This is a genomic window from Streptomyces sp. NPDC096152, from assembly GCF_044763235.1.
Lineage (GTDB): Bacteria > Actinomycetota > Actinomycetes > Streptomycetales > Streptomycetaceae > Streptomyces.
Window position 1 is genome coordinate 302,332 of sequence record NZ_JBIWFW010000003.1, and the last position, 112,765, is coordinate 415,096.

Here is a 112,765-nt window from a genome sequence, read left to right on the forward strand (position 1 = left end):
GCCGCCCCAAGCTCCCGACGCCCCCACCGCACAAGACGCCCCCGCACCCTCCAGCACACGGGCGCCACCACGCACCCCACCGCACCCGACCTCCACAGCACGCGCCGCACCCGCACCCGCACCCGCACCGACCGCGGCGGACGCCGACCAGGTCACCGGTACGCCCCACCCCGAAGGCCGCCCCAAGCTCCCGACGCCCCCACCGCACAAGACGCCCCCGCACCCTCCAGCACACGGGCGCCACCACGCACCCCACCGCACCCGACCTCCACGCCGCGCGTCGCACCCGCCCGGGGGCCCCCGCCGTCCCACCCACCCCCCCGGGGCCGGGATAACCTCGGCTCATGAGCAGGCCTCCCAGCTTTGTTCCGCCGTCCGGTGCGCGGGCCTACCGTCTGCGCACGGCGCGGGGTGAGTTCGCCGTGGTCGACGCGCCGGCCGAGGCCGGAGTCGAGCCGAGGGGCACCGTGCTGCTGCTGCCGGGGTTCACCGGGAGCAAGGAGGACTTCAACCCGCTGCACGAGCCGCTCGCGGCGCGCGGGTACCGGACGGTGGCCGTCGACGGGCGCGGGCAGTTCGAGTCGGACGGACCCGTGGACGACGAGTCCGCGTACGCGCAGGAGGAACTCGCGCGGGACGTGCTCGCCCAGGCCGCCGCGCTCGGCACGGCCCTGCACCTGCTCGGGCACTCCCTCGGCGGGCAGATCGCGCGGGCGGCCGTGCTCCTCGACCACTCCCCCTTCGTCTCGCTCACCCTCATGGCGTCGGGCCCGGCGCACATCTCCGTCGCCCAGCAGCAGCGCGTGAAGCTGCTGCGGGACGCGCTCGGCGTGATGTCGATGGACGTCGTGTGGGAGGCCATCCAGGCGATGGAGCCTCCGGAGGAGACCGACACCGGCGCCGAACTCGACGCCGGTCTCGACGACCGGCACGACCTGCGGCGTCGCTGGCTGGGCAACAAGCCGGCGCAACTACTCGCCACGGGGCTTCAGTTGTGCGTCGAGCCGGACCGGGTCGCCGAACTCTCCGCCCTTCCCCTGCCGTTCCATGTCCTGTCCGGGGCGCGCGACGACGCCTGGCCGGTGCCGGTCCTCGACGAGATGGCCGTACGGCTGCGGGCGCGGCGCACGGTCGTCCAGGGGGCCGACCACTCCCCCAACTGCGACCGGCCCCTCCCCACCGCGCACGCCCTCGCCGACTTCTGGGACGCGGCCGTCCGCCACGCCGGCCCTGACGGCGCCCACGACCCCGCCGGCTAGACCGCCGGACCAGCGCCGCCGGGCTCCGGCATACGCCCCCCGGCGCCGGGCCGTTCGCCGGCCCCCCGCTCTCAGGTCTCCGGCGCCTGGCGCCCGCAGCCCGGCGCCAAGCCGAACCAAACCGGACCGAACCGGACCGGGCTCGCGAGCCCGCGGGCCCGCCCCCAGTGCCGCGCCTGCCTCAGTACTGCCCCTGCAAGTGCTCCCAGAAGCCGTCCCGCAGGGCGCGACGCAGGTCCGACTGACCGCGCAGGGAGTACTGGAGGATGCCCTCGGCCTCCACCAGCAGGTCCTGGTCGACGGAGCCGGGCAGGTAGGGGTGGCCGGGCAGCAGGTCCACCAGCGCCCCCCGGCCCCGTGCCGCCAGCCACTTCGCCGCGATCTGCGCTCCCACGAAGCGGACGTCCTCGCGGGCGGGCCGGACCGTGCCGGCGGTCTCGTAGGTGGCCGCGGTGCGCCGTGACACGTAGGGCTTGAAGAAGTCGAGGTCGAAGGTGCGCTGGCTGTCGACCTCCCACAGCAGCGGCTCGGCCTGGTTGCGGCCCTCGGGGGCCTCGATGCCCCACAGGTGGACCCGGGCACCGTAGCCCTGGGCCGCCTCGACCGCCGAGACGAGGTCCTCGTCGCCGCCGAGCAGCGCGGCGTCGCTGATGGCGCGGTGCCGGGCCAGGGACTCCAGGTCCGAGCGGATGAGGGAGTCGACGCCCTTCTGCTGGTTGTTGGCGTTGAGGTTGCCGAGGCGGACCTTGACGTCCGGCAGCTCGGCGATCGTCTGCTGCTCGGCGGTGTGGATGCGGCGCCGGGCGCCGTCGTACCAGTAGACGCGCAGCAGACGGCTGTCCGCAAAGATCGAGCGCGCCTTGTCGATGAGCGCGTCGATCAGCCCCTCCGCGTCCAGGTCGAAGGCGCGGCGGTCCTCCGTCCCCGCCACCAGCCGGCCCGCGGCCGCGTACAGATACCCGGCGTCCACGAAGATCGCGTGGGTCGAGGGCGTCTTCGCCACCTCGGCGAGCATGCGTTCCAGCAGCTCGTTCGTGCGCTCGATGCGGCCGGACAGCGCCGCGAGGTCGTCGTTCATCGCCTCCATTGTCCCGGCGGTCACACAGCGGACACAACTGGTCCCGGTCGGTCCCGCGCCGATGCCCTACCGGTCGGTAGTTAGACGTTCGAAAAATTTCTTTAGCGTAGGGAATGTTTGTAACACGCAGCCCGTTGAATACGTACGGAGCAGGGGGCACTGCCGCCCCGTGCGCCAGCCACTCAGTAATTCTCCTCAGGAGGATGACCAGACGAAGGGAGAAGCCGTGCGCTTCGAGATCATGCGCCTCGACGAGGTCGACGGCACCACCGTGGACAGCACCGTCGTGGACGCCGCCTCCGTCAACCGGATCGTTCAGCAGGCCGCCGCCATCGGGCAGCGACTGTGGATCCGGCCGGCCGAGACCGCCGCCTCGTAACAGTCGGGACCGCGGCCGCGCGCAGGGCGACAACCACGGCCGCGCACCAAGCGGACGGCCACGCACCAGACGCGGATCACTCACCGCGAAAGCTTCGAAACCCCCGTACGGCACCGACGCCGTACGGGGGTTTCGCGCGTCCGAGGGCTCAGGCGCCCTTGATCACCTGCATGATCCCGTTGATGATCTGCTGCACGGCGATGGCGGAGAGCATCATGCCCGCGAGCCGCGTCACCAGGACCACACCACCGTCCTTGATCACCCGGATGATCAGCAGCGAGTAGCGCATCACCAGCCACAGCACGACGTGGATGGCGAGGATCGCCGACCACACCGAGACCTGGGTGGCCACGGTGCCCGCCTTCTGCACGGCGAGGATGACGGACACGATCGCGCCGGGCCCGGCCAGCAGCGGCATCCCCAGCGGGACGAGGGCGACGTTCACGTCCTTGGTCTGCTGCGGCTCGTCGGTCTTGCCGGTGAGCAGGTCGAGCGCGATCAGCAGGAGCAACAGGCCGCCGGCGATCATCAACGCCGGCACGGAGACGTGCAGGTAGTCCAGGATCTGGTGGCCGAGCACGCCGAACACGGCGATGACACCGCCGGCCACGCAGACGGCCTGGAAGGCCATCCGTTTCTGCACCTTGGCGGGGCGTCCCGCGGTCAGCGCCAGGAAGATCGGGGTGATCCCGGGGGGATCCATGATCACGAAGAGGGTCAGGAAGAGGGAGCCGAAGACGGCGATGTCGAACATGGGTGTGGAAGGGCCTTGCTCAAGAAGTACGGCGCTACGGACGTACGGGCGTACGGACGCACCGAGGTACGGGACTACGGAAAGGGAGGAAGAAAGAGGGGTGAGAAGGGTGGCGACGGCGTGCGGGGTCAGGCCCCGCCGGCCCCGGGCACAGGGAACGCTCCCGTCGCCCGCCGGGTGATCTCCCCGTACACCTCGGGGTCCGTCGTGAACTCACCGAGCGCGACGGTCTTCCGGCTGCCGTGGTAGTCGCTGGAGCCGGTCGCGAGGAGGCCCAGCTCCTTGGCCAGGCCGCGCAGCCGCGCCCGGGTCTCGAGGTCGTGGTCCATGTGGTCGACCTCGATGCCGTCGAGGCCGGCGGCGGCCAGCTCGGCGATCGCCGACTCCGGCACCGTACGGCCCCGTTTGACGGCCGCCGGGTGCGCGAACACACAGACGCCGCCTGCGCCCTTGACCAGCCGGATCGCCTCGAAGGGGTCCGTCTCGTGCTTCGCCACGTAGGCCCGGCCGCCGTCACCGAGCCACTGCTCGGTGAAGGCGTCGTTCACGCTCGGCACGACGCCGAGTTCGACGAGCGCGGAGGCGACGTGAGGCCGGCCCACCGAGCCCTCGCCGGCGATCCGCGCGACCTGCTCCCAGGTCACCGGCACGTCCAGCGCGTTCAGCTTGGCGATCATGCCCTTGGCCCGCGGCACCCGGTCGTCCCGGACCAGCTCGCGCTCGGCGAGCAGGGCGGGCTCCTCGGGGTCGAAGAGGTACGCCAGCAGGTGCATGCTGACCCCGTCGAGACGGCAGGAGAGCTCGGCGCCGGTGACGAGGGTGAGTCCCTCGGGCAGCGCGGCGATCGCCTCGGCGTGGCCGCGGGTGGTGTCGTGGTCGGTCAGCGCGACGACGTCCAGTCCGGCCGCCGCGGCGTGACGCACCAGTTCGGCCGGGGTGTCCGTGCCGTCGGAAGCCGTGGAGTGGGTGTGCAGGTCGATGCGCACGACACGGACTCCAGACGGTGACGGGACGGAAGGGGACACCCAAGGATAACGGGAGAATGAGGGTGCCCTGTCACACCCGCCGGGGCGGTGCACCCCCTACACGCGCCCCACCCCGCCCCGCTGCACGGCCATGCGCTCCCAGACGATCTCCGTACGGCCGCATCGCCCCGCGGATCCGCCTCTCAGCGCCGCTCGGCAGCCCCGCCGGACCGCCCAGCAGCCCCCACGGGCAGCCTCTCCGGACCGTCAAGCAGCCCCACCGGCCACCCCTCAGCCCCGCCGGGCAGCCCAGCAGCCGCACCAGGCAGGCACGCAGCCCCCGCCGGATCGCCCCTCAGGGCTGAAGCAGCCGAGGGGACAGCGCCCCGCACGGGACCAGCTCGACCTCGGCCCCCGCGTCCCGCAGGTCTGCCAGCACGAGTTCGTCGTACATGAGCAGGCCCGACTGTTCGGGCCACACCACCGCCCACAGCCACAGCCCGCGCGCCTCGCCCGCGAAGACGGCGCGGTCGTCCGGCGTGCCGGAGACGTGCCACAGCGGGGTCGGCCGGCCGCCGGCCAGGACCTTGGCGTCCGGCGGTTTCTCCACATCCAGGTACGGGCCGGGGTCGGGGCCGTCGACGCCCGCGTACCGCGCGCCGAGGCCGACGCCGAGCTCCTCGGCGACCAGGATCAGCTCCCCCATGCCCCCCAGCGGGGCGGGGCCGGAACAGGCCACGGCAGTGGCGCGGCCGCCGCCGCGGTCGTCACCGGCGCTGGCCACGCCCGTGAACAGCCAGCCCACCGGCAGCGGCCAGGGCATCCACACCGGCACCTGCGTGCGATGCACCACCACGCTGAGGGCCTCGACGCTGGGCGGGATCACGGGCTGCAGCGGATGCACCGACCCGTGGACATCGCACTGCCAGGAATCGCTGAAGAGTCCGGGAGCCCTGACCCGGCCACCGCACTTCGGGCAACTGGGTTCGCCCCTCATAGGGCTCCACGCTCCTACCCCGACTGCGCCACGTCAAGGACGATCACCCGTCCGGACGGAACCGGCCCGGCGTCCCTCACCAGGGAGAACTAGATGTAATTTGCATTATTTAGGTCAGCTAACTTACTGTGTGCATATACCAACCATCTTCCCCGACCCGGGATTGGAGTGCGCATGGACCCCTTCGACGCGGGTGCGGGCGGCATCCTGCGGCAGCCGAAGGCAGTCTGGGCGACGGCCGGCGCGTCCGTCGTCGCCTTCATGGGCATCGGACTCGTCGACCCCATCCTTCCCTCCATCGCCAAGGGCCTGGACGCCACCGCGAGCCAGGTCTCCCTGCTCTTCACCTCGTACTTCCTGATCACCGCCTTCGCGATGCTGGTGACCGGGTTCGTCTCCAGCCGGATCGGCGGCCGCCGGACGCTGCTGCTCGGGCTCGCCCTCGTCGTGGTCTTCGCGGGGCTCGCGGGCACCTCCGGCACGGTCGGCCAGCTCGTCGGCTTCCGGGCCGGCTGGGGCCTCGGCAACGCGCTCTTCGTCTCCACCGCCCTCGCGGTGATCGTCGGGGCCGCGGCCGGGGGCAGCGCCGCGGCGATCCTGCTCTACGAGTCCGCGCTCGGCCTCGGCATGGCGTGCGGGCCCCTGGTGGGCGCACTGCTCGGCGACGCGAGCTGGCGCTACCCCTTCTTCGGCACCGCGTTCCTGATGGCGGTCGGCTTCCTGTGCATCACGGCGTTCCTCGAGGAGCAGCCGAAGCCGGCGCGGAAGACGTCCCTGCTCGACCCGGTCCGGGCGCTCGGCCACGGCGGTCTCGCCTCGGCGGCGGTGTCGGCGTTCTTCTACAACTACACGTTCTTCACCGTGCTTGCCTTCACTCCGTTCGTGCTGGACATGACCCCGTACAAGTCGGGGGCGGTCTTCTTCGCCTGGGGCCTGCTGCTCGCCGTCTTCTCGGTGATCGTGGCGCCGCGGATGCAGGAGCGGTTCGGCTCGCTCAAGGTGCTCGGCGGCTCGCTGGTGCTGCTGGCGGCCGACGTGGTCGTCCTCGGCTACGGCGACCACACCACCGCGATCGTCTGCACGATCCTGTCGGGCGCGTTCATCGGCGTGAACAACACCGTCTACACCGAGCTGGCCCTGGGCGTGTCCGACGCGCCGCGCCCGGTGGCGAGCGCGGGCTACAACTTCGTGCGCTGGTTCGCGGCCGCCGCCGCGCCCTACCTCGCGCCGAAGATCGAGGAGTGGAGCGACCTGCACATGCCGTTCCTGGTCGCGGGCGCCACCGCGGTGGTGGGCGCGCTCGTGGTGTTCGTACGGCGCGGGGCCCTGGTCCACGAGGCGCGGGAGCTCCAGCCGCGGCACGCCACCGAGGACGGCGTCGGCGTCTTCGCCAACTGACACTGGGCGAGCGGGCGTTGGGTGAGCCTGCTCACTCCAGCGGGACGGACGCGCGGGACGGGTCCCGGAGGTCCGTCCCGTGCGTCAGCCAGCGCTCCTGGAGGGCCTGCGCGCCGTGCACCCGCTTCCAGGCGGCCTCGTTCGGGGTCATCGGCAGCAGCGGCAGGAACCGTACGGGGTCCAGCGGCTCGTCGAGCTCCAGGTCCTCGACCAGGCCGCCCGGCTCGGCCACCAGGACCGAGGTGAAGGGCGCGCCCGGCCACAGCGGCCCACCCACGTCGAGCGAGGCTCCTGGCGCCACCACCACACCCTCGACCTGCGGGGACGCGGCGAGCACGGCGAGCGGCCGAAGCACCTTGTCGGTTTCCGCGAGGCCCGCCCGGACGGAGAGGACCAGTTCCGCGCGGGGGCCCTTGACGGGGTCGGCGAGCGTGGCCGTGGGGTCGGTCATGGGGTGGGCGGACATGCCGAGCGTGGCGTACCGGACGAGGGCGCCTTCCCTGCCGTCGTCCCGGAAGCGCAGCACCTCGACCCGGTCCGTACCGAGGAAGGTGACCGCGGCGCGCGCGTCCGGCTCGCCCAGCGCGGAGCGCAGCCGGGCCTCGACCAGAGGAAGAACATCATCCATGCGGCGAGCATAGAACTCGTCAGTGCCGGGCAAAGCGGCGCCTTGACACGTCAGCCGACTGATACTCTTGCGCGGTGGTTCGGGGCAGCACGCAGAAGCGTTGCGTATCGGATCCCGACACCGATGAACGCCCCCTTCGGGGGCACCCTTTCACTAGGGCGTGGATCGTCCCTCACGAGGGACCGGCCGGAGGAGGTGGGGCTGTCATGGATCGAAGTCGACCGTGCAGTACCACCCGCTCTTCCGGCCGCTGATGTAGCTTCCGGCCCCCGTCACGGGGCCTCTGACGTAGCTTTTCTGGCCTCCCGCCGGCTGCCGCCTCTCGCTTCGCGTGCCACCACGGAAGAGCGCTTCGTTTCGTAGTGCCTGATCCGTCTGACCTCAGTCAGCAGCTGAATCAGCAACAGAAGGCGCCACCGCGACGGTGCGGTGCTCCCCGCTTTGTGGACGTGCCAAACATCCTTCCCCTGCCTGAAGGGCGAGGAGACCCCTTGTCAGGACGTCCCCATTCCGGGCAGTTCCAACCGTCACAGCGCGGCCTTTCGTTGCTCGTTGCGAAGGAGCTCTGCCATGTCGATGATCCGTGACCTGCGTGCCGTGGTCCGCCCGTCCCGCCCGGCCGCCACGCGCAAGGACAACGGCACGTACGACACCACGCGGGACCCCGCCACGCCCTCCGCCGTCGTCGACTGCGCCGTCTACCGCGACGGCGTCCGGGTCCGGACGGACCAGCCGGTCGGCCCGCAGGAGGCGATGCGCCTGGTGCGGCGCGACGGAGGCTTCGTGTGGATCGGACTGCACGAGCCGACCGAGGCCGAATTCGCCGGGATCGCCGGGGAGTTCGGACTGCACCCGCTGGCCGTGGAGGACGCGGTGCAGGCCCACCAGCGGCCCAAGCTGGAGCGGTACGACGACTCCCTGTTCACCGTCTTCAAGACCATCCACTACGTCGACCACGACAAGCTCACCGCCAACAGCGAGGTCGTCGAGACCGGCGAGGTGATGTGCTTCACCGGCCGGGACTTCTTCATCACCGTCCGGCACGGCGGCCAGGGCTCGCTGCGCGCGCTGCGGCACCGGCTGCAGGACGACCCGGAACTGCTGGCCAAGGGCCCCTCGGCGGTGCTGCACGCCATCGCCGACCACGTCGTCGACGGGTACATCGCGGTCGTGGACGCCCTGCAGGACGACATCGACGAGGTGGAGACGGAGGTGTTCTCGCCCGGCCGGAAGGGGACCCCGCGCGGCACGGACGCCGGCCGGATCTACCAACTCAAGCGGGAGATCCTGGAGTTCAAGCGGGCGGTGGCGCCGCTGCTGCGGCCGATGCAGCTGCTGAGCGAGCGTCCGATGCGGCTGGTCGACCCGGACATCCAGAAGTACTTCCGGGACGTGGCCGACCACCTCGCCCGGGTGCAGGAGCAGGTCGTGGGCTTCGACGAGCTGCTGAACTCGATCCTCCAGGCCAACCTGGCGCAGGCGTCGGTGGCGCAGAACGAGGACATGCGGAAGATCACTTCGTGGGCCGCCATCATCGCCGTGCCGACGATGGTGTGCGGGGTGTACGGCATGAACTTCCAGTACATGCCGGAGCTGCACTGGAGGTACGGCTACCCGGTGATCATGAGCGTCACGGTCGCCATCTGCCTCGGCATCCACCGCATGCTGAAGCGGAACGGCTGGCTGTGAGCGGGATCGTTACCCTTCTGCCATGACTAGCGAGCTGCTCGACCAGGCCCTCGTCGAGGAGGCCACCAAGAAGTCCGGCCTCATCTGGGTCCGGGGCCCCGGTGCCCCGGCACGTGCCCTGTGGCACGTCTGGTACGAGGGCGCGGCCTGCCTGGTCGGCGACGGGCCCGGCGAGCAGCCGCTGCCGGGGCTGGCCGACGGGGCGGCGGCCGAGGTGACGGTGCGCAGCAAGGACAAGGGCGGACGGCTGGTCACCTGGTCCGCGCGGGTCGCGGAACTGGCGCCGGACTCACCGGCGTGGGAGGCGACGGTGGCCGAGCTGAAGGGCAAGCGGCTGAACGCGTCCGACGGCGAGGCCATGCCGCGGCGGTGGGCCCGGGAGTGCCGGGTGGTCCGCCTGGAGCCCACGGGGACGACGGCCCCGCTGCCCGACGGCGCGCTGGCCGAGCCGCCGCTTCCCACGCCCGCCACGACCCGGCAGCCGGCCCCCGCGGGGCTGCCGCGGCTGCTGCTGAAGAGACGCGGACGGAAGTAGGGCCGCGGGGCGGGACCGCGGGTGCCGCCGCTTCAGGAGGTGGGGAGCTGCCGGCCGTAGTCGACCGTGTCCTCCTGCTTCGGCCGGCTGAGGGGGAAGTCCTTTCCCCAGTCCGTGAAGCCCAGGGTGCCCGCGCCGCCCGCGCGCACCAGGCGCACGGGGTACGGCTTGCCCTCCAGGGAGACGTCCAGGGTGCCGCCGGAGCCCTTGTCGGCGGTGATGCGGATGGTGCGGACACCGGACTGCTCGTGGTGGCCGTCCGTCGCCAGCGTGCCGTGCAGCGTCAGCAGACCGTCGAGGAGGACGCTCTTGTCCGTGAAGCCGACGAAGCGCTTGTACGAGGGATCGCTCTGGGGCACCTTCACGTACTTGCCGTCAAGCTTGTCCGCGACCCCGGAGCCCTTGCCGCCGCCGTCGGCCTTGTTCCAGAACCCGGCGTTCGCCTTCAGGTACAGCCGCTCCCCGATCCGCAGCAGCCCGAGGGCCACCCCCTGCGAGGTGACCGTGCCGGCGGCGCCGTCGGACCGCAGCCGCATGTCGATCCGGTATGTACGGTTGTTGCTGACGACGTTCCCGGACAGGTGCACGGTGCCGGCGGCGTCGGCGGCCGCGCGGGCCCTGGTCTGGATCTTGGCGGGCGGCAGTTTGCCGACCCCGTTCGTGCCCGCGTCGGGGTCGTCCGCGGCGCACCCCGTCAGCCCCGTCGTCCCCGTCACGACCAGCGCGCACAGCGCGCTCAGCAGCGCGGCCCGGCGGGTTCGGCCCTGGGGAATCGCAGTCACAGGTGGGGCTGCCTTTCTGACGGACGTCCTGAGCGGCACAGGCAGCGTACCGGGGCGGGCGGCGGCCCACGGAGCCAGTCCGTCCGGACCCTCACCAGGGCGTATCCGAACGGTACGGGCTAGCCTGAAGCCCACCTGAGCGGGCATTTGGGAAATGCGACCCAGCAGACTCACGGAAACACAGCACGCATCACAGAGCACGTAAAGGAGGCGCGGTCATGGCAGCGGCCGCCCCCAAGATCTTCGTCTCGCACCTCGCCGGTGTCGCCGTCTTCGATCCGACGGGCGACCAGGTGGGGCGCGTGCGCGATCTGGTCGTCATGCTGCGCGTCGGGCGCCGGCCGCCCCGCCTGCTCGGGCTGGTCGTCGAACTCGCCACCCGGCGCCGCATCTTCCTGCCCATGACGCGGGTGACGAGCGTCGAGTCCGGCCAGGTCATCACCACGGGGGTGCTCAACGTCCGGCGCTTCGAGCAGCGGCCCACCGAGCGGCTGGTCTTCGGCGAACTGTTCGACCGGCGGGTGCGGCTGGTGGAGACGGGCGAGGAGGTCACGGTCCTGGACGTGTCCGTGCAGCAGCTGCCCGCCCGCCGGGACTGGGAGATCGACCGTGTCTTCGTGCGCAAGGGGAAGAAGGGCGGCGCCTTCCGGCGCGCCAAGGGCGAGACGCTGACGGTGGAGTGGTCCGCGGTCACCGGCTTCTCCCTGGAGGAGCACGGGCAGGGCGCGGAGAACCTGCTCGCCACCTTCGAGCAGCTGCGCCCCGCCGACCTCGCCAACGTGCTGCACCACCTCTCCCCCAAGCGCCGCTCCGAGGTCGCCGCCGCCCTCGACGACGACCGGCTCGCGGACGTCCTGGAGGAGCTGCCGGAGGACGACCAGATCGAGATCCTCGGCAAGCTCCAGGAGGAGCGCGCCGCCGACGTGCTGGAGGCCATGGACCCCGACGACGCGGCCGACCTGCTCGCGGAGCTGCCCGAGGAGGACAAGGAGCGCCTGCTGAGCCTGATGCAGCCCTCCGACGCCGCCGACATGCGCCGGCTGATGTCGTACGAGGAGCACACGGCCGGCGGTCTGATGACGACGGAGCCGATCGTGCTGCGCCCGGACGCGACCGTCGCCGACGCCCTGGCCCGCGTCCGCAACCCCGACCTCTCCCCCGCGCTCGCCGCCCAGGTCTACGTGTGCCGACCGCCGGACGAGACGCCGACCGGCAAGTACCTGGGCACGGTGCACTTCCAGCGCCTGCTGCGCGACCCGCCGTACACCCTGGTCAGCTCGCTGGTGGACCAGGACCTGCAGCCGCTGTCCCCCGACGCGGCGCTGCCGGTCGTCGCCGGGTTCTTCGCGACGTACGACATGGTCGCGGCGCCCGTCGTGGACGAGTCGGGCTCGCTGCTGGGCGTGGTGACCGTGGACGACGTCCTGGACCACATGCTGCCCGACGACTGGCGGGAGACCGAGTTCCACCTGGACGAGGGGGCGGCCGCCCATGGCTCCTGAGCGTGAGAGCGGCCGCGAGCGGCATCCGGCGGGCGCCACCGCCGCCACCCGGCCGCGGACCTCCCGGCTCGACCAGCCGGGCCCGCGCCGGCGCAGGCTGCTGCCCGAGTACGACCCGGAGGCCTTCGGGCGGCTGTCGGAGCGGATCGCGCGCTTCCTGGGCACCGGGCGGTTCATCGTCTGGATGACGGTCGTGATCATCGCGTGGCTGACGTGGAACGTGACCGCGCCGAGCCATCTGCGCTTCGACCCGTACCCGTTCATCTTCCTGACGCTGATGCTGTCCCTGCAGGCCTCCTACGCGGCGCCGCTGATCCTGCTGGCGCAGAACCGGCAGGACGACCGGGACCGGGTCAACCTGGAGCAGGACCGCAAGCAGAACGAGCGGTCGATCGCCGACACCGAGTACCTGACCCGGGAGATCGCCGCGCTGCGCATGGGCCTCGGCGAGGTGGCCACCCGCGACTGGATCCGCTCCGAACTGCAGGACCTCGTCAAGGAGCTGGAGGAGCTCCGGGTCGACGGGCACCGCGAGGGCGTATTCCCGGCGGATCACCCGCCCCGGCGTGACATGGACGACCGCTGACGGGGGTCCCGGGCCTGCGGCCGGGCGCCGTACCATCGTCCTTATGGCTACGGAAGACGCGGTGCGCGAAGCGCTGGCGACGGTGAACGACCCCGAGATCCACCGACCGATCACCGAGCTCGGGATGGTCAAATCGGTGGAGATCGGCGCGGACGGAGCGGTCGCGGTCACCGTGTACCTGACGGTCTCCGGCTGTCCGATGCGCGACACGATCACCCAGCGGGTGACCGAGGCCGTCTCGCGGGTCGAGGGCGTCACCCGCGTCGACGTCACGCTCGACGTGATGAGCGACGAGCAGCGCCGTGAGCTGGCGGCCGCCCTGCGCGGCGGCCAGGCCGAGCGCGAGGTGCCCTTCGCCAAGCCGGGCAGCCTGACCCGGGTGTACGCGGTCGCCTCCGGCAAGGGCGGCGTCGGCAAGTCGTCGGTGACGGTCAACCTGGCGGCGGCGATGGCCGCGGACGGCCTGAAGGTCGGTGTCGTGGACGCCGACATCTACGGCCACAGCGTGCCCCGCATGCTGGGCGCCGAGGGGCGTCCCACCCAGGTCGAGAACATGATCATGCCGCCGTCCGCGAACGGCGTGAAGGTCATCTCCATCGGCATGTTCACCCCGGGCAACGCGCCGGTCGTCTGGCGCGGCCCGATGCTGCACCGCGCGCTCCAGCAGTTCCTGGCCGACGTGTACTGGGGCGACCTGGACGTCCTGCTCCTCGACCTGCCGCCGGGCACGGGCGACATCGCCATCTCGGTCGCGCAGCTCGTGCCGAACGCCGAGATCCTGGTCGTGACGACCCCGCAGCAGGCGGCGGCCGAGGTGGCCGAGCGGGCGGGCTCGATCGCCGTGCAGACCCACCAGAAGATCGTCGGCGTGGTCGAGAACATGTCCGGCCTGCCCTGCCCGCACTGCGACGAGATGGTCGACGTCTTCGGCACCGGCGGCGGCCAGGTGGTGGCGGACGGCCTGACCCGCACGACGGGCGCGACGGTCCCGGTCCTCGGCTCCATCCCGATCGACGTCCGGCTGCGCGAGGGCGGCGACGACGGCCGGCCGGTCGTGCTGACCGACCCCGACTCCCCGGCGGGCTCCGCGCTGCGGGCGATCGCGGGGAAGCTGGGCGGCCGCCAGCGCGGCCTGTCGGGCCTTTCGCTGGGGATCACCCCGAAGAACAAGTTCTAGCGGCCCGGCGGCCCGGACTCCCGCCTGCCGCGGGCCGGCCGTCCGGCGCATGCGCCGCGCACAGCGCGAGGGCGCCGTCCTGACCCGGACGGCGCCCTCGCCGTATGCCCGCCGTGATCGCCGTGATCGCCGTGACTAGGCGTACGCCGCGATGTCCTTGACGGCGGCGAAGCCCAGGCCGTACGCGCTCATGCCGCGGCCGTACGCGCCGACGTGGACGCCCTGCGAGGTCGTTCCGGCGAGCACCCAGCCGAACTCGGACTCGCGGTAGTGGAAGGGGGCCGGGACGCCGTCCACGGGGAGGGAGAGCGTCGACCAGGCCGGTCCCGCCAGGTCGTCGGCCAGCACCCAGGCCGTCTCCGTCTGCTGCTCCAGCCAGTCGTCCCGCAGGCTGTGGTCCATCTGGCCGGGCCAGGTGAAGGACAGCAGCCCCACCCCGGCGAGCCAGGCCGCCGAGGACACCGAGGTGGCCTCCAGCAGCCCCGTGCCGTCCGCGCTGCGCCGCACCGGGTTGGCGGCGACGGTCACCACGACCGCGAACTTCTCCTTGGGGTCGTCCGGGGAGCCGGACACGTACTCGTTGCGTACGGAGGGCTCGTCGCCGTGCCCGATCGAACCGTGTTCCACGGAACCGTCGGCCGAGGTGCCCACCTGCATCAGCCAGCGCGGCCCCGTGAAGGCCTCGTCGAGGCCGTACCACGGGAAGGGCGCCAGCAGGTAGCCGTCGACCGTGCGCCGGGCGGAGGGGGCCTGTTGTCCGTCCTCCGCGGCCGGCGCCTGCGCGACCGCCCTACTTGTCGTCTCCATGTGCCCGGACGCCTCCTCGTTCTCGTCGGACCGGGGCGGCCCGCCCCCCTTCGGGCGTACTCGTCCGGTCCGCACAACGACTCGGCAGCATATCGACCCGGCTTCCGACGACGCGGAAACCGCCCGGCGCGTAGGTCGCTCGGACGACGAATTCCGGCCGCGTGGGGCATGCGCGCGGTATGAAACGCGTCACGTACGGGGGCAGCCCACGTCCCTCAGGTCACGTCCGTGCCGGAACTCAGGTCGCGTCCGCGTCGAACGGCGGGCGCGTGTCGTGGCCGGATTCCTCGGGCTTCTTCGTCATGTCCACGCGGCCGCCGGAGGCGCCAGAGCCCGAGGAGGAGTCGGACTCGCGGCTGTGCACCGCGTCCGTGACCTCGGCCATCTCCTTCTTCAGGTCGAAGCCGTTGCGGATCTCCTTCAGCCCGAGGTCCTCGTTCTCCAGCTGCTTGCGGAGGAACGTCTTGGGGTTCAGGTCCTCGAACTCGAAGTCCTTGAACTCCGGCCCCATCTCGTTGCGGATGTCCTGCTTGGCGCTCTCGGAGAACTCTCGGATCTTCCGGATCGTGCGCATCACGTCCTGGACGACCTTCGGGAGCTTGTCGGGACCGAACACGAGCACCGCCAGGACGACGAGTGTCACCAGCTCGAGCGGTCCTACGTCATTGAACACCTGAAGCTCCTTGCGAGTGTCCTCGGTCCTCGGCCCTCCGGTGGTCCTGCGCGTCTTCCGTGGTCCGGGCCGCGTCCACGGTACCCGGCACGCATGTCCGACCGGTACCGTCCCGCGATGTCCGAGTGTGCGTACACGACGGGTTTTCCTGCTTGTTTGCCGTGCTTGGCGGTCGGTTGGGACCGCGTTGGTGAGGTTCGTGTCACCCGCTGTGCGCCGACCCCAGCACGAGGGAGACCTTCCGCTCCTTCCCGTCGTGTTCGACGGTCAGCTCCAGGTGGTCGCCGGGGCGGTGGGCGCGGGTCTTGACGATCAGTTCCTCGCCCGAGTGGACGGGCCGTCCGTCGACCTCGGTGATCACGTCGCCGGGCCTGATGCCGGCCCGGGCGCCCGGGCCGCCGGGGGTGACCGCGGGGCCGCCGTCGCGGCTCTTGGCGCCGACCCGGGCGCCGTCGCCGGTCCAGTTCATGTCGAGGGTCACGCCGATCACCGGGTGGGTGGCCCGGCCGGTGTTGATCAGTTCCTCGGCCACACGCTTGGCCTGGTTGATCGGGATGGCGAAGCCCAGTCCGATGGAGCCCGCCTGGCCGGTCTGCAGGTCCGAGCCGTTGTCGGCGGAGCGGATGGCGGAGTTGATGCCGACGACCCGGGCCCGGGAGTCGAGGAGGGGGCCGCCGGAGTTGCCGGGGTTGATCGGCGCGTCGGTCTGCAGGGCGTCCACGTAGGACATGTCGCTGCCGTCGCCCTTCTCGCCGCCGGCCGTGATGGGCCGCTCCTTGGCGCTGATGATCCCGGACGTCACGGTGTTGGCGAGGTCGAACGGGGCGCCGATGGCGACGACCGGGTCGCCCACCCGGACGTTGTCGGAATTGCCCAGCGGCATGGGGGTCAGACCGCGTACCCCGCGGACCTGCACCACGGCGAGGTCGTAGCCGGAGTCCCGGCCGATGATCCTGGCCCGGGCGGTCTGGCCGCCGCTGAACGTCACCGATATGTCGCCACCGTCCGCCGCGGGCTCGACGACGTGGTTGTTGGTGAGGATGTGACCGAGGCCGTCGAGCACGAAGCCGGTGCCGGTGCCCTGCTCCTCGGAGCCGGAGACATGGAGGGTCACCACGCTGGGCAGCGCGCGGGCGGCGATCCCGGCCACGCTGTCCGGGGCCCGCCCGGCGGGTTCCTTCCCGGCCTGCGGCAGTTCCACGGCCCCCACACCGCCGTTGCGCTCGATGTACGCGCCCGCGAGCCCGCCGAGCATCCCGGACACGAGCGCCAGCGCCACGGCCGCCCCGACGAGCCGCCGCCGGACCCGCCCGCGCCGCTGCTCCGGCGTGAGCACCGCGGCCCCGCTGTGCTGGAGGGGGGCGGCGGGGAGGGGTTCGACCGCCCAGGGGTCGTAGCGCTGCCAGGGGTCGGAGGGGGGTGGGGTGGTGCCGGGGGTCGGGGTCGGGGTCGGGTGCGCGTTCGGGTTCGCGGGTGCGGTGTCGGGGGCCGGGTGCAGATTCGGGGTCGGGTGCGAGGGCGGCTGCGCGTTCGGGTTCGCGGGTGCGGTGTCGGGGGCCGGGTGCAGGTTCGCGGTCGGGTGCGAGGGCGGGTGCGCGTTCGGGTTCGCGGGTGCGGTGTCGGGGTGGGTGGTGAGGTCGGTGTGGGGGGCGGGGGGCGGCGTCGGGGCCGGCGCGGCGAGCTGGTCCGGGGCCGTGTGGACGGGCGCGGAGGGGGCGCCCGGGAGGGGCACGGGCTGCTCCGGCGGGGCGGGCGGCAGGGCGGCTCCGGGGGCCGCGGAGCGCGCGGGAGCCGCGCCACCGTGGGCGGAGGTCACCGCGGGGTGCTGCACCGGCGGGGCGGGCGCCCACGGGCCGGGTTCGCCGTACGGCGGGGTGCTGTAGGGGTCGGGGTCGTGCAGGGGCTGAGGCCGCTCGGCGGACTCGGGCCGGTCGGCCGGCTGAAGCCGCTCGGCCGGCTGAGACTGCCCCCCGAGCTGAGGCCGCTCGGCGGACTCGGGTCGGTCGGCCGGCTCGGCCCGCTCGGCGGGGCGCGCCAGCTCGAAGTCGCCCTGGCCGCCGTCAGCGGCCGTCGACGCCGTGCCGGGCTGCCGGGACCCGGCCTGCTCCCCGGTGGCCGCGTCGGCCGCCACCGCTCCGCCCGTGAGGCTTCCCGCGGGCCGCGCCAGCTCGTAGTCGCCGTCGGCCTCCGCACCGGGCCGGACTCCGGCCCCGGCCCCTTCGGCGGACGTCCCCGGCACGGTGCCTTCGGCGGAGACGTCCGGGGTGGTGCCCTCGGCGGAGACATCCGGGGTGGAAGCCGCACACGGCACAGCATCCGGTGCCGGAGCCGGCTGCGGCGCCGAAGCCGGAGGCGGGACCGCGTCCGCGGCCCTGCCCGGCGCCGGCACGGTCGCGAGTGCCGGCACAGGCTCGGGTGCCGGTACGGGCTCCGGCTCCGGCGCGGGTTCCGGCGCCGGTACGGCGTCCTGGGCCGTCTCCTGGGCGGGGACCACCGGTCGGTGCCTGTTCCACCACTTGGGGCGGGTGGACTTGGTGGGCTTCCCCTCGTTCATGTTCTCCCCACAGCTGGCCGCGGCACGGCTCGTAGGCGGTGGCCGTGCGTCGTCGACTCCGCGCCCGACGAGTGTCATGGGCGCGACCACCCAGGATTCAACCAGGTTCGCGGGCCCCTGCGCAGAGGCCGGTGGGCGCTCCGGTCAGTGGGCCGGGTGCGAGGGGGCGGAGGGAGTGGGCGTCGTGCCGGGGACGGGTGCGGCGAGGAGACCGGGGGCGCGGAGTTGCGGTGGGCCGGCCCAAGAGGTCAGGGAGACCGGCTGGGTCGCGCCGAGCGGACGTATCAACGGGGACATGACCGCGGCGCCGGCGACCACCGGTGTGGTCAGCGTGTGCAGCGCGTCCAGCACCTGCCCGGTGCCGGGCTGCGCCCCCGGCAGCAGCGGGGCGGAGAGGCTGGTCGGCTGTGCGGAGGACGCACCGCCGGCCCGCTGCCCCTGCGTCAGCAGCGGCCCGGTGGACGAGCGACGGCGCTGGGTCTCCGCGCCGGTCGCCGCTCCCGTGCCCGCGGGGCGCGCCGGAGTGACGTTGCTGCCGGATCCGGAGCCGCCGCGCGCCTCCGCGGCCCGGTCGGCCGGTGCGCCGATGGTCACGCCGCCCAGCGCGACCGCGGCCAGCGAGACCGCCCCGGCGGCGACGAACGCGAACCGCAGCCCGCGCGAGGCCGGCCGGTCGGTGTCGGGGCGGCCGACGGGGTGGACGCGGAAGCCCCGGTCGTGCGCGGGGCCGGAGGCGTGCGGCCGGGCAGGGACGTAGCCGAACTCGAACGGCTCCTCCCGCCCTACTCCGAACACCCCGGTGCGCCCGGTCAGGCCGCCGGGGAACGCGCCCCCGCTCGGCGGCGCGCCGCCGCCGTCCGGGTCACCTCCCCCGGGGAGGCCCTGGAGACGGGCCAGCAGGCTCGCGGAGGGGGGTGGTGGGGCCGTCTCCGCGAAGACGTTCTTCAGCCGGCGCTGCGCGTCGACCTCTGTCCTGCACTTCGCGCAGGTGGCCACGTGCGCCAGGACGCGCTCACGCGTCTCATGACCGAGCTCGCCGTCGACCAGGGCGGAGAGCCGGTCTCCCAGATGCTGTTCCGCGAGCCGCCCAGCGGCCTCGGGTCGTGATCCACTCACGCGGTCGCGCCCCCTCCTCCCAGCGCGGGAACACGGGGCACGAAGGAGCGGCGCTCGGCCCGGGCCTGGGGTGAGCGGTGCGCGAGGGCCTTGCGCAGCTGCGAACGGCCGCGGTGGATCCGGGAGCGGACCGTGCCGAGCTTGACGCCCAGGGTCGCGGCGATCTCCTCGTACGACAGTCCCTCGATGTCGCACAGGACGACCGCGGCGCGGAACTCCGGGGCGAGGGTGTCGAGGGCCTGCTGCACGTCGGCGTCGAAGTGCGCGTCGTTGAACAGCTGCTGCGGGGTGGGTTCCCTGCTGGCCAGGCGCTCCGCCGCGTCCTCGCCGAGGGCGTCGAACCGGATGCGCTGCTTGCGGCGGACCATGTCCAGGAAGAGGTTCGTCGTGATGCGGTGCAGCCAGCCCTCGAAGGTGCCCGGCGTGTAGGTGGACAGGGAGCGGAAGACGCGGACGAAGACCTCCTGGGTGAGGTCCTCGGCGTCGTGCTGGTTGCCCGTGAGGCGGTAGGCCAGGCGGTAGACGCGGCCGCTGTGGGTGCTGACGATCTCCTCCCAGGTGGGCGGAGTCCACGCCTGCCCGTCCGCGTCGGTGGAGAAGGTCGCGGTCCGGTCGCGGTCGGCGGCGTGGCTGGGGTCAGCAGCGGTGTCGTTCACGGATTTCGGCCTGCCCGCCGATCCGAGAAAGCGCCGAAGCACTCCTCCCCGATCCACAGGTGCAGCCGCACCTCCCCTGTCGGCTCTGGTGGTGTCCAGTGGAGCCCCTACCATAGCCACCTCGCCCGTTAGCTCCGGATAAGCGGTTTTACGGGAAATTGATACGCGCCGGCACGGCTCATCCGGCTGCGTCAGCACTTGCTCGGCGCCCCGATCCATCCCATACCCCCCGCCGCGTAGCCCGCCTGTGTCACACCCCTATAAACGACCGGTCCCATCTGCGGGTTCCCGACACCAACGGATACAGTCACGCCCAGGCAACCATGGGGACAGGAGACGGTCATCACCGGCAACCGGCAGACGAGCTGGGCGTTCGCCGACGCCTATGTCGCCGAGGACGAAGCGCTGCTCTGGGCCCGTGACCGGGCCCGTGAGGCGGGGCTGCGCTCGGTGTCGCCCGGCACGGGCGCCGCGCTGCGGTTGCTCGCCGCCACCGTGGACGCCAAGGCGGTGGCGGAGATCGGGACCGGTACCGGTGTCTCCGGGATCCACCTTCTGCACGGCATGAGGCCGGACGGGGTGCTGACCACGGTCGACCCGGAGCCGGAGCACCAGCAGTTCGCCCGCCAGGCGTTCCGGGCGGCCGGCTTCGCCAGCAACCGGGCCCGCTTCATCCCCGGCCGGGCGCTGGACGTGCTGCCCCGGCTCGCGGACTCCGGCTACGACCTGGTCTTCTGCGACGGCGACCGGCAGGAGTTCCTCGACTACCTCGCTGAATCGTTGCGCCTGCTGCGCCCGGGCGGCCTCGTGGTCTTCGAGGGCATCTTCGCGCACGGGCGGACGGTGGACTCCGGACCGCAGCCGACGGAGGTGCTGCGGCTGCGCGAGCTGCTGCGCACGGTGCGCGAGAGCCAGGACCTGGTGCCGTCGCTCCTGCCGGTGGGCGACGGCCTGCTGTGCGCGGTCAAGCGCTGAGCCGCCGGAGGCACCGCCGGAAGCCGGAACCGGAAGCATCACTGCGGCCACCACCCGGCACCCGGCACCCGGCACCCGGCACCCGGCACCCGGCACCCGGCACCCGGCACCCGACCGGAAGCATCGCCGGGACCACCGGGAACGCCCCGGAAAAAACCTGCCCCGGCACCACATGCGGTACCGGGGCAGGTGAAGGGGTATGGTCGCGTCCGCGTCAGCCGACGACCTTCTTGAGGGCGTCGCCGAGCGCGTCGGCCTCGTCAGGGGTCAGCTCGACGACGAGCCGACCGCCGCCTTCGAGCGGAACGCGCATGACGATGCCCCGCCCCTCCTTGGTCACCTCGAGCGGGCCATCGCCCGTCCGCGGCTTCATGGCCGCCATGCTCGTTCCCCTTCCTGAAACCCGCTCATCGTCAGCCGACGGCCCCATGAAGGGCACGCGCAGCCCGTGCAGGACACGCGTCACCGGCGTCGAACACATTGCTTCCAGGCCATTATCCCGCATCTCAGGACCCGATGACCAACATCAGTCGGCATCGCTTGGGCAACGCGCGCGAGCAAAACCACTCAATTCGGGGATGTGACTGCAATACTGTGCGCCCGCACGGACGTCCGTCGTCCGAAAACCGGCCGGCTTTCTTTGACGCAGGTCACACGTCCGCTCCGGTCGCGCGCGGGTGATCTCCGCCATGCTGTCCTTCAGACGAAGGACGTACCGATCGGTACGTCCCATCCGTGACACCGGAGGGGATGTCCCATGGCCGACACCGTGCTCTACGAGGTGAGCGACGGGCTCGCGACGATCACGCTGAACCGCCCCGAGGCGATGAACGCGCTGAACGTCGCGACCAAGGTCGCCCTCCGGGAGGCGGTCCAGTCCGCGGCGACCGACGACGCCGTGCGCGCGGTGCTGCTGACCGCAGCCGGGGACCGGGCGTTCTGCGTGGGCCAGGACCTCAAGGAGCACATCGGGCTGCTGGTGGCGGACCGGGAGACCGGGTCGGGGCAGACGATGAGCACCGTGCGGGAGCACTACAACCCGATCGTGCGGGCGCTGGCGGCGGCCCCGAAGCCGGTGGTCGCCGCGGTGAACGGCGTCGCGGCCGGGGCGGGCTTCGGCTTCGCGCTGGCGGCGGACTACCGGATCGTCGCGGACGGCGCGGCCTTCAACACCTCGTTCGCCAAGGTCGCGCTCACCGCCGACTCCGGCATCTCCTGGACCCTGCCTCGGGTCGTCGGGCCGGGCCGGGCCACCGACCTGCTGCTGTTCCCGCGCAGCATCAGCGCGCAGGACGCGCTGGAGCTGGGGATCGCCAACCGGGTGGTGCCGGCGGCGGAGCTGCGCGCCGAGGCGGAGAAGACGGCGCGGGCGCTGGCGGAGGGGCCGACGGTGGCGTACGCCGCGCTCAAGGAGTCGGTGGCCTACGGGCTGACCCACTCCCTGGAGGAGGCGCTGGAGAAGGAGGACGAGCTGCAGACGCGGGCGGGGTCCTCGGAGGACCACGCGATCGCGGTGCGGGCGTTCGTGAACAAGGAGCGGCCGAAGTACCTGGGCCGCTGACGCCCTTCGCGCGGGCCCCGCCCCTGGACGGCGCGTTCAGGGGCGGCGCGCCACGCACTCCGCCAGGTGGTCGTCGACCAGACCGCACGCCTGCATCAGGGCGTACGCCGTCGTCGGGCCGACGAAGCGCAGGCCCCGCTTCTTCAGGGCCTTGGACAGGGCCGTGGACTCCGGGGTGACGGCGGGGACGTCGGCGAGGGTCTTCGGCGCGGTGCGGCCGGCCGGGTCGGGGGCGTGGGACCAGATCAGGGCGTCCAGCTCGCCGGGGGACCACTCGGCGAGCACGCGCGCGTTGGCGAGGGTCGCGTCGATCTTGGCCCGGTTGCGGATGATGCCGGTGTCGGCGAGCAGGCGCTCGCGGTCGGCGTCGCCGAAGGCGGCCACCGCGGCGATCCCGAAGCCGGCGAAGGCGGTCCGGAAGCCGGGGCGGCGGCGCAGGATGGTGATCCAGGACAGCCCGGACTGGAAGGCCTCCAGGCTGAGGCGCTCGTAGAGGGCGTCGTCGCCGTGGACCGGACGGCCCCACTCCTCGTCGTGGTAGGCGACGTACTCCGCGGCGGACAGCGCCCAGGGGCAGCGCGGGGCGCCGTCCGGGCCCGCGACGGCGGCACCGGCGGTCACTGCTGCCGCTCCTCGTGCGCGGGCTTGTCCAGGCGGGCGTGGGCCGCGGCGGCCTGGGCGCCGGCCAGCGCGGACTCCAGGTCGGCGATGCGGGCGTCACGCTCGGCGAGTTCGGCGGCGAGGCGGCCGAGGGCGTCGTCCACGTCCGCCATGCGGTAGCCGCGGGGAGCGAGCGGGAAGCGAAGAGCGTCCACATCGGTGCGGTGGACGGGGCGGTCCGGCGGCAGCGGGTCCCAGAGCCGCTCGGGCGCCACCTCCGGCAGCGGTCCGGTGCCCTCGCCGCCGCCCACCACCGCGAGGGTCACCGCGGCGACCACGACGGCGAGCGCGACGACCAGGAACAAGAACATAACCATCGCTGGGTCCCCACGGTCGGTGCCGGCGCCCTGGGCGTCGGCGCGGAAGTCTCTGAGCCGAATGTGTCAGGGTCCGATCGTGCCATGCGACGCTGACGGTTAGGGTCGCAGGCGGCCGAAGACCAGGACGTACGAGGAGAGGTCACAGGGGATGCTCAGGCTGGGCAGGCGTGAATTCGGCGCGCACGAGCCGGTGATCATGGCGATCGTGAACCGGACCCCCGACTCCTTCTACGACCAGGGGGCGACGTTCCGCGACGAGCCGGCCCTCGCGCGCGTGGAGCAGGCGGTGGCCGAGGGCGCCGCGATCATCGACATCGGCGGGGTCAAGGCCGGACCGGGGGAAGAGGTGACCGCCGAGGAGGAGGCGCGCCGGACGGTCGGGTTCGTCGCGGAGGTGCGGCGGCGCTTCCCGGACGTGGTCATCAGCGTGGACACGTGGCGGGCGGAGGTCGGCGAGGCGGTCTGCGAGGCGGGCGCGGACCTGCTGAACGACGCGTGGGGCGGGGTCGATCCGGGACTCGCCGAGGTCGCGGCCCGGTACCGGGCCGGGCTGGTGTGCACGCACGCGGGCGGCGCCGAGCCGCGGACCCGGCCGCACCGGGTGGCCTACGACGACGTCATGGCCGACATCCTCGAGGTGACGGTGGGGCTGGCCGAGCGGGCGGTCGCGCTGGGGGTGCCGCGGGAGTCGGTACTGATCGACCCCGGGCACGACTTCGGGAAGAACACCCGGCACAGCCTGGAGGCCACGCGGCGGCTGGACGAGATGGTGGCGACGGGCTGGCCGGTGCTGGTGTCGCTGTCCAACAAGGACTTCGTCGGGGAGACGCTGGACAAGCCGGTCAAGGAGCGGGTCGTCGGGACGCTGGCGACGACGGCGGTCTCGGCCTGGCTGGGCGCCCGGGTGTACCGGGTGCACGAGGTGGCCGAGACCCGGCAGGTGCTGGACATGGTGGCGGCCATCGCGGGCCACCGCGACCCCGCGGTGGCCCGGCGCGGGCTGGCGTAGCGGGGCCCTCCCGGGCGCCCGCCGCGCCGGCCGCGCGGACCGGTGCACGCGCCGGACGGGGCCTGGGGGCTTCGTTTGAACGAAGCCCCCTGGTGCTGTGGCCGGAAAGGTTTGCCGGAAAGCTCGCGGCGTCCGGTGCGGTACATCGCAAGGCGGAGCATCGCCCGCGTACTGGATGTACTCGGGTGATGCGACAACGCGGCTGGGGGTCCCCCCTGCTCGCAGAGCTTGAGGGAGCCGTGCCGGGCGTCGCGAGCCGGTGAACCTTTCCGGTCACAGCACTAGCGGCCCGCCTCCTTCGAAACCAGGGCGACCGCCTCTTCCACATCGTCCGTGACGTGGAAGAGGGTCAGGTCGGCCTGCGCGGCCTTGCCCTGCGCGATCAGGGTGTTCTCCAGCCAGTCCACCAGGCCGCCCCAGTAGGCGCTGCCGAACAGGACGATCGGGAAGCGGGTGACCTTCTGGGTCTGGACGAGGGTGAGGGCCTCGAAGAGTTCGTCGAGGGTGCCGAGGCCTCCGGGCAGCACCACGAACCCCTGCGCGTACTTGACGAACATCATCTTCCGCACGAAGAAGTAGCGGAAGTTCAGGCCGATGTCGACGTAGGGGTTCAGTCCCTGTTCGAAGGGGAGCTCGATGCCCAGGCCCACCGAGGTGCCGCCGGCCTCGCAGGCGCCCTTGTTCGCCGCCTCCATCGCGCCCGGTCCGCCGCCTGTGATCACCGCGAAGCCCGCCTCGACCAGGCCCCGGCCCAGGCGCACCCCGGCGTCGTACTCCGGCGAGTCCACCGGGGTGCGGGCCGAGCCGAACACGCTGATGGCGGGCGGCAGTTCGGCGAGCGTGCCGAAGCCCTCGATGAACTCCGACTGGATGCGCAGGACGCGCCAGGGGTCCGTGTGCACCCAGTCCGTGGGAGCCCGCTCGTCCAGCAGCCGCTGGTCCGTGGTGCTGGCCTGGACCTGTCCCCTCCGCCGGAGGACCGGTCCCAGGCGCTGCTCCTCCGGTGGCCGTCGCCTGCCCTCGGGGTTGCCGGTAGCCATGTGCGCTCCCTCCGCTTGCCGTGTTTCCACCTCAGCGTAGATCTACGCGGGTTACCGGCGGGGGACCTCGGCGTGTCCGCCGTGAAGAGCCGGGGGAGCCGTGCGGCTCGTCGGGCCCCTCAGCTCGTCAGCCAGGACCTCAGCCGGTCCTCACCCGCCAGGATCTTCCTTGTTTCCACCCGTTCGTCCCGCTTGTGCGCCAAGTGCGGGTTGCCGGGGCCGTAGTTGACCGCCGGGATGCCGAGCGCCGAGAAGCGCGAGACGTCCGTCCAGCCGTACTTGGGCTGCGCGGTGCCGCCGACCGCCTCGATGAAGGCCGCCGCGGCCGGGTGGTCCAGCCCCGGCAGCGCTCCGCCGCTGTGGTCCTCCACCACGAACTCCTCGACCCCGCAGCCGGCGAAGACCTCGCGCACATGGGCGACGGCCTCGTCCTCCGTACGGTCCGGCGCGTAGCGGAAGTTGACGGTGACGACGCACTCGTCGGGGATGACGTTGCCGGCCACTCCCCCGCCGATGCGCACCGCGTTGAGGCCCTCCCGGTACTCCAGACCGTCGATGACCGGGTACCGGGGCTGGTACTCCGCGAGCCGCCGGAGGATCGGGGCGGCCGCGTGGATCGCGTTCGAACCCATCCAGCCGCGCGCCGAGTGGGCCCGCTCGCCCGTCGTCTTCAGCAGCACCCGCAGGGTGCCCTGGCAGCCGCCCTCGACCTGGCCGTCGGAGGGCTCCAGCAGGACCGCGAAGTCGCCGTGGAGCCAGTCGGGGTGCGCCTCGGCGACGTGCTTGAGGCCGTTGAGGTCGGCGGTGACCTCCTCGTTGTCGTAGAAGACGAAGGTCAGGTCGCGGTTCGGGGCCGGGACGGTGGCCGCGATGCGCAGCTGGACCGCCACGCCGGACTTCATGTCGCAGGTGCCGCAGCCCCAGAGCACGCCCTCCTCGTCCAGCCGCGAGGGGACGTTGTCCGCGATCGGCACCGTGTCGATGTGGCCCGCGAGGATCACGCGCTCGGCGCGGCCGAGGTTCGTCCGCGCGACGACGTTGTTGCCGAGGCGGTCCACGGTCAGGTGCGGCAGGGCGCGCAGCGCGGCCTCGATCGCGTCGGCGAGCGGCTTCTCGGTACCGCTCTCCGAGGGGAAGTCGACGAGCTGCGCGGTGAGCCGCGCGGCGTCCAGCGTGAGGTCAAGCGGGGTATCGGCCATGGCCTCGACCCTAACCCCCGAACCCTCCGTGTGCTGCGGCACATTGCCCCCACAGGACTCATCGGTCCCGGCAGCCTCCAGTACCTTGTACGCGTGTCAGAGCCGTCCCCCACCCCCAAGCGCCACGGCCGCCTCGTCCGTTTCGGGGCGGCCCTCGTGGTCCTGCTCGCGCTCGCCGGCTACCTCACGGTGCAGTACCTCACGGGTGGCACCGGGACTCCGGGCTGCAAGGTCGTCTCCGGCAAGGGCGACGGCGCGTCGTACCAGTTCACGCCGGAGCAGGCGGTGAACGCGGCGACGATCTCGGCCGTCGGCACCGGACGCGGCATGCCGGAGCGGGCCGTGGCGATCGCCCTGGCGACCGCCCTGCAGGAGTCGGGGCTGCGCAACATCCGGCACGGCGACCGGGATTCCCTGGGCCTGTTCCAGCAGCGGCCCTCGCAGGGCTGGGGAACGCCGAACGAGATCATGGACCCGACGTACGCGTCGGGTGTCTTCTACGAGCATCTGGCCAAGGTCCCCGGCTACACGCGGCTGCCGCTCACCGTGGCCGCGCAGCGCGTGCAGCGCAGCGGCTTCCCGCAGGCGTACGCCAAGCACGAGCCGGACGCCACCCTGCTCGCCGCCGCCCTCACCGGGCGCGCGGCGGGCACGCTGACCTGCACCGGCCGCCCGGGCGCGACCCGGACCACCGGTTCGGACGCGGTACGGGCCGCGCTGATGCGGGACTTCGGGCGGGACGTGGTGCAGGAGGCCGGTGCCGAGGTGGGCGGCGCGCCGTCGCCCACGCCGACGCCGAGCGCGGCCACCGGAGGGGACGGACGGACCGTGACCCTGCCGGTGTCCCCCGGCGTCGGCTCCACCGCCGGGCACAGCTCGCGGGAGCGGGGCTGGCAGCTGGCGCACTGGGCGGTGGCCAACGCCTCCGCGCTGCACATCGAACGGGTGTCGTACGCCGGGCGGGTATGGACCGCCGGGCTCACCGACAGCCGGTGGCGCGAGAGCGGCACGCAGGGCGCCGGCGGGGCCGAGCGGGGCGCGGGCGCGGTCCGGATCGTCACTGCGCAGTAGTGCGGATCTTCACCCTCCGGAGTTACGCGGGACGGGGCCGGGCGAAGTGGTGCGCGGGTTTTCGCGCGCTCACACCCCTGGGGCCGGAAACCCTTGGGGACAAAGGGCCGTAAGGATTCGGCAGACTTTCGCACCGGAAGCCCTTTGTCCCCCTTTGAGTGCAGCCGATAATGCGACGCATTGCCAACTCTTTACGTTGGCTCACCGCAACCTTCGCGGACTTCGGGCGGTAGTCACTGCGTCCGAGCCCGGTCGGAACGAACTACCGGGAACGGCTGGACACTTCACCGTTTTTCCTCCCGTCGAAGGAGCAACATGTCCCTCCCCCTGACCCGCCGGATCGCCCGTGCCGCGCTGCTCGTCGCTGCGGGAGCGGCTGCCGGGGTCGGTGCGGCCGGCTCCGCCAGTGCGGCTCCCGAACTGCCCGCCACCCCGAACCTCGGCGGACTGACCGCCCTGGACGGGGCGAGCGTCGGCAACACCGCGGACAGCGCCGCGCAGCACGTCGCCGGCGTCGCGGGCGACACCGGCGGCAAGACGCTCAAGCAGGCGGTGCCTGCCGCGGGCAGGACCGGCGGCAAGGTCGTGAAGCAGGCGGCGCCGGTGGCGCAGAAGACCACCGGGGAGGCCACGGGGGCGGCCGGGGGGCTGCTGGGGGACACGGCCAGGACGGCCACCAAGGGAGGGCTGCCGACGGACTCCGTGGGCAAGGGGGTGCCGGGGCAGTCGCTGCCCGTGAAGGGGCTGCCGCTGGGCTGATGCCCGGTGGGGTGCGGTGACGGGGTCCAGGGTTCGTCCCTGGGCCCCGTCGCCTTGTGCGGGCGTGTGCCTGCGCCGGCGGGGGTCGGGGTGGGGCGACCGGTGCCCGGCGCCGCGGACGGGCCTGGTTATGCCGACAGGCGGGTTGCCGCTGCTGCGATGCGTTCGTCTGTGGCTGTCAGGGCCACGCGGACGAACTGGGCGCCCGCTTCGCCGTAGAAGTCGCCCGGGGCGACCAGGATGCCGCGTTCGGCTAGGTGGGCGACCGTCTGCCAGCAGGACTCGTCCCGAGTGGCCCAGAGGTAGAGGCTCGCCTCGCTGTGCTCGATGCGGAAGCCGTGGCCGAGCAGGGCCTCGCGCAGGACCGCGCGGCGGGCCGCGTACCGCTCCCGCTGCTCCCGGACGTGGGTGTCGTCGCCGAGCGCCGCCACGGCTGCCGCCTGGGTGGGCGCCGAGGTCATCATGCCGACGTGCTTGCGGATCTCCAGCAGGGGCCCGAGGACCGCCGGGTCGCCGGCCAGGAAGGCGGCGCGGTAGCCGGCGAGGTTGGAGCGCTTGGAGAGGGAGTGGACCGCGACGACGCCGTCGTAGGAGCCGCCGTTCACGTCCGGGTGCAGGACCGAGACCGGGTCCGCCTCCCAGCCCAGCTCCAGGTAGCACTCGTCGGAGAAGACCAGCACGCCGTGCTCGCGGGCCCACGCCACGATCCGGGTGAGCTCCTCCTTGCCGAGCACCTGGCCCGTCGGGTTCGACGGGGAGTTCAGCCACAGCAGCTTCAGGCCCTGGGGGTCGAGCCGCGTCGGGTCGTCGTAGACCTCGTACTCGGCGCGGGCCAGGCGGGCGCCGACCTCGTAGGTCGGGTAGGCCAGGCGCGGGAAGGCCACCCGGTCGCCGGGGCCCAGGCCCAGCTGGGTGGGGAGCCAGGCGACCAGTTCCTTGGAGCCGACGATCGGCAGCACGTGGCGGTGGGTGACCCCCCGGGCGCCGAGGCGGCGCCCGACCCAGCCGGTGATCGCGTCCCGCAGCTCGGGCGTGCCCCACACGGTCGGGTAGCCCGGCGAGTCCGCCGCGGCGACGAGCGCCTTCTGGATCAGCTCGGGGACCGGGTCGACCGGGGTGCCGACGGACAGGTCGACGATGCCGTCCGGGTGGGCCGCGGCCGTCTTCTTGTACGGCTCCAGCTTGTCCCAGGGGAAGGTCGGAAGACGATCGGAGACTGCGGACACGGGATCGAGCTCACTTTCTGCTACGGCAAACGCCCCGGCCCCGTGCGGCGGTCCGAACGCTCGGGGCGATCAGGCCGCACGGGACCGAGGCGGCGCGGTGGGCGGGCCGCCGGGCGTTACTCGCCCTGCGGCGGCAGCGCGGCGATCACGGGGTGGTCGCGCTCGATCAGCCCGAGCTTGCTGGCGCCGCCGGGGGAGCCGAGCTCGTCGAAGAACTCGACGTTGGCCTTGTAGTAGTCCTTCCACTCCTCGGGAGTGTCGTCCTCGTAGAAGATCGCCTCGACCGGGCAGACCGGCTCACAGGCTCCGCAGTCGACGCATTCGTCCGGGTGGATGTACAAGGACCGCTGGCCCTCGTAGATGCAGTCGACCGGGCACTCCTCGATGCACGCCTTGTCCTTGACGTCGACACAAGGCTGCGCGATGACGTAGGTCACGCTGTCGTTCCTCCTCGATAGGGCGCTGGCGGGCCTCCACAGGCTCCGCCGCCTGGCGCGCGGGAGCGCGGCGTCGTCGATGCCCGCCCCTAGTATCTCCGTTCCTGGGCATGATCCGAACAGGAGGGGTGAACCGACCCGTGGAAATCTCTGCATCAGGACGCCTCGAGGTCCGCATCACCACTTCTGACGTGGGAAAAAGAGTCTCCGTACGGCGCTTGAGCGAACCTGGAGCGCCGGGTGAGAAGTTCACCGACACGGTAGGGGTTCTCACATCATGGGACGACGGTGTGCTACTGATCACACGAAAGGGCGGCGATACCGTCCGCATCGCGGAATCCTCGCTGGTGGCGGGCAAGGTCGTGCCCGCCGCGCCGGCCCGCCGCCGGGGTCCCGCGGCCTCGTACGAGGAGCTGGCGCGGGTCGCCGCCCGGGCGTGGCGGCCGGTGGAGAGCGAGCGGCTCGGGGAGTGGGAGCTGCGGGCCGCCGGAGGGTTCACGCGGCGGGCCAATTCGGTACTGCCGCTCGGTGACCCCGGCCTTCCGCTCGACGAGGCGCTCTCCGCCGTACGACGCTGGTATGGCGAGCGCGGGCTGCCCGCGTACGTCCAGACCGCGACCGGCGCCGAGGGCGCGCAGGAACAGCTGTGCGTGGAGCTGGAGCGGCGGGGCTGGGTGCGCGAGGTGACCGCCGAGCTGTGGATCGGGGCGCCGGCACCGGTCGCCGACCGGGACCCGGGCTCCGGGGTCGTGCTGTCCCGCACGGCCGACGAGGCGTGGCTTGCGCGTTACCGGCGCAAGGGGGTGAGTGAGGTGGCCCTGAAGGTGCTGGGCAGCGGGCCCTCGGTGTGGTTCGCGACGGTTCCCGGTGCGCCCGGCCGGGCGCCGGCCGCGATCGGTCGGTGTGTCGTGGACGGGCGGTGGGCCTCCTTCGCCGCCGTCGAGGTGGACCCGGAGGAGCGGCGGCGGGGGCTGGCCAGCGCCGTGATGGCCGCGCTGGCCCGGCAGGCGCTGGACGAGGGCGCGTCGGCGGCGTGGCTTCAGGTCGAGACCGACAACGCGGGGGCGCGGGCGCTGTACACCGGGATGGGATTCGCCGCGCACCACGCCTACCACCACTACCGCGAGCCGGACCCGGAGCCGGGGACGCCCGGCGCCCGCCGCTCGTGACGATCAACGGGAAAGGGTACGAGCCGGTCATGCGACCTCCCTGTCCCCCGCCGCCCGACCGGTCCGCGCAGCTGCGGCGCCGGTTCGCCGAGGAGGCGCGGGCCGAGCGGCCCGATCTCTCGCTGCTCTGCCTGCTGCTGGGCGCGGAGGCCGACGGCACGCTGGACGAGGCGGGCATGGACGCGGCACAGATCGAGCTGGACCGGCTGGCGGGGCGGCTGCCGTACCGGCCGGGCGGACCACGCGCGTGGGCTCAGGCGCTGTGCGAGCTGCTCGGCGAGTGCTACGAGTTCCGCGGCTCCGGCGCGGACTACCGGCGGCTGGAGTCCTCGCTGCTGCACGTGGTGCTGCGGCGGCGGCGCGGGCTGCCGATCCTGCTGTCGGTGGTGTGGATGGAGGTCGCGCGCCGCGCGGGGGCTCCGGTGTACGGGGTCGCGCTGCCCGGGCACTTCGTGGTCGGGTTCGGGACGGCGGAGGAGCAGGTGCTCGCCGATCCGTTCGACGGGGGGCGGGTGCTCACGGGGGCGGACGCCGAGCTGCTGGTCGTCGGGGCGACGGGGGCGCCGCTGCACCCGTCGATGCTCGTGCCCGCGACGCCCCTGGACGTCGTGCTGCGGATCCTCAACAACATCCGCGCGTGGGCCGCGGCCCGCCCCGAGCGGTCGGACGTGGCGCTGTGGGCGGTGGAGCTGTCCCTGCTGCTGCCCTCGCACCCGGCGCGGCTGCGGTACGAGCGGGCGCAGGTGCTGGTGCAGCGCGGGGAGTTCGTCGGCGGGGCCGTGGAGCTGGAGGCGTACGCGGAGCTGGTGGCCGCGGTGGACGAGACCGCGGCTCGGCGGGTACGGGAGCAGGCGCGGGCTGCGCGGGCGCGGCTCAACTGAGCCGGGGGCGCCTTGCCGGGGGTGCCCTGCCGGCAGGGGGGCTCCTGGTGTCTGTTCGCCGTGGGGGTGTGGCCGGGTGGGCGGGTGCGGGTGGGGGGTGGCTGGTCGCGCAGTTCCCCGCGCCCCTGGGTTGGCTGGTCGGGTCCGGGGATCCCCGCGCGCGTCCCTTGGACGCACTGGCCGGGGCCCTGGTTCACAGGTCGCGCCCCCTGGGGGTGCTTCTCGGGGGTTACAGCCAGCCCTTTTCCCGGGCGATGCGGGCGGCCTCGGTTCTGTTGCGTACGGCCAGTTTCTGGATGGCTGTCGAGAGGTAATTGCGGACCGTGCCCTGGGAGAGGTGGAGGGACGTGGCCAGTTCGGCGTTGGTGGAGCCGTCGGCCGCGGCGCGCAGCACCTCGCGTTCGCGGTCGGTCAGCGGGTTGGCGCCCTCGGCGAGGGCCGCGGCGGCCAGGGTGGGGTCGATCACCCGCTCCCCGGCGAGCACCTTCCGTACCGCCTCCGCCAGTTGGGCGGCGGGGGCGTCCTTCACCAGGAAGGCGTCGGCACCGGCCTCCATGGCGCTGCGCAGGTAGCCGGGGCGGCCGAAGGTGGTGAGGACGACGAGTTTGAGAGCGGGGAGTTCGCGGTGCAGCACGGCGGCGGCCTCGATGCCGGTGCAGCCCGGCATCTCGATGTCGAGCAGGGCCACGTCGACGTCGTGCGCGCGCGCCGCCGCCAGGACCTCGTCCCCGCGCGCCACCTGGGCGACGACCTCGATGTCGTCCTCCAGGCCGAGCAGAGCGGCCAGTGCCTCGCGGACCATCGACTGGTCCTCGGCCAGGAGGACCTTGATCGTGCTGCTCATGCCGGGGATCCTACGTCCACGGGGGCCGTGGCGGGCGTGCGGGCGACGAGCCGGAAGCCGTGCCGGGACCGGCCCGCATCCAGCGTCCCGCCGGCCTTGGTGAGGCGTTCGGTCAGGCCGGTCAGGCCGTTGCCGGGTCCGCTGCCGGAGCCGCCCGATCCGTTGTCCTCCACGGACAGTTCGAGCATCGGGCCGTCCAGCGTCTGCCGCCGCACCACCTCCACCGCGCAGCGCCGGGCGCCGCTGTGCCGTACGACGTTGGTGACCGCCTCGCGCAGCGCCCAGGCGAGGGCGGACTCGCTCTCCTCGGGCACGCCGTCGAGGTCGGGTTCGGCGGGCAGTTCGGCGGTGACCCCGGCCGCCGTCAACGCGACCCGGGCGCCCGCGAGTTCGGCGGACAGCCGGGGGCGCCGGTAGCCGGTTACGGCCTCGCGCACGTCGACGAGGGCCTGCCGGCTGACCTGTTCGATGTCGGCGATCTGCTGGGCGGCCTTGTCCGGGTGGGCGGGGAGCATCCGGCCGGCCAGCTCGCTCTTCAGCGTGATCAGGGAGAGCGAGTGGCCGAGCAGGTCGTGCAGGTCGCGGGCGAGCCGTAGCCGCTCCTCGTTGGCGGCGAGCTGGGCGACGGTGGCGCGGGCCTTGCGCAGTTCGACCGTGGTGCGCACCAGTTGCCGTACGCCGGTCATCGCGAACCCGACGAGCAGCACCAGGATCAGGGTCCACCCGTCGCGCTGACCGGCGTGCAGGCCCATGAGCAGCATGGCGACGGTGGTCAGCGGGATCGTCCAGTAGGCGGTGCGCAGCGGGAAGACCGCGCCGCAGGTCACCGAGACGTACACGAAGAGACCGATCCAGTGTCCGCCGAGGGTGAGGCACAGGACGACGGCGAGCGTGCCGAGCACGGCGACCAGGCAGGCCACGACCGGCTCGGAGAACTGCCGGCCCATGTTCCTGAACACCAGCGTCAGGTAGATCCCGGCGAAGGCCAGCAGCCCCGCCCAGCCGGCCACGGTGGCGGCGGTCGTATGGGCGTGGGAGACCAGGTCCTGCACCGGCGAGCTGAGGAAGATCAGCCAGGGCAGGATCCACACGAGCTTGCACAGGGCCTCGCCCCCGGTCCGGGGCGATTCCCCCATGCGCATGAGGCGCTCCGCCCGGGCCTCGCCGGGCCGCAGGTCGTCCGTCGTGGCGCTCACGCCTTCAGCGTGTCCTTCCGGTACAGCCACGCCGCGCCGCCCGCGAACAGGGCGAAGAAGACGGCGAGGATGGCGATGTCCTGGGCGTGCGGGGCCCGGCTCTGTTCGATGGCCTGCCCGAGAGCAGCGTACGCGTGCGTGGGGAGCCACTTGGCGATGTTCTGGAGCCAGGCGGGGAAGGTGGTGGCCGGCATCCACAGGCCGCCCAGCAGCGACAGGCCGAAGTAGACGATCATCGTGATCGGGCGGACCGCGTCCCCGCCGGCGAGGTAGCCGAGGGCCACGCCGAGCGCGGCGAAGACGAGGCTGCCTGCCCAGATGGCGCCGGTGAGGGCGAGCCACTGCCAGGCGTCGAGGCGGACCTGCTTCACGGCGGCCGCGACGACGAAGACGACCACGATGGACGGCAGGCTGACCACGGCCGCGCTCGCGGTCTTGGCGAGCACGTAGCCGCGCCCCGGCAGGCTGGTCAGCCGCAACTGCCTCACCCAGCCGCTCTCCCGCTCCTTGGCGATGCGCTCGCTGTTGCCCATGAGCACGGCGGTCAGGGCGCCGAAGGAGGCCATGGAGACCATCATGTACGTCGGCAGGGTCAGGCCGGTGCCGTCGACCTTGGCGGCGCTGTCCGCCTTGCCGGCGACGATCAGGAACAGCAGCGAGGGGTAGAGCACGGAGAAGAACAGGAACTTGCGGTTGCGCAGGGCGCGGGCGAGTTCCAGCTTGATCAGACTGGTCACGGCTGCCTGGCCTCCTCGGCCTCGGTGATGGCGACGAACGCCTGCTCGAGCCCGAGCCCGGCGACTTCGAGATTGCGGGGGCGGACGCCGAGCCCGTACAGGGCGTGCACGGTCGCGTCGGCGTCGGCGGACTGGATGCGGACGGTCCGGCCCGACACGTCGATCGAGGTCAGGAAGGGCAGGCCGCGCAGGGCCGCCTCGTCGACGGGGTCCGCCAGGTCGAAGGAGACGCGGCGGGCGCCGGCCTTCGCCTTGATCTCGGCGGCGGTGCCGTCGGCAGCAGCCGTCCGCGGTGCAGCACGAGCACCCGGTCGGCGATCGCGTCCGCCTCCTCCAGGTAGTGCGTGGCGAAGAGCACCGTGCGGCCCTGGTCGGCCTGCTCGCGCATGGTGGTCCAGAAGGCCTGGCGCGCGGAGACGTCCATGCCGGTGGTCGGCTCGTCCAGGACGATCAGGTCGCTGTCGCCGGCCGTCGCGAGGGCGAAGCGGACGCGCTGGGCCTGGCCGCCGGAGAGCTTGTTGACCTTGCGGTCGGCGATCTGGGAGATTCCGGCGCGGGCCAGCACGTCCTCGACCCGGTAGCGGCGGGGGTGCAGGTCGCAGCCGAGCTTGACCAGTTCGGCGACGGTGACCTCCTCCATCAGCCCGCCGCTCTGGAGCATGGCGCCAACCCGCCCGGCGACGATCGCCTCGCGCGGGCCGGTGCCGAAGACGGTGACCGTGCCGCTGTCGGCCTGCTTGAGGCCGAGCAGCAGATCGAGGGTGGTGGACTTGCCTGCGCCGTTCGGACCGAGCAGCGCCACGGTCTCCCCCGGGTGCAGGGCGAGGGTCAGACCGTCCACGGCCCGTACGTCCCCGTAGCTCTTGGTCACCTGGTCGAACCCCGCCACCGTGTCCGTGGCGGTGCTCTCCGCTGTCGTCGTCATGCACCCCATCGTGGCCGTCGGGCCGGGGCAGCGGGCAGTGTCGGGGGTCCTGACCGGCGGATGACAGATGTCATACGGGACGGGTGACAGGGGCGCCCCGGCACGGCGGAGGGCACCCGGTGTCCGTGCCGGACCGGGTGCCCTCCTCGTACCGTGCGCTCGCTGGCTGGGGTTCGTCTGCTAGCTGGGGTTCGTCTGGATGACGCCCACCCGGTTGGTGGTGCTCAGCAGGGCCGGGCGCAGCGCGCTGATCACGTCCTGGACGGTGACGGCCGTCTTCTGGCCGGTGCCCCGGGTGACCAGGACGCCGTCGAAGGTGCTGCCGTAGAGCTCCTTCAGCGCCGCCTGGTCGTAGTACTCGACGAGCTTGCCGTTCACGGCCTTGACGCCGAGGAACTTCCACAGGGACTTCTGCGGGCTGAACGCCACGACGTGCGCCCCGTCGGGGGTCTTCAGGGTGACCTTCGCGGACATCGCCGGCTGCGCGAACTGCTTCATCATCCGGTCGACCTCGGCGTTGGAGACCGTCGGCCGGCGCATGGTGGTGGGCAGCTGCACCGGTGTGCCCGGCCCCGACTCCACCGCGGTGCGGTACGCCTGCTCGACGGCCTTGGTCGACCCGGCGACGTCGACGCCCTTGCCCGTCCTGCCGTAGACGGGTACGGCCTTGCCGGACTCGAACTTGATGGTGCCGTCCGAGGAGACGGCGCCGCCCGAGGCGTTCTGCAGGGCCACCTGGAGCTTCTCCTCGTCGACCGGCATGACCGGGTCGACGACGCGCTCGCCGCCGAAGAGCGAGCCGATCACGGAGACCGGGTTGTAGTCGCTCTTCGCCGCCGCGCTGGCCGTGGCCTGGGTGTCGAACTGGAGGCCGGCCTGGTCCGGCCTCAGGGTGAGGGTCTTGCCCTCGACCGACAGCTTCAGCGGTGTCCTCACCCGGTCGCCGAAGGCGTCGTCGAGCTTCTTGACCGCGTCGTCACGGGTGCCGCCGCCGATGTCGACGCCGAGCACGGTGGTGCCCTTGGGCACGTCGGAGTGGTTCATCAGCAGCCCGGCGCCGTAGGCGAGACCGGCGAGGGCGACGAGGCCCCCGCCGACCAGCGCCACCTTGTTGCGGCCCTTCTTCTTGGGCGCCTTCTTGTTCGAGGCGGCGGGGGCGTTCGGCGCGAGCGGCTCGGGCAGCCTCGGGGGCGTGTGCGGCAGCGGGCCGTCACCGCCGGGGCCCGGCCGGAACGGCGCGTTCGGGCCGGCCTGCACGACGGGAATGCCGCTGGTGACGGTGTGCCCGGAGACGTTGTCGGGCCGGTTGCCGTAGCCGGGCGTGCCCTCGGGGGCCGGCTTCTGCGGGGTGAGGATCGCGGTGTCGTCGCTCAGGCCACCGCCCGGGTGGGCCGGGTGCGCGCCGGGGGCGCCGCCCGGTCCGGCCGGGTGGCCGCCGAGGGGTGGCACCCGGGGGCCGTCCCCGGTGACCGGACCGGCGGTCGGGCCCGCGGGACCCTGCGCACCGGCCGGGCCGCCGGGGCGGGGGAAGCCGCCGGTGTCACCCGGACCGCCGTAGCCGCCCTGCCCGTTCGGGCCGCTCCGACCGCTCTGCCCGTTCTGCCCGTTCTGGCCCGCCGATGCGCTCTGGTTGCCCTCAGCGAAGTACGGCAGGTCGTCGCGGCGCGGCTCGCCACCGGGGCGGGAGCCGCCGCCCAGCGGGCCCGCCGCCAGCGCCTCGGTCACGTCGAAGGAGCCGGTGCCGCCACCGTGGCCCGGCGCGACGGGGCCGCCGGTGGCCCCGGGCAGCCCGGCGCCGCCGGGACGGGGCCCGCCGCCGGGCCGGGAGCCGCCCGGCACACTCATGGAGCCGACGACGCCGCCCGGGCGGCCGCCGGCGCCCGCAGCACCCGCACCGGAGCCGGACGCGCCCGGGCCGCTGCCGGAACCGGTCGCGGGCGCGCCCGAACCGCCGGGCATCCCCGCGCCGTTGGTGGAGCCGCCGCCCGGACCGCTCTTGGCGGGGCCGGACTTGCGGGGCGCGAACCAGTCGCTGGTCGGCTTCTCGTCGGCCGCGGCCTGGGGCTCGGCGGCCGGCTCCTGGGGAGCGGGGGACGGCGCGGCGGCCGGCGGCTGCGCCTCGACGCCGGTGTCCTCGGCCGCGTTCTCGGCCCCGGAGCCGGACCCGGCGACGGGCTTGCGCATGACGACGGGCGGGATGGGCCGGGACCCGGGGATGTTGATCCGGATCCGGGTCGTCAGCGTCGTCTCGGTCTTGCGTTCCTCCGGCTGCGCGGCCGAACGGCCCGCGTCCGCACCGTTGTCGGAGACCATGGGCGTGCCGTACGGCGGGGTCCCCGAGGGGTAGGCGGCTCCGCCGCGCCCGTTGGGCCCGGAGGACGGAGTGTCAGTTTCACGACTCAAGGCAGGTTCTCCCGGTTGGCTCCGCCGCCCGACACGACCTCACTTTGCTCGAGCGGCTCGGCGGCGCGCACCACCATACTGGCCACTTCTGGCCTGTATCCCACGACCGCCGGGGAAACCCGCACCGGACCCGCACGCGCAAGCCGGGCAGAAGTAGGACGTCACTTGCCAAGTCGGACGTCGTCGCCGTCCGGTTGCCGCCCCGGACCCAAAGTGGCGCAGATCACAGCAAGTGCCATGCCGCCGAGCAGGAAGAGATAGGAGCCGCCGCCCGCGGCGAAGAGGAAGTCCCCCTCGGGCCGGCTGGCGGTGAGCAGGACCACGGCGACCATCCAGCCCGCGGCGGGCGCCACCGCCCCGGCCCGGCTGCGCGCGGCCCGCGCCCCGCCCAGGAAGAGCCCGGCGGCACCGGCGAGGGCGAGCAGCAGCCCGCCGGGGAACCAGGCGGCCTGCACCAGCGCCCCGGCGACGGCGACCACCGCGCCGAGCACGAAGAGTCCCAGGTAGGCCGCGAAGCGCCCGGCGGAGGGCGGCTTCAGCGGCTGGGCCAGCAGGGGGCCACCGCGGTCTGCCGGGTTCACGACGCCTCCTCGATCCCCGCGAACAGGTCGGTCTCCCGCTCCCCGGCGTGCGCGCCGCGCACCAGCTCGTAGTACTCGGTCCCGAAGAGGGGCTGCGCGAGCTCGTTGGAGAGCGCGAAGTACGGCTCGGCGACCTCGATCTGCGTGGCGTGCGCGCGCATCGCGGCGGCCTTGGCGGCGGTGTACGCGGTGCCGCCGTCGATCTCGGTGGTGATCCGCTCGTCGTCCACGACGCCGGGGAGGTCGTCGACGGAGGCCGGCTTGGCGAAGGGCAGGCCGGACAGGTCGCCCTGGAGCCGGGCGAAGGCGGCGTCGGCGACGGAGCGCGGCATCCGGTTCCAGTAGACCTTGGCGATCCGCCAGGGCTCGCCCAGATGGGGCCGTACGACGGCGTCGGCGGCCAGGTCGGCGGCGCGCATGGCGACGCGGTGGGCCTTGATGTGGTCGGGGTGGCCGTAGCCGCCGTGGTCGTCGTAGGTGACGAGGACCTGGGGGCGCACCTCGCGGATCACCGCGACGAGGTGCTCGGCGGCCGCGTCGAGGTCGGCCTGCCACAGGCAGCCCGGGTCGTCGTTGTCGGCGAGGCCCATCATCCCGGAGTCCCGGTACCGCCCGTCGCCGCCGAGCAGCCGGACGTCGCCGACGCCCAGCTCGCGCAGGGCGGCGTCGAGCTCCTGCCGGCGGTGCGCGCCGAGCGCGGCACCGCTCAGCCGCCGGAGCCCGGGCGGGATGACCTCGCCCCGCTCGCCGAGGGTGCAGGTGACCAGGGTCACCCGGGCGCCCTCGGCCGCGTAGCGGGCCATGGTCACGCCGTTGTTGATCGACTCGTCGTCCGGGTGCGCGTGCACCAGGAGCAGACGCCGGGCGGGCAGTTCCGTCATGGGGTCCAGCCTACGAGGCGTCCGTCCGGACGGCGCCGCCGCCGCCGCCGGTGCGGGGGTGCGCGGTGGGCGACGTCGTCAGAACTTGAGGCTCCCGATCATCCCCGCGATGTTCGTGGTCAGCTCGCTGATCGTGGGAGCGACCGTCGAGGAGGCGAGGTAGAAGCCGAGGAGCATGCACACGATGGCGTGACCGGCTTTCAATCCCGACTTCTTGATCAACAGGAAGACGACGATCGCCAGCAGCACCACCGCCGAAATCGAGAGTGCCACGGCGGTTCACCTCCAAAGATCCCAGGACACGGGGGGGTTCGGACTATGGGGGCAGATAAATCCACACAGGGAGCAGCAGGTTCATACCCACTATGCGCTAGTGATCATAACTATCCGTACGTGCGCATCGATCGGCGCACGGCCGCACAAGGGGGCGCATGGCCAATATGGTCGTGGCATGACGACCGAGCCTGTCTCCTTCCCCCGACGGCACGCGCGGACCCAGCGGTTCACGCTCGGCGCGCCGCGCGCGTTCACCGTGGCGCCCGACGCGTCCCGCGTCGCGTTCCTGCGCTCGAACTCCGGCACGGACCGGGCGCATTCCCTGTGGGTGCTCGATCTGGCGGACGGCCGGGAGCGGGTGGCCGCCGACCCGCGGGCCCTTCTCGGCGGTACCTCGGAGCACCTGTCGCAGCAGGAGCGGGCGCGCCGGGAACGCAGCCGCGAGGGAGGTGCCGGGATCGTGGGCTACGCCACCGACACGGCCGTGGAGTTGGCGTCTTTCGCCTTGTCAGGGCGGCTTTTCACGGCGGAGCTGCGGGCCGGCACGGCACGTGAACTCCCGGTCCCCGGACCGGTGATCGACCCCCGCCCGGCCCCCGACGGGCGGCATGTCGCCTACGTCGCGGGGGGCGCCCTGCGGGTGGTGGGCGCCGAGGGCGAGGGCGACCGGGCGCTCGCCGAGCCAGAGCCGGCAACGGGCGAGGGCGAGGTCTCCTACGGGCTGGCCGAGTTCATCGCGGCCGAGGAGATGGAGCGGTCGCGGGGGTTCTGGTGGGCTCCGGAGTCGGACCGGCTGCTGGTGGCGCGGGTGGACGACACGCCGGTACGGCGGTGGTGGATCTCCGATCCGGCGCACCCGGAGAGCGAGCCGCGGCGGGTCGCGTACCCGGCGGCGGGCACCGGCAACGCGGAGGTGCGGCTGTTCGTGCTCGGCCTGGACGGGACGCGCACGGAGGTCCTCTGGGACCGCGCCCGCTACCCGTATCTCGCCCGTGCGCACTGGTCAGCGGCGGGTGCGCCGCTGCTGCTGGTGCAGGCGCGGGACCAGCGAAGCCAGCTGTACCTGGCCGTGGACCCGGACTCGGGGGCGACCCGGATGGTGCACGCCGACGAAGATCCAACATGGCTGGATCTTTTCCCTGGGGTGCCCAGCTGGACCCCGTCCGGCCGGCTCGTGCGGATCACCGACGAGGGCGGCGCGCGGCGCCTGGCGGTCGGCGAACGCCCGCTGACCGGGCCGCAGTTGCACATCCGGGCGGTCCTCGACGTGGCGGACGACGACGTGCTGGTCTCGGCCTCGGCGGGCGAGGAGGCCGCCGCCGAGGAGACCGGCGAGGTGCACGTCTACCGGGTCAACGAGCTCGGCTGGGAGCGAATCTCTCAGGAGCCCGGCGTGCACGCGGCGGTGCGCGCCGGGAGCGTGACCGTACTGGTCTCCGCCACGCTCGACCGGCCGGGCGCCCGGGTCCGGGTGCTCCGGGACGGCAAGCAGACGGCCACCATCGCCTCTCATGCCGAAGATCCCGGTTTGTCCCCGCGCGTGACCCTCACCCAGGGGGGCGCACGCCGAATCCCGTGCGCCGTGCTTATGCCTACGGACTACCACGGTGACACTCCCCTGCCGGTCCTGATGGATCCCTACGGCGGCCCGCACGGCCCCCGCGTGGTCGCCGCGCACAACGCGCACCTGACCTCCCAGTGGTTCGCCGACCAGGGTTTCGCGGTGGTCGTCGCGGACGGCCGCGGCACCCCCGGCCGCTCCCCCGCCTGGGAGAAGGCGGTCCACCACGACTTCACGCTCAGCCTCGACGACCAGGTCGAGGCCCTGCGCGACCTGGCGCGGACCCACCCGCTCGACCTGTCCCGGGTGGCGATCCGCGGCTGGTCCTACGGCGGCTACCTGGCGGGCCTGGCCGTACTGCGCCGTCCCGACGTCTTCCACGCGGGCATCGCGGGCGCCCCGGTCACCGACTGGCGGCTCTACGACACCCACTACACGGAGCGGTACCTGGGCGATCCGGCCGCGCACCCGGAGTCGTACGCCAGGAGTTCCCTGGTCACCGACGAAGGCCTGGCCGAACCCGCCGAGCCGCACCGCCCGCTGATGATCGTGCACGGCCTGGCCGACGACAACGTGGTGGTCGCCCACGCCCTGCGCCTGTCCTCCGCCCTGCTGGCCGCCGGCCGCCCGCACGAGGTGCTCCCGCTCTCCGGCGTCACCCACATGACCCCGCAGGAACAGGTCGCGGAGAACCTGCTGCTGCTCCAGGTGGACTTCCTGAAGCGTTCGCTGGGCCTCGCCTGAGCGCGGGCGCACGGCAACGGGCCGGGGCGACTTGGCGCGCCCCGGCCCGTTCACGGCACCCGCACGGCCGTACGCTGTTCAGCCTGACGCGTCCGTATATCGGTGCCGCTTCCATGAAGTTGCCTGTGTGTTAACGAAGTTGATGGCGCTTTGTGCGGCTATGCGGTCACCAGGCCGTGCTCCGGCGGGGGTTCCTCGGGCGGCACCGCCTGCCGCTCCTCGGCGAAATGGCAGGCCGAGTCGTGCGCCGCGGGCCCGCCGGCGGGCCGGAACCAGGCGGGTACCGCCAGCGCCGGCACCTCCACCGCGCACCGCTCCCGCGCCTTCCAGCAGCGGGTGCGGAAGCGGCAGCCGGAGGGGATGTCGGCCGGGGACGGCACATCGCCGGCGAGGATGATCCGCTCGCGGCGCCCCCGGGCCTCCGGGTCGGGCACGGGGACCGCCGACAGCAGCGCCTGGGTGTAGGGGTGCGTGGGATGTTCGTAGATCTCGGTGTCGGTGCCGGTCTCCACGATCCGCCCCAGGTACATGACGGCGACCCGGTCCGAGATGTGCCGCACGATCGACAGGTCGTGCGCGATGAAGACGTAGGAGAGGTCGAACTCGGCCTGCAGCCGCTCCATCAGGTTGACCACCTGCGCCTGCACCGACACGTCCAGCGCGGAGACCGGCTCGTCGGCGACGATGATCTCGGGGCGCAGCGCCAGCCCCCGGGCGATGCCGATGCGCTGGCGCTGGCCGCCGGAGAACTGGTGCGGGTAGCGGTCGACGTGCTCGGGGTTGAGGCCGACGACGTCCAGCAACTCCCGGACCCGGCGCCGCCGGTCGCCCTTCGGCGCGGCCTCCGGATGGATCTCGAACGGCTCCTGGACGATGTCGCCCACCGTCATCCGCGGGTTGAGGGAGGTGTACGGGTCCTGGAACACCATCTGGATGTTGCGCCGCACCGCCTTCAGAGCCCGGCCCGACAGCCGGGTGATGTCCTCGCCCCGGAACCTGACCGAACCGGCCGTCGGCCGCTCCAGGTTGCACAGCAGACGGGCCACCGTGGACTTGCCGCAGCCGGACTCCCCGACGATGCCGAGGGTCTCCCCCCGGCCCAGTTCGAAGTCGACGCCGTCGACCGCCCGGACCGCGCCGACCTGCTTCTTGAAGAGGATGCCCCGGGTCAGCGGATAGTGCTTGACCAGCCCGCTGACCTCCAGGATCGGCTCAGCCATGCAGGCACTCCCTCCAGAAGTGGCAGGCGCTCCCCCGCGTCCCGGCCGCGGCCCCGCCCTCGTCCACCGGGTACAGCGGCGGCACGTCCGTGCGGCACACGTCCCGGGCCATCGGGCAGCGCGGATGGAAGGCGCATCCGGGCGGGATGTGCGTGAGACTGGGCGGCAGGCCCTTGATGGCGTACAGCTCCCGCCCCTTGAGGTCCAGGCGCGGGACGGAGTCCAGCAGGCCCCGCGTGTAGGGGTGGGCGGGCGCCTTGTAGAGGTCGTGGACCGGCGCCGACTCCACGATCCGGCCCGCGTACATCACCGCGATCCGGTCGGCGACGTCGGCGACCACGCCCAGGTCGTGGGTGATCAGGACGAGCCCCATGCGGTACTCGCGCCGCAACTCCGCGAGCAGGTCCATCACCTGGGCCTGCACGGTCACGTCGAGCGCGGTGGTCGGCTCGTCGGCGATGATCAGCTCCGGCTCCAGCGCCATGGCCATGGCGATCATGATGCGCTGGCGCATACCGCCGGAGAACTGGTGCGGGTAGTCGCGCACCCGCTGGGCGGCGGCCGGGATGCGCACCCGGTCCATCAGCTCCACGGCCCGCGCCCGCGCGTCCCCGCGGGACGTCCCGCGGTGCACGACGAACATCTCGGCGAGCTGGTCGCCCACGGTGAGCACGGGATTGAGGGCGGACAGCGCGTCCTGGAAGATCATCGCCATCCGCGCGCCCCGGATCCGGCGCCGCTCCTCCTCCTTCAGCCGCAGCACGTCCCGGCCCTGGAAGAGGATCTCACCCCCGGTGATCCGCCCCGGCGGGGTGTCGAGGATGCCCATGACGGCCTGCGCCGTCACGGACTTGCCCGAGCCGGACTCCCCGAGCACGGCGAGCGTCTCCCCGGCGTCCACCTGGAACGAGACCCCGTTGACGGCGTGCGCGATCCCGTCCCGGGTACGGAACTCCACGTGCAGGTCCCGCACTTCGAGCAGCACGGCGGCTCACCTCAGTTTCGGGTCGAGGGCGTCGCGCACCGCGTCGCCGAGCATGATGAACGCGAGCACGGTCACCGCCAGCGCGCCGGAGGGCCACAGCAGCGCGTGCGGGGCGTTGCGGACGTAGGGCGAGGCGGCGGAGATGTCGATGCCCCAGGACACGCTCGGCGGCTTCAGCCCGACACCCAGGTACGACAGGGTCGCCTCGAGGGCGATGTACGTGCCGAGCGCGATGGTCGCCACCACGATCACCGGTGCCACCGCGTTGGGCGCGATGTGCCGCAGCAGGATGCGGGCGGGTGAGGCGCCCAGGGCGCGGGCGGCCTGGACGTAGTCCTGCTGCCGCGCGGTGATGACCGAGCCGCGCGCGATCCGGGAGATCTGCGGCCAGCCGAGCAACACCATGAAGCCGATCACGGGCCAGACGGTGTTGCTGCTCACCACCGACAGCAGCACCAGGCCGCCGAGGACGACGGGGATCGCGAAGAAGACGTCGGTCGCCCGGGACAGGAACCCGTCCCAGGCCCCGCCGAAGAAACCCGCGAGGCCGCCCAGCACCGACCCGAGGAGCGTGACGCCGAGCGTGGCGCACATGCCGACCGTGACGGACGCGCGGGCGCCGTGGACGGTGCGGGTGTACACGTCGCAGCCCTGGCCGTCGAAGCCGAACGGATGGCCGGGCTGGGAGCCCTCCTGCGCCTTGGCCAGATCGCACTGGAGGGGGTTGCCGGGGGCGATCAGGGACGGCCACAGGGAGATGACGACCAGGAAGCAGATCACCAGCGCCGAGACGACGAAGACCGGGTTGCGGCGCAGGTCGTGCCAGGCGTCGGACCACAGGCTGCGCGGCCTGCCCCGCCGTTCCGGCCCGCCCCGGCCCCGCGGGGGCCCCTCCAGGGTCGTCGCCTCGCCGGCCGCGAGGTCCATCGCGCCGCCCATGCCGGTCCCGGCGATGGCGCCCTCGGGCGGGTGGGGCTGCTCAGGCATAGCGGATCCTCGGGTCGAGTACGGCGTAGAGCAGGTCGACGAGGAGGTTGGCGATCAGGAAGACCAGGACGAGGACCGTCACGAAGCCGACCACGGTCTGGGTGTTCTGGCGGAGGATGCCCTGGTAGAGCTGGTAGCCCACGCCGTGGATGTTGAAGATGCGCTCGGTGACGATCGCGCCGCCCATCAGCGCGCCGATGTCGGCGCCGATGAAGGTGACGACGGGGATGAGCGAGTTGCGCAGCAGGTGCCGGCCCACGACCCGGCGCCGTGGCAGGCCCTTGGCGATCGCCGTGCGGACGTAGTCGGACCGGCGGTTCTCCGCGAGGGAGGTGCGGGTCAGCCGGGTGACGTAGGCCAGGGAGACGGAGGCGAGGACCAGGCCGGGCACGATCAGCTCGCCGAACGTCGCCTGCGGGGAGACCGACGGTTTGATCCAGCCCCACTGGACGCCGAGCAGGAGCTGGAGCAGCAGCCCGGTGACGAAGGTGGGGACGGAGATGACCACGAGGGTGAGCACGAGGACGGAGGTGTCGAGGGGCGTTCCGCGCCGCAGCCCGGTGAGGACGCCCAGGACGATGCCGATGACGATCTCGAAGAGGATCGCGACCACGGTCAGCCGGACGGTGACCGGGAACGAGGCCGCCATCAGCTCGGTCACCGGCTGGCCGTTGAAGGCCGTCCCGAAGTCGCCGGTGAAGACGTTCCCCATGTAGGTCGCGTACTGCTGCCACAGCGGCTGGTCGAGGCCGAACTCCCGCCTCAGCTGGGCGGCCGTCGCCGGGTCGCACTGCCGCTCGCCGCACAGGCCCGCGACGGGGTCGCCCATCACGTTCACCATCACGAAGATGAGCAGCGTCGCCCCGACGAACACCGGGATCATCTGCAGCAGGCGCCTGATCACATAGCGTCCCACGGCCGCTCAGCCGACCTTGATCTCGTCGTAGACCGGGACGCTGAAGGGGTTGAGCGCCACGTTCGACAGCCGCTGCGAGTAGCCCGCGCTGCCGTTCTGGTACCAGAGCGGGATCGCCGCCATGTTGTCCCGGACCACACCCTCGGCCTGCTGGAAGAGTTGGACGGCCTTCGCCCGGTCGGTCTCGGCGTTGGCCCGGTCGACGAGGCGGTCGAAGTCCTTGTTCGACCACTGGCCGTCGTTGGAGGAGGCGCCCGTGTAGTACAGCGGCTGGAGGAAGTTCTGGATGAGCGGGTAGTCCATCTGCCAGCCGGCCCGGAACGGGCCCGCCATCTTGTGCCGGCCGATCTGGTTGCGGAAGTCGGCGAAGGTGCCGATCGGATTGCCCACGCAGGCCTTGTCGTTGCCGAGGGCGTTGTTGATGGAGTTGCACACGGCGTCCACCCACTGCTTGTGCGAGCCCGTGTCGGCGTTGTACGTGATCTTCACCTGGCCGCCGGGGATGCCGCCGCCCTCCCGGACCAGCTCCCTGGCCCGCGCGGGGTCGTAGTCGCAGGCGCTTCCGCACAGACCGGCCTTGTAGCCGCCGTCCGTTCCGAGCACCGGCGAGGTCCAGTCGGTGGCCGGGGTGCGGGTGTCGCGGAAGAGGGTCTCGGTGATCTGCCTGCGGTTGATGGCCATGGACAGGCCCGTGCGCACCTTCCTGGCCCCGCCGGTGTCCCACCTCTTGTCGTAGTAGGGGAAGGCCAGCGTCTGGAGAATCCCGGCCGGGGTGTTGATGTAGCGGCCGTCCAGGTCGGTCCTGACGTTCTTGAGCTGGGTGGCGGGCACGTCGTCGACGAGGTCGAGATTGCCGGCCAGCACGTCGGTGTACGCGGTGTTGCTGTCGGTGTAGACCATGAGGGTCACGCCGTCGTTGCGGGCCTTGTCGTCGCCGGGGTAGGCGCCCCACTTGCGCAGGGCCATCGCGGAGCCCTTGGTGTACGACTCGATCCGGTACGGCCCGTTGCCGACCGGCTTGCTCACCCAGGCCGCGTGGTCGGTGAAGAACGCCTTGGGCAGCGGGGCGAAGGCCGGGTAGCCGAGGGTGTCCGGGAAGGTGGAGAACTTCTGGCCCAGCCGGACGGTGAAGGTTCTCGGGCCGGTGACCTTCAGCCCGGAGAGGGTGTCGGCGCGCTGCGCGCCGCTCTCGGGGTGGACCTTTTCGTAGCCCTCGATGTAGCCGAAGAAGTACGCGTTCTTCTGGTTGTTCCGCAGGCTCGCGCCGTAGTTCCAGGCGTCCACGAAGGAGCGGGCTGTGACCGGCTCGCCGTTGCTGAACCTCCAGCCGTCCTTGACGGTGATGGTGAAGTTCCGCGAGTCGTGGGTCTCGATCCTCTCGGCGAGCATGTTCTCGGCCTTGCCGGTCCTCGGGTCGTACCGCTTCAGCCCGCGGAAGATCATGTCGAGGACCTTGCCGCCCTGCACCTCGTTGGTGTTGGCGGGCTCCAGCGGGTTCTGCGGGTCGCCCCAGGACGAGGTGAGCACTCCGGCGCCGCCGCCGACGCCGACACCGGTCCCGCAGGCGGCGGGCGCGAGCACCGCGGCCACCGCGCACGCGGTCCATCGGGCGTGCCGGGCTCCGCGCATGGGGTGCCTCCTCGGGAGTGCGCTGTGCCGCCTGCGCCGGGGCGCGGAGAGGTCCCACACATATCAGCACATAAGCCTCACATCGCCCCCGTGCCTCGCGGGCCGGCGCCGGACACCAACCGGATGGACGCACCCGGCAGGAGCGCGCCCGTCAGCCGCCTGAGGCCCAGGTGAAAGCCGGGAAAACGCCGGTTCCCGGCACCTGGGTCAGGTGCCGGGAACCGGGGTGGTCACCGCGAGGAGGCGCGGGTCAGGCCGCGTGGACGACGTCCTTCTCCTCGGCGAAGTGGCAGGCCGACTCGTGGGCCGCCGGGGTGTCCTCGCCCTTGAAACGCTCGGGGATCGCGAGCAGCGGGACCTCCTCGGCGCACTTGTCCTGGGCCTTCCAGCAGCGGGTGCGGAAGCGGCAGCCCGAGGGCGGGTTGGCCGGGGACGGCACGTCGCCGGTGAGGATGATCCGCTCGCGGTGCTCGCGGGCCTCCGGGTCCGGGACCGGGACCGCCGACAGCAGCGCCTGGGTGTAGGGGTGCGTCGGGTGGTCGTAGATCTGCTCGTCGGTGCCGATCTCGGCCATCTTGCCGAGGTACATCACGCCCACGCGGTCGGAGATGTGCCGGACGATCGACAGGTCGTGCGCGATGAAGATGTAGGACAGGTTGAACTCGTCCTGCAACCCCTCCATCAGGTTGATGACCTGCGCCTGGACCGACACGTCCAGCGCGGACACCGGCTCGTCGCAGATGATGACCTCGGGGTTGAGCGCGAGGCCGCGGGCGATGCCGATGCGCTGCCGCTGACCGCCGGAGAACTGGTGCGGGTAGCGGTTGATGTACTCCGGGTTGAGGCCGACGACGTCCAGCAGCTCCTGCACCTTGCGGCGCCGGTCGCCCTTGGGGGCCACCTCCGGGTGGATGTCGAAGGGCTCGCCGATGATGTCGCCCACCGTCATCCGCGGGTTGAGCGAGGTGTACGGGTCCTGGAACACCATCTGGATGTTGCGGCGCACGGCCTTCAGGGCGCGTCCGGACAGCGTGGTGATGTCCTGGCCCTTGTAGAAGATCTCGCCGGCGGTCGCCTGCTCCAGGTTCATCAGGAGCTTGGCCACCGTCGACTTGCCGCAGCCGGACTCGCCCACGATGCCCAGGGTCTCGCCCTGGTACAGGTCGAAGGAGATGCCGTCGACGGCCTTGACCGCGCCGATGTGCTTCTTGAACAGGATGCCCTGGGTCAGCGGGAAGTGCTTGACCAGGTTGCGCACCTGCAGGATCGGCTCGCCGCGCTCCACGGGGGCCTCGATGGCGGCGACCGCCTCCGCCTCGGAGTGCGCGTCGACGACGTCCACGTCGGAGACGTTCGGCGTGGCGTCGGCCGGCACGTCCTTCTTGCTCAGCTCAGCCATGGAGCGTCTCCTTCCGGAAGTGGCACGCCGAGGCGCGGCCCACCAGCTCGGTGCCGTCCTGCTCCGTGACCGGCAGCAGAGCCGGGATCTCCGTGCGGCAGATGTCCTGGGCCATCGGGCAGCGGGGGTTGAAGGCGCAACCCGTCGGGATGCGCAGCAGGTTGGGCGGCAGACCCTTGATCGCGTACAGCTCCTGGCCCTTCTGGTCCAGGCGCGGGATCGAGTCCAGCAGACCCCTCGTGTACGGGTGCGCCGGGCGCTTGTACAGCTCGTGGACCGGGGCACGCTCCACGATCCGGCCGGCGTACATCACCGCGATCTTGTCCGCGACGTCGGCGACGACGCCGAGGTCGTGGGTGATGAGGATCAGGCCCATGTTGAACTCGCGCTGGAGATCCGCGAGCAGGTCCATCACCTGGGCCTGGACCGTCACGTCGAGCGCGGTGGTGGGCTCGTCGGCGATGATCAGGTCCGGTTCCAGGGCGAGCGCCATCGCGATCATGATGCGCTGGCGCATACCGCCGGAGAACTGGTGCGGGTAGTCGTTGACGCGGGCCGCGGCCGCCGGGATCTTCACCCGGTCCATCAGCTCGATGGCCCTGGCCTTGGCCTCCTTCTTGGACAGGCCCTGGTGGACCCGGAACATCTCGCCGAGCTGGTAGCCCACGGTCAGCACCGGGTTCAGCGAGCTGAGCGCGTCCTGGAAGATCATGGCGATCCGGCGGCCGCGGATCTTGCGGCGCTCCTCGGGGGACATGGTGAGCATGTCCTGGCCGCGGAAGAGGATCTCGCCCTGGGGGATCTTCGCCGGCGGCATGTCGAGGATGCCCATGACGGCCTGCGCGGTGACGGACTTGCCGGAGCCGGACTCGCCGAGCACGGCGAGCGTCTCCCCCGCGTTCACGCTGTAGTTGACACCGTTGACGGCCCTGACGATCCCGTCACGGGTGTGGAACTCGACGTGCAGGTCGCGGACTTCGAGCAGTGGCCCGCCGTCCGCCCCGTCGTCGCGGGGCGATGGCACAGGAGCGACTTCTTCGATGGTGGTCACGTACGCCTCCCTCAGCGCGTCTTCGGGTCGAGGGCGTTGCGTACGGCCTCACCGAGCATGATGAACGCCAGCACCGTGATGCTGAGCATGATCGACGGGTAGAGCATGATGTACTGCGCGACCCGGATCGAGTTGCCGCCGTCGGAGATGTCGTTGCCCCACGACACGCCGTTCAGGCCGAGGCCGAGGAACGACAGCGTCGCCTCGGCGCCGATGTAGACGCCCAGCGAGATGGTGGCGACGACGATCACCGGGGCCACCGCGTTGGGCAGCACGTGGCGGAAGAGGATGCGGTTCGTTCCCGCGCCCAGCGCCTTGGCGGCCTGCACGTAGTCCGTCGACTTGACGGTGATGACCGAGCCGCGCATCACGCGGGCAGTCTGCGTCCAGCCGAGGAAGGCCAGGGCGCCGATCACGACCGTGATCGAGCGCTCGGTGAAGGAGTTCAGCATCACCATCGTGCCGAGCAGGAACGGGATGCCGAAGAACATGTCCGTCACACGCGACAGAACGGCGTCGAGCCAGCCGCCGAAGTAGCCGGCGAGCATGCCGATCAGACCGCCGAGAATCGTCACCACCAGGGTGGTGCCGGCGCCGACGAGAAGCGAGGCGCGGGTGCCGTAGATGGCGCGGGCGAACACGCTGCGGCCCTGGGCGTCGTAGCCCAGCCAGTCGGCCGCGAACACATTGCCGTAGTGCGGCTGCTGCAGGTAGTGCGCGGCCAGGTCCTTGTTGTTCGGATCGGCGCTGGTGAACAGACTGGGCCAGGCGGCCATCACCAGCAGCAGCAGGATCAGCACCGCGGAGACGATGAACACCCAGTTGCTGCGCAGGTCCCGCCAGGCGTCGCCCCACAGGCTGCGGGTCTTCTCCGGCTTGGGCTCGGGCAGTTTGGCGCCCGCGGCGGCGCTCGGGGCCGCCGTGGCGGCCTCGTCGGCGGAAGTGGTCAGCTCAGGCATAACGGATCCTCGGGTCCAGGACCGCGTAGAGCAGGTCGACGATCAGGCTGGTGACGAGGTAGACGAGGACGAGGATGGTGACCAGGCCGACCAGCGTGGTGCCCTCGCGACGCACGATCGAGTCGGCGATCGTGCCGCCGACGCCGTGGATGTTGAAGATGCTCTCGGTCACGATCGCGCCGCCCATCAGGGCGCCGAGGTCGGTGCCCAGGAAGGTGACGACGGGGATGAGCGAGTTGCGCATCAGGTGCACGCCGACCACGCGGCGCCGCGGCAGGCCCTTGGCGATGGCCGTGCGCATGTAGTCGGCCCGCAGGTTCTCCGCGACGGAGGTGCGGGTCAGCCGGGCCACATAGGCCAGCGAGGCGCTGGCCAGCACGATGGCCGGCAGCATCAACTGGCTGATCTGGGTGTCGTCGTTCACCGAGGGCTCCAGCAGGCCGAGCTGGAAGGCGAACACCGTCTGCAGGATGTAGCCGAGCACGAAGACCGGCACCGAGATCAGCAGGAGCGTCACGAAGAGAACGACGGTGTCGACGGCCTTGCCCGCGCGCATGCCCGAGAGGACACCGAGCACGATGCCGAGCGCGGCCTCGATGACGAAGGCCAGGCCGGCCAGGCGCAGCGTCACCGGGAAGGCCTCACCGAGGATGTCGGTGACCGGGCGGCCGCTGGCGACCTGCGTCCCGAAGTCGAAGTGCAGAACGATGTTCTGCATGTAGTCCCAGTACTGGACCAGGACGGGCTTGTCGAGGCCGTACTGGTGCCGCAGCGAGGCCAGTACCGCCGGACTCGTTCCCTTGTCACCGAAGAGCCCTCGCACGGGATCGCCGGGCAGGGCGTAGACCATCAAGAAAATCAGCAGGGTGGTCCCGATGAAGACCGGGATCATCTGGAGCAGTCGTCGTGCGACATAGCGCCCCATGGTGCCTCCATGTCAGTCACAGCGAGGGCCCCCTTCGCCGCGTACGAACGACTCCCCCGAGTCGGTTTTTCGTACGTACACCGGCGAAAAGGGCCCCCCGGCCTGTCCGGCCGACGCCGTGCCGCACCCGGGAACCGGGTGCGGCACGGCGTTCGCTGATCGTCAGCGGTTACTTCTTGACCTGAACGCCGGTCAGGATCGGGTCGCCGTCCTGGGCGTACTTCACGCCGGACACCTTCTCCGAGAAGCCCGCGTTGACCTTGTAGTACCAGAGCGGGATGCTCGGCATGTAGTTCGGGAGCTTCTTCTCGATCTCCTGGTACAGCTTCTCCGACTCGTCCAGCGACTTGGCGGCGTCGGCCTTGGCGATCAGGCCGTCGATCTCCTTGTTGGAGAAGCCGCCCTGGTTGCCGTCGGACTTGCTGCCGTACAGGTCACGGATGAAGTTGGCGTTGAACGGGTAGTCGAGCACCCAGCCGGAGCGGTAGAGCGACTTGACTTCCTTGTTGTCGCGGGCGTTGAGGTCCGCCTGGAAGTCGGCCTTGGAGTCGCCCGTGCACTGCACGCCGGTGGCCTTGGTGATGGAGCCGCAGACGGCCTCCACCCACTCCTTGTGACCGCCGTCGGCGTTGTACTGGATGGAGATCTTGTTGCCCGGGACGCCGCCGCCGGCCTTGATGAGCTCCTTGGCCTTGGCCGGGTCGTACTTGGTGATGTCGCCCGCGGCGTTCGGCTGGTAGCCGAGAACGCCCTTGGCGACCCAGCCGGTGGCGGGCTCACGGGTGCCCTGCAGCACGGTCTTGGTGATGGTGTCCCGGTCGATACCCATCGACAGGCCCTGCAGGACCTTGGGGTCGATGCCCTTCCACTGCTTGGTGTAGAAGGCCACGGCGATGGTCTGGATGCCCGAGTACGCCTGGTCCACCGCACGGTCGCCGAGGTCGGCCTTGTAGACGGGCAGGTCGCGCGGGGCGATCTGGCGCATCACGTCCAGGTTGCCGGACTTCAGGTCCTGGTAGGCGGTCTCCAGCTTGGCGTAGTTCTTGAAGAGAACGCCGCCGTTCTTGGCCTTGTTCGGACCCTGGTAGCCGTCGTAGCGGGCGACCTCGATCTGCTTCTTGTGCTGCCAGCTGACGAACTTGTACGGGCCGTTGCCGATCGGGTGCTCGCCCGCGGCCTTCGGGTCCTTGTAGAAGGACTCGGGCAGCGGCGAGAAGACCTCGTAGCCCAGCTTGTAGACGAAGTAGGGCAGGGACTTGCTGAGCGTGATGGTGAAGGTGTTGTCGTCGACGACCTTGAGACCGGACATCTCGGTGGCCTTCGGCTTGCCCTTGGCGGGGGCGACCTCGTCGTAGCCCTGGATGTCCGCGAACCAGAAGCTGTTGGTCTGCTTGTTCGCCGGGTTCGCGGCCCAGTTCCAGGCCTTGACGTAGGACTGGGCGGTCACCGGGGTGCCGTCGTGGAACTTCCAGCCCGGCTTCAGCTTGACCGTGAAGGTCTTGCTGTCCTTGGTGTCCACCGACTGAGCGTTCATCATGACGATCTTGCCGCTGGCGTCGTAGTCCACCAGACCGGTGAACAGGGCACGCGTGACGATGCTGCCGTTGGACTCCATGGTGTTCGCCGGCTGCAGCGGGTTCTGCGGCTCGCCGACCTCGATCGAGAACTTGCCGTTCGGGTCGACCGCAGCATTGCCCTCGCTGCCCTTGTCGCTGCCACCACCACAGGCGGTCGCTCCCAGCGCCACAACCGCGGCTATCGCCACCCACTTGGCACTCTTGGCACCGCGCATGGGTTCCTCCTCATGAGTCCTTTAGTTCACCGCAAGACTGGGCACACGACATTCCACCGACACGTGATCCGGAGAAAGTCAGGTGCCCTGCACGCTCGCCGTCGCCCACTGCAAAGGGTGATGCGCTCATCCGAGCTCTACGCGCCTAACTATCTGCTATCGACCATTCGGCCGACCACACCCATTAGGTCTCGGTTCGATCACACCTGACGCCTACTTCTTCCGAAAAACGGACAAAGGGTTTGGCGAAAGATCCCTGCGAAACGGACTTGTTACACATCTAGCGGTTCCGAGTGTCCGCATAGCGGACGGTTGACGGGAAAAAACCTGTTGCGGTTTACGGTTGTCCCGAGTGGGGTTCCTTCGGCATGCCCACATTGCGATGCGCACCGTGCACCTGCCGTCCCGCCCCCGTCAACGGCCTCCCGGACAAAGGCTGTTGAATCCAGCCTCCGGTTGATGTGTTCTGGGTGCATGTGCCGAGCAGGGTAGTGCGAACCAGCCGCTCCGGATCGATTCCGCGCCAAGGTGAAGGGTTTTCCCTACCCTCGCCTTTCGTCACGCAGCGCGACATCGCGCCGAACGCGAGGGCCGGGCACCCCGCCCTCGCGGGGTGCCCGGCCCTGTCGCGTGTGCGAAGCCGGCGCGTCAGCCGTGCTCGGCTCGTCAGCCGTGCTCGGCTCGTCAGCCGTGCTTGGCGCGGCTCGCGGCGCGGGCGCGCTCGCGGGCGTCCAGGTTCACCTTGCGGATGCGGACCGCCTCCGGGGTCACCTCGACGCACTCGTCGTCCCGGCAGAACTCCAGCGACTGCTCCAGGGAGAGCTTGCGCGGCGGCACGATCGACTCGGCCACGTCGGCCGTCGACGACCGCATGTTGGTGAGCTTCTTCTCCTTGGTGATGTTGACGTCCATGTCGTCGGAGCGGGAGTTCTCACCGACGATCATGCCCTCGTACACCTCGGTGCCCGGCTCGACGAAGAGCACGCCACGCTCCTGGAGGTTGGTCATCGCGAACGCGGTGACCGCACCGGCGCGGTCGGCGACCAGCGAGCCGTTGTTGCGGGTCTGCAGCGTGCCGAACCACGGCTCGAAGCCCTCGTGGATGGAGTGGCCGATACCGGTGCCGCGGGTCTGGGTCAGGAACTCGGTGCGGAAGCCGATCAGACCGCGGGAGGGGACCACGAACTCCATGCGGACCCAGCCGGAGCCGTGGTTCGACATGTTGTCCATACGGCCCTTGCGCACACCCATGAGCTGGGTCACGGCGCCCATGTGCTCCTCGGGCACGTCGATCGTCATGCGCTCGACCGGCTCGTAGACCTTGCCGTCGACGTCCTTGGTGACGACCTGCGGCTTGCCGACGGTCAGCTCGTAGCCCTCGCGGCGCATGGTCTCGACGAGGATGGCCAGCGCCAGCTCGCCGCGGCCCTGGACCTCCCAGGCGTCCGGGCGCTCGGTCTCGAGGACGCGCAGCGAGACGTTGCCGATCAGCTCGCGGTCCAGGCGGTCCTTCACCTGGCGGGCGGTGACCTTGCGGTCCTTGACGGCCGCCTTCGCGTCGGCGCCCTTGCCGGTGCCGCCGCGGCCGACCAGCGGCGAGGTGTTGGTGCCGATGGTCATGGAGATCGCGGGCTCGTCGACCGTGATCAGGGGCAGCGCGACCGGGTTCTCCGGGTCGGCGAGGGTCTCGCCGATCATGATGTCGGGGATGCCGGCGACGGCGCAGATGTCACCGGGGCCGGCCTTCTCGGCCGGCTTGCGGGTGAGCGCCTCGGTCATCATCAGCTCGCTGATGCGGACGTTGCTGATCGTGCCGTCGCGCTTGATCCACGCGACCGTCTGGCCCTTGCGCAGCTCGCCGTGCTCGACGCGGAGCAGCGCGATGCGGCCGAGGAAGTTGTCGGCGTCCAGGTTGGTGACGTGGGCCTGGAGCGGGGCCTCCTCCTCGTAGGTCGGGGCCGGGATGTGCTCCAGGATGGTGGAGAAGAACGGCTCCAGGCTGGTGGAGTCGGACGGGACGGTGCCGTTGTCCGGCTTGGTCAGCGAGGCGATGCCGTCACGGCCGCAGGCGTAGACGATCGGGAACTCGATCTGCTCCTCGTCGGCGTCCAGGTCGAGGAAGAGGTCGTAGGTCTCGTTTACGACCTCGTCGATCCTGGAGTCCGGGCGGTCCGTCTTGTTGATGCACAGGATGACGGGCAGGCGCTGCTGGAGCGCCTTGCGCAGCACGAAGCGGGTCTGCGGCAGCGGGCCCTCGGAGGCGTCCACGAGCAGCACGACGCCGTCGACCATCGACAGACCGCGCTCGACCTCGCCGCCGAAGTCGGCGTGGCCGGGGGTGTCGATGATGTTGATCGTGATGGGCTCCCCGCCGTCCTTGGGGTGATACTTCACCGCCGTGTTCTTGGCGAGGATCGTGATGCCCTTCTCACGCTCCAGGTCGTTCGAGTCCATCATGCGGTCGTCGACCGAGTCGAGCTGGTGGGCGGCGAAGGCACCGGCCTGCTTCAGCATGCCGTCGACGATGGTCGTCTTGCCGTGGTCGACGTGGGCGACGATGGCGACGTTACGGATGTCGTGACGCGTAGCAGTCACAGCCATATTGCGGCGTACTCCCGGAGTGTGAGGAAGGCCTGCGCGTACATCGGTGTTACGCGGACCCTGCCGGGCTGAACATGCCACGGCCTCACCCCATGGTACGGGCCCCGGCCGGAGGCGGCCCTCGCGGCCCGTGCCGCGGGGCCCGGCCGGGGCCCTCGGGGCCCCTCGGCGTGCGCCGCACACCCTCGGCGCGGGGGCCGGCGCCTCAGTTCCCGGCCGGGGATCCGGCCTTCGGGACGGCGCCCTTCTTCAGGAAGCCCATGTCCTCGTAGACCGGGGTCCGGAAGCCGAAGGCGCCGATGTTGGCGAGGTTCCCGCGGACGGCGACGAGCTGGGGGCGCTGGTAGAGGGGGATGGAGCCGGCCGCCGCCCAGATGCGGGCGTCGGCCCTGCGGACCAGGGCGCGCATCTCGTCCTCGTCCAGGGTGGCGACGGCCTGGTCGAAGAGCTGGTCGACCTGGTCGGTGCCGACGCGGGTGTAGTTCTGCTGGACGTTCAGGGAGCCGTCGGCGGCCGGCACCGGCTTGGCGTAGATCGGGCGGGCGTCGGTCGCCGGGAAGGCGGACGCGGGCCACGAGTACAGCGCCAGGTCGTACTGGCCGGCGGCGATGTGGTCCTTGAAGTAGCTCTCGTCCGGGACCTTGGTGATCTCGGTGCTGATGCCGACCTTGCCGAGCATGGCGGAGATCCGGTCGGCGACCTTGCGCAGGGTGTCGGAGCCCGGCCCGGCGGGGAGCACGAAGCGGAGCGTGAGCGGCTTGCCGTCCTTGGCCAGCGGCCCGGGGGCGCCGCCCGCCGGGGCCGCGGTGCCACGGGGGGCCACGGTGCCACGGGGGGCGTAGGCGCCGGGCGCTCCGCCCCGCTTCAGGTGCTCCTTGGCGTACTGCCGGCCGTCCTGCGCGAACTGCCGGGCGCCGCCGCCCTCCCCCGCGTGTCCGTCCTCGCTCTCCAGGGGGCCCTGCCGGTCCCGGGCGGGCGCTTCACGGTCCTTGTGGTCGCCGTCCCTGTTCCTGTCGGCCGGGTCGCCCGCCTTGTGGTCCTCGACGTTGTCGTTCCGGCCGACGATGTACGTGCCGTCGTCGCCGCCCGGGGACCGTTCCCCGGCGGGCCGGCCCGTGGCGCCGGCCGCCTTCTCGCCCTTCTTCTCCTTCTTCACCGGGCCGGGCACCCAGCCGGCGTCCGCGAGCAGCGCCCGCGCCTGGGCGGTGTCCTGCCCGCCGAGCGCGTCGCTGTTGTCGGCGTAGGCGTCCTGGCCGGACAGGGCGAGGTGGCTGCCGACCGGGACCGCGGGCAGCCCCAGCGGTTTCAGGACCAGCCCGGCGAGCTGCCCGCGGTCGAGGGCCCGCGCCACCGCGTGCCGCACCCGCTCGTCGGCGAGGGGGCCGTCGGCGCCGTTCAGGGCGAGCTGGGTGTAGGCGGGCTCCAGCGACTTGCGCAGCCGCACCTCGCGCAGCGCCTGGGCGGCGGTGCGGCCGGCGACCGGGCCCGGCAAGGGGGATCCGCCGCGGGCCCTCGCGGCGGAGGCAATGCTGGCAGCGTCGCCGGGGTCGACCTCGGCGACGTCCACCGTGCCGGCGGCGAGCGCGGACACGCGCTGGTCGCGGGGCACGGCGTGCAGCACGATCCCGGACAGCTTGGCCGGGTGGCCCCACCAGCGCGGGTTGCGGGCGAGGACGACGTCCTTGTTCTTGGTGTCGATCCGCTGGACGGTGAACGGGCCGGCGGTGACCTGGAGCTTCTTGCGCGCCCCGTCGTTGAAGGTGTCCGGGGTGCCGGTGACGTCCTTCGGGTACAGCGGCGAGAACAGCGACTTCCAGTCGGCGTAGGGCCGGCTGAAGGTGACCTTGACCTCCAGGTCGCTCGCGCCGCGCTCGACCTTCTCGATGCGGTCGTACCCGGCGTTGCGGGCGGTCCAGTAGGCGGTGTCCTTGCCGGACAGGGCGCGCCACTGGGCGGCGAAGTCGGCGGCGCCGATCTCCCGGCCGTCGCTCCAGACCGCCTGCTGGTTGAGCCGGTAGACGACGACCTGCCTGGGCTCGGTCTCCACGATCCGGGCGGTCTCCAGATACGCGGGGTCGAGCTGCGGCCCCCCGTTCGCGTCGAGGCGGAACATGGCGGGCAGGACGGCCTGGGCCACGCGGGTGGTTCCCGCGTCGGCATCCGCCTGGAAGGTGTTCAGCGTCTGCGGCACCGCGTCCACGGCCCAGCGCAGGGTTCCTCCGTCGGCGACCAGGTTCCGGGCGGCGGACCCGATGTCCTGCCCGGCCAGCGGCTTGCTGCGCTTTTCGTCGGAGCCGCAGCCGGCGAGGAGGGGCACCGCGAGGGCCCCAGCGGCCAGGAAGGCGAGCGCACGCGTGAGAGCGCGGGGTCCGACACCGTCGTGGGACATCTGTGCTACCTCCGAGGAGAGCCGCTCCCGCCGGTGGACACGGGTGGGTTCTGATCACGTTTGGCGGTATTTTGGTGCTGATCAGATCTATGGCCCCACTGAAGAGGAAAGGCTTCACCTGCCGAGGGCGACACGTCGACGGGAGGCCGCAAGCTCACCCGTGCGGAGGAACCACGCCCCCGGCGCACGCAGAGCGCGTGCGGGCGCGCGCGAGGGGTGTGCAATCCGCCAATCGCTGCACATGCCTTCCCACCGACCGGTGTGACGCGCAACACTCGCAGGCGCATGAACGTTGCCGCTTGGGCCCCGACGGCCCGTGGAAGTGAGGTCACGTCATGTCCGTGCACGACGACCTGACGTCGGTCCAGCGCACCCTCGACGAGCTGCTGCGGTCGGTGGGCCGACTGGAACAGCAGCTGGGCGGCGGTCTGGAGATGCGCCGCGTGCGCGCCGACGCCGACCACCTGCGCGAGAGCGTCGCCCTGCTGCGCGAGGTCTCCGAAGGCCCCGCCGCGGCTAAGCGGCCCGCGCTCGTCACCATCTCCGACGCGCCCTACGACATCTCCCTGTGGACGGACTCGGACGACGAGGGACTCGGCGCCCGCGACCGCCACGCCCCCTGACCCGACCGGAGTCCTCGACTTGGCCACTGGTACGGAACCCCCCGACACCGACCCCCATCCGCACCGCGGCGGCGTCCGGTCCCCGGCGCGCGCCGCGATCGACGCCCCGCACCTGAGGACCGACCGCTGGTGGCTGGCACCCGCCGCCACCGCGGCCGGCCTGCTCGCGTTCATCGTGTACTCGACATGGCGGGCCTTCGCCGACGCGGACTACTACGCGGCGCCGTACGTCTCGCCGTTCTACTCGCCGTGCCTGGCGAGCAACTGCGCCACCATGCACGCGGGCCCCAACGCGGACCTCTTCGGAAGCTGGTGGGCGCTCTCCCCGGCGATCATCATCCTGATCTTCCCGCTGGGCTTCCGCCTGACCTGCTACTACTACCGCAAGGCCTACTACCGGGGCTTCTGGGCGTCCCCGCCGGCCTGCGCGGTCGCCGAGCCGCACCGGACGTACACCGGCGAGACGCGCTTCCCGCTGATCCTGCAGAACGTCCACCGGTACTTCTTCTACGCGGCGATCCTGGTCGCCGGCGTGCTGACCTACGACACCGTGCTGTCCTTCCGCGACGAGCACCACGCGTGGGGCCACATGGGCCTCGGCACGGTGGTCTTCCTGGTCAACATCGTGCTGATCTGGTCGTACACCCTCTCCTGCCACTCCTGCCGGCACATCGTGGGCGGCAAGCTCAAGCACTTCTCCCGGCACCCGGTGCGCTACCGGATGTGGCGGTTCGTCGGCCGGCTCAACGCCCGCCACATGCAGCTCGCCTGGGCGTCGCTGCTGAGCGTGGCGGTCGCCGACTTCTACGTGTACCTGCTCGCGTCCGGCGTCTTCGACGATCCGCGCTTCTTCTGACGAGTTTCGGTGAGTGAGGCCTTCTGATGTCCGTGGTGGATCGGCAGGAGTGGGACGTCGTCGTGGTCGGCGCGGGCGGCGCCGGGCTGCGCGCCGCGATCGAGGCGCGCGAGCGCGGGGCGCGTACGGCGGTGATCTGCAAGTCGCTGTTCGGCAAGGCGCACACGGTGATGGCCGAGGGCGGCATCGCGGCGGCGATGGCCAACGTCAACGAGCACGACAACTGGCAGGTCCACTTCCGCGACACCCTGCGCGGCGGGAAGTTCCTCAACCAGTGGCGGATGGCCGAGCTGCACGCCCGGGAGGCGCCCGACCGGGTGTGGGAGCTGGAGACCTGGGGCGCGCTGTTCGACCGGACCAAGGACGGGCGGATCTCGCAGCGCAACTTCGGCGGCCACGAGTACCCGCGCCTGGCGCACGTCGGCGACCGTACGGGCCTGGAGCTGATCCGCACCCTCCAGCAGAAGATCGTCGCGCTCCAGCAGCAGGACCACCGGGAGACCGGGGACCACGAGTCCCGGCTGCGGGTCTTCCAGGAGTGCACGGTCACCCGGGTCCTCAAGGACGGGACGGGCCGGGTGTCCGGGGTCTTCGCCTACGAGCGGGAGACCGGCCGTTTCTTCGTCCTCCAGGCCCCCGCCGTGGTGATCGCCACCGGCGGCATCGGCAAGTCGTTCAAGGTGACGTCGAACTCGTGGGAGTACACCGGCGACGGTCACGCGCTCGCCCTGCTCGCCGGGGCGCCGCTGCTGAACATGGAGTTCGTGCAGTTCCACCCCACCGGCATGGTCTGGCCGCCGTCGGTGAAGGGCATCCTCGTCACCGAGTCGGTGCGCGGCGACGGCGGGGTGCTGCGCAACTCCGAGGACAAGCGGTTCATGTTCGACTACGTCCCCGACGTCTTCAAGGAGAAGTACGCCGAGTCGGAGGAGGAGGCGGACCGCTGGTACGACGACCCGGACCACAACCGCCGTCCCCCCGAACTGCTCCCCCGCGACGAGGTGGCCCGCGCGATCAACTCCGAGGTGAAGGCGGGCCGGGGCTCCCCGCACGGCGGGGTCTTCCTGGACGTCTCGACGCGGATGCCCGCCGAGGTCGTCCGGCGCCGGCTGCCGTCGATGTACCACCAGTTCAAGGAGCTCGCGGACGTCGACATCACGGCGGAGGCGATGGAGGTCGGGCCGACCTGCCACTACGTGATGGGCGGCATCGCGGTCGACTCGGACACGGCCGCGGCGCGCGGGGTGCCGGGGCTGTACGCGGCCGGGGAGGCGGCCGGCGGTATGCACGGCTCGAACCGTCTCGGCGGCAACTCGCTGTCCGACCTGCTGGTGTTCGGGCGCCGGGCCGGCCGGCACGCGGCGGAGCACGCGGCCCGGCTCGCGGCGGACCGCCCGCCCGTCGACGACGCCCAGGTCGACGCGGCGGCCGCGGAGGCGCTGCGGCCGTTCTCGGCGGAGAGCGAGGAACCGGCCGGCAGGCCGCCGGAGAACCCGTACACCCTGCACCAGGAGCTCCAGCAGACCATGAACGACCTGGTCGGCATCATCCGCCGGGAGGGGGAGATGGAGCAGGCGCTGCGGAAGCTGGCGGAGCTGCGGACGCGGGCCCGGCGGGCCGGGGTGGAGGGCCACCGCCAGTTCAACCCCGGCTGGCACCTCGCCCTGGACCTGCGGAACATGCTGCTGGTCAGCGAGTGCGTGGCGCGGGCCGCGCTGGAGCGCACGGAGTCGCGTGGCGGGCACACCCGCGAGGACTTCCCGGCCATGGACCGCGCCTGGCGCCGGATCAACCTGCTGTGCCGGCTCGCCGACCCCACGGGCGGCCTGGGGGCCACCGACCCGGTGCGCGGCCAGATCACCCTGGACCGGGAGACCACCGAACCCGTCCGCCCCGACCTGCTCGCCCTCTTCGAGAAGGAGGAGCTGGTCAAGTACCTCGCCGAAGAGGAGCTCTACGAGTGAGCAGCTACGAGGCCCGCTTCAAGGTGTGGCGGGGCGACGCGCAGGGCGGCGGCCTGGCGGACTTCACGGTCGAGGTCAACGAGGGCGAGGTGGTGCTGGACATCGTCCACCGGCTCCAGGCCACCCAGGCGCCGGACCTGGCCGTGCGCTGGAACTGCAAGGCGGGCAAGTGCGGTTCCTGCTCCGCCGAGATCAACGGACGGCCCCGGCTGATGTGCATGACCCGCATGTCGGTGTTCGACCGCGACGAGACCGTCACCGTCACGCCCCTGCGCGCCTTCCCGGTGATCCGCGACCTGGTGACCGACGTCGGCTTCAACTACGCCAAGGCGCGACAGGTCCCGGCGTTCGTGCCGCCCGAGGGCCTGGGACCGGGCGAGTACCGCATGTTCCAGGAGGACGTGGACCGGTCGCAGGAGTTCCGCAAGTGCATCGAGTGCTTCCTGTGCCAGGACGTCTGCCATGTGGTCCGCGACCACGAGGAGAACAAGACGGCGTTCGCCGGCCCGCGCTTCCTGATGCGGGTGGCGGAGCTGGACATGCATCCGCTGGACGCGGCGGAGGAGACCGGCCTGGACCGCAAGCGCACGGCCCAGGACGAGCACGGCCTCGGCTACTGCAACATCACCAAGTGCTGCACGGAGGTGTGCCCCGAGGGCATCAGGATCACGGACAACGCGCTGATCCCGCTCAAGGAACGGGCGGTGGACCGCAAGTACGACCCGCTGGTGTGGCTGGGGTCGAAGATCGGGAGGCGGTCGAAGTAGAAGTAGGGGCGGTTTAGAAGCGGCCCTGCCACCGGGCCGCCATCTGCATCACCAGGCCCACCAGAAAGACGGCCCAGCCGACCACGGGCAGCACGGCGAACCGGTCCGCGAGGCCCGGGAAGGCCACCGGAGACATGAACAGCGCGGCTCCGGCCGCGAGGACCAGCGAGCCGTATCCCCACAGCCTCGGGCGCAGGATCAGGTAGGCACCCCACGGCAGCAACCAACCCGTCCTGATCGCCGCGACGCCCATCGCCGCGAGCCCGGACACCAAGAGAGCCGCCAGAACCGTCGGTATCGTCTGCACGCCTCAGGCTCCCACCAGGTCCAGCGCCCGCGCCAGATTGTGTTCCGCGATCGCCCTCATCACCTCCGGCTCCGGGAAGTCCCCGTCGAGCAGCCGCAGGGGCCCGGCGACGAGGTCGAGGTGCATGGCCAGCCGGTACAGACGCAGGCGGGCCTCGTCGAGGCCGGGGGCGCGGAGCGTGTCGTAGTGCGGGCCGAAGCGGAGCCGCAGGAACACATGCTCCCACTCGGCCTCGAAGTACATGAGTCCCTCGATGTCGATGAGCACCGGTGCGCCGCCGGCGTCCACGAGGACGTGGTCCGGGCCGAGTTCGCCGTGGACCAGGGTGTGCCGGGATCGCGGGCGGACCTCGGCGGCCAGGGAACGCACGGTCTCCTCCAGCGCGTCGCGGGCCTCGGCCACCCTCCGGTCGCGTACGGCGGTCTCGGCGATGCCGGCCAGCGCGCGATCGGTGACGAGCCGCGCGCACGAACCGCCGTACGAGAAGCCGCCGTTGTCGACGAGCGCGACCTTGCCGTGGGCGGCTGCCGTGCAGTCGCCCAGGGCCGCCAGCGCCTCGGCCAGGCGCTCCAGGGTGGGGCGGGCCGCGTCCGGGTCCCGGGCGAGCGCCTCCTCCAGGCTGCCGCCGGGGACGTCCTCGACGACGGCCGCGTGCGCGGTGGTGTCCACGTGGAGCAGGCGGGGCGTGCGGACGCCGAGGGCGGACAGGCGGGTGTGCGCGGCCGTGAACAGGCCGAGGCCACTGGCGTGCGAGAAGGGGTCGCGGGGGTCGCCGTCCGGCTCGTCCCAGTAGTCCTCGTCCGGGGACCAGACGTAGGCGACGGCCGTGGTCGAGTCGTCGAAGGCGAGGCGGTACACGCCCTTCCTGGAGCCGCCGCGCAGCCGGGTGACGGCGCGCAGGGTGCGGCCCGGGCCGGCCGCGGCACGGGCGAGCGGGGCGAGGTCGGCGACGGTCCGGTGCTTTCGCTTGTGGGTCACCGCACCCAGTCTTCCTCGTAGGCCCTCCAGTCGCCCTCCGTGGCCGCGAAGTCCACGTACAGGGCCACCCCGAAGCGGGCGCGGTCGGCGTCCGTACGGGACAGGCCCAGGCGTACGCCCCGGACGGCGGCCGGGACGGTCTCGGCGTGCGCCCAGTGGCCGAAGCGGTTCTCGTGGTAGAAGGGCAGGCCCATGAGGAGGTCGGTGGAGCGCGGGGTGACCTCCAGGGCAAGGCCGGTCTGCTGGGCGACATAGCCGCCGTACAGGCTCTCCAGCGGCTGCATGGTGTCGTACGACATGACGGCGATCTGGTCGACGCGGCGGGCGACCTCGCCGAAGTACGCCTGCGACCACCACTTGGGGTGGCCGGTGGTCGTGCCCCAGAAGGAGTGGAAGGCGGGCAGCGGGTCGATCTGGTGGGCGGCGACCGAGAGGAGGGCGTCGTGGGCGCGGGTGACGCGGCGCAGGCCGTCGAGGAGGGAGAGGTAGTCGCGGTCGCCGGAGTGCAGGGGCTCCAGGTCGAAGTGGGCGCCGTCGAAGCCCGTGGAGAGAACCTCGCGGGTGGAGCGGACCACGGCCGCCCGGGTCCCGGCCCGCTCCAGGCGCAGGCCGTCCGGGCCCTCACTGGCGAGCCTGTCGCCGAGCCAGGCCTGCACGCGGACGCCGGGCAGCGCGCGGTGCACGGAGCGGAGGAGCCAAGGGGCGTTGCGGTAGGCGGATGTGGGCAGCGTGCCGTCGTGCTCCAGTGGGCCCGCGTGCACGTAGAGGTCGCGGATCCCGGTCCCGCGCAGCCGCCGCGCGAGCGCGGCGACGTCGGCGTCCTTCTTCCGCCCGTCCACCCAGGCGTGCCCGAGCCAGATCGCGTCCCGGCTCCGGGTGCGCGTTCCCTCGGCCGGGTCGCCGGTGTAGTTCACCCGCAGGGCGGCCTCGGCGGCGAAGAGGGGCAGGAGCACGGCGAGCGCGACGGCGAGGGCGATGCGCCGGGCCAGGCGGAGGCGCCGCGACCGCCGGTGGGACGGGGTGTCCTCCGGCTCCGCTCCGGCCTGCGGCTCCTCCGCGACCGCGTCCGCGTTCCTGTCCGTGCCCGTGCCCGTGTCCGCGTTCCTGTCCGTGCCCGTGCCCGCATCCGAGCCCACGCCCGTCCCCTCCCGTGCCGCAGTCGCAGTCGCAGTCGCAGTCGCTTCAGGGAACGACGATCAACCGCGGGGCCGCGGTTGCGCCGGGGGACGGGCTGCCGTCAGAACAGGCTGAGCAGCGCCTCCGCGGGGTCGGCCAGCCCGTTCTCCCCGTCGGGCAGCGGGAGTTCGAACCAGACCGTCTTGCCGCGCGGGGTCCGGCGGGAGCCCCAGGCCGCGCTCAGCAGGCCGACGAGCTGGAGTCCGCGGCCGCCCTCGTCGGTGTCGCGCGCGCGGCGGCGGCGCGGCTGGACGAGCCCGGAGTCCCACACCTCGCACACCAGCGTGCGGTCGAGCAGCAGCCGGAGTCTGATCTCGCCCTCGCCGTAGCGCAGGGCGTTGGTGACCAGCTCGCTGACGAGGAGTTCGGTGGTGTCGACCAGCGGTTCCAGGTCCCAGGCGAGCAGCTGGGAGCGGGCGTACTCGCGGGCGCGGCCGACGCTGCGCGGCTCGCGGGGCAGGGTCCAGTCGCCGACGGACTCGGCGGGCAGACCCTGGACGCGGGCCATCAGCAGCGCGATGTCGTCCTCGCCGTGATGGGTGTCGAGGGTGTTGAGGACCTGGTCGCAGACGTCCTCGAGGGGGCGCGTGGGGTCGGTGAGGGCGCCCACGAAGGCCTGCAGCCCCTCGTCCAGCGGGTGGTCGCGGGACTCGACCAGGCCGTCGGTGTAGAGGGCGAGCAGGGCCCCTTCGGGCAGTTCCACCTCCACCTCCTCGAACGGCTCCCCGCCGACGCCGAGCGGCATCCCCGGCGGCACGTCCAGCATCAGCGCGGCCTCGCCGGGTTCGACGAGAACGGGCGGCAGGTGGCCCGCGTTGGCGAAGGTGCACCTCCTGGTGACCGAGTCGTAGACCGCGTAGACGCAGGTCGCCAGGTAGACCTCGGACAGGTCCGCCTCGCGGGGGCGGCGGGCGGCCCGGGTCGCCTGCTGCACGCCGCCCGGGGCTCCGAGGCCGCGGGCGATCTCGTCCAGCTGTGACAGGACCTCGGCCGGTTCGAGGTCGAGCAGCGCCAGCGTCCGCACCGCGGTGCGGAGTTCGCCCATCGCGACGGCGGCCCGCAGACCGCGGCCCATCACGTCGCCGACGACCAGCGCGGTGCGGTGGCCGGGCAGTTCGATGACGTCGAACCAGTCGCCGCCGACCTCGCTGGGCCGGCCGGTGGCCGCGTTGCCGGGCAGGTAGCGGCAGGCGATGTCGAGGCCGGAGGCCTCCGGGTCGCCGGGCGGGAGCAGGGACCGTTGCAGTATCAGGGCGCGCTCGTGCTCGCGCCGGTAGAGGCGGGCGTTGTCGATGCAGACGGCGGCGCGCGCGGCGAGTTCGACGGCGAGGGCGCGGTCGCGGTCGCCGAACGGCTCGCTGCCCTTGGTGCGGGCGAACTGCGCCAGTCCTACGACGGTGTCGTGGGCGACCATCGGGACGGCCAGCGTGGAGTGCACCAGGCCGCCGTCCTCGCCGGGGACGCTCTGCGGGCGGGCGGTGCGCAGGGCGTCCGCACAGGGCGAGTTGAAGGGGAAGTGGTGGACGGCCCCCACCGCGACGGGAGCGCCGGCCCCGGTGAAGGGGGCGTCGGAGACGGCGCTGGAGAAGGCGACCCGGCGCAGTTCGGCGCTGCCGTCGGCGAGTCCGGGCGGCGTCTCGTCGCCGGCCAGCAGTCCCTGGTAGAGGTCGACGGTGGCGAGGTCGCAGAAGCCGGGGACGACGACGTCGAGGAGTTCGCGCGCGGTGGTCTCCAGGTCGAGGGAGTTGCCGATGCGGGCTCCGGCGTCGTTGAGCAGGGCGAGATTGCGCCGCGCGGCGGCGGCCTCGCGGGCGGCGGCGCGGCGGGCGGTGATGTCGGTTCCCAGCCAGGCGATGCCGATGGGGCGGCCGCTGCCGCTGTGCACCCGGTAGAGGTTGATGGACCAGTGACGGCGCTCCTCCGAGTCCGGCACGAAGCCCGTGACGTGCATGTCCGTGATGGACTCGCCGGTCTCCAGGACCCGGCGCAGGGTGGCGGCGACGCGCTCGGCCTCGCCCCGCGGCAGGTAGTCGTGGACACCCTTGCCGCGGTGGTCGTCCACGGTGCCGCCGAAGGTGGACGCGAACCGCTGGTTGGCGCGCCGGACCCGCAACTCGGCGTCGATGAGCAGGAACCCGAACGGAGATTGACCGAATATCGCCTGAGAGGCGGCGAGGTCGGTCTCGATGCGGCGCAGGATACGGACGTCGACGACGATGCAGACGGCGGCCTTCTCGCCCTCGGCCGTCCGCGTCGGCATCACGTAGACCTCGGCGAGGGCCTCCTCACCGCGCCCGCCGCGCCCACTGTACGTTTCGCCGCCTTCGCCCCTTTCGCCCTCTTCGAACTCACTGTCGCCATCGGCCGGCACACGGAAGGGGACCACGCCGGTCCACTCCCGCCCGTCGAGGATCTCGGCCATCTTGCGCTGGCCGCGGTCGCGCAGATCGGGGTCGACGAAGGCCTCGATGGGGTCCATGCCGACCGCGCGGGACGCGGGGATGCCGAAGAGGTGTTCGGCGCGCAGGCTCCACTGGTCGATGAGGCCGTCCGGGCCGATGGAGAACGAGGCCACCTTGATGTAGTCGTACATGGAGCCGGGCGGACTGCTCTGCCACATCGCGTCCGCGCGCGCCGCCTCGCCGGCCGCGGAACCGCCCGCGGCCGTTGCCCTCGCGCCGCCCGACGGGTCCTCGGACTCCGTGGCCTTCGCTGGTATCTCGCTCACGCGAACCGTCCCCTCCAGCTCACCGCGTCCGGCACCGGTCACCGGGGGCGGCTGCCCGCAGTATCCAGCACTACGGCGCCGCGCAACACGGTGTTCACGATCACAGGACCATCCCGATGCTTTTCGGTCCGGCCTGCGACAACACCATCAGTCTTCTAACCAGGCAACACCCCGTCGAATCACGCGCGCGGACAACCGCCCCCGGTCGCGTCCGGTCGTTCGACGGCGATTGCGGGCTCAGACAGCCCTGTTCACCCCGGCACCGCCAACTCGAACCAGACCGTCTTGCCCGCTCCATCGGGACGGGTACCCCAGCGACGGGAGGAGGAGGCCACCAACTGCAGCCCGCGGCCGCTCTCGTCGTCGGGCCGGGCGGGGCGTTCGCGGGGCGGGACCGGCAGGGTGTCGGAGACCTCGACCAGCAGCACCTTCGACAGTCCGGCGGGCCGCACCAGCCGAACGCCGATGGGACCGGTGGCGTGCCGCAGGGAGTTGGTGACCAGTTCGCTGACCAGCAGGGCCGCGGTGTCACCGACGCTGTCGAGGTCCCAGGTGCGCAACTGGCGGCGGACGGCGGCGCGGGCGGTACGCACCACGCCGGGGTCGGCGGAGAAGGTCCACTCGGCGCGGTCGCCTTCGGTGTCGATCACGCCGATCACTTCCCAGGCCAGTGAGCCCACCCATGTCCGGTTTCATGGGGTTAATGGGCACATACCCGATATACGGGGGCGAGTACCTCCCGTGACGGCGCACAGTGGGGCGGACGGCGTACGGGCCCACGGCTCGGTACGGCGTCCGGGCGAGCCTCTCGCGTTCACGCGTCCGGGGCGTCAGCGCACGGATCCGCGCACGGGTCCGCGAAGTCGTCCGCCAGGTGGGCCAGGGCCTCCCGGACCGCGGGAACGTCCTGGTCCAGCCAGGACACGTCCCAGATCTCGGCGGGGGTGAGCCAGCGCAGCGCGTCGTGGTCCTGGAGGGGTTCGGGGGCGGCCGAGCCGGGGCACAGACGCGCGGTCCACACCTGGAGCTCGTAGGGGGTGCGCAGCGGCCAGCTGCCGGGGACGCGCTCCACGGCCTCGGCGTCGACGCCGAGTTCCTCGCGCAGTTCGCGGACGAGGGCGGCCTCGGGCTTCTCTCCCGGCTCCACCTTGCCGCCGGGCAGCTCCCAGCGGCCCGCCAGTTCCGGGGGTGCGCTGCGGCGCGCGGCGAGCAGGCGGCCGTCGTCCAGGAGGGCGGCACCCACCACCACGATCCGTCGGGTCATGCGCCGGAGCCTACGGGAGCACGGCGGGAACCGGCGCGGGGGTCAGCCGGCGGCGCTCCCGGTGCCGCCGGCCTGCCCGATGCGTTCGACCCAGTACAGCTGTTTGTGGCCCCGGTCGTCGAGGCTGTCCGCGATCCTCTGGGCCTCCGCACGGGTGGCGTACCGGCCCACGCGGTAGCGATTGCCGTTGTCGTCCTGCCGTATGACGAGCCAGGGAAGAGTGACCGTACTGTCGTTCATCGCGCCCCTCCGCTTCCCGTGTCCGGCTGCCGCCGCGCCCCGCCCGCTAAGGAAACCGCAATCCGCATATGCCCGAGCCTACGCCTTACCTTCACGCAGCGATTACGGCTTTTCACAAAGAGGTATGCAACCAGCCAGTAGCAAGGGGGCGCACGGAGTCGAACGCGCCGTCGACGGAGCTCACCGTATCCGGTCGGGGACGTCAGGCGACCCTCGGAACGACCTGCGAGAACGGCCGGAACCCGGCGCCCCCGCGCGGCCGCCGGACGCGACGGCGTCCCGGTCGACCGCCCCCAGGGGCGTGCACCACCCCACGGGCAGCGCTACGCCCCGGTTACGTCACCGGTCACTTCCCGGGGTCCCCGGCCGCTCCGGACGGGGGTGGGGCCGGGTCGGGCGGGGTGGGCCGGGGCGGGCGGGGTCACTTCACCGGCAGGTGGTACGCCACGCGGTAGCGGTCGGCGGGCACGACCACGTCCGCCGTCTCGACGGGGCGGCCGGAGGCGTAGAACGTGCGCTGCACGACGAGGACGACATGACCGGGCACGCCCCCCAGGGCGAGCAGCTCCTCGGCGAGGCCGGGACGGGCACCGACCTCCTCGGTGACGTTGTCCACGACGACGTCGATGGCGCGCATCCGCTCGACCACGCCCATGCCGCCGAGCGGGCCCTCCTCGGGGAGCATGACCGGCGTCCGGCCGGTGACGGCGAGCGGCTCCCAGGAGGTGGAGAGCATCATCGCCTCCCCGGCGTCCCGGAACACGTACTTGGTGCGCATCACGCGGTCGCCGGGCTTGATGCCGAGCCGCTCGGCGATGGCGCCGCTCGCGTCCGCCTGCTCGCTGCTCGACTCCCAGCTGCCGCGCACCTCGACGTCCGTCTGCTCCTGCCGGAACGGCGTGGCACCGCCGGCCGGGCGGAAGCCGGAGCGGGCGACCCGGCGCGGCACGGGCCGCTCGCGCACATAGGTCCCCGAGCCGGAGCGGCCCTCGACCAGGCCCTCCGCCATCAGCACCTTGCGCGCCTCCAGGGCGACCGTGTCCGAGACGCCGTACTCCTCGCGGATTCTGGCCTGGGAGGGCAGCCGGGCGTGCGGCGGCAGCTGGCCGTCGACGATCTTCTTGCGGAGATCACCCGCGACGCGCAGGTACGCCGGCTGCTCACCGAAAGTCACTGGCCGCTCCCATCAGATTGTACAGACAGCAACAGCCTGGCAACCGTGGGTTGTGCGAGGCAAGTAAAGGCCAGAGAATCACTCGATGTGATTACTTGTGCGCTCCGAGGGCTTTACGCAGGCACTTTCTCCCCGCTATAGGCGCCCTCACACCTCGATGACGGGGTCAGTTCCCCCACCGCCGACGTCGGCGGCGCCGTCACGGGGCGTCGGCGGGACGGCGGCGAGGCCCAGAGCCTTGCGCGCGGTAATGAACCGGAAGGGGTCGATCAGGGCCGAGGCGCGGGCGCGGCGCACCGCGAAGGTGCCGACGTCGGGGGACGCGGCGGCCAACGCCCAGGCGCCCTCGGCGCGTTCGAGATCGGCGCGCAGGCCGGCCACCGGCTTCCCCGCGGCCGCTGGCCACCGGTGCGCGCGCAACTGCCCGGCCTCCCGGCCGAGCGCGGCCGCCACCCGCACCGCCCAGCGCCGGGCACCGGGCAGGTCCCGGCCGGGGCCCCGCGCGGGCTGCGCGTCGAGGGCCAGGTCGAGGACGTGAGCGGCTTTCAGAAACGCCACCTGGTCCGCGTCGAGGGTGGTGGCGTCGCTGCGCAGCGAGCCGGTCAGGCCCACGCCCTCGCGGCCGAAGACGCAGGCGATCCCGCGGTCGCCGAGGTCCCAGCCCCGCGGGGTCGGGGTGAGGTGATACGGCTGCACGCCGACCGGAACGGCCCAGCGGTCCAGGGCGTAACGGTCCAGCAGTGCGGGGCACTTGGCCTCGGCGGTCGTCCGCAATTGGAGGGGGCCCGGGTAGTAGATGCCGGTCATCCGCAGGACGCCGAAGACCTCGCCGTCGTGCCGCTTCCCGCAGGGCACCCGCTCGACTTCGCCGGTCATCACGCCGTCCAGCGAGTCGCCGGGCACGTCGAAGCACTCCCCCTTGACCAGGGACACCCCCGAGCCTCCGGCCGCTCCGCCCCGGACTCCGAAGTCCGGGCCGTCCCCGCCCGTCGCGATCACGAGGCCCCACAGGGCGAGGCCGACGCAGGACAGCACGGCCCCGGTGATCGCCATACCCCTCCCCCGCTCGCGTCGCCGCCGGATCCGGCGCAGCGCGACAAGCCCGAGGACGAGTCCCACACCGGGCACGAAGCAGAGGATGCCGCACACGAGCGAGGCGACGGCGAACCCGCTGACCGGCCAGGGCCGCAACTGCGGGCTGTAGCCCTGCCCCCAGGGGCGGTAGGGCGGCTCGGGCGGCCCCTGGTGATGCGGGGGCTGCGCGGGCCCGGGGGGCGGAGGCTGGGTCACGGGCACCGCGTTTCGGTCGGGGAACGGGCGTACGAACTGCGCGCATCGTAGTGCCCCGGGACGGCGCCGACGATAGCCTTCACCTGCGGTGATCCGAAGCAGCCGACAATGGGGGCGGGATGGGAACGGCCGACGGCACGGCTCGGGGGACGGACGGCACGATCCAGGCGGCGGGTGGCGGGGTGCGCGCCGTGGACGAGGCGGGGCGGGCCGTGGAAGGTGCGGGGCGGGCTGCTGCGGGCGGTCCGGTGCGCGCCGTGGGGGAGCTGACGGCCCGCTGGGCGCACAGCGCCACGGAGGGCACCGCCTTCTCGGCGCTCGGCGTCTGGCCGCTGCTGGCGTTCCTCGCGGACGGCGCGGCGGGCGCGGCCCGCACCGAACTCGCGCAGGCCCTCGGCACGCCGGCGGATCAAGCAGCCGCCGAAGCAAGGGAGTTGCTCGCCCTGGCGGACGTATGAGCGGACTGGACGCCGCCCTCGGGCTGTGGACGAAGCGCACCCTGGAACTGCGGCCGGAATGGCGCGCGGGGCTGCCGACACAGGCGCACGGCGTGCTCACCGGTGACCCGGACGCCGACGGGGACGCCCTGGACGCGTGGGCGCGGCGGCTGAGCGGCGGGCTGGTCGACCGGATGCCGGTCCCGCTGACACCGGACACCCAGATGGTCCTGGCGAGCGCGCTGGCCCTGCGCACCGACTGGCAGCGCCCCTTCTCCGAGGTCCCGCTGCGGCCCGATGCCGGGCCCTGGCGGGACCGCACCCTGGCCGGCCTGCACCGCAGGAGCCCCCGGGTGGACCGGGTGGGCGTGGCGGACACGCCCGCCGGGCCCGTCACCCGCCTCGCGGTGACCGGCGACAACGGCATCGACGTCCATCTTCTGCTCGGCGACGAGCGCATGACGCGCGGTCAGGTGTTGGAGGCGGGCGTCGGGCTGCTGGGCGGCGCCCACCCCCTCGTCCCCGGCACCGTGCTCCCGCACGGGAACCCCGGTCCCGGGCTGCGCGTCGAGGAGGAGCACTGCACCGCGCCGCAGCCGCCCGTGCTGAACGTCAGGACGGTCGCGTTCGAGGTGCGGGCGGACCACGACCTGCTGGACCTGGACCGGCTGTTCGGCCTGAGCACGGCCAAGGACACCGGGCGCGGCCACTTCCCCGGCGTGAGTGCCTTCCCGCTGGCCGTCGGCTCGGCCGGGCAGTCCGTCGTGGCCCGGTTCGGCGCGCTCGGGTTCCGGGCCGCCGCGGTGACGGCCGTCGCTGCCGCCGCAGGGGGCATCCCCCAGTTCCGGCACACCACCACCGTCGTCCGGGCGGTCTTCGACCGGCCCTTCGGCTTCCTCGCCGTGGACCGCGGGACAGGGCTGGTCCTGGTGGCCGGCTGGGTCACTGACCCGACGCCGTATCCGCACAGGTCGCCCTTCGGCCCGATGTGACGGCCGTCCCCGCCCCGCGCGCGAACCCGCGCGGCGGGCGGCGGCCCGGGGCCGCCCACGGCCCGGAATGACCGGTGAACCGCTGGTGCCGCTCTAACCTGCGCTCATGACACCTTTGCCGGACCGTTACTGCCCGACCGACGGCGTCCGCATCCCGAGCGACTCCCTCGCCTGGTGCTGTCCCTCCTGCCACGGCCCTCTCGAACTCGACTTCGTCCCCACCCCGGCCCCGCTGAAGTCCCTGACCGGACGGGTGAACTCGCTGTGGCGGTACGCGGAGACCCTGCCGATGGCCTCGCCCACGGTGTCCCTCGGCGAGGGCCGCACCCCGCTCGTGCCGCTCACCGACGGCGTCTCGGCCAAGCTGGACTACCTGATGCCGACGCTGTCGTTCAAGGACCGCGGCGCGGTGCTGCTGGCCGAACTGGCGCTGCGAACCGGGCCGCGCCGGGTGGTCGCGGACAGCAGCGGCAACGCGGGCACCGCGATCGCCGCGTACTGCGCCCGGGGGCGGCTGCCGTGCACGGTGTACGTCCCGCTGGGCACCTCCGCGAAGAAGCTGGAGCAGATCGAGGCCCACGGGGCGCGGCTGGAGGTGGTCGACGGCGACCGCGAGGCCGCGGGCGCGGCCGCGCGGGCCGCGGCCGACGAGCCGGACACCTTCTACGCCTCGCACGTCTACAACCCGTACTTCCTGCACGGCACCAAGACCTACGTCCACGAGCTGTGGGAGGACCTCGGCGGGCGCCTGCCCGAGGTCCTCGTACTGCCGGTGGGCAACGGCACGCTGCTGCTGGGCGCGGCCCTGGCGGTCGCCGAGCTGTACGGGGCCGGCCTGCTGGACCGCCGCCCGGCGCTGTGGGCGGTGCAGTCGGCGGCGGTCGCCCCGCTGGCGAAGGCCTGGGAGGAGGGCGCGGAGGAACTGCCGGAGACGACGGTGGTGGCGCCGACGTACGCCGAGGGCATCGCCATCCCCCGGCCGCCCCGGGCCCGCCAGATCCTGCGCGCGGTACGGGACTCGGGCGGCACCTTCCTGACCGTCACCGAGGACCAGATCCGCCACGCCCAGCTCGACCTCGCCTCCCGCGGCCTCTACGTGGAGTCGACGGGCGTGGTCTGCTGGGCGGCGGTGCGCGAGGGAGCCCTCGGCGCCAAGTCGGCGGTGGTACCGCTGTGCGGGGCGGGCCTGAAGTCGGGCCTGGCGCGGGCGTAGCCGGGGCCCTCCGCGGAGAACGGCCCCCGCCCGGCCCAAGGGGCGCCTTCACCTTTGAGGCGCCCCGCCTCAGAGCCGCCCCGTCTCAGGGGCGCTCCTTCTCCAGCAGGCCCACGCAGCGTCCCAGCAGACGGGTCAGCGTCTCGCGCTCCTCGTCCGTGAACTCGGCGGCGAGCGCGCGTTCCACCCGCACCGCGCGCGCGTCGGCGTCGGCCATCACGACGCGGCCCTCGTCCGTGAGGCGGGTCTCGAGGACGTTCCGGTGCCATTCGTGCGGGGTGCGCTCGATCAGGGCGCGGTCCTGGAGGTTCTTCAGGACCGTGTTCATGGTCGGCGGGGTGACCCCGCACAGCCGCGCCAGGGCCGCGGCGGAGATGCCCGGATTGTCCGAGAGGTGGAGCAGCGCCGCATACTGCGCGACAGTCAGGCCCGCCGGCCTGAGGACCGCGGTCTTCGTGGCGTTGAGGGCCTGCTCGGCCCGCTTGATGTGCGAGCCGAGGCGCTCGGACGCGGGCATGGACGTCATCTCCGCATGATATCGGCCTCCCTTCGATGAGTTCTCACCTGACCATTAATCCATTGACGAATATTAGAGCTCTAATTTACGTTCGTATGCATCAGTCAGTGAGCAGCCGAACTGAGAGGCACCTGTCGTGTCCCGTTCGATCCACCGCCGTACCTTCCTGACCGGCGTGGCCACCCTGGCCGTCGCGACGGCCGTCCCCGCCGCGCGGGCGGCCGCCGCGTCCCGCGTCACCACCGCCTTCACGCTCCCCGGGGACCGCGTGTACCCCGAGGGGATCGCCCTCGACCCGCGCACCGGCGACGCCTACGTCGGTTCATATGCCACCGGCGCCGTCCTCCGGGCCGCGCCCGGCCGACGTACGGCCGAGGTCTTCCTCCCGGCGGGCACGGACGGCCGCCGCACCGCCAACGGTCTGAAGGTCGACGCGGCCGCCCGGCTCTGGGTGATCGACTCCACCGTCGGGGTCGATGTCTACGACCTGCGCGACCGTGCCCTGCTCGCCCGCTTCCAGGTGCCGGACGACGCGCCCCGCTTCGTCAACGACCTGGCCATCGCCCCCGACGGCACCGCCTACCTCACCGACAGCACCCGCGCGGTGGTCTACGCGGTCACGCCCGCCGACCTGGCCCGCGCCCGCGACCGCAGCGGCAGCGCGCCGCTGACGGCACGGTTCGACCTGGGCACGGTGAGAGACCCGCGGGCGCCGGAGGCGTTCACCCTCAACGGCATCGTCGCCGATCCGGCGGGCCGTTACCTGCTCGTCGTCGACATGACCGGGGGCGGCCTGTACCGGATCGGCCTGACGAGCGGCGTCGTGCGCCGGGTCGCCCTGCACGGGGGCGACCTGAAGCACGGCGACGGGCTGGAGCTGGCGCACGGCACGCTGTGGGCCGCCCACAACGCCGTCGACACCGTCAGCCGCTGGCGGCTCGGCCCGGACGCCACCACTGCCCGGCGGGAGCGGCAGGTCACCGACCCCGCGCTGCAGATCCCGACCACGCTGGCCCGCCGGCACGGCCGCCTGCTGGTCGTCCGCTCCCAGTTCGACAAGGGCGGCCCGATGGGGCCGGGCACCCCCGAGGCTCCGTTCACCGTGGCCTGGCTGACCGGCATCTGACGGGTACATGGGGACGAGGGGAGCGGAAGGTGCACCACGACGGCTCGTCGCCCGGGTCGCGCCGGCGCCCCCGTCGTGCACGTCTACGAACTCGACGAACCGACCGGCGTCTACGCACCCGCCGGCATCTTCCGGGGCACCGTGGAGCGCCCCGTGCCCTTAAAGATCACCCTGAACCTCGACAAGCTCACCCCGCCGCGGGGCGACTGAGCCCCGCCCAGGGCGCGCGGGAACACGCGAAGGGGCCGGGCTCACCAGAGCCCGGCCCCCGAGAAGAGCGGTCACACGTTGAAGCGGAACTCCACCACGTCCCCGTCCTGCATCACATAGTCCTTGCCCTCCATCCGCGCCTTGCCCTTGGCGCGGGCCTCGGCGACCGAGCCGGTCGCGACGAGGTCGTCGAAGGAGATGACCTCCGCCTTGATGAAGCCCTTCTGGAAGTCGGTGTGGATGACACCGGCGGCCTCGGGGGCGGTGGCGCCCTTCTTGATGGTCCAGGCGCGGGACTCCTTGGGGCCGGCCGTCAGGTAGGTCTGCAGGCCGAGGGTGTCGAAGCCGACGCGGGCGAGGGTGGCGAGACCCGGCTCGTCCTGGCCGACGGACTGGAGCAGTTCCAGCGCCTCCTCCTCGTCCAGCTCGGCGAGGTCCGCCTCCAGCTTGGCGTTGAGGAAGATCGCCTCCGCGGGGGCGACCAGGGCGCGCTGCGCGTTCTTGAAGTCCTCGTCGACCAGTTCCTCCTCGTCGACGTTGAAGACGTAGAGGAAGGGCTTGGTGGTCAGCAGGTGCAGGTCGTGGAGGAGTTCGGCGCGCTCGCTGCCCTGGACGATGCCGTGCGCGAAGAGCGTGTCGCCCTTCTCCAGGATCTCCTTGGCCTCCTCGACGGCCTTCACCTTCGGCGCCACGTCCTTCTTGATCCGCGACTCCTTCTGCAGGCGCGGCAGGACCTTCTCGATGGTCTGCAGGTCGGCGAGGATCAGCTCGGTGTTGATCGTCTCGATGTCGTTCGTGGGCGAGACCTCGCCGTCGACGTGCACGACGTTCTCGTCCTTGAAGGCGCGGATGACCTGGCAGATGGCGTCGGACTCGCGGATGTGGGCGAGGAACTTGTTGCCGAGGCCCTCGCCCTCGCTGGCGCCGCGCACGATGCCGGCGATGTCGACGAAGTCGACGGTGGCCGGGAGGATCCGCTCCGACTTGAAGATCGAGGCGAGCTTGGCGAGCCGGCCGTCCGGAACGCCCACGACTCCGACGTTCGGCTCGATCGTGGCGAACGGGTAGTTGGCCGCGAGCACGTCGTTCTTGGTCAGGGCGTTGAACAGGGTCGACTTGCCGACGTTCGGCAGACCGACGATTCCGATCGTGAGCGACACGTTGCGACTTCCCGTACGTGAGGATGAGGACTGAAGGGGGTGTGGGCTGCGCGCCCGGGTCCTTCTGGGTGGTGCGCGGGCCGATCCACCAGTCTACGGCGTGCCGGGACCCGCCCCGGCGGCGGATCGAACGCATGGCCAAGCCTGGCCCGACGGCGTGTCTGATGGGCTAATCGACACATAAGCAGACCTAGGTTGGTCCAATGGAGCACCACAGGATGCGACCTCAGCAGCACGGACCGCGACGGGGCAGGACCCCGCTGCCCTCCCAGGGGGCCCAGGGGCACAGGGAACAGGCGGCCGGCGGCCGTCCCGCTCGGCCCGGACCGCGGGCGTCGCCACGCCCCGGAGCGCGGCCCCTGGGCGCGGGCCCCCGGGGGCGCCTGCCCGAGCCGCGGCTGACCGGGCTCGGCGGGGGCCTGTTCTGCGTGACGGTCATGGTGGCCCTGGGCTGGCTGGTCCGGCTGATCCTAGACGGCTCACTGACGGCGTACGGCGTGCTGTTCCTGCCGGTGTGCGTGCTGACGGCGGCGTGGGTGCGCAGGGGGGACCTGCTGACCTCGCCCGTCGTGGTGCCGATCGGCTTCGCGGTGGGCCTCCTGCCGGTGGCCGAGGGCGACGGCCCGGCCGGCAGGATCATGGGGCTGGTCACCGCGCTCGCCACCCAGGCGGGCTGGCTCTACGGGGGCACACTGATCGCCGGAGTGATCGCCCTGTCCCGCAGAGTCGCCCTGGTCCGCGCCCGCCGCCGCGCCCACGTCCCGCTCTAGCCGGCGGCTCCGGCTCCGCTCAGCTTCCCTTGGCCGCCCGCATCGCCGCGCCGACGATCCCCGCGTCGTTCTGCAGTTGCGCGGGGACGATCTCCGCCCTGATGCCCTCGATCAGGTGGAGGAACTTCTGCGACTTGCGGCTGACACCGCCGCCGATGATGAACAGCTCGGGGGAGAACAGCATCTCCACGTGGGCCAGGTACTTCGTCACCCGGCGCGCCCAGTGCTCCCACGTCAGGTCGTGGTCCTCCTTGGCCTTGCTGGACGCCCGCTTCTCCGCCTCGTGCCCGCCCAGCTCCAGGTGGCCCAGCTCGGTGTTGGGGACGAGGACCCCGTCGGCGAACACCGCGCTGCCGATCCCGGTGCCGAAGGTCAGCAGGACGACGGTGCCCCGGCGGCCCCGGCCGGCGCCGAAGCTCATCTCGGCCACGCCCGCCGCGTCCGCGTCGTTGACCACCGTCACCGGCAGGCCGCCCAGCCGCTCAGCGAACAGGGCGCGCGCGTCGGTGTCCACCCAGCTCTTGTCGACGTTGGCCGCCGTACGGATCGTGGCGCCCCCGGTGACCACACCGGGGAACGTCAGTCCGACCGGTCCCGTCCAGCCGAAGTGGTCGACGACCTCCTTGACGCCGTCGGCCACCCCGTCGGGCGTCGCCGGTTGCGGGGTGAGCACCTTGAAGCGCTCCTGGGCCAGGTCACCCTTGTCGAGGTCCACCGGGGCGCCCTTGATCCCGGATCCACCGATGTCCACGCCGAAGATCTGCATGGCTCCACGTTACGACGTACGACTGAACGTCACGCCGGGCCCGGTCGCTCCCGCCCCGGCGGCGCGGGCTCAGGCCCCGGCCGTACCGGACCCGCCGCGCTCCGCGGCCAGGGCCGTCGCCTCGTCGCGCAGGTCCCGGCGCAGCTCCTTGGGCAGTGAGAAGGTGATGGACTCCTCGGCCGCCTTGACGATCTCCACGTCCCCGAAGCCGCGCTGCCCGAGCCACTCGAGCACCTGCTCGACCAGCACGTCCGGCACCGACGCACCCGAGGTCACACCGACCGTCGACACGCCCTCCAGCCAGGCCTCGTCGATCTCGTCCGCGAAGTCCACGAGATACGCCTGCCGGGAGCCCGCGAGCTTGGCGACCTCGACCAGCCGCTTGGAGTTGGAGGAGTTGCGGGAGCCGACCACGATCACCAGCTCCGCCTGCGCGCCCATCTGCTTGACGGCGAGCTGGCGGTTCTGCGTGGCGTAGCAGATGTCGTCGCTGGGCGGGGAGATGAGCTGCGGGAACTTCTCCTTCAGCGCGTCCACCGTCTCCATGGTCTCGTCGACCGAGAGCGTGGTCTGCGACAGCCAGACGACCTTGGAGGGGTCGCGCACCTCGACGTCCGCGACGTCCCCGGGGCCGTCGACGAGCTGGATGTGCTCGGGGGCCTCGCCGGTGGTGCCGATGACCTCCTCGTGGCCCTCGTGCCCGATCAGGAGGATGTCGTAGTCCTCCTTGGCGAAGCGGACGGCCTCCTTGTGGACCTTGGTCACCAGCGGGCAGGTCGCGTCGATGGTGGCGAGCCGGCCGCGCTCGGCCTCCTCGTGGACGACGGGGGCCACGCCGTGCGCCGAGAACATCACGATGTTGCCCGGCGGCACCTCCTCCGTCCGCTCGACGAAGACGGCACCCTTCCTCTCCAGGGTCTGCACGACGTACTTGTTGTGGACGATCTCGTGCCGGACGTAGATCGGAGCTCCGTACTGCTCCAGGGCTTTCTCGACGGCGATCACGGCGCGGTCCACACCCGCGCAGTAGCCACGGGGGGCGGCGAGCAGGACACGGCGGCCAGGCGAAGCAGTCATGCCACCCATCGTAAGGCCGGGTACGGGGGCCGAAGATCGCCCGCCCCCGTCGGCGCCCCGCCCCGTCACCGCCCGCGCCGGGCGCGCGGCCGGGGCGCGGCGGCGCTGTCGGTGGTGGCGGCTACCCTCGCGGTCATGGCTGTCTCCACGTCCCCCGAAGCCCCCCTGCCCGTCGGCGAGGTCTCGCGGCTGATCGGCGGCTGGATCGACCGGCTCGGCGCCGTGTGGGTGGAGGGCCAGATCACCCAGCTGTCACGGCGGCCGGGCGCCGGTGTGGTGTTCCTGACGCTGCGCGACCCGTCGTACGACATCTCGGTCAGCGTCACCTGCTACCGCCAGGTGTTCGACGCGGTCGCCGACGTCGTCGGGGAGGGCGCCCGCGTCGTGGTGCTCGCCAAGCCGGAGTGGTACGCCCCGCGCGGTCAGCTGTCGCTGCGCGCCGCCGAGATAAGGCCGGTCGGGGTCGGCGAGCTGCTGGCCCGGCTGGAGCAGCTGAAGAAGACCCTCGCCGGGGAGGGGCTGTTCGCGCCGGACCGGAAGCGGGCGCTGCCGTTCCTGCCCCAGCTCGTCGGACTGGTGTGCGGCCGGGCCTCCGCCGCGGAGCGGGACGTGCTGGAGAACGCCCGGCACCGCTGGCCCGCCGTCCGCTTCGAGGTGCGCAACGTCGCCGTGCAGGGTGTGCACGCCGTCCCGCAGGTCGTACAGGCCGTGAAGGAGCTCGACTCGCTCCCCGAGGTGGACGTGATCATCGTCGCGCGCGGTGGCGGCAGCGTGGAGGACCTGCTGCCGTTCTCCGACGAACAGCTGGTCCGCGCGGTCGCCGCCTGCCGTACGCCGGTGGTGTCCGCGATCGGCCACGAGCCGGACACCCCGCTGCTCGACTACGTCGCCGACCTGCGCGCCTCCACGCCGACCGACGCCGCCAAGAGGGTCGTGCCGGACGTCGGCGAGGAGGCCGAGCGGGTACGGCAGCTGCGCGACCGGGCCCGACGCTGCGTGCGGGCGTACGTGGAGCGGGAGGAGCGGGGCCTGGCCCACGCGCTGTCCCGGCCGTGCATGGAGGATCCGCACCGCATGATCGACGAGCGGGCGGACCACGTGGCAACGCTGGCGGACCGCGGCCGGCGCACCCTGCGGCACCTGCTGGACCGCGCCGACTCCGAGCTGGCGCACACGCACGCGCGCGTGGTGGCCCTCTCCCCCGCCGCGACCCTCGCCCGCGGGTACGCCGTGCTGCAGAAGTCCGACGGCCACGTGGTCCGGGACCCGGCCGAGGTGGCACCGGACGAGACCCTGCGCGCGCGGGTCGCCGAGGGGGAGTTCTCCGTACGGGTCGATCGAGCCGACGTCGATCGGCCCGGTGCCGATCGAGCCGATGCATAGGGTGGGAGCATGACCAGCAACGTGAAGGGGACGGCCGCGGCGGGCGAGGCGCTCGGCTACGAGCAGGCGCGGGACGAACTGATCGAGGTCGTCCGGCGTCTGGAGGCGGGCGGGACCAGCCTGGAGGAGTCCCTCGCGCTGTGGGAGCGGGGCGAGGAGCTGTCCAAGGTGTGCCGACGGTGGCTGGAGGGGGCGCGGGCCCGGCTGGACGCGGCACTGGCCGAGGAGGCGGAGGGCGAGGAGCGCGGCGACGCGGAGTAGGCCCACGGGCACGGGCGACGCGGAGTAGGCCCGCGGGCACGGGCGAGGCGGAGTAGGCCCGCGGGCGCACCACGCGCCCCGGCCGTCCACGCTCGCGAGGGCATCCGGCCCGGGCCGGATGCCACGCCTGCGCCGGCCCCGCCCGTCCACCTGTGCGCGGCACACGCCCCAGGTCCTCCGCGCCTGCGCGAGCCCCGCGCGGGCCCCCAGGGGGCCCGCGCGGTCACGCCGTCTTGAGCGCCTCGGCCATCGTGGTCAGCTGGGCGAAGGACGCCGTGCCGGTCACCACAGTCGTCGAGCCCTTGGTGCCCTCCAGCACGAGCGCGTCGTAGCGGCCGCCGGTGTACCGGGTCCAGGTGCGGCCGCCGATCTGCTGCGTCGTCCTGGACGCGTGCCCGCCCTGGCTGGCCTCCTGGAGGAACACCGAGCGCTTCTGAGTGGACTGCTCGACCGCCACGTACTCCCCGTGGGGATCCTGGAAACCCAGGTGCCAGGCGTCGTCCTCGTCGCCCTGGAAACGGACGGAGGTCGCCTTCCAGCCGCCGGGCAGGCCCTCGGGTGCGGCCACCGGGTAGGACGCCGCGCGGCGGGCCGTGAGCAGCTCGACGCGGTAGTCGACCCTCTTGACGTCGGGAGCGTGGTCGTCGTGCGGGACGAAGACGTAGATAACCGCCGCCGCGATCCCGATGAGGCCCAGGGAGAGGATCATGTCCCGGACCGTCTTCTGCTTGCCGTTCGAACCTGCCACGCCCCCTATCGTCGCAGGTGCCCGGCCCGCTCATCCGTGGGGCCCCCTGCTCATTTTGTCTGCTCGGCGATAGAGTCGGGCCTTGGACCCTCATCCGGCCGTCGTCGTATCAGAAAGGTGCGCTCCGATGACCGAGCATCATCACTTGCCGTCCGAACTGGACGTCCCCTCCGAAGCCCCCGACCGCAACCTCGCCCTGGAACTCGTCCGGGTGACCGAAGCCGCGGCGATGGCCGCGGGCCGCTGGGTCGGGCGCGGCGACAAGAACGGCGCCGACGGTGCCGCGGTGCGCGCCATGCGGACCCTCGTCTCCACCGTCTCGATGAACGGCGTGGTCGTCATCGGCGAGGGCGAGAAGGACGAGGCCCCGATGCTCTTCAACGGGGAGCGCGTGGGCGACGGCACCGGCGCCGAGGTGGACATCGCGGTCGACCCGATCGACGGCACCACGCTCACCGCCAAGGGCATGCCGAACGCGATCGCGGTCCTCGCCGCCGCCGAGCGCGGCGCGATGTTCGACCCGTCCGCCGTGTTCTACATGGACAAGCTGGTCACCGGCCCGGAGGCGGCCGACTTCGTCGACATCGACGCGCCGGTGTCCGTGAACATCAAGCGCGTCGCCAAGGCCAAGCGCTCCACGCCCGAGGACGTGACGGTCGTCATCCTGGACCGGCCGCGGCACGAGGGCATCATCCAGGAGATCCGGGAGGCCGGCGCCCGGATCAAGCTGATCTCCGACGGCGATGTCGCCGGCTCGATCTACGCGCTGCGCGAGGGCACCGGCGTCGACCTGCTGCTCGGCATCGGCGGCACGCCCGAGGGCATCATCTCGGCCTGCGCCGTGAAGTGCCTGGGCGGCACGATCCAGGGCAAGCTGTGGCCCAAGGACGACGAGGAGCGGCAGCGGGCGATCGACGCCGGGCACGACCTCGACAAGGTGCTGACCACGGACGACCTGGTCTCCGGTGAGAACGTCTTCTTCGTCGCCACCGGCATCACGGACGGCGAGCTGCTGCGCGGGGTGCGCTACCGCTCGGAGACCGCGACGACCGACTCGATCGTCATGCGCTCCAGGTCGGGCACGGTCCGCCGGATCGACTCCGAGCACCGGCTGAGGAAGCTGCGCGCGTACAGCGCGATCGACTTCGACCGCGCCAAGTAGACGGCACGGACGGCCGGTCCCCTGCGGGACGGTCCGCCGGCGGCCGTACGGCGATGGGGTGCCCCCGGTGCGGAGGGGGCGCCCCATACGCGTGTACGGCGACGGGTGCCCGGCCGGCGACTCCGGCCGCCGCGGCGCGAGGCGCCGGGCGGACCCGGCCGGCCACCACCGCACGGCCCGGCGGCCGGCCCCCGCCGGTCCACATGTCCGCTTGCGGCACGACGTGACCCGGCGACCGGCTCCGGCCCGCCCGCGTGCGGCCCGTTCCTCGGAGCCCGGCCCACGGCGGCTCACACCGCGGGCAGGCCCCAGGACCTCTCTGCCGGATCTCGCCGGCTCGCGGGCCCCAGTGCCCGGGAAGGCACTGTCGCCCGAAGCCGGCCTGATCCGGGAGGAAGGCCCTAACCGGCCGCCGCTATACGGCCCGTCGCGCCGGCCGTCTTCTTCAGCTCCACCTCGCGACGGCGGCGCCGGGCCAGGACGACACGGCGCTCGGCGGCGGTGAGGCCGCCCCAGACGCCGTAGGGCTCTGGCTGCAGCAGCGCGTGCTCGCGGCACTCCACCATCACGGGACAGCGGGCGCAGACCCGCTTGGCCGCCTCCTCGCGGGACAGACGGGCGGCCGTGGGCTCCTTGGACGGAGCGAAGAACAGGCCCGCCTCGTCGCGCCGGCACACCGCCTCGGTGTGCCACGGTGCGTCCTGATCCCTGTCTCGCGCCGGGCCCCGCTGGGCCGGTACGGCGGCTACCTGCAGGGACGAATGCGGCGGTTGCGGCACGGTCTTCTCCTGACGACGGCTTCGCGAGCGAGAGACGATGCAGCAAGGCCTACCCGCTGTGCGCGCGCCTATGCACTGAGTTCCCAACCGCTGGATCCGGCGGCTCCGCCCATGTGCCGGCGGCGCCCGGCGCGGGCCGTCCACGCCGGGTCGGAGCCCTCCGGATTCACAACCGTCAATGCCCCAGATGCTTGCGCAAACGCCGGTCGACCCTGTGGTGCACCCGGTCGAGGATGTCCGCGACGGCCCTGCCCCGTCTGGGCCGCGCCTCCACGTTGCCGAGGACCGCCCAGCCGTCGACGTAGACCACCGGCGCGTCCGGCTCGGCCGAGTCCAGCGTGTCCACCTCGAAGTTGCCGAGGACACCGCCGCCGGTGCCGCGCAGCGACACGTTCTCGGGGACGTGGACCTCGACGTTGCCGAAGACGGAGACCGCCTTGATGACGACGTGCTGGTACTCGAAGATCGCCTCGCTGAGGTCGATCTCGACGCTGCCGAAGATCGCGTAGGCGTGCAGCCGGCGCCCCGCGCGCCAGCGGCCCTTGCGCATGGCCTGGCTGAAGACCGCGACCACGTTCTCGTCGGCCTCCGGCGGGACGGCGCCGGCGGCCGGGCGGTTCGGCGCCGGGGCCGTGCGGGCCTGGTGGGCGGCGGGCAGGTCACGGACGAAGAGCTCCAGCTCGCCGACCGTCTTGGCGTTCAGCACCCCCTCGACGCGCTCGGCGTGTTCGTCCGCGGTCAGCCGGCCCTCGGCCAGGGCCTCGCGCAGGATGTCGGCGATGCGGTCACGGTCGGCGTCCGAGGCGCGCATCTCGGCGACGGCCGCACGCGGTTCGGTCTGCTTCTGAAGGTCCACGGCAGCAGCGTACCCAAACGCGATAGATCGCGACCAGGGGTCGGAGCGGCCCGCGCGTGTCGAACTGAGCCTTACCTCACAGGTTCCGGGCCGGAGGCAGGTTCTAGGCTGGTGAGGCCTGTCGGCGCCGGCAGGCCGCAGTCTGTCGAGTGAGGAATGGGCGAAGATGCCTGAGTTCGCGTACACCGATCTGCTCCCCCAGGGAGAGGACACCACCCCGTACCGGCTGGTCACCTCCGAGGGCGTCTCCACCGTGGAGGGTCCGGACGGGCGTACGTTCCTCACGGTGGAGCCGGAGGCGCTGCGCAAGCTCGCCGAAGAGGCGATCCACGACATCCAGCACTACCTGCGCCCGGCCCACCTGGCCCAGCTGCGCCGCATCATCGACGACCCGGAGGCGAGCGCGAACGACAAGTTCGTCGCGCTGGACCTGCTGAAGAACGCGAACATCGCGGCGGCCGGGGTGCTGCCGATGTGCCAGGACACGGGCACGGCCATCGTCATGGGCAAGCGCGGCCAGAACGTGCTGACCGAGGGCGGCGACGAGGAGGCCCTCTCCCGCGGCATCTACGACGCCTACACGAAGCTGAACCTGCGCTACTCGCAGATGGCCCCGCTGACGATGTGGGACGAGAAGAACACCGGCTCCAACCTGCCCGCGCAGATCGAGCTGTACGCCGCCGACGGCGGCGCGTACAAGTTCCTGTTCATGGCCAAGGGCGGCGGCAGCGCCAACAAGTCCTTCCTCTACCAGGAGACGAAGGCCGTCCTGAACGAGGCCTCCATGATGAAGTTCCTGGAGGAGAAGATCCGCTCGCTGGGCACGGCCGCCTGTCCGCCGTACCACCTGGCGATCGTCGTCGGCGGCACGAGCGCCGAGTACGCGCTGAAGACGGCGAAGTACGCCTCGGCCCACTACCTGGACAACCTGCCCGCCGAGGGCTCCCCGCTCGGCCACGGCTTCCGGGACAAGGAGCTGGAGGAGAAGGTCTTCGAGCTGACGCAGCGGATCGGCATCGGCGCGCAGTTCGGCGGCAAGTACTTCTGCCACGACGTGCGCGTGGTGCGCCTGCCGCGGCACGGCGCCTCCTGCCCGGTCGCCATCGCGGTCTCCTGCTCGGCGGACCGCCAGGCGGTCGCGAAGATCACGGCGGAGGGCGTCTTCCTGGAGCAGCTGGAGACGGACCCGGCGCGCTTCCTGCCGGAGACCACCGACGAGCAGCTGGACGAGTCCTCCGACGTGGTCCGGATCGACCTCAACCAGCCGATGGACACGATCCTCGCCGAGCTGACCAAGTACCCGGTCAAGACCCGCCTGTCGCTCACCGGCCCGCTGGTGGTGGCCCGCGACATCGCCCACGCCAAGATCAAGGAGCGGCTGGACGCGGGCGAGGAGATGCCGCAGTACCTGAAGGACCACCCGGTGTACTACGCGGGCCCGGCGAAGACCCCCGAGGGCTACGCGTCCGGCTCCTTCGGCCCGACGACGGCCGGCCGGATGGACTCCTACGTCGAGCAGTTCCAGGCGGCGGGCGGCTCCAAGGTGATGCTGGCCAAGGGCAACCGCAGCAAGCAGGTCACCGACGCCTGCGCCGCGCACGGCGGCTTCTACCTGGGCTCCATCGGCGGCCCGGCGGCCCGCCTCGCCCAGGACTGCATCAAGAAGGTCGAGGTCCTCGAGTACGAGGAGCTCGGCATGGAGGCGGTCTGGAAGATCGAGGTCGAGGACTTCCCGGCGTTCGTCGTGGTGGACGACAAGGGCAACGACTTCTTCCAGAACCCGGCCCCCCAGCCGACGTTCACCTCCATCCCGGTCCGCGGTCCGGGCCTGGCGTAGGGCGCGCGGTACGCGGCCCCCGGGCCGCGGGGGCCGCGTACCGTCCGGGCGCCCGCCGCCGGCACCGCCCAGAACGACGGACGCGGCCAGTGCGGCGGCGCGGATGCGGATGGCGATCACCGACTGCTCCCTCTCCTCGGTGCGTGGTGACACACGTCGAGGCGATGTGCCGTTGGTCAGACTATGAAGTAGTACAAAACTGCGAGAAGCCACTGAAAGTGGGACATGCGGGTAGCGCTGCGGAGTCCGCGCGCACGAGATGCCGGTGAGAGGGAATACGGCAGGCCTCACCCGGCGCTGACGATCCTCGGAGGTACGACGATGACATCCACGCCCGGCACCGGCGACGGCGGACACCGCGTCGAGCGCGACTCCATGGGCGAGGTGAGGGTCCCCGCCGACGCGAAGTGGCGGGCGCAGACGCAGCGCGCCGTCGAGAACTTCCCCGTCTCCGGGCAGCGCATCGAACGCGCGCACATCGAGGCCCTCGCCCGGATCAAGGGCGCCGCGGCGAAGGTCAACGCCCGGCTGGGCGTACTGGAGGCGGACGTCGCCGAGGCGATCCAGGAGGCGGCCGCCGAGGTCGCCGAGGGCCGCTGGGACGACCACTTCCCCGTCGACGTGTTCCAGACCGGGTCCGGGACCTCGTCCAACATGAACGCCAACGAGGTGATCGCCACCCTCGCGACCGAGCGGCTCGGACGGGAGGTGCACCCCAACGACGACGTCAACGCGTCCCAGTCGTCGAACGACGTCTTCCCGTCGTCGATCCACGTCGCCGCCACCGCCGCGGTCACCCGGGACCTCGTCCCGGCCCTGGAGCACCTCGCGCACGCCCTGGACGGCAAGGCGGAGGAGTTCGCCGACGTCGTGAAGGCCGGGCGCACCCATCTGATGGACGCCACGCCCGTGACGCTGGGCCAGGAGTTCGGCGGGTACGCCGCCCAGGTGCGGTACGGCGTCGAGCGGCTGACCGCCTCCCTGCCCCGGCTCGCCGAGCTGCCCCTGGGCGGCACCGCCGTCGGCACCGGCATCAACACCCCGCCCGGCTTCTCGGCCGCCGTCATCGAGGAGGTCGCCCGCGTCACCGGGCTGCCGCTCACAGAGGCGCGCGACCACTTCGAGGCGCAGGGCGCCCGGGACGGGATCGTCGAGACCAGCGGGCAGTTGCGGACCGTCGCGGTGGGACTGACGAAGATCGCCAACGATCTGCGGTGGATGGCGTCCGGACCGCGCACCGGACTCTTCGAGATCTCCCTGCCCGACCTCCAGCCCGGGTCCTCGATCATGCCCGGGAAGGTGAACCCGGTCGTCCCCGAGGCCGTGCTGATGGTCTGCGCCCAGGTGATCGGCAACGACGTCACCGTCACCACGGCCGGAGCCTCGGGGAACTTCGAGCTCAACGTGATGCTGCCCGTCATCGCCAAGAACGTCCTGGAGTCGATCCGGCTGCTCGCCCGCGTCTCCCGGCTGCTCGCCGACCGCACCGTCGCCGGGATCACCGCCCACCGGGACCGGGCCCGCGAGTACGCCGAGTCCTCGCCCTCGGTCGTCACGCCGCTCAACCGGTACATCGGCTACGAGGAGGCCGCCAAGGTCGCCAAGAGGGCGCTGGCCGAGCAGCGGACCATCCGTCAGGTGGTGCTGGAGAGCGGGTACGTCGAACGCGGCGACCTGACCGTCGAGCAGCTCGACGAGGCCCTGGACGTCCTGCGGATGACGCGCCCGTGACCGGGTCCGCCCCCGGGACGTGAACCGTGACGCGCGCCGCAGCGTCGTCTGTGGGGGACACCTAATATCTGTGCATGGCGGACGACGGAGCGGTGAGAGACGTGAAGACGGGCGGTGCGACGGCCTACTGGGCCCCCGGGAGCCGGATCCTGTGGCGGTACCGGGAGAACGGCGGCACGCGCTTCCACATCGCGCGTCCCGTGACCGTCGTCCGTGACGACCCGGAGCTGCTGGCCGTGTGGATGGCGCCCGGCACCGAGTGCGTCAAGCCCGTGCTCGCCGACGGCACGCCCGTGCACGTCGAGCCGCTCGCGTCGCGGTACACCAAGCCGCGGGCGGTGCAGCGCGACCGCTGGTTCGGCACCGGGGTGCTGAAGCTGGCCCGGCCCGGCGAACCCTGGTCGGTCTGGCTGTTCTGGGAGCCGGGATGGCAGTTCAAGAACTGGTACGTGAATTTGGAGGAGCCGCTGGCCCGTTGGGCGGGCGGAGTCGACTCCGAGGACCACTTTCTGGACATCTCCGTGCACCCGGACCGCAGTTGGCACTGGCGGGACGAGGACGAGTTCGCGCAGGCCCAGCGGGACGGCCTGATGGACGCGTCCCAGGCCGAGCGGGTCAGGGCGGCCGGGCGGGCCGCCGTGGAGGTGATCGGCGCCTGGGGCCCGCCGTTCGCCGACGACTGGCAGCACTGGCGCCCGGATCCGTCCTGGACGGTACCGTCGCTGCCGGAGGACTGGGACCGTACTCCCGCGCACGTGTGCTCATGAGACCCTTGATGCGCCCCGGGGCACAAAACATAGGATCGTCCTCCGCAAGGATGCGGAGGGACAACTCCGCGAGCGCGAAACGAGTCTGACCGAACGTCACCGAGGGGCGGCAGGACGTGAGCGAGGGGTACCACGGCAACACCCGTGCGGGCCGCAGGCGGTCCGCCGGTGGCACAGGAGCAGCCTCTGACCACGCCGGAAATCCGTTCCTGGGACAAGCATTCCGGGTATCGGGTCTTCGGCGGGACCATCTGCGCGCGCGGCGCGCAGCCCCGGACGGACGGATTCGACACGCGTGACGGAGCAGCCGACCTCCTTCGAGCGCCCCCAGGCGGGCGTGGACCCCGCGGACGGCCGTGGGGCGCTCCTGCGTACCTCCACGCCGCGCACCTCCGGTGCCGCCGCCTTACCGGTACAGGCCCGCACCGGCGAGCCGTCCTCGGGTCCGGCACCGGGCCCGAGGACGGCGCCGGGCGGCACGGGCCGGGAGCCGACGGCCTCCGGCGGCCCCGCCGGGCAGCCGCCCCCGGGCCCGGTCACCGGCCAGGGCACGCCCCTGGCCCCGGGCAACGGGCCGGAGCACGCCCAGCCCTCGGCCGCCGAGCCGGACACCCACCGGCCGCGTCCCGCGACGGAGGCCGTCGACCACGTACCGGAGCAGCCCGGCGCCAGGACCGGCTCCGCGCAGGAGCGGCCGGGCGGTGAGCGGCGCACCGGGCAGCGGCTGCCGAACGGCGGTCCGCTGCCGATGCGGCGGGACGGGGACCGGCTGCGGTTCGTCGGGGCGGCCACGCGGCGCATCGCGCGCGGCATGGACCTCGACGAGATCGTCATGGGTCTGTGCCGGGCCACCGTGCCGACCTTCTCGGACGCCATCCTGGTCTATCTCCGCGAGCCGCTGCCGGTGGGCGACGAGCGGCCGGTCGGCCCGCTGGTGCTGCGGCTGCGCCGTACCGACCGGATACCGGCGGAGCGGGACACGGAGAACGGGTTCCTGCCCGTCCCGGCCCCGGAGCAGCCGTCGGAGCTGTCGGTGGTGACCAACGAGCTGTGCGAGGTGCGGCCGGGCAGCGCGCTCGGCGAGGTGCTGCGCGGGGTGCGGCCGGTCTTCACGGACGCCTCGTCGGCCCGCGCCGCGCTGGACGAACTCCTGGGCGAGGCATCGGAGTTGTCCGTGCCCGACGGGCAGCGCGCCATCCTGGCGCCGCTGCGCGGCCGGCGCCGGGTGATCGGCGCGGCGCTGTTCCTGCGCCGTCCGGAGCGCCCGCCGTTCGAGCCGGACGATCTGCTGGTCGCCGCCCAGCTGGCCACGCACAGCGCGCTCGGCATCGACAAGGCGGTGCTGTACGGCCGTGAGGCGTACATCGCCGACGAGTTGCAGCGCACCATGCTGCCGGAGACCCTGCCCCGGCCGACGGGCGTGCGGCTGGCCTCCCGCTATCTGCCCGCGGCGGAGACGGCGCGGGTCGGCGGCGACTGGTACGACGCGATCCCGCTGCCGGGCAGCCGGGTGGCCCTGGTGGTCGGCGACGTGATGGGGCACTCCATGACCTCGGCGGCGATCATGGGCCAGTTGCGTACGACCGCGCAGACGCTCGCGGGGCTCGACCTGCCGCCGCAGGAGGTGCTGCACCATCTGGACGAGCAGGCGCAGCGCCTGGGCACCGACCGCATGGCGACCTGCCTGTACGCCGTCTACGACCCGGTCTCGCACCGCATCACGATCGCCAACGCCGGTCATCCCCCGCCCGTCCTGCTCCATCTGGGCGGCCGGGCCGAGGTGCTGCGGGTACCGCCGGGCGCGCCGATCGGCGTGGGCGGGGTCGACTTCGAGGCGGTGGAGCTGGACGCGCCGGCCGGCGCGACCCTGCTGCTCTACACCGACGGGCTGGTGGAGTCCCGGCTGCGGGACGTGTGGACCGGCATAGAGCAGCTGCGCGAGAAGCTGTCCACGACCGCGCAGCTCACCGGCCCCGACCACCCGCCGCCGCTGGAGGCGCTGTGCGACGAGGTGCTCGACATGCTCGGCCCGGGCGACCGGGACGACGACATCGCGCTGCTCGCCGCCCGCTTCGACGGGATCGCGCCGAGCGACGTGGCGTACTGGTTCCTCGAGCCGGAGGACGCGGCCCCCGGCCGGGCCCGCCGGCTGGCCCGGCGGGCGCTGACCCGCTGGGGCCTGGAGGAGCTCACCGACTCGGTCGAGCTGCTCGTCAGCGAGGTCGTCACCAACGCGGTGCGTTATGCCTCGCGTCCGATCACGCTGCGGCTGCTGCGCACCGACGTGCTGCGCTGCGAGGTCGGCGACGACGTGCCGCAGCTGCCGCGGCTGCGGCAGGCGCGCGCCACGGACGAGGGCGGGCGCGGTCTCTACCTGGTCAACCGGCTGGCCCGGCGCTGGGGCGCGACCCGGCTGAGCACGGGAAAGGTGGTCTGGTTCGAATTGAACCGGGGCTGAGGGGTACGCGGCCGGGGCCACCCCGGATCGGGACTCGATCTGGACTTTGTCCAAATGTTGCCGACGTCACGGCGGCGGAGTTGACTGCTGGGGTGAGCGAAGCGACCTGATGACTCTCTCAAGCCGGGAGGACGCTCGTGACGCAGCAACCCCAGAAGGCCCCGTACACCACGAACAACGTCGGCGTTCCGGTGGAGAGCGACGAGCACTCGCTCACCGTCGGCCCCGACGGCCCCATCCTGCTCCAGGACCACTACCTCATCGAGAAGATGGCCCAGTTCAACCGGGAACGGGTCCCCGAGCGCGTGGTGCACGCCAAGGGCAGTGGCGCGTACGGCTTCTTCGAAGTGACCAACGACGTCAGCCAGTTCACCAGGGCCGATCTCTTCCAGCCCGGCAGGCGCACGCCCATGCTGGCGCGCTTCTCGACCGTGGCCGGCGAGCAGGGCTCCCCCGACACCTGGCGCGACCCACGGGGCTTCGCGCTGAAGTTCTACACCGAGCACGGCAACTACGACATGGTGGGCAACAACACCCCCGTCTTCTTCGTCCGTGACACGATCAAGTTCCAGGACTTCATCCGCTCCCAGAAGCGCCACCCGGTGACCGGTCTGCGCGACAACGACATGCAGTGGGACTTCTGGACCCTCTCCCCCGAGTCGGCGCACCAGGTGACCTGGCTGATGGGCGACCGGGGCATCCCGAGGACCTACCGCCACATGAACGGGTACTCCTCGCACACCTACATGTGGATCAACGGCGGTGGCGAGAGGTTCTGGGTCAAGTACCACTTCAAGACGGACCAGGGCATCGAGTTCCTCACCCAGGCGGAGGCCGACGAGCTGGCCGGTTCCGACGCGGACAAGCACCGCCGCGACCTGTTCGAGGCGATCGAGTCCGGGAACGCGCCGAGCTGGACGCTGAAGGTCCAGATCATGCCGTTCGAGGACGCGGCGGACTACCGCTTCAACCCCTTCGACCTCACCAAGGTGTGGCCGCACGGCGACTACCCGCTCATCGAGGTCGGCCGGATGGTCCTCGACAAGAACCCCGAGGACTACTTCGTCCACATCGAGCAGGCCGCCTTCGAGCCGTCGAACATGGTGCCCGGCATCGGCCCCTCGCCGGACAAGATGCTCCTCGGCCGGCTGTTCTCCTACCCGGACACCCACCGCTACCGGATCGGCCCGAACTACGCCCAGCTGCCGCCCAACCGCCCGCACGCTCCGGTGAACTCCTACGCCAAGGACGGCCCCATGCGGTACGAGCCGTCGAAGGCGGCGCGGCCCTACGCGCCGAACTCCTACGGCGGCCCCGCGGCGGACTTCGGCCGCTTCGGCGAGCCCGCGAGCTGGCACACCGCGGGCGAGCTCGTCCGGGAGGCGTACAAGCCGCACCGCGAGGACGACGACTGGGGGCAGGCGGGCACGATGGTCCGCGAGGTGCTGGACGACGCGGCCCGGGACCGGCTGGTCTCCAACGTCGTCGGCCACCTCCGGCAGGGCGTGTCCCGTCCGGTGCTCGACCGGGCGCTGCAGTACTGGCGGAACATCGACAAGAATCTCGGCGACCGGATCGCCGCCGAGATCAACGGCGGCTGAGCCGGCCGCACCCACGGCGACCGCACCCACGCCGGCCGCCCCCGGCGAGAGCGACCCCGGCCGCCGCGCCGCGCGCGAGTGAGGGGCACCCGGTCCGGCCGGGTGCCCCTCACTCGTCGCTCACTGTCCGCTGTTCTGCTGACCGCCCGGGTCGAACGGGTTGTCCGTGACGCCGGCCGTCGGCGACTTCGTCGTCGGGGACTGGGTCGGCGTCTGCGTGGGAGTCAGGGACGGCGTCTGGGACGGCGTGCCGCTGGGCGTCCGGCTCGGCGTCTCGGACGTCGGCGGCGCACTGGTGCTGGGGGACTGCGACGGCGTCCGCGACGGGGACGGCGTGGCCGAGGGGGTCGGCGTGGGCTGGACGGCCGCACCCTGGGTGGTCTCGAGGTCGAACGCCGCCCTGCTGGTCACCCCGAAGGTGTAGGCCGCCCAGATCTGCGCCGGGTAGCCGCCGCCGTTGACACGGCCGCTGCCCGGGAGGAGTCCCGTGGCACCGGTCAGGCCGACGTGCCGGTACGGCGGCTTGGGCTGCTCGCCGAAGAGGCCGACGGAGGTGACGAGGTCGGGGGTGTAGCCGGTGAACCAGGCCGACCGGTCGAAGTCGGACGTGCCGGTCTTGCCGGCGACCTGCTGGCCGTCGCGGGTGGGGTTGGCGGCCACCGACGTCTTCGCCGTTCCGTCGTCGACCACGCCGGTCAGCACCGAGGTCACCGTGTCGGCGCTCTCCCGGTTGATCACCTGCTCGCCGATCGGGTCGGCCGGCTTGACCACGCGGCTGCTCTGCTCGGCCTCCTTGACGATGGTCGGAGTGACCTTCCTGCCGTGGTTGTCCAGGGTGGCGTATATCGCGGCCATCTCCAGCGGGCTGGCGCCCATGGAGCCCAGGGTCTGGGCGGGCACCGGCTGCATCCCCTTGGTGTCCATGCCGAGCTTGCCGGCGACCTCCATCACCTTCTCCATACCGACGTCGACGCCCATCTGCGCGAAGACGGAGTTGACGGACTGGTTCATCGCCGTCTGGACGGGGATGGGGCCGTAGTCGGTCTTGTCCTCGTTGGGCGGGCCGAAGCCGACCCTGCGGCCGTGGTCGAGAACCTGGCGTCCGCTGGTGCCGTCGTAGATCGTGCTCGCGCTGATGGGGCGGCCGTCCTGCGTCGTGGCGCCCTCCTCCAGGGCCGCGGCGAGGATCACCGGCTTGAAGGTGGAGGCGGGCTGGAAGTCGTGCCGGGTCGCGTTGCTGGTGTAGTGCGTGAAGTAGTCCTTGCCGCCGTACAGGGCGACGATCCTGCCCGTCTTCGGGTCGACCGAGACGGCGCCGGCCTGGACGGCCGCGTCGACCGCGCGCTTCTTCGGGTCCAGCTTGCTGGCCAGCTGCTCCTTGACCGCCTTCTCCAGCGCGGCCTGCTTCTTCCGGTCGACGTTCAGGGTGATGGTCCAGCCGCGGTCCTCGACCTCGGCCTCCGCCTGGGACAGGGTGATGCCCTCGTCCTTCATCAGCTTCTGTTCGAGCTGCTTGTTGGCGAGGTCGATCAGATAGCCCTTCTGGCCCTCCCGGCCGGGAGCACCCTTGGGGTCCTTGGGCACGGGGAACTTCATGGCTTGGCGCTTGGCGGAGTCCAGCCAGCCCTCCTTGACCATGTTGTCCAGGACGTAGTTCCACCGGGCCTGGGCCAGCTTCTTGCCGGTGGGCGTCGCGGCCGCCCAGTCGTACTGGCTGGGCGCCTGGAGCAGGGCGGCGAGGTAGGCGCCCTGCTCGACGGTGAGCCGGTCGGCGTCGACGCGGTAGTAGGCCTGGGCCGCGGCCTGGATGCCGTAGGCGCCGCGCCCGTAGTAGCTGGTGTTGATGTAGCCCTTGAGGATGTCGTCCTTGCTGAGCTTCTGGTCCACCTTGAGCGAGATGACCAGTTCCTTCAGCTTGCGCGTGACGGTCTGGTCCTGGTTCAGGTAGTAGTTCTTGACGTACTGCTGGGTGATCGTCGAGCCGCCCTGCGCGCCCTTGCCGCTGAGCGTGTTGATCAGACCGCGGGCCGTGCCCGTCAGGTCGACTCCGGAGTCGTGGTAGAAGGTCTTGTTCTCGGCGGCGACGAAGGTCAGCTGGACCTTCTTCGGCACCCTGGCCAGGTCCACGCTCTCGCGGTTGACCTCGCCGTCGCGCGCCAGGATCGAGCCGTCGCTGTACTTGTAGACGTTGCTCTCACGCTGAGCGGCCTCGTTGCCCTTGGGGATGGGCACCACGAGGTACAGCACGATGAAGCCGCCGATGCCCAGCAGGCACAGGCCGAGGAACGTGCCGAGGATCTTCTTCCAGGTGAACAGCCGGCGTATGCCTCTCCTGCCCGGCCGGGCGTCCGCACGCGACGAGGGCTGCGTGGGCGCCGCGCGGTGACCACCGCGCTGTCGCGCTCGTCGTTCTTCCGCTCGTCCCATGGGTCCGTCCGCTCCGCTTCCTTCTCGGGTGTCACTCGCGTGGGTGACGGAGGTCAGCTCGCAAAGCTAACACCGCCGTCTATGACAAACGGGGGGCGATCCGCTCTTTTACGGACGTGACAATCAGCACCCGTCCCACCGGAACCGACGTACGGGGGGCGCCAAGGGTTGCCACGACGGGAAAAAGTGATATCACTTAGATAGACCACAGGGAGCGGTCGCCGATCGGCCGCTCCGAACCGCAGGAGAACGGGGGACCCCATGTCCGCACACGACCACGCACCCGCCGCCGACATACCCGAGATGCCCGCGCCGCGCGTGCGGGAGTTCCCGGCGCGCAGCATCGGCGGCGGCCTCGCGCTGCTGCTGGGGCTGCTCGGGCTGCTGGTCGCCGCCGCCGTGATCGCCACCGCCACCGTCGTCGCCGCCGACGGCCCCAAGGCCGCGCTGATCGCCGTGGGCGTACTGGTCGGCGTCGCCGCGCTGCTCGCGATGAGCGGGCTGAACATGGTGGCGCCGGGCGAGGCGCGGGTCGTGCAGCTCTTCGGCCGGTACCGGGGCTCGATCCGCGAGGACGGGCTGCGCTGGGTGAACCCGTTCACCTCCCGGGAGAAGATCTCCACCCGGGTGCGCAACCACGAGACCCCGGTGCTCAAGGTCAACGACGCCTACGGCAACCCCATCGAGCTCGCCGCGGTGGTGGTGTGGAAGGTGCGGGACACCGCGCAGGCCTCCTTCGAGGTGGACAACTACCTGGCGTTCGTCGCCACGCAGACCGAGGCGGCCGTACGGCACATCGCCATCGAGTACCCCTACGACGCCCATGAGGCGGACGGGCTGTCGCTGCGCGGCAACGCCGAGGAGATCACCGAGAAGCTCGCCGCCGAACTGCAGGCACGCGTGGAGACGGCGGGTGTGACGATCATCGAGTCGCGCTTCACGCATCTCGCGTACGCTCCCGAGATCGCCTCGGCGATGCTCCAGCGGCAGCAGGCCGGCGCGGTGGTGGCGGCCCGGCGGGAGATCGTGGACGGGGCGGTCGGCATGGTCGAGGCCGCGCTCGCCCGGATCGCCGAGCGGGACATCGTGGAGCTGGACGAGGAACGGAAGGCGGCGATGGTGTCGAACCTGATGGTGGTGCTGTGCGGGGACCGGGCGCCGCAGCCCGTCCTGAACACCGGGACGCTCTACCAGTGACGGATCCCGCCGAGGGGCCCGCCCCCGAGCGCCGGCCGCGGCAGCGCAAGCAGGTGCTGCTGCGGCTGGACCCGTCCGTGTACGACGCGCTGGCCCGGTGGGCGTCGGACGAGCTGCGGTCGGCGAACGCGCAGATCGAGTTCCTGCTGCGCCGTGCCCTCGCGGAGGCGGGCCGGCTGCCGGGCGAGGCGGGCCCGCTCCCCCGCCGCGGCCGCCCGCCCGGCGGCCCGCCCCGGCCTCAGTAGCAGAACCGTGACAATCGGCCCCCACCTGTGCCGCCGCACCCGCCGCCACCGGTCGGCCACGGCGCGTATACACACGACGTATACACCGTGTGTAGAGTGCGGCCATGTCCATCGGTCACACCCTTCTGGGCCTCCTGGAGTCCGGGCCGCGCCACGGCTACGACCTCAAGCGGGCCTTCGACGAGAAGTTCGGTCACGACCGGCCGCTGCACTACGGCCAGGTCTACTCGACGATGTCCCGGCTGCTGCGCAACGGGCTCGTCGAGGTCGACGGCATCGAGGCGGGCGACGGCCCCGAGCGCAAGCGGTACGCCATCACCGAGGCCGGGATCACCGATGTCGAGCGGTGGCTCGCCACACCGGAGAAGCCCGAGCCGTACCTGCAGTCGACCCTCTACACCAAGGTCGTCCTCGCGCTGCTCACCCGGCGCGACGCCGCCGACATCCTCGACACCCAGCGCGCCGAGCACCTGCGCGGCATGCGCATCCTCACCGACCGCAAGCGCAAGGGCGACCTGGCCGACCAGCTCATCTGCGACCACGCGCTGTTCCACCTGGAGGCGGACCTGCGCTGGCTGGAGCTGACCGCCGCCCGCCTGGAGAAACTCCGTGCGGCGGTGACCGCATGACCCGTACGGCACCTCCCCCCGGCTCCCTGCTCACCGCCGAGGACCTGCGCAAGGCCTACGGCCCCACCACCGCGCTGGACGGCGCCGACTTCTCCATCCACCCCGGCGAGGTCGTCGCCGTGATGGGCCCCTCCGGCTCCGGCAAGTCCACGCTGCTGCACTGCCTCGCCGGGATCGTCACCCCCGACTCGGGGACGATCACCTACGACGGCCGGGAGCTGTCGGCGATGAGCGACGCCGGCCGCAGCGCGCTGCGGCGCTCGGAGTTCGGGTTCGTCTTCCAGTTCGGCCAGCTCGTGCCCGAGCTGACCTGTGTGGAGAACGTGGCCCTGCCACTGCGGCTGAACGGCACCTCCCGCAAGGAGGCCGAGCGGGCCGCGCTGGCCTGGATGGAGCGGCTGGAGGTCGACGACCTGCGCCGGAAGCGGCCCGGCGAGGTCTCCGGCGGTCAGGGGCAGCGGGTCGCGGTGGCGCGGGCGCTGGTCACCGGGCCGCGGGTGCTGTTCGCCGACGAGCCGACCGGCGCGCTCGACTCCCTCAACGGCGAGCGGGTGATGGAGCTGCTCACCGAGACGGCCCGGTCCGCGGGCGCCGCCGTCGTGCTCGTCACCCACGAGGCGCGGGTGGCCGCGTACTCCGACCGCGAGATCGTCGTCCGGGACGGCAGGTCGCGGGACATGGAGCGGATCGTATGAGCCCGCGACGGGGGCACCTTCCCGCTCGGGGGGAGTCGAGGGCCTGGGGGAGGACCAGGGACCTGGGCATGGGGGTCAGGTTCGCCTTCACCGGCGGACGCGAGGGCTGGGTCCGGGCGCTGCTGACGGCGGTCGGTGTCGGGCTCGGCGTGGCCCTGCTGCTGCTGACCACCGCGATACCGAACGCGCTGGCGGCCCGGCACGCGCGGGAGGCGGCACGCCAGGACTACACCTACGGCCAGAAGGTCCCGCCGAGGGCCGACGACACCCTGGTGATCGCGGACGTCGACACGCGCTACCACGACAAGGACGTCCGCGGGCGGCTGGTGGAGCCCGAGGGCGCGCGGGCGCCGCTGCCGCCGGGCGTGGCGGCCTACCCGGCGACGGGCGAGATGGTGGTCTCCCCCGCGCTGCGGGACCTCCTCGCCTCGGACGCCGGGAAGCTGCTGCGGGAGCGACTGCCGTACCGGGTGACCGGGACGATCGGCGAGCGCGGCCTGATCGGCTCGCACGAACTGGCCTACTACGCGGGCGCCGAGCACCTCGCCCCGCTGATCAACCGCTCGACGGTGGCCCGGATCACCGAGTACGGCGAGCCGCGTCCGACGTCCGAACGGACGGACCCGGTGCTGATCCTGCTCGTGCTCGTGGTCTTCGTGGTGCTGCTCATGCCGGTCGCCGTGTTCATCGCGGCCGCGGTGCGGTTCGGCGGCGAGCGGCGCGACCGCAGGCTGGCCGCGCTTCGGCTGGTCGGCGCCGACAGCCGGATGGCCCGGCGGATCGCGGCCGGGGAGGCGCTCGCGGGCTCCCTGCTCGGTCTGGTCCTCGGCACCGTCTTCTTCCTGACCGGCCGGCAGATCGCTGGTTCGGTCGAGATCCTCGACGTCAGCGTCTTCCCCGGTTACCTCAACCCCTCGCTCGGGCTCGCGCTGCTGGTCGCCGTCGCGGTCCCGGCGGCCTCGGTGCTGGTCACCCTGTTCGCGCTGCGCGGGGTGGTGATCGAGCCACTCGGCGTGGTCCGTACCGCCAAGCCCGCGCGGCGGCGGCTGTGGTGGCGGCTGCTGCCGCCGCTCGGCGGTCTCGGGATGCTCTCCCCGATGGCCGGCCAGGGCCACACCGGCGGGGACTTCAACCAGTACCTGGTGACCGGCGGGGTCGTCCTGCTGCTGGTCGGCGTGACCGCGCTGCTGCCGTGGATCGTGGAGACGGTGGTCGCCCGGCTCGGCTCCGGCCCGTTGGCCTGGCAACTGGCCGTGCGCAGGCTTCAGTTGAGCAGCGGCACGGCGGCCCGCACGGTCAACGGCATCGCGGTCGCGGTGGCCGGGGCGATCGCGCTGCAGATGCTGTTCGCCGGTGTGCAGGGCGACTACACCAAAGCCTCCCGCAACGACCTCTCGCGGGCGCAGATGCAGGTGAACCTGCCCGCCGGGGTCCGCACCGGCCCGGCCGCGCGGGAGTACGCCGGCACCCGGGGCGTGCGCGGAGTGACGGCCCTGTACGGGGGCAGCCTCGGCGACGCGTCCTGGACGAAGGGGCCGGAGCGCACCGCCGAGGTGACCGTCGGGGACTGCGCGTCCCTGCGCGAGGTGGCGGCGCTGCCCTCCTGCCGGGACGGCGACCTCTTCGTCGTCAGCGGCGGCGAGTACGACACCGACACCCCGGCGCTGGCCGAGCCCGGCAGGAAGCTCTTCTTCGACCCGTCCTACGCCGGCCACCGCGCGGTCCCGGAGGTCGCCTGGACCGTACCGCGCGGGCTGAAGCCGGCCCGGTCGGTCAAGGACCCGACCGGGGTGCGGCACGGCGGCTTCCTGATGACCCCGCGCGCGCTGCCCGCGGGAGCCGAGGCGTCGGTCGTCGGGCAGATCTACCTCTCGCTCGACCGGTCGGTGCCGGACGCGGTCGAGTACGTACGGAACACCACGGCACGCGTCGCCCCCACGGCGGACCCGATGCTGTGGGCGGCCAGTGAGCAGTCCAGGAAGTTCACCTCCATCCGCACCGGCCTGTTCGTCGGCGCCGCCTGCGTGCTGGCGCTGATCGGCGCGAGCCTGCTGGTGTCGCAGCTGGAGCAGTTGCGCGAGCGCAGGAAGCTGCTGTCGTCGCTGGTGGCCTTCGGCACCCGGCGGCGCACGCTGAGCCTGTCGGTGCTGTGGCAGACGGCCGTCCCGATCACGCTGGGCCTGCTGCTGGCGTCGGCGGTGGGGCTGACGCTGGGCGGGGTGCTGCTGCGGATGACGGACGCCACGGTCGGCGTGGACTGGGCGAGCGTGCTGGCGATGACCGGCATCGGCGCGGCCGTCGTGCTCGTGGTCACCCTGCTCAGCCTGCCGCCGCTGCTGCGGCTGATGCGCCCGGACGGGCTGCGTACGGAGTAGCGCCCGCCGCGCCGGGCCCCTCCCCTCGCCGGGAGGGGCCCGGCGCGCTGCCGGGCCCGCTCAGAGGCCGTACTCCTTCACCACGCGCCGGGCCTGGGCGAAGAGCATGCCCACGTTGACTGACTTGCGGCACACCACCACGGCGACGACGTCCTGCTGCTCGGTCATCCGCAGGAACAGGTGGGTCAGGTTGTCGCTGTTGACCAGGATCTCCTGGAAGAAGTGGTTCTCGCTCGCGGTGCCCCGGCGCTCCTTGAAGACGTCCTCGATCATCACGACCGTACGGCCCTGGAACAGGTCCAGGGTGGCGCCCGCCAGCAGGTCCAGGACCTCCGGCGGGTGGTTGTCCACGGTCTCGTAGGACAGCAGCATTCCGGTGGACATGTCGACCACGCCCGCGGCGAGGCAGTCGGGCGCCTCGGACCGCAGGGACTTGACCAGGCCCATCACCTGGTCGGAGAAACCGGCGGTCATACGCTTCGTCGCCATCCCTTCACACTCCCTCGGGGGCCTTCTCGGTCAGGATCGAGTCGATGCGCCGCAGCGTGGGCCGGGTCGCGCGGTGCAGCCGGTCGATGTCCATCCCCTCGTCGCCGAGCACGACCATCAGGGCGGTGTCGCCGACCGCGTAGAAGGCGGCGCAGCCGTGGCTGCCGTACGTCACCGTCTGCCGCAGCACCCCGCGCGCGGTCGCCTCGGCGGTGCGCCGGGCGAGTCCGAGGCCGGCCGCCGCGAGGGCGGCCAGCGACTCGGGTTCGATCGAGTCGGCGGTGTCGGCCGCGATGAGCAGGCCGTCGGCGGCCGCGACCGCCGTGTCGGTGATTCCGGTCACCTGCTCGCGCAGCCCGCGCATTTCGAGCGCGAGGGCTTCGTGATCCACGTAATCAACTCCCGTACATGACATATGGCATGGGTGCGTGTTCTTCATTTCGCGGATCCGTTCCGCAGGCGGAAGAAGCCTTTCCAGCTCGCCCCGTGCTTGTGCGGGGTGAGGACTTCGGTGATGCCGCTGGCGCCGGGTGTGCGGCGGGGCAGGGAGACCGGCGGGCCGGTCCGCTCGGGCGGACCCGGGGGCTGCGGCGGGGGTTTGCGGTGGCTGACGACCCGCACCTGCGGCGGTATCCGGACGGGGATGGGCGTGGGCGTCTCGGCGCACTCCAGCAGGCCCCGGGCGAGCATCCGGCCCACCTCGACGGTGACCGTGTAGACCGCGCGGCCGGTGCGGAAGGCGAGGTCCCGTGCGGTGCGGCGGCCGTCGGCGTGGCCGAGCAGCTCCTGCTGGAGCTCGGTGACCTGGGCGTGGCGGGCGGCGGGTCTCGGCCGCTCCCGGTCGGGACGGACGGGGTACGGCAGGGCGGCCAGGGCGGTCAGCTTCCGGCCCACCTCCTGCATCATGCGGGTGGGCGGCTCGCCGACCGCGACCGGGGCGAGCGGCTCGCTGCCGGCGGCGCGTTCCCAGCCGTCGACCGGCCCGGCCGCGATGGCGAAGGCCGCGTCGTGCAGCGCCATCACGCAGATGACCCTGAGCTGGGCGGCGCCCGCGTGCCCGTGCGCGATCAGGGCGGCCGCAGGCCAGGGCGCGTCACCCGCCTGCCGGACCAGCTCGGCCCACTGCTCGCCGGTGAGCCGGCCCGAGCGCAGCAGGAGGGCCATGGCCCCGGGCGCCCCGGGGCTCTCGGCCGCGACGACGAGTCCGTCGCGCAGGTGGAAGGCGCCGCCGGGCCGGCCGGACACCCGCAGCTCGCCGGTGAACCCCTCGCGGCTGCTCGCGCTCAGCGCCTGCCCCAGTTCGGCGTACCCGAGGGGGCCGAGGGAATCTCCGAAATCCGACATCACTCCCCTTGGCCTGTCGCACATACGCCTGACGCATCACTCTGAGGGGGTATGTGTATCAACCGGGGGGCACAGGTCGGCCCGGGTCTTCCTACCTGCCGCCACTTGACGGAATTTGAGGAGCCGGGCAACCCAAAGAGCTTTGTTCGGCGCTCATTTGATCGATTCCGCGATCTCTTCCGACGTCCGGGCCGAGCACCCGTACGGGCAGCGGACGCAGGTCCTCGCGCAGGGCGGCGGCCAGTTCCCGGTACTCCGCGCCGCGGGCCGCGCCGCCGCGCATCACGAGGGCGATCCGGCGGGAGGGGGCGGGTTCGGCGAAGTTGCCGGTGAGGAGCTGGTTGCTGCGGGAGGTCTCGACCTTGAGCGCGGTGCGCGGCAGCAGGGTGCAGCCGAGTCCGCCGGCGACGAGCTGAACGAGCGTGGACAGGCCCGCGGCGGTCGTGGTGACCGGCGCGTCCTCGCGCCCGGCCTCCCGGCAGATGTCGAGGGCCTGGTCGCGCAGGCAGTGCCCCTCGTCCAGCAGCAGCAGGTTCAGCTCCCTGAGCGCCTCCCTCGGGATGCCCTCGCGGCCGCCCAGCCGGTGGTCGAGCGGGGTGACCAGCACGAAGTCCTCGTCGAACAGCGGGAGTTCGACGACGCCGGGCACGCCGAGGGGCACGGCGAGCAGCAGCAGGTCCAGACGCCCCGCGGCCAGCCCCTCCAACAGGTTCGCGGTCTGCTCCTCGTGAACCTGGAGGTCGAGGTCCGGGTAGCGGTCGTGGACGAGCCTCAGCACCGTGGGCAGCAGGTACGGCGCCACGGTGGGGATGACACCGAGCCGCAGCGCGCCCGTGAAGGGGGCCCGGACCGCCTCGGCCTCCTCCAGCAGCGCCCCGACCTCGACCAGCACCGCCTTGGCGCGGACGGCCAGCCGCTCACCCTCGGGTGAGAGCAGCACCTTGCGCGTCGTACGCTCCAGGAGGGTGACACCGAGTGCCTCCTCCAGGGCGGAGACGGCGCCGGAGAGCGCCGGCTGGCTCATCCCGATCGCCGCGGCGGCGTCCCGGAAGTGCAGGTGCTCCGCCACGGCCGCGAAGGCACGCAGCTGTGCGAGGCTCGGCTGCCTGCGCTTACTACCCATGGTCACTGATAACCACCTCCGATCAACTTGACCGAGTATAGCTATTTCCGCAATCAATGCACTCTGTGCCAGCATCGTCAGCGTCCAACCCATGGGGGACGCCGGCACAACCGGTGTCTCCTCGCTGCAAGGAGAGCGTGTGCTCACTGTCGGTGACAAGTTCCCCGAGTTCGAACTGACCGCCTGCGTCTCGCTGGAGAAGGGCGAGGAGTTCGAGCAGATCCACCACAAGTCCTACGAGGGCAAGTGGCTGGTGGTCTTTGCATGGCCGAAGGACTTCACTTTCGTCTGCCCGACCGAGATCGCCGCTTTCGGCAAGCTGAACGAGGAGTTCGCCGACCGCGACGCGCAGATCCTCGGCTTCTCCGGTGACTCCGAGTTCGTCCACCACGCCTGGCGCAAGGACCACCCGGACCTGACCGACCTGCCCTTCCCGATGATGGCGGACTCCAAGCACGAGCTGATGCGGGACCTCGGCATCGAGGGCGAGGACGGCTTCGCCCAGCGCGCCGTCTTCATCGTGGACCCGAACCGCGAGATCCAGTTCACCATGGTCACCGCGGGCTCCGTCGGCCGTAACCCCAAGGAGGTCCTGCGGGTCCTGGACGCCCTCCAGACGGACGAGCTCTGCCCCTGCAACTGGTCCAAGGGCGAGGAGACCCTCGACCCGGTCAAGCTGCTGGCCGGTGAGTGAGCATGTCGCTCGACTCCCTGAAGTCCGCCCTTCCTGACTACGCCAAGGACCTGAAGCTCAACCTGGGCTCGGTGATCGGCAACTCGGACCTGCCCGCGCAGCAGCTGTGGGGCACGGTCCTGGCGACCGCCATCGCCGCGCGCTCGCCGATCGTCCTGCGGGAGCTGGAGCCGGAGGCGAAGGCGAACCTGTCGCCGGAGGCGTACACGGCCGCCAAGTCCGCGGCTGCCGTCATGGCGATGAACAACGTCTTCTACCGCACCCGGCACCTGCTGTCGGACCACGAGTACGGCAATCTGCGCGCCGGTCTGCGGATGAACGTCATCGGCAACCCCGGCGTCGACAAGGTCGACTTCGAGCTGTGGTCCTTCGCCGTGTCCGCGATCAACGGCTGCGGCATGTGCCTGGACTCGCACGAGCAGGTCCTGCGCAAGGCCGGTCTCGAGCGCGAGACCGTCCAGGAGGCCTTCAAGATCGCCGCGGTGATCCAGGCGGTCGCCACGACCCTGGACGCCGAGGCCGCGCTGGCCGAGTAGCTCCGGCCGCGTCGCACGACGGCATGACTGCGGCCCCCTCCCACCGCGGTGGGAGGGGGCCGCAGTCATGCCGTCGTGGGGCCGGGCCCGGCCGCCGGGCTCAGCCGGCCGAGTCGCCGGCCGGTGCGTCGGCGGGGACCTCTTCGACGGCCGCGGGCTCCTGACGGGGGCGGGCGGGCAGCCGTACGGTGCGCTCCTCGGAGTAGGCCCGCAGGTAGCCCACCACCGTGTTGGTCACCGCCACCAGCGGGACCGCGACGACCGCGCCGCCGATGCCCGCGATCATCCCGCCCGCGGCGACCGACAGGACCACCGCCAGTGGGTGCACCCGGACCGCGCGGCCCAGGATGAAGGGCTGCAGCACATGGCCCTCGATCTGCTGCACCGCGAGGACGACCACCAGCACCATCAGCGCGGTGAAGACACCCTGGGTGACCAGCGCGACCACCACGGCCAGCGCGCCGGACACGACCGCGCCCACCAGCGGGATGAACGCGAACAGGAAGATGAACACGGCCAGCGGGACGGCCATGGGCACGTTCAGGAAGTAGATGCCGAGGCCGATGAAGATCGCGTCGATCAGCGCCACGATCACCGTGCCGCGGACGTAGGCCGTCAGGGTGCGCCAGGCACGCGGGCCCGCTCCGGCGACTCCCGGGCGGGCCGCCGCCGGCACCAGCTTCAGGGTCCACTCCCAGATCCGCCGCCCGTCGTACAGCAGGAAAAGCGTCGAGAAGATGGTCAGGAGGATGCCGGTCAGCGCCTCCACCACGACCGTGACGCCCTCCAGCCCGGCCGACGTTATCTGGTCGGTGTTGGCGCCGACGGCGTCGCGCAGGTTCTTGGCTATCTGGTTGATCTGCTTGTCGGTGACGTGGAAGGGGCTGTGCAGCAGCCACTTGCGCAGCTCGTCGATGCCGTCCTGGATCTGGCTGGAGAGCGTGTCGATGTTCTCCATGACCTGCCAGGTCACGAACCACCCGATCAGCCCCATGATGACGAAGCCGAGGATCGCGGTGAGCGCGGTGGCCGGACCGCGCGGCAGTCCGCGGCGGCGCAGCCGCGCGACCGTGGGCTGCATCAGCGCGGTGATGAGCAGCGCGGCCACGAAGGCGAGGACCACGAGCTGGACGGCGCTGATGGCCCGCATCAGCACCCAGACGGTTCCGGCCAGCACCAGCACCCGCCAGCCGGCCTCCGCCGCGACCCGTACGCCCCAGGGCACGGCCTGGACGGGGTCGGGACGGGCCGGGGCGGCTACCCCGCGGTCGGGCACGGGTACCGTGTCCCCCGACGGTTGTTCCGGCACGGACCCGGTGTCTTCCTTCTCGGCCTCCGCGCGGCGCTCGTCCAACCGCTCACCCATCTCGGTGAGTCCGGCGCCGAGCCGGCCGAGCCACCCTGGCACCTTCGACATGATCCGTCCTCTTCCCCCGTCCGTCCCCACCACTCCCCCCAGGAGTCGTTCCGTCACGGTACATGGCGACAGCCCCTCCCCCTAGGACGGGGAGGGGCTGCGCGGGGTTGAGAGCGGCGCCCGCCGGACGATCGCTACGGGCGCCGTGGGCCGCTCGGGCTCAGTACCAGTGGTTGGCCGACCAGAACGACCAGGCCTGGCAGGGGCTGCCGTACCGCTCGTTCATGTAGTTGAGGCCCCACTTGATCTGGGTGGCCGGGTTGGTCCGCCAGTCGGCACCGGCGGAGGCGTACTTGCCGGCCGGGAGCGCCTGGAAGAGACCGTAGGCGCCGGAGGACGCGTTCACCGCCTGGTAGTTCCAGCTCGACTCGTGGTTCACGATGTTGCTGAAGCACTGGAACTGGTCGGCGGCGACCATCTGGCGCGCCATCGCCTGGATCTGCGCGGCGGTGTACGAGCTCTGGACGGCGAAGCTGGAGGAGTCCCGGCTCGCGCTGCGGCTGGCCGCCTCGGCCTTGGCCTTGGCGCGGTCCTTGGCCTCCTGCTCCGCCTTCTCGGCGGCCGCCTTCTTGGCGATCGCGGTCTGGGCGGCAGCCTTGCGGGCGGCCTCCTCCGCGTCCTTCTTCGCGCCCGCGTCCGCGGCGATGGCCTGTGCGTCGGCCTGCTGCGCGAGGGAGGCGGTCTGCACCTGGGCCTGCTGACCCGCGGGTATGTCCGCAAGAAGCGTCGTCGCGTCGGCTGCCGTCGCTTCGGCGTCGTTGTTCTGCGCGGTGCTGCCCGAGGCAACGCCGACGACGCTTCCGACAGCGGTGACCGCGGTGGCCGAGGCCACTGCGAATCCCCGGACCGAGATCCGGCTCACACGGTTTTCCTTCCAGCATCGCCCGCTTCGGTGACCCTGGCGGACGCAATCGTGCCCCCTGACACTGGCCTCCCAACTGCGGGTCACGGAGGCACGGGCCCGCTGGGCAACTCCCTTACGGGAGAGCCACGTGGTGCTCGGGCGGCATACGACGACGCTATGGAGTTGGCTGTGATGCTCAGGTGGTGCTGTACCGCTGGGGGCACAGGTGTGTCGTATGCGGGGCCTGACAGGAGTGAGACTCTGCCGCAACCCCGCACCGCAAGGCAATTCCGAAATGCGTGTGAAAGCTCACACCGTGTTTGGCCCTGGGGATTTCGAGAAACCTCCGCACACGCCGACGCCGCCCGGCTAGGCTCTCGGCCTTTACCGGACGGCGCCAACTTCCGCTCCATCGCCCCGAGACGGGGCATTCGGGGGCGGATTCGATCAGATGTGCCCCTCCTCCAGCATTTCGGTCACAAGGGCCGCGATCTGGGACCTCTCGGACCTCGTCAGCGTCACGTGCGCGAAGAGCGGATGGCCCTTCAGCTTCTCGACGACGGCGACGACACCGTCATAGCGACCGACCCGCAGATTGTCCCGCTGTGCCACGTCATGAGTCAGAACGACCCGTGAATTGGCGCCGATCCGGGAAAGGACGGTCAGCAACACGTTCCGTTCCAGGGACTGCGCCTCGTCCACGATCACGAACGCGTCGTGCAGCGAGCGGCCGCGGATGTGGGTGAGCGGCAGGACCTCCAGCATCCCGCGCGCGGTGACCTCCTCGATGACCTCGCGGCTGGTGACGGCCGACAGCGTGTCGAAGACCGCCTGCGCCCAGGGGCTCATCTTCTCCGCCTCGTTGCCGGGCAGATAGCCGAGCTCCTGCCCGCCCACCGCGTACAGCGGGCGGAAGACCATCACCTTCTGATGCTGACGGCGCTCCAGCACCGCCTCCAGGCCCGCGCACAGCGCCAGCGCCGACTTGCCGGTGCCGGCCCGGCCGCCCATCGACACGATGCCGACGTCCGGGTCGAGCAGCAGGTCGAGCGCGATGCGCTGCTCCGCGCTGCGGCCCTTGATGCCGAAGGCCTCCCGGTCGCCGCGCACCAGGCGGATGTCGCCGTCGGCCGTGACCCGCCCGAGCGCCTTGCCCCGCTCCGACTGGATGGTCAGCCCGGTGTGCACGGGCAGGCCGTCGGTCTCGGGGACCTGGACGCGCCCGGCCTCGAACAGGATGTCCACCTGCTCCGCGGACAGGGTCAGTTCGGACATCCCGGTCCAGCCGGAGGCGTCCGTGATGGCGAGTTCCGCGCGGTACTCCTCGGCCAGCAGGCCGACCGAGGAGGCCTTGATCCGAAGCGGCAGGTCCTTCGAGACGACGGTGACGTCGAACCCCTCGGCCTGCAGATTGCGGGCGACCGCGAGGATGCGGGAGTCGTTGTCCCCCAGGCGGTAGCCGGTGGGCAGCACGCTGGGGTCCGAGTGATTGAGCTCGACGCGGAGCGTTCCGCCGAGGTCCCCGATCGGGATGGGGGCGTCGAGACGGCCGTACCGGACCCGGTAGTCGTCGAGCAGGCGCAGGGCCTGCCGGGCGAAGTAGCCGAGTTCGGGATGGTGCCGCTTGGCCTCCAGCTCCGTCACCACGACTACGGGCAGCACGACCTCGTGCTCCTCGAAGCGGCTCAGGGCGTTCGGGTCGGCCAGCAGGACGCTGGTGTCGAGAACATAGGTGCGCCGGTCGGGCTTGCGGCGCTTTGTGCTGGTCACCACGGAAGGACGTACCCCCTCGGATGAGGTCGGGGAGCGACGAGATGGAGCTGGGCCGGTCGACGGCACCCGCGCGCGGCGGGCCGAGGACCGGCCCTCCGCGGCTGCGTCCGTGCTGTGACCGCACGGTCGGGCTGGTGCAAAGGGCCTCCCGGGCGGACGGCCCCGTGCCGCCCGCTGAGATCCGACACCCGTGGTTCGGGTGTCGACCTGTCTGGCTTATGCCCTCGAACATGCGCCGTCATGCAAATGCACGGGGCGGCGCACGTGTGAACTCCGCGTTACATCCGCCTCTGAAGGGGTATCCATGCGCCTTTCGGGCGGACCCTCCGAAGCCGGGTCCGCCGGGCCGCGGCGAAGGTGCGCCGGGTGGCGTATCCGCCGGTCAGCGGCCGTGTCGGCGGTCGCGCGGCGATCAGCCGCCGTAGCGCCGGTGGCGGGCGGCGTAGTCGCGCAGGGCCCGCAGGAAGTCGACCTTGCGGAAGGCCGGCCAGAAGACCTCGCAGAAGTAGTACTCCGAATGGGCGGTCTGCCAGAGCATGAATCCGGACAGCCGCTGCTCGCCGCTGGTGCGGATGACCAGGTCCGGATCGGGCTGGTCGCCGGTGTAGAGGTGCCGGCCGATCATGTCGACGTCGACGGACTCTGCGACGTCCTCCAGCGCGACGCCCTTGTCGTGGGCGTCGAGCAGCATGGAGCGGACCGCGTCGGCGATCTCCTGGCGGCCGCCGTAGCCGATCGCGACGTTGACGAGTATCCCGTCGACGTGGGCGGTGGTCTCCTCGGCCTCCTTCAGCGCGGTCTGCATCTGCGCGGGCAGCAGGTCGGGGTTGCCGACGTGATGGACGCGCCAGCGGCCGTCGGCGGCCAGGGTCCGTACGACGTCCTCGATGATGCCGAGGAGCGGGACGAGCTCCTCCTGGGGACGGTCGAAGTTGTCCGTGGACAGCAGCCAGAGGGTGACGACTTCCACGTCCGTCTCGCTGCACCAGCCGAGGAATTCCTCGATCTTCTCGGCACCGGCCCGGTGACCGTGGACGGTGCTGGAACCCGCGGCCTTCGCCCAACGGCGGTTGCCGTCCATGATGACGCCGATGTGCTTGGGCACCTGAGCGTGGTCCAGGTGACCTTCCACCCGGCGTGCGTACAGCCTGACCAGCAGGCCGCGCAGCTTGTCGCGCAGGTTCACGTGTTCGTCAGCCCCTCCGTCTGGATCGGACAGGCGCGGCCGGGGGCGATCCCTGCCCGCGCGGCGGCCTCGTCCGTATGGCGGTCCCCGGGGGCGAAGCCTACCCCCGACCCGGCAAGGGTCCCCCCAACGGGTGCTCGTGCGCGCCCGGATGCATCAGACGCTCCCCCCGGAGCTCCTACAAGAAACGGGCCGGTCCGTGGGGGGGAGACGGACCGGCCCGAGGGGGGGTTTCCACCATAACCCTTCGTAAGTGATGTCGCGTGCATCGGCGTACAACAACTACTCTCCGGAGTCGCCCGGCGACGCCGCGAGAGGCTTGGAGGCTGTCATTCCGGGGGTTGGAGTGGCCGGATCACAGCGGATTCACAGGTGAATCGGGCGGCATGCGGCGAGAACCGCAGGGTTTGGGCCTTCTTGGTGACCATGCGGCGCGTCGCCCCCGCGTCCCTCCCCCGGGCGACCCGGCCGCGAACGCCCGATTGACGCCGGCACGCGTTCCGCCCCGGCCCCGCGAGCCACGGCGACGGGGCCCCGAGCAGGCGGGCACGGCACCGCGCGGCCCCCTCCACCGCGCGGTACCGCCCGCGCAGCTTTGCTCACGCGAATTGCCTTGGTCTGAACTTACGTGGGGCGGGCGGGTGACGCGAGGGGCGGGCGATAACGATGTGAAGAACGGGACGCCCTGACCTGCCCTTCAGGGGCACTTTCCGGACGGTCGCTTCCCGGCCATCCATCGGCGCGCGTGCGGAAGGGGGGCGCGGGGGCGGATCGGCGGGTCGGTGGGGCGGCGCGGCGAGGGGACAGCGGGTCGATACCGCGATGGGACAGCGTGGCGGCGGCCGGTGGGTCGGCGTGGCGGCGGGACAGCACGGCGGCGGCCCGGCGTGGCGGCGGGGGTCGGCGTGGCGGCGTGGCGGCGTGGCGGCGTGGCGGCGGGTCAGCCCACCGGCCGGCCCGCTCGCGTCGGCTTGCGGGCGTCGAAGAGGTGGCGGGTGCTGTGGGCCACGAACGGGCCGTGGCTCGCGATGCGTTCGTGCAGCGCCCGCAGCCGGGGGGCGTACGCCTCGACCGTGAAGCCGGGGACCATCCAGATCACCTTGCGCAGGAAGTGGACGACGGCGGCGATGTCGTGGAACTCCATGCGCAGGCGCTCGGCGCGCAGATCGACGATCTCCAGCCCGGCGGCCTCGGCGTCGGCGCGCTCCCGGTCGGGGTGCCGGCCGCCGCGCACCGCCTCGGACTGCGGCCCGAGGAACCACTCGACCAGCTCGAAGGCGCTGGCGGGCCCGACGTGCTGGGCGAAGTACGTGCCGCCCGGTTCGAGGACGCGGGCGATCTCCGCCCACTGCGGCCGCACGGGGTGCCGGCTGACCACCAGGTCGAAGGCGCCGTCGGCGAACGGCAGCGGCGCGTGGTCGGGCGAGGCGACGACCACGACGCCGCGCGGGCGGAGCAGTCCGGTGGCCTCGGCGGCGTTGGGCGGCCAGCCCTCGGTGGCGGCGACGAGCGGGGGGACCCGGCCGGCCCGGCCGAGGGCGAAGTCGAGGACCTCCCCTCCCCCGGTCTGAACATCGAGCGCGGCCCGCGCGCGGGCCAGCCTTCCGGCCGCCGAGACGGCGTACCCCCAGGACGGCCGCGCCTCCGTGGCCCGCCCCTCGAACCAGGCGAAGTCCCACCCCTCGGTGGGCACGGCGGCGCCCTCGGCGACGAGGTCCTCGAAGCTGCGG

101 protein-coding genes and 3 pseudogenes (1 of these 104 cut by a window edge) are annotated in these 112,765 nt (G+C 72.1%); 40 read left to right on the forward strand and 64 right to left on the reverse strand.

Annotated elements, in window-relative coordinates; translation table 11 throughout:
* Positions 1-344: 344 nt before the first annotated feature.
* Positions 345-1,259, forward strand: a complete 915-nt coding sequence (locus ACIQ9G_RS11570; RefSeq protein WP_403608286.1) for an alpha/beta fold hydrolase — start codon at positions 345-347, stop codon at positions 1,257-1,259.
* A gap of 181 nt (positions 1,260-1,440) precedes the next feature.
* Here the strand turns inward: ACIQ9G_RS11570 and ACIQ9G_RS11575 are convergent, their stop codons facing one another.
* Positions 1,441-2,346 carry an NYN domain-containing protein gene (locus ACIQ9G_RS11575; RefSeq protein WP_403608804.1) on the reverse strand — a complete coding sequence of 302 codons (906 nt, stop codon included), beginning with the start codon at positions 2,344-2,346 and terminating at the stop codon, positions 1,441-1,443.
* A gap of 217 nt (positions 2,347-2,563) precedes the next feature.
* Here ACIQ9G_RS11575 and ACIQ9G_RS11580 point away from each other — a divergent pair, with 217 nt between their 5' ends.
* Positions 2,564-2,716: a hypothetical protein gene (locus ACIQ9G_RS11580; RefSeq protein ID WP_356185829.1), complete on the forward strand. Its 153-nt coding sequence runs from the start codon at positions 2,564-2,566 to the stop codon at positions 2,714-2,716.
* 148 nt (positions 2,717-2,864) lie between these two features.
* On the opposite strand, the gene ACIQ9G_RS11585 is transcribed toward ACIQ9G_RS11580, so the two are convergent.
* From ACIQ9G_RS11585 to ACIQ9G_RS11595, 3 genes are all read right to left on the reverse strand, one after another.
* The gene (locus ACIQ9G_RS11585; protein ID WP_392191053.1) at positions 2,865-3,470 is read right to left on the reverse strand and encodes a MarC family protein; all 606 of its coding nucleotides are present in this window, start codon (positions 3,468-3,470) and stop codon (positions 2,865-2,867) included.
* Between the two features lie 128 nt (positions 3,471-3,598).
* Complete coding sequence (locus tag ACIQ9G_RS11590; protein WP_403608287.1) at positions 3,599-4,456, reverse strand: PHP domain-containing protein; 858 nt, start codon at positions 4,454-4,456, stop codon at positions 3,599-3,601.
* 334 nt (positions 4,457-4,790) lie between these two features.
* Entirely contained in the window at positions 4,791-5,432 is a 642-nt protein-coding gene (locus tag ACIQ9G_RS11595; protein ID WP_403608288.1) for a DUF6758 family protein, read from the reverse strand.
* A 174-nt stretch (positions 5,433-5,606) separates the two neighbouring features.
* Between ACIQ9G_RS11595 and ACIQ9G_RS11600 the strand changes: the two genes are divergently transcribed.
* The gene (locus ACIQ9G_RS11600) at positions 5,607-6,830 is read left to right on the forward strand and encodes an MFS transporter (RefSeq protein WP_403608289.1); all 1,224 of its coding nucleotides are present in this window, start codon (positions 5,607-5,609) and stop codon (positions 6,828-6,830) included.
* A 31-nt stretch (positions 6,831-6,861) separates the two neighbouring features.
* Here the strand turns inward: ACIQ9G_RS11600 and ACIQ9G_RS11605 are convergent, their stop codons facing one another.
* The gene (locus ACIQ9G_RS11605) at positions 6,862-7,458 is read right to left on the reverse strand and encodes a suppressor of fused domain protein (RefSeq protein WP_403608290.1); all 597 of its coding nucleotides are present in this window, start codon (positions 7,456-7,458) and stop codon (positions 6,862-6,864) included.
* Positions 7,459-8,028: 570 nt separating this feature from the next.
* Here ACIQ9G_RS11605 and ACIQ9G_RS11610 point away from each other — a divergent pair.
* Together ACIQ9G_RS11610 and ACIQ9G_RS11615 are read left to right on the forward strand one after the other, a co-directional pair.
* Positions 8,029-9,147 (forward strand): magnesium and cobalt transport protein CorA, encoded by a 1,119-nt coding sequence (locus tag ACIQ9G_RS11610; RefSeq protein WP_403608291.1) that lies wholly within the window; start codon positions 8,029-8,031, stop codon positions 9,145-9,147.
* Positions 9,148-9,169: 22 nt separating this feature from the next.
* Positions 9,170-9,682 (forward strand): hypothetical protein, encoded by a 513-nt coding sequence (locus ACIQ9G_RS11615; protein ID WP_403608292.1) that lies wholly within the window; start codon positions 9,170-9,172, stop codon positions 9,680-9,682.
* A gap of 32 nt (positions 9,683-9,714) precedes the next feature.
* On the opposite strand, the gene ACIQ9G_RS11620 is transcribed toward ACIQ9G_RS11615, so the two are convergent.
* Positions 9,715-10,464: a hypothetical protein gene (locus tag ACIQ9G_RS11620; protein ID WP_403608293.1), complete on the reverse strand. Its 750-nt coding sequence runs from the start codon at positions 10,462-10,464 to the stop codon at positions 9,715-9,717.
* A 218-nt stretch (positions 10,465-10,682) separates the two neighbouring features.
* Here ACIQ9G_RS11620 and ACIQ9G_RS11625 point away from each other — a divergent pair, with 218 nt between their 5' ends.
* The 3 genes from ACIQ9G_RS11625 to ACIQ9G_RS11635 are packed head-to-tail and all read left to right on the forward strand — an operon-like array spanning position 10,683 to position 13,729.
* On the forward strand, positions 10,683-11,966 hold the full coding sequence (locus ACIQ9G_RS11625; protein ID WP_403608294.1) for a magnesium transporter MgtE N-terminal domain-containing protein: 1,284 nt from the start codon (positions 10,683-10,685) through the stop codon (positions 11,964-11,966).
* Positions 11,956-12,552 carry a DUF1003 domain-containing protein gene (locus tag ACIQ9G_RS11630; protein ID WP_356185799.1) on the forward strand — a complete coding sequence of 199 codons (597 nt, stop codon included), beginning with the start codon at positions 11,956-11,958 and terminating at the stop codon, positions 12,550-12,552. Before ACIQ9G_RS11625 ends, ACIQ9G_RS11630 begins: the two co-directional genes overlap by 11 nt.
* Before the next feature lie 43 nt (positions 12,553-12,595).
* On the forward strand, positions 12,596-13,729 hold the full coding sequence (locus ACIQ9G_RS11635; protein WP_356185796.1) for an Mrp/NBP35 family ATP-binding protein: 1,134 nt from the start codon (positions 12,596-12,598) through the stop codon (positions 13,727-13,729).
* A gap of 135 nt (positions 13,730-13,864) precedes the next feature.
* Here the strand turns inward: ACIQ9G_RS11635 and ACIQ9G_RS11640 are convergent, their stop codons facing one another.
* The 5 genes from ACIQ9G_RS11640 to sigE form a co-directional block, all read right to left on the reverse strand.
* The gene (locus tag ACIQ9G_RS11640; RefSeq protein WP_403608295.1) at positions 13,865-14,536 is read right to left on the reverse strand and encodes a hypothetical protein; all 672 of its coding nucleotides are present in this window, start codon (positions 14,534-14,536) and stop codon (positions 13,865-13,867) included.
* A 238-nt stretch (positions 14,537-14,774) separates the two neighbouring features.
* A complete protein-coding gene (locus ACIQ9G_RS11645; protein ID WP_403608296.1) occupies positions 14,775-15,209 on the reverse strand; it encodes a sec-independent translocase in 435 nt (144 codons plus the stop codon).
* Positions 15,210-15,411: 202 nt separating this feature from the next.
* Positions 15,412-17,448 carry a trypsin-like peptidase domain-containing protein gene (locus ACIQ9G_RS11650; RefSeq protein ID WP_403608805.1) on the reverse strand — a complete coding sequence of 679 codons (2,037 nt, stop codon included), beginning with the start codon at positions 17,446-17,448 and terminating at the stop codon, positions 15,412-15,414.
* A gap of 459 nt (positions 17,449-17,907) precedes the next feature.
* The gene (locus ACIQ9G_RS11655; protein ID WP_403608297.1) at positions 17,908-18,879 is read right to left on the reverse strand and encodes an anti-sigma factor family protein; all 972 of its coding nucleotides are present in this window, start codon (positions 18,877-18,879) and stop codon (positions 17,908-17,910) included.
* The gene (gene sigE, locus ACIQ9G_RS11660; protein ID WP_403608298.1) at positions 18,876-19,577 is read right to left on the reverse strand and encodes an RNA polymerase sigma factor SigE; all 702 of its coding nucleotides are present in this window, start codon (positions 19,575-19,577) and stop codon (positions 18,876-18,878) included. The genes ACIQ9G_RS11655 and sigE overlap by 4 nt, the downstream gene beginning before the upstream one ends.
* Before the next feature lie 234 nt (positions 19,578-19,811).
* On the opposite strand from sigE, the gene ACIQ9G_RS11665 reads away from it, so the two are divergent.
* Entirely contained in the window at positions 19,812-20,510 is a 699-nt protein-coding gene (locus ACIQ9G_RS11665; protein ID WP_356186124.1) for an O-methyltransferase, read from the forward strand.
* Positions 20,511-20,724: 214 nt separating this feature from the next.
* On the opposite strand, the gene ACIQ9G_RS11670 is transcribed toward ACIQ9G_RS11665, so the two are convergent.
* Positions 20,725-20,892 carry a DUF3117 domain-containing protein gene (locus ACIQ9G_RS11670; RefSeq protein WP_003966491.1) on the reverse strand — a complete coding sequence of 56 codons (168 nt, stop codon included), beginning with the start codon at positions 20,890-20,892 and terminating at the stop codon, positions 20,725-20,727.
* Between the two features lie 375 nt (positions 20,893-21,267).
* Here ACIQ9G_RS11670 and ACIQ9G_RS11675 point away from each other — a divergent pair, with 375 nt between their 5' ends.
* Positions 21,268-22,071, forward strand: a complete 804-nt coding sequence (locus tag ACIQ9G_RS11675) for an enoyl-CoA hydratase/isomerase family protein (RefSeq protein ID WP_403608299.1) — start codon at positions 21,268-21,270, stop codon at positions 22,069-22,071.
* A gap of 36 nt (positions 22,072-22,107) precedes the next feature.
* Here the strand turns inward: ACIQ9G_RS11675 and ACIQ9G_RS11680 are convergent, their stop codons facing one another.
* Both ACIQ9G_RS11680 and ACIQ9G_RS11685 read right to left on the reverse strand, forming a co-directional pair.
* Complete coding sequence (locus ACIQ9G_RS11680; RefSeq protein ID WP_403608300.1) at positions 22,108-22,692, reverse strand: DNA-3-methyladenine glycosylase I; 585 nt, start codon at positions 22,690-22,692, stop codon at positions 22,108-22,110.
* Entirely contained in the window at positions 22,689-23,042 is a 354-nt protein-coding gene (locus tag ACIQ9G_RS11685) for a DivIVA domain-containing protein (protein WP_403608806.1), read from the reverse strand. The genes ACIQ9G_RS11680 and ACIQ9G_RS11685 overlap by 4 nt, the downstream gene beginning before the upstream one ends.
* A 157-nt stretch (positions 23,043-23,199) precedes the next feature.
* On the opposite strand from ACIQ9G_RS11685, the gene folP reads away from it, so the two are divergent.
* Positions 23,200-24,060 carry a dihydropteroate synthase gene (gene folP, locus ACIQ9G_RS11690; protein ID WP_403608301.1) on the forward strand — a complete coding sequence of 287 codons (861 nt, stop codon included), beginning with the start codon at positions 23,200-23,202 and terminating at the stop codon, positions 24,058-24,060.
* A 281-nt stretch (positions 24,061-24,341) separates the two neighbouring features.
* On the opposite strand, the gene ACIQ9G_RS11695 is transcribed toward folP, so the two are convergent.
* Both ACIQ9G_RS11695 and dapE read right to left on the reverse strand, forming a co-directional pair.
* A complete protein-coding gene (locus ACIQ9G_RS11695) occupies positions 24,342-25,100 on the reverse strand; it encodes a TIGR00730 family Rossman fold protein (RefSeq protein ID WP_356195333.1) in 759 nt (252 codons plus the stop codon).
* 119 nt (positions 25,101-25,219) lie between these two features.
* Entirely contained in the window at positions 25,220-26,299 is a 1,080-nt protein-coding gene (dapE, locus tag ACIQ9G_RS11700; RefSeq protein WP_403608302.1) for a succinyl-diaminopimelate desuccinylase, read from the reverse strand.
* Between the two features lie 93 nt (positions 26,300-26,392).
* On the opposite strand from dapE, the gene ACIQ9G_RS11705 reads away from it, so the two are divergent.
* Entirely contained in the window at positions 26,393-27,370 is a 978-nt protein-coding gene (locus tag ACIQ9G_RS11705) for a heavy metal transporter (RefSeq protein ID WP_403608303.1), read from the forward strand.
* Between the two features lie 315 nt (positions 27,371-27,685).
* Positions 27,686-28,129 carry an ATP-binding protein gene (locus tag ACIQ9G_RS11710; protein ID WP_403608304.1) on the forward strand — a complete coding sequence of 148 codons (444 nt, stop codon included), beginning with the start codon at positions 27,686-27,688 and terminating at the stop codon, positions 28,127-28,129.
* 128 nt (positions 28,130-28,257) lie between these two features.
* Here the strand turns inward: ACIQ9G_RS11710 and ACIQ9G_RS11715 are convergent, their stop codons facing one another.
* Together ACIQ9G_RS11715 and fdxA are read right to left on the reverse strand one after the other, a co-directional pair.
* Positions 28,258-29,355, reverse strand: coding sequence for a bifunctional succinyldiaminopimelate transaminase/glutamate-prephenate aminotransferase (locus ACIQ9G_RS11715; RefSeq protein WP_403608305.1), 1,098 nt, complete (start codon positions 29,353-29,355; stop codon positions 28,258-28,260).
* Positions 29,356-29,471: 116 nt separating this feature from the next.
* A complete protein-coding gene (gene fdxA / locus ACIQ9G_RS11720) occupies positions 29,472-29,792 on the reverse strand; it encodes a ferredoxin (RefSeq protein WP_020942069.1) in 321 nt (106 codons plus the stop codon).
* A gap of 110 nt (positions 29,793-29,902) precedes the next feature.
* Between fdxA and ACIQ9G_RS11725 the strand changes: the two genes are divergently transcribed.
* A complete protein-coding gene (locus tag ACIQ9G_RS11725) occupies positions 29,903-30,961 on the forward strand; it encodes a GNAT family N-acetyltransferase (RefSeq protein ID WP_403608306.1) in 1,059 nt (352 codons plus the stop codon).
* Between the two features lie 29 nt (positions 30,962-30,990).
* Positions 30,991-31,842, forward strand: coding sequence for a tetratricopeptide repeat protein (locus tag ACIQ9G_RS11730; RefSeq protein WP_403608307.1), 852 nt, complete (start codon positions 30,991-30,993; stop codon positions 31,840-31,842).
* A gap of 229 nt (positions 31,843-32,071) precedes the next feature.
* On the opposite strand, the gene ACIQ9G_RS11735 is transcribed toward ACIQ9G_RS11730, so the two are convergent.
* The 8 genes and pseudogenes from ACIQ9G_RS11735 to ACIQ9G_RS11770 form a co-directional block, all read right to left on the reverse strand.
* Positions 32,072-32,686 (reverse strand): response regulator transcription factor, encoded by a 615-nt coding sequence (locus tag ACIQ9G_RS11735; RefSeq protein ID WP_403608308.1) that lies wholly within the window; start codon positions 32,684-32,686, stop codon positions 32,072-32,074.
* Positions 32,683-33,882 (reverse strand): sensor histidine kinase, encoded by a 1,200-nt coding sequence (locus ACIQ9G_RS11740; RefSeq protein WP_403608309.1) that lies wholly within the window; start codon positions 33,880-33,882, stop codon positions 32,683-32,685. The genes ACIQ9G_RS11735 and ACIQ9G_RS11740 overlap by 4 nt, the downstream gene beginning before the upstream one ends.
* Positions 33,879-34,619: an ABC transporter permease gene (locus tag ACIQ9G_RS11745; RefSeq protein ID WP_403608310.1), complete on the reverse strand. Its 741-nt coding sequence runs from the start codon at positions 34,617-34,619 to the stop codon at positions 33,879-33,881. The genes ACIQ9G_RS11740 and ACIQ9G_RS11745 overlap by 4 nt, the downstream gene beginning before the upstream one ends.
* Positions 34,616-35,544 (reverse strand): annotated as a pseudogene (locus ACIQ9G_RS11750) (ABC transporter ATP-binding protein). The gene ACIQ9G_RS11745 and the pseudogene ACIQ9G_RS11750 overlap by 4 nt, the downstream one beginning before the upstream one ends.
* Positions 35,545-35,724: 180 nt before the next feature.
* The gene (locus ACIQ9G_RS11755; protein WP_403608311.1) at positions 35,725-37,947 is read right to left on the reverse strand and encodes a hypothetical protein; all 2,223 of its coding nucleotides are present in this window, start codon (positions 37,945-37,947) and stop codon (positions 35,725-35,727) included.
* A 161-nt stretch (positions 37,948-38,108) separates the two neighbouring features.
* Entirely contained in the window at positions 38,109-38,528 is a 420-nt protein-coding gene (locus ACIQ9G_RS11760) for a DUF6113 family protein (RefSeq protein ID WP_403608312.1), read from the reverse strand.
* The gene (mshB, locus tag ACIQ9G_RS11765; protein WP_403608313.1) at positions 38,525-39,409 is read right to left on the reverse strand and encodes an N-acetyl-1-D-myo-inositol-2-amino-2-deoxy-alpha-D-glucopyranoside deacetylase; all 885 of its coding nucleotides are present in this window, start codon (positions 39,407-39,409) and stop codon (positions 38,525-38,527) included. Before mshB ends, ACIQ9G_RS11760 begins: the two co-directional genes overlap by 4 nt.
* 78 nt (positions 39,410-39,487) lie before the next feature.
* Complete coding sequence (locus ACIQ9G_RS11770) at positions 39,488-39,682, reverse strand: hypothetical protein (protein ID WP_403608314.1); 195 nt, start codon at positions 39,680-39,682, stop codon at positions 39,488-39,490.
* A gap of 178 nt (positions 39,683-39,860) precedes the next feature.
* Between ACIQ9G_RS11770 and ACIQ9G_RS11775 the strand changes: the two genes are divergently transcribed.
* Positions 39,861-41,990 (forward strand): prolyl oligopeptidase family serine peptidase, encoded by a 2,130-nt coding sequence (locus ACIQ9G_RS11775; RefSeq protein WP_403608315.1) that lies wholly within the window; start codon positions 39,861-39,863, stop codon positions 41,988-41,990.
* Positions 41,991-42,148: 158 nt separating this feature from the next.
* Here the strand turns inward: ACIQ9G_RS11775 and ACIQ9G_RS11780 are convergent, their stop codons facing one another.
* From ACIQ9G_RS11780 to ACIQ9G_RS11835, 12 genes are all read right to left on the reverse strand, one after another.
* On the reverse strand, positions 42,149-43,210 hold the full coding sequence (locus ACIQ9G_RS11780) for an ABC transporter ATP-binding protein (RefSeq protein ID WP_403608316.1): 1,062 nt from the start codon (positions 43,208-43,210) through the stop codon (positions 42,149-42,151).
* Positions 43,203-44,195 (reverse strand): ABC transporter ATP-binding protein, encoded by a 993-nt coding sequence (locus ACIQ9G_RS11785; RefSeq protein WP_403608317.1) that lies wholly within the window; start codon positions 44,193-44,195, stop codon positions 43,203-43,205. The genes ACIQ9G_RS11780 and ACIQ9G_RS11785 overlap by 8 nt, the downstream gene beginning before the upstream one ends.
* A 6-nt stretch (positions 44,196-44,201) precedes the next feature.
* Positions 44,202-45,182 carry an ABC transporter permease gene (locus tag ACIQ9G_RS11790; protein ID WP_403608318.1) on the reverse strand — a complete coding sequence of 327 codons (981 nt, stop codon included), beginning with the start codon at positions 45,180-45,182 and terminating at the stop codon, positions 44,202-44,204.
* A complete protein-coding gene (locus ACIQ9G_RS11795) occupies positions 45,175-46,098 on the reverse strand; it encodes an ABC transporter permease (protein ID WP_403608319.1) in 924 nt (307 codons plus the stop codon). Before ACIQ9G_RS11795 ends, ACIQ9G_RS11790 begins: the two co-directional genes overlap by 8 nt.
* 6 nt (positions 46,099-46,104) lie before the next feature.
* Positions 46,105-47,727 (reverse strand): ABC transporter substrate-binding protein, encoded by a 1,623-nt coding sequence (locus ACIQ9G_RS11800; protein WP_403608320.1) that lies wholly within the window; start codon positions 47,725-47,727, stop codon positions 46,105-46,107.
* A 250-nt stretch (positions 47,728-47,977) separates the two neighbouring features.
* Positions 47,978-49,126, reverse strand: coding sequence for an ABC transporter ATP-binding protein (locus ACIQ9G_RS11805; RefSeq protein ID WP_403608321.1), 1,149 nt, complete (start codon positions 49,124-49,126; stop codon positions 47,978-47,980).
* Positions 49,119-50,177 (reverse strand): ABC transporter ATP-binding protein, encoded by a 1,059-nt coding sequence (locus ACIQ9G_RS11810; RefSeq protein WP_403608322.1) that lies wholly within the window; start codon positions 50,175-50,177, stop codon positions 49,119-49,121. Before ACIQ9G_RS11810 ends, ACIQ9G_RS11805 begins: the two co-directional genes overlap by 8 nt.
* 11 nt (positions 50,178-50,188) lie before the next feature.
* Positions 50,189-51,136, reverse strand: a complete 948-nt coding sequence (locus ACIQ9G_RS11815; RefSeq protein WP_403608323.1) for an ABC transporter permease — start codon at positions 51,134-51,136, stop codon at positions 50,189-50,191.
* Positions 51,129-52,061 carry an ABC transporter permease gene (locus ACIQ9G_RS11820; RefSeq protein ID WP_403608324.1) on the reverse strand — a complete coding sequence of 311 codons (933 nt, stop codon included), beginning with the start codon at positions 52,059-52,061 and terminating at the stop codon, positions 51,129-51,131. The genes ACIQ9G_RS11815 and ACIQ9G_RS11820 overlap by 8 nt, the downstream gene beginning before the upstream one ends.
* A 169-nt stretch (positions 52,062-52,230) precedes the next feature.
* Positions 52,231-53,853 carry an ABC transporter substrate-binding protein gene (locus ACIQ9G_RS11825; RefSeq protein WP_403608325.1) on the reverse strand — a complete coding sequence of 541 codons (1,623 nt, stop codon included), beginning with the start codon at positions 53,851-53,853 and terminating at the stop codon, positions 52,231-52,233.
* A 684-nt stretch (positions 53,854-54,537) separates the two neighbouring features.
* Entirely contained in the window at positions 54,538-56,454 is a 1,917-nt protein-coding gene (typA, locus tag ACIQ9G_RS11830; RefSeq protein WP_403608326.1) for a translational GTPase TypA, read from the reverse strand.
* A 205-nt stretch (positions 56,455-56,659) separates the two neighbouring features.
* Positions 56,660-58,843 carry an ABC transporter family substrate-binding protein gene (locus tag ACIQ9G_RS11835; protein ID WP_403608327.1) on the reverse strand — a complete coding sequence of 728 codons (2,184 nt, stop codon included), beginning with the start codon at positions 58,841-58,843 and terminating at the stop codon, positions 56,660-56,662.
* 335 nt (positions 58,844-59,178) lie between these two features.
* Between ACIQ9G_RS11835 and ACIQ9G_RS11840 the strand changes: the two genes are divergently transcribed.
* Genes ACIQ9G_RS11840 through ACIQ9G_RS11855 form a run of 4 tightly spaced genes read left to right on the forward strand, consistent with a single transcriptional unit; the run spans position 59,179 to position 63,053 of the window.
* Entirely contained in the window at positions 59,179-59,466 is a 288-nt protein-coding gene (locus ACIQ9G_RS11840; RefSeq protein ID WP_403608328.1) for a hypothetical protein, read from the forward strand.
* Positions 59,467-59,485: 19 nt separating this feature from the next.
* Positions 59,486-60,322 (forward strand): hypothetical protein, encoded by an 837-nt coding sequence (locus ACIQ9G_RS11845; protein WP_403608329.1) that lies wholly within the window; start codon positions 59,486-59,488, stop codon positions 60,320-60,322.
* Between the two features lie 26 nt (positions 60,323-60,348).
* Positions 60,349-62,286, forward strand: a complete 1,938-nt coding sequence (locus ACIQ9G_RS11850; protein ID WP_403608330.1) for a fumarate reductase/succinate dehydrogenase flavoprotein subunit — start codon at positions 60,349-60,351, stop codon at positions 62,284-62,286.
* Positions 62,283-63,053, forward strand: a complete 771-nt coding sequence (locus tag ACIQ9G_RS11855) for a succinate dehydrogenase/fumarate reductase iron-sulfur subunit (RefSeq protein ID WP_403608331.1) — start codon at positions 62,283-62,285, stop codon at positions 63,051-63,053. The genes ACIQ9G_RS11850 and ACIQ9G_RS11855 overlap by 4 nt, the downstream gene beginning before the upstream one ends.
* Before the next feature lie 13 nt (positions 63,054-63,066).
* Here the strand turns inward: ACIQ9G_RS11855 and ACIQ9G_RS11860 are convergent, their stop codons facing one another.
* The 9 genes from ACIQ9G_RS11860 to ACIQ9G_RS11900 all read right to left on the reverse strand — a co-directional run bounded on the left by ACIQ9G_RS11860 (position 63,067) and on the right by ACIQ9G_RS11900 (position 72,210).
* Positions 63,067-63,360, reverse strand: a complete 294-nt coding sequence (locus tag ACIQ9G_RS11860) for a hypothetical protein (RefSeq protein ID WP_403608332.1) — start codon at positions 63,358-63,360, stop codon at positions 63,067-63,069.
* A 3-nt stretch (positions 63,361-63,363) separates the two neighbouring features.
* On the reverse strand, positions 63,364-64,338 hold the full coding sequence (locus ACIQ9G_RS11865) for a phosphotransferase (protein ID WP_403608333.1): 975 nt from the start codon (positions 64,336-64,338) through the stop codon (positions 63,364-63,366).
* Positions 64,335-65,474, reverse strand: coding sequence for a hypothetical protein (locus tag ACIQ9G_RS11870; protein ID WP_403608334.1), 1,140 nt, complete (start codon positions 65,472-65,474; stop codon positions 64,335-64,337). The genes ACIQ9G_RS11865 and ACIQ9G_RS11870 overlap by 4 nt, the downstream gene beginning before the upstream one ends.
* A gap of 101 nt (positions 65,475-65,575) precedes the next feature.
* Positions 65,576-68,242 carry a SpoIIE family protein phosphatase gene (locus ACIQ9G_RS11875; protein ID WP_403608335.1) on the reverse strand — a complete coding sequence of 889 codons (2,667 nt, stop codon included), beginning with the start codon at positions 68,240-68,242 and terminating at the stop codon, positions 65,576-65,578.
* Positions 68,243-68,493: 251 nt separating this feature from the next.
* Entirely contained in the window at positions 68,494-68,922 is a 429-nt protein-coding gene (locus ACIQ9G_RS11880) for an ATP-binding protein (RefSeq protein WP_403608336.1), read from the reverse strand.
* A gap of 134 nt (positions 68,923-69,056) precedes the next feature.
* Complete coding sequence (locus ACIQ9G_RS11885) at positions 69,057-69,506, reverse strand: (deoxy)nucleoside triphosphate pyrophosphohydrolase (RefSeq protein ID WP_403608337.1); 450 nt, start codon at positions 69,504-69,506, stop codon at positions 69,057-69,059.
* Between the two features lie 42 nt (positions 69,507-69,548).
* The gene (locus ACIQ9G_RS11890; protein ID WP_392191003.1) at positions 69,549-69,746 is read right to left on the reverse strand and encodes an SPOR domain-containing protein; all 198 of its coding nucleotides are present in this window, start codon (positions 69,744-69,746) and stop codon (positions 69,549-69,551) included.
* Positions 69,747-70,167: 421 nt separating this feature from the next.
* Positions 70,168-70,920, reverse strand: coding sequence for a GntR family transcriptional regulator (locus tag ACIQ9G_RS11895; protein WP_403608338.1), 753 nt, complete (start codon positions 70,918-70,920; stop codon positions 70,168-70,170).
* A 147-nt stretch (positions 70,921-71,067) separates the two neighbouring features.
* On the reverse strand, positions 71,068-72,210 hold the full coding sequence (locus tag ACIQ9G_RS11900; RefSeq protein ID WP_403608339.1) for a DUF4190 domain-containing protein: 1,143 nt from the start codon (positions 72,208-72,210) through the stop codon (positions 71,068-71,070).
* Between the two features lie 248 nt (positions 72,211-72,458).
* Between ACIQ9G_RS11900 and ACIQ9G_RS11905 the strand changes: the two are divergent.
* Positions 72,459-73,639: pseudogene (locus ACIQ9G_RS11905) on the forward strand (serpin family protein).
* Between the two features lie 106 nt (positions 73,640-73,745).
* The gene (locus tag ACIQ9G_RS11910; protein WP_403608340.1) at positions 73,746-74,852 is read left to right on the forward strand and encodes a threonine synthase; all 1,107 of its coding nucleotides are present in this window, start codon (positions 73,746-73,748) and stop codon (positions 74,850-74,852) included.
* Positions 74,853-74,937: 85 nt separating this feature from the next.
* Here ACIQ9G_RS11910 and ACIQ9G_RS11915 read toward each other — a convergent pair whose 3' ends face one another.
* Complete coding sequence (locus ACIQ9G_RS11915; RefSeq protein WP_403608341.1) at positions 74,938-75,378, reverse strand: MarR family winged helix-turn-helix transcriptional regulator; 441 nt, start codon at positions 75,376-75,378, stop codon at positions 74,938-74,940.
* A gap of 127 nt (positions 75,379-75,505) precedes the next feature.
* Here ACIQ9G_RS11915 and ACIQ9G_RS11920 point away from each other — a divergent pair, with 127 nt between their 5' ends.
* Both ACIQ9G_RS11920 and ACIQ9G_RS11925 read left to right on the forward strand, forming a co-directional pair.
* Positions 75,506-76,495 (forward strand): SMP-30/gluconolactonase/LRE family protein, encoded by a 990-nt coding sequence (locus ACIQ9G_RS11920; protein WP_403608342.1) that lies wholly within the window; start codon positions 75,506-75,508, stop codon positions 76,493-76,495.
* Between the two features lie 63 nt (positions 76,496-76,558).
* Positions 76,559-76,705: pseudogene (locus ACIQ9G_RS11925) on the forward strand (Uma2 family endonuclease); the annotation flags it as partial.
* Positions 76,706-76,776: 71 nt separating this feature from the next.
* Here ACIQ9G_RS11925 and ychF read toward each other — a convergent pair.
* Positions 76,777-77,865: a redox-regulated ATPase YchF gene (ychF, locus tag ACIQ9G_RS11930; protein WP_403608343.1), complete on the reverse strand. Its 1,089-nt coding sequence runs from the start codon at positions 77,863-77,865 to the stop codon at positions 76,777-76,779.
* 203 nt (positions 77,866-78,068) lie between these two features.
* On the opposite strand from ychF, the gene ACIQ9G_RS11935 reads away from it, so the two are divergent.
* Positions 78,069-78,635, forward strand: a complete 567-nt coding sequence (locus ACIQ9G_RS11935) for a DUF6542 domain-containing protein (protein WP_403608344.1) — start codon at positions 78,069-78,071, stop codon at positions 78,633-78,635.
* Between the two features lie 19 nt (positions 78,636-78,654).
* Here the strand turns inward: ACIQ9G_RS11935 and ppgK are convergent, their stop codons facing one another.
* Entirely contained in the window at positions 78,655-79,401 is a 747-nt protein-coding gene (gene ppgK / locus ACIQ9G_RS11940) for a polyphosphate--glucose phosphotransferase (RefSeq protein ID WP_403608345.1), read from the reverse strand.
* 69 nt (positions 79,402-79,470) lie between these two features.
* Complete coding sequence (locus ACIQ9G_RS11945; protein ID WP_403608346.1) at positions 79,471-80,487, reverse strand: 4-hydroxy-3-methylbut-2-enyl diphosphate reductase; 1,017 nt, start codon at positions 80,485-80,487, stop codon at positions 79,471-79,473.
* A 126-nt stretch (positions 80,488-80,613) separates the two neighbouring features.
* On the opposite strand from ACIQ9G_RS11945, the gene xseA reads away from it, so the two are divergent.
* Both xseA and ACIQ9G_RS11955 read left to right on the forward strand, forming a co-directional pair.
* Complete coding sequence (gene xseA / locus ACIQ9G_RS11950) at positions 80,614-81,861, forward strand: exodeoxyribonuclease VII large subunit (protein ID WP_403608347.1); 1,248 nt, start codon at positions 80,614-80,616, stop codon at positions 81,859-81,861.
* Positions 81,862-81,870: 9 nt separating this feature from the next.
* On the forward strand, positions 81,871-82,122 hold the full coding sequence (locus ACIQ9G_RS11955; protein ID WP_403608348.1) for an exodeoxyribonuclease VII small subunit: 252 nt from the start codon (positions 81,871-81,873) through the stop codon (positions 82,120-82,122).
* A 223-nt stretch (positions 82,123-82,345) separates the two neighbouring features.
* Here ACIQ9G_RS11955 and ACIQ9G_RS11960 read toward each other — a convergent pair whose 3' ends face one another.
* On the reverse strand, positions 82,346-82,870 hold the full coding sequence (locus ACIQ9G_RS11960; RefSeq protein WP_403608349.1) for a DUF4245 domain-containing protein: 525 nt from the start codon (positions 82,868-82,870) through the stop codon (positions 82,346-82,348).
* Between the two features lie 127 nt (positions 82,871-82,997).
* Between ACIQ9G_RS11960 and glpX the strand changes: the two genes are divergently transcribed.
* Positions 82,998-84,032: a class II fructose-bisphosphatase gene (glpX, locus tag ACIQ9G_RS11965; protein ID WP_356191858.1), complete on the forward strand. Its 1,035-nt coding sequence runs from the start codon at positions 82,998-83,000 to the stop codon at positions 84,030-84,032.
* A 401-nt stretch (positions 84,033-84,433) separates the two neighbouring features.
* Here glpX and ACIQ9G_RS11970 read toward each other — a convergent pair whose 3' ends face one another.
* Positions 84,434-84,811 (reverse strand): WhiB family transcriptional regulator, encoded by a 378-nt coding sequence (locus ACIQ9G_RS11970; protein WP_403608350.1) that lies wholly within the window; start codon positions 84,809-84,811, stop codon positions 84,434-84,436.
* A 175-nt stretch (positions 84,812-84,986) separates the two neighbouring features.
* The gene (locus ACIQ9G_RS11975) at positions 84,987-85,667 is read right to left on the reverse strand and encodes a DUF1707 domain-containing protein (RefSeq protein WP_403608351.1); all 681 of its coding nucleotides are present in this window, start codon (positions 85,665-85,667) and stop codon (positions 84,987-84,989) included.
* Positions 85,668-85,833: 166 nt separating this feature from the next.
* Between ACIQ9G_RS11975 and ACIQ9G_RS11980 the strand changes: the two genes are divergently transcribed.
* The 5 genes from ACIQ9G_RS11980 (at position 85,834) to ACIQ9G_RS12000 (ending at position 94,061) form a co-directional block, all read left to right on the forward strand.
* Positions 85,834-87,504, forward strand: coding sequence for a fumarate hydratase (locus ACIQ9G_RS11980; protein ID WP_403608352.1), 1,671 nt, complete (start codon positions 85,834-85,836; stop codon positions 87,502-87,504).
* Between the two features lie 321 nt (positions 87,505-87,825).
* Positions 87,826-89,235 (forward strand): class II fumarate hydratase, encoded by a 1,410-nt coding sequence (locus ACIQ9G_RS11985; RefSeq protein ID WP_403608353.1) that lies wholly within the window; start codon positions 87,826-87,828, stop codon positions 89,233-89,235.
* A 74-nt stretch (positions 89,236-89,309) separates the two neighbouring features.
* Entirely contained in the window at positions 89,310-90,002 is a 693-nt protein-coding gene (locus tag ACIQ9G_RS11990) for a DUF402 domain-containing protein (RefSeq protein WP_403608354.1), read from the forward strand.
* Between the two features lie 295 nt (positions 90,003-90,297).
* Positions 90,298-92,460 (forward strand): SpoIIE family protein phosphatase, encoded by a 2,163-nt coding sequence (locus tag ACIQ9G_RS11995; protein WP_403608355.1) that lies wholly within the window; start codon positions 90,298-90,300, stop codon positions 92,458-92,460.
* 137 nt (positions 92,461-92,597) lie between these two features.
* On the forward strand, positions 92,598-94,061 hold the full coding sequence (locus ACIQ9G_RS12000; protein ID WP_403608356.1) for a catalase: 1,464 nt from the start codon (positions 92,598-92,600) through the stop codon (positions 94,059-94,061).
* A gap of 120 nt (positions 94,062-94,181) precedes the next feature.
* On the opposite strand, the gene ACIQ9G_RS12005 is transcribed toward ACIQ9G_RS12000, so the two are convergent.
* The gene (locus ACIQ9G_RS12005; RefSeq protein WP_403608357.1) at positions 94,182-96,488 is read right to left on the reverse strand and encodes a transglycosylase domain-containing protein; all 2,307 of its coding nucleotides are present in this window, start codon (positions 96,486-96,488) and stop codon (positions 94,182-94,184) included.
* Between the two features lie 261 nt (positions 96,489-96,749).
* Here ACIQ9G_RS12005 and ACIQ9G_RS12010 point away from each other — a divergent pair, with 261 nt between their 5' ends.
* The 5 genes from ACIQ9G_RS12010 to ACIQ9G_RS12030 all read left to right on the forward strand — a co-directional run bounded on the left by ACIQ9G_RS12010 (position 96,750) and on the right by ACIQ9G_RS12030 (position 101,629).
* Positions 96,750-97,685: an SPFH domain-containing protein gene (locus ACIQ9G_RS12010; protein ID WP_403608358.1), complete on the forward strand. Its 936-nt coding sequence runs from the start codon at positions 96,750-96,752 to the stop codon at positions 97,683-97,685.
* A complete protein-coding gene (locus tag ACIQ9G_RS12015; protein WP_356191878.1) occupies positions 97,682-97,930 on the forward strand; it encodes a hypothetical protein in 249 nt (82 codons plus the stop codon). The genes ACIQ9G_RS12010 and ACIQ9G_RS12015 overlap by 4 nt, the downstream gene beginning before the upstream one ends.
* A 104-nt stretch (positions 97,931-98,034) precedes the next feature.
* A complete protein-coding gene (locus ACIQ9G_RS12020; protein WP_356191880.1) occupies positions 98,035-98,559 on the forward strand; it encodes a PadR family transcriptional regulator in 525 nt (174 codons plus the stop codon).
* Positions 98,556-99,254: an ABC transporter ATP-binding protein gene (locus ACIQ9G_RS12025; RefSeq protein ID WP_403608359.1), complete on the forward strand. Its 699-nt coding sequence runs from the start codon at positions 98,556-98,558 to the stop codon at positions 99,252-99,254. The genes ACIQ9G_RS12020 and ACIQ9G_RS12025 overlap by 4 nt, the downstream gene beginning before the upstream one ends.
* Before the next feature lie 68 nt (positions 99,255-99,322).
* Entirely contained in the window at positions 99,323-101,629 is a 2,307-nt protein-coding gene (locus ACIQ9G_RS12030; protein WP_403608360.1) for an ABC transporter permease, read from the forward strand.
* A gap of 60 nt (positions 101,630-101,689) precedes the next feature.
* On the opposite strand, the gene ACIQ9G_RS12035 is transcribed toward ACIQ9G_RS12030, so the two are convergent.
* The 4 genes from ACIQ9G_RS12035 to ACIQ9G_RS12050 all read right to left on the reverse strand — a co-directional run bounded on the left by ACIQ9G_RS12035 (position 101,690) and on the right by ACIQ9G_RS12050 (position 104,585).
* A complete protein-coding gene (locus ACIQ9G_RS12035; protein ID WP_403608361.1) occupies positions 101,690-102,118 on the reverse strand; it encodes a hypothetical protein in 429 nt (142 codons plus the stop codon).
* Positions 102,119-102,122: 4 nt separating this feature from the next.
* Positions 102,123-102,482, reverse strand: a complete 360-nt coding sequence (locus ACIQ9G_RS12040; protein ID WP_403608807.1) for a roadblock/LC7 domain-containing protein — start codon at positions 102,480-102,482, stop codon at positions 102,123-102,125.
* 71 nt (positions 102,483-102,553) lie between these two features.
* Positions 102,554-103,462 carry a MarR family transcriptional regulator gene (locus ACIQ9G_RS12045; protein WP_403608362.1) on the reverse strand — a complete coding sequence of 303 codons (909 nt, stop codon included), beginning with the start codon at positions 103,460-103,462 and terminating at the stop codon, positions 102,554-102,556.
* A gap of 91 nt (positions 103,463-103,553) precedes the next feature.
* Positions 103,554-104,585 carry a hydrogen peroxide-inducible genes activator gene (locus ACIQ9G_RS12050; protein ID WP_403608808.1) on the reverse strand — a complete coding sequence of 344 codons (1,032 nt, stop codon included), beginning with the start codon at positions 104,583-104,585 and terminating at the stop codon, positions 103,554-103,556.
* A gap of 139 nt (positions 104,586-104,724) precedes the next feature.
* Between ACIQ9G_RS12050 and ACIQ9G_RS12055 the strand changes: the two genes are divergently transcribed.
* Both ACIQ9G_RS12055 and ACIQ9G_RS12060 read left to right on the forward strand, forming a co-directional pair.
* Positions 104,725-105,279 (forward strand): peroxiredoxin, encoded by a 555-nt coding sequence (locus ACIQ9G_RS12055; RefSeq protein WP_392190974.1) that lies wholly within the window; start codon positions 104,725-104,727, stop codon positions 105,277-105,279.
* 2 nt (positions 105,280-105,281) lie between these two features.
* Positions 105,282-105,815 carry an alkyl hydroperoxide reductase gene (locus tag ACIQ9G_RS12060; RefSeq protein WP_403608363.1) on the forward strand — a complete coding sequence of 178 codons (534 nt, stop codon included), beginning with the start codon at positions 105,282-105,284 and terminating at the stop codon, positions 105,813-105,815.
* A 100-nt stretch (positions 105,816-105,915) separates the two neighbouring features.
* Here ACIQ9G_RS12060 and ACIQ9G_RS12065 read toward each other — a convergent pair whose 3' ends face one another.
* The 5 genes from ACIQ9G_RS12065 to ACIQ9G_RS12085 all read right to left on the reverse strand — a co-directional run.
* Entirely contained in the window at positions 105,916-107,232 is a 1,317-nt protein-coding gene (locus ACIQ9G_RS12065) for an AI-2E family transporter (protein WP_403608364.1), read from the reverse strand.
* A gap of 160 nt (positions 107,233-107,392) precedes the next feature.
* Entirely contained in the window at positions 107,393-108,094 is a 702-nt protein-coding gene (locus tag ACIQ9G_RS12070; RefSeq protein ID WP_403608365.1) for a transglycosylase SLT domain-containing protein, read from the reverse strand.
* 429 nt (positions 108,095-108,523) lie between these two features.
* Entirely contained in the window at positions 108,524-109,849 is a 1,326-nt protein-coding gene (locus ACIQ9G_RS12075) for a PhoH family protein (protein ID WP_403608366.1), read from the reverse strand.
* Between the two features lie 412 nt (positions 109,850-110,261).
* Positions 110,262-111,035 carry an isoprenyl transferase gene (locus tag ACIQ9G_RS12080; protein WP_403608367.1) on the reverse strand — a complete coding sequence of 258 codons (774 nt, stop codon included), beginning with the start codon at positions 111,033-111,035 and terminating at the stop codon, positions 110,262-110,264.
* Between the two features lie 940 nt (positions 111,036-111,975).
* Positions 111,976-112,765: the 3' portion of a methyltransferase domain-containing protein gene (locus tag ACIQ9G_RS12085; RefSeq protein WP_403608368.1), read on the reverse strand. Its footprint extends 17 nt past the window's final position; only the last 790 of its 807 coding nucleotides appear in the window; its start codon lies off the right edge, out of view; its stop codon occupies positions 111,976-111,978.

Excerpts from the sequence above, each read along its gene's own strand:
- ACIQ9G_RS11615 (WP_403608292.1), top strand. The coding sequence starts at position 9,170 with ATGACTAGCGAGCTGCTCGACCAGGCCCTCGTCGAGGAGGCCACCAAG.
- ACIQ9G_RS11640 (WP_403608295.1), bottom strand. The coding sequence starts at position 14,536 with ATGGAGACGACAAGTAGGGCGGTCGCGCAGGCGCCGGCCGCGGAGGAC.
- ACIQ9G_RS11890 (WP_392191003.1), bottom strand. The coding sequence starts at position 69,746 with ATGAACGACAGTACGGTCACTCTTCCCTGGCTCGTCATACGGCAGGAC.
- ACIQ9G_RS11630 (WP_356185799.1), top strand. The coding sequence starts at position 11,956 with ATGGCTCCTGAGCGTGAGAGCGGCCGCGAGCGGCATCCGGCGGGCGCC.
- ACIQ9G_RS11820 (WP_403608324.1), bottom strand. The coding sequence starts at position 52,061 with ATGGGGCGCTATGTCGCACGACGACTGCTCCAGATGATCCCGGTCTTC.
- ACIQ9G_RS11980 (WP_403608352.1), top strand. The coding sequence starts at position 85,834 with ATGCCTGAGTTCGCGTACACCGATCTGCTCCCCCAGGGAGAGGACACC.
- ACIQ9G_RS12045 (WP_403608362.1), bottom strand. The coding sequence starts at position 103,462 with ATGTCGGATTTCGGAGATTCCCTCGGCCCCCTCGGGTACGCCGAACTG.
- ACIQ9G_RS11800 (WP_403608320.1), bottom strand. The coding sequence starts at position 47,727 with ATGCGCGGAGCCCGGCACGCCCGATGGACCGCGTGCGCGGTGGCCGCG.
- ACIQ9G_RS11915 (WP_403608341.1), bottom strand. The coding sequence starts at position 75,378 with ATGACGTCCATGCCCGCGTCCGAGCGCCTCGGCTCGCACATCAAGCGG.
- ACIQ9G_RS11885 (WP_403608337.1), bottom strand. The coding sequence starts at position 69,506 with ATGACCCGACGGATCGTGGTGGTGGGTGCCGCCCTCCTGGACGACGGC.
- ACIQ9G_RS11725 (WP_403608306.1), top strand. The coding sequence starts at position 29,903 with ATGATCCGAACAGGAGGGGTGAACCGACCCGTGGAAATCTCTGCATCA.
- ACIQ9G_RS11945 (WP_403608346.1), bottom strand. The coding sequence starts at position 80,487 with ATGGGTGGCATGACTGCTTCGCCTGGCCGCCGTGTCCTGCTCGCCGCC.
- ACIQ9G_RS11935 (WP_403608344.1), top strand. The coding sequence starts at position 78,069 with ATGGAGCACCACAGGATGCGACCTCAGCAGCACGGACCGCGACGGGGC.
- ACIQ9G_RS11790 (WP_403608318.1), bottom strand. The coding sequence starts at position 45,182 with ATGCCTGAGCAGCCCCACCCGCCCGAGGGCGCCATCGCCGGGACCGGC.
- ACIQ9G_RS11670 (WP_003966491.1), bottom strand. The coding sequence starts at position 20,892 with ATGGCGGCCATGAAGCCGCGGACGGGCGATGGCCCGCTCGAGGTGACC.
- ACIQ9G_RS12035 (WP_403608361.1), bottom strand. The coding sequence starts at position 102,118 with ATGGCGACGAAGCGTATGACCGCCGGTTTCTCCGACCAGGTGATGGGC.
- ACIQ9G_RS12020 (WP_356191880.1), top strand. The coding sequence starts at position 98,035 with ATGTCCATCGGTCACACCCTTCTGGGCCTCCTGGAGTCCGGGCCGCGC.
- ACIQ9G_RS11910 (WP_403608340.1), top strand. The coding sequence starts at position 73,746 with ATGACACCTTTGCCGGACCGTTACTGCCCGACCGACGGCGTCCGCATC.
- xseA (WP_403608347.1), top strand. The coding sequence starts at position 80,614 with ATGGCTGTCTCCACGTCCCCCGAAGCCCCCCTGCCCGTCGGCGAGGTC.
- ACIQ9G_RS12025 (WP_403608359.1), top strand. The coding sequence starts at position 98,556 with ATGACCCGTACGGCACCTCCCCCCGGCTCCCTGCTCACCGCCGAGGAC.
- ACIQ9G_RS11585 (WP_392191053.1), bottom strand. The coding sequence starts at position 3,470 with ATGTTCGACATCGCCGTCTTCGGCTCCCTCTTCCTGACCCTCTTCGTG.
- ACIQ9G_RS11985 (WP_403608353.1), top strand. The coding sequence starts at position 87,826 with ATGACATCCACGCCCGGCACCGGCGACGGCGGACACCGCGTCGAGCGC.
- ACIQ9G_RS11850 (WP_403608330.1), top strand. The coding sequence starts at position 60,349 with ATGTCCGTGGTGGATCGGCAGGAGTGGGACGTCGTCGTGGTCGGCGCG.
- ACIQ9G_RS11610 (WP_403608291.1), top strand. The coding sequence starts at position 8,029 with ATGTCGATGATCCGTGACCTGCGTGCCGTGGTCCGCCCGTCCCGCCCG.
- ACIQ9G_RS12050 (WP_403608808.1), bottom strand. The coding sequence starts at position 104,585 with ATGGGTAGTAAGCGCAGGCAGCCGAGCCTCGCACAGCTGCGTGCCTTC.
- ACIQ9G_RS11595 (WP_403608288.1), bottom strand. The coding sequence starts at position 5,432 with ATGAGGGGCGAACCCAGTTGCCCGAAGTGCGGTGGCCGGGTCAGGGCT.
- ACIQ9G_RS11840 (WP_403608328.1), top strand. The coding sequence starts at position 59,179 with ATGTCCGTGCACGACGACCTGACGTCGGTCCAGCGCACCCTCGACGAG.
- ACIQ9G_RS12040 (WP_403608807.1), bottom strand. The coding sequence starts at position 102,482 with ATGCGCGGGCTGCGCGAGCAGGTGACCGGAATCACCGACACGGCGGTC.
- ACIQ9G_RS11600 (WP_403608289.1), top strand. The coding sequence starts at position 5,607 with ATGGACCCCTTCGACGCGGGTGCGGGCGGCATCCTGCGGCAGCCGAAG.
- ACIQ9G_RS12005 (WP_403608357.1), bottom strand. The coding sequence starts at position 96,488 with ATGGGACGAGCGGAAGAACGACGAGCGCGACAGCGCGGTGGTCACCGC.
- typA (WP_403608326.1), bottom strand. The coding sequence starts at position 56,454 with ATGGCTGTGACTGCTACGCGTCACGACATCCGTAACGTCGCCATCGTC.
- ACIQ9G_RS11685 (WP_403608806.1), bottom strand. The coding sequence starts at position 23,042 with ATGTTCTTGTTCCTGGTCGTCGCGCTCGCCGTCGTGGTCGCCGCGGTG.
- ACIQ9G_RS11805 (WP_403608321.1), bottom strand. The coding sequence starts at position 49,126 with ATGGCTGAGCTGAGCAAGAAGGACGTGCCGGCCGACGCCACGCCGAAC.
- ACIQ9G_RS11575 (WP_403608804.1), bottom strand. The coding sequence starts at position 2,346 with ATGGAGGCGATGAACGACGACCTCGCGGCGCTGTCCGGCCGCATCGAG.
- ACIQ9G_RS11730 (WP_403608307.1), top strand. The coding sequence starts at position 30,991 with ATGCGACCTCCCTGTCCCCCGCCGCCCGACCGGTCCGCGCAGCTGCGG.
- ACIQ9G_RS12060 (WP_403608363.1), top strand. The coding sequence starts at position 105,282 with ATGTCGCTCGACTCCCTGAAGTCCGCCCTTCCTGACTACGCCAAGGAC.
- ACIQ9G_RS11835 (WP_403608327.1), bottom strand. The coding sequence starts at position 58,843 with ATGTCCCACGACGGTGTCGGACCCCGCGCTCTCACGCGTGCGCTCGCC.
- ACIQ9G_RS11605 (WP_403608290.1), bottom strand. The coding sequence starts at position 7,458 with ATGGATGATGTTCTTCCTCTGGTCGAGGCCCGGCTGCGCTCCGCGCTG.
- ACIQ9G_RS11780 (WP_403608316.1), bottom strand. The coding sequence starts at position 43,210 with ATGGCTGAGCCGATCCTGGAGGTCAGCGGGCTGGTCAAGCACTATCCG.
- ACIQ9G_RS11635 (WP_356185796.1), top strand. The coding sequence starts at position 12,596 with ATGGCTACGGAAGACGCGGTGCGCGAAGCGCTGGCGACGGTGAACGAC.
- ACIQ9G_RS11675 (WP_403608299.1), top strand. The coding sequence starts at position 21,268 with ATGGCCGACACCGTGCTCTACGAGGTGAGCGACGGGCTCGCGACGATC.
- ACIQ9G_RS12065 (WP_403608364.1), bottom strand. The coding sequence starts at position 107,232 with ATGTCGAAGGTGCCAGGGTGGCTCGGCCGGCTCGGCGCCGGACTCACC.
- ppgK (WP_403608345.1), bottom strand. The coding sequence starts at position 79,401 with ATGCAGATCTTCGGCGTGGACATCGGTGGATCCGGGATCAAGGGCGCC.
- ACIQ9G_RS11710 (WP_403608304.1), top strand. The coding sequence starts at position 27,686 with ATGTCCCTCCCCCTGACCCGCCGGATCGCCCGTGCCGCGCTGCTCGTC.
- ACIQ9G_RS11625 (WP_403608294.1), top strand. The coding sequence starts at position 10,683 with ATGGCAGCGGCCGCCCCCAAGATCTTCGTCTCGCACCTCGCCGGTGTC.
- ACIQ9G_RS11775 (WP_403608315.1), top strand. The coding sequence starts at position 39,861 with ATGACGACCGAGCCTGTCTCCTTCCCCCGACGGCACGCGCGGACCCAG.
- ACIQ9G_RS11735 (WP_403608308.1), bottom strand. The coding sequence starts at position 32,686 with ATGAGCAGCACGATCAAGGTCCTCCTGGCCGAGGACCAGTCGATGGTC.
- ACIQ9G_RS11570 (WP_403608286.1), top strand. The coding sequence starts at position 345 with ATGAGCAGGCCTCCCAGCTTTGTTCCGCCGTCCGGTGCGCGGGCCTAC.
- folP (WP_403608301.1), top strand. The coding sequence starts at position 23,200 with ATGCTCAGGCTGGGCAGGCGTGAATTCGGCGCGCACGAGCCGGTGATC.
- ACIQ9G_RS11695 (WP_356195333.1), bottom strand. The coding sequence starts at position 25,100 with ATGGCTACCGGCAACCCCGAGGGCAGGCGACGGCCACCGGAGGAGCAG.
- mshB (WP_403608313.1), bottom strand. The coding sequence starts at position 39,409 with ATGACGGAACTGCCCGCCCGGCGTCTGCTCCTGGTGCACGCGCACCCG.
- ACIQ9G_RS11955 (WP_403608348.1), top strand. The coding sequence starts at position 81,871 with ATGACCAGCAACGTGAAGGGGACGGCCGCGGCGGGCGAGGCGCTCGGC.
- ACIQ9G_RS11825 (WP_403608325.1), bottom strand. The coding sequence starts at position 53,853 with ATGCGCGGTGCCAAGAGTGCCAAGTGGGTGGCGATAGCCGCGGTTGTG.
- ACIQ9G_RS12010 (WP_403608358.1), top strand. The coding sequence starts at position 96,750 with ATGTCCGCACACGACCACGCACCCGCCGCCGACATACCCGAGATGCCC.
- ACIQ9G_RS12030 (WP_403608360.1), top strand. The coding sequence starts at position 99,323 with ATGGGGGTCAGGTTCGCCTTCACCGGCGGACGCGAGGGCTGGGTCCGG.
- dapE (WP_403608302.1), bottom strand. The coding sequence starts at position 26,299 with ATGGCCGATACCCCGCTTGACCTCACGCTGGACGCCGCGCGGCTCACC.
- ACIQ9G_RS11815 (WP_403608323.1), bottom strand. The coding sequence starts at position 51,136 with ATGCCTGAGCTGACCACTTCCGCCGACGAGGCCGCCACGGCGGCCCCG.
- glpX (WP_356191858.1), top strand. The coding sequence starts at position 82,998 with ATGACCGAGCATCATCACTTGCCGTCCGAACTGGACGTCCCCTCCGAA.
- ACIQ9G_RS11990 (WP_403608354.1), top strand. The coding sequence starts at position 89,310 with ATGGCGGACGACGGAGCGGTGAGAGACGTGAAGACGGGCGGTGCGACG.